We start from the raw sequence: 115,343 nt of genomic DNA, 5'->3' as shown, positions 1-115,343 counted from the left end.
AAAAAATTTAAAATGGAAAACAAACAATCAAGTAAAATCATTACTTTAGTTTTAGGGGCATTATTATTGTTTGCATTAGGGTATTCTTTTTATTCGAATTCTAAGCACAGTGCGTTACAGGCAGAATTAGAATCTGAAAAAGCTGAAATCAAAGCAGAATTAGATGAATTAGTTGTTAAGTACGATGCAAAAATTGCAGAGAATACAACAATGAATGCTAAGTTAGTTGCAGCACGTCAAGACATTGTTTCTTACAGAGATTCTTTAAAATCTGAAAAAGCAGCTAGTTATTCTGCAATTAAGAGATACAAGAGCAGAGTGTATACAATGCAAAAGAAAAACAAAGAATTATTTACACAAATCGAGGAGTTAACTGCCAAAAACGAGGAGTTAAATAAAGAAATTGTTGCTGCTAAAGAAATCATCCAAACGAAAGAGGAAGAAGAAGCAGAATTGAAAGCTGAGAACGAAGCATTAGCTGCTAAGGTTGCGATCGCATCAGAATTGGCAATTCAAGAATTTGAAGCAGTTTCTATGAAGAAAAAATCTTCTGGAGCTTTAAAGTCAACTACAAGAGCGAAATATACAGATGCATTTAGAGTGTCGTTTAAAATTGGACAGAATGCAGTAACTGAAGGAGGAGATAAAGAGGCTTATATCATCATCAAAGATTTTGAAGGTGTTGTAATTGCTCCAAAAGGTAAAGTTACAATTAACGAAGAAGAAGTTTACTATTCTGATACAACTACAATCGACTATCAAAATATCGCTACAGATGTAATCATTATTACAGATGTAAACAGAAAAGAAAACAAAAAAGGATTGTACACTATTTCTGCTGTTTTAAACGGTAAAACAGTTGGAGAGACTACAGTTACTTTGAAATAAATTTACTTTCAGTAAGTGAGAAAGAGCGAGGTTATTCTCGCTCTTTTTTTGTTTAAAATCTAGGTCTTTAAAAACAAGATTATAGAATAGTTAGAAATAAAGAAAATACTTATTTTTGCAGCATGGCAAAGCAAGAAGATCAATTTAAAAAAGTAGTTTCACATGCGAAAGAATACGGTTATGTATTTCAATCAAGTGAAATTTACGACGGGTTGAGTGCAGTATATGATTACGCACAAAACGGTGTTGAATTAAAGAAAAATATAAGAGAATATTGGTGGAAATCAATGGTGCAGATGCACGATAATATTGTAGGGTTAGACGCTGCAATTTTTATGCATCCAACCACCTGGAAAGCATCTGGGCATGTCGATGCTTTTAACGATCCATTAATAGATAACAAAGACTCTAAAAAACGATACCGTGCAGATGTTCTTATAGAAGATTATGTAGGGAAACTAGATGCTAAAATTGAAAAAGAGGTTGCCAAAGCTGCAAAGCGTTTTGGGGATGCTTTTAATAAAGAAGAATTTTTAGCTACCAATGGTAGAGTTTTAGGATATAAAGAAAAAGGAGATGCTATTCTGAAAAGAATGGGGCAGTCTTTAGAAAAAGAAGATTTGGCTGATGTAAAAGCCTTGATCGAAGAATTAGGAATCGGGTGTCCACTTTCAGGGTCTAAAAATTGGACAGAGGTGAAGCAATTCAATTTGATGTTCGGTACAAAATTAGGAGCGTCTGCAGATTCTGCAATGGATTTATACTTACGACCAGAAACAGCACAAGGTATTTTTGTAAACTTTTTGAACGTGCAAAAAACAGGTAGGATGAAAATTCCTTTTGGTATTGCGCAAACAGGTAAAGCTTTTAGAAACGAGATTGTAGCGCGTCAGTTTATTTTTAGAATGCGTGAGTTCGAACAAATGGAAATGCAATTCTTCGTCCGCCCTGGTACACAAAAAGAATGGTACGACACTTGGAAAAAAACACGTTTAAACTGGCACCTTTCTTTAGGTTTAGGTGAAGATAATTATCGTTTCCACGACCATGATAAGTTAGCACATTACGCAGATGCTGCAGCTGATATAGAATTTAGATTTCCGTTTGGTTTTAAAGAATTAGAAGGGATTCACTCTAGAACTGATTTTGATTTAAAAGCACATGAAGAATTTTCTGGAAAAAAATTACAATATTTTGACCCTGAATTAGGTGAAAGCTATGTGCCATATGTTGTAGAAACATCTGTTGGTTTAGATCGTTTGTTCTTAGCTGTTTTCTCAAATGCATTGCAAGAAGAAGCGTTAGAAAATGGTACTTCAAGAACGGTATTGAAATTACCAGCTGTATTGGCTCCTACAAAAGCGGCAATCTTTCCATTGGTTAAAAAAGATGGGTTACCAGAAATTGCCAAAGAGATTGTAAATGACTTGAAATTTGATTTCAATGTATTGTACGACGAAAAAGATGCCGTTGGAAAACGTTATAGAAGACAAGATGCAGCAGGTACTCCTTTTTGTATCACAGTGGATCACGATTCGTTAGAAGACAAATCGGTTACCATTCGACATAGAGATACGATGGAACAAAAAAGAGTGTTGATTTCTGACTTAAAAGCAATCATAAACAAAGAGGTTAATATGTCTGAGTGGTTGCAGAAAATCCAGTAATCAGCAAAATATAGATTTCTTTATATAAGAAGTAAAAAGCCTTAAGATATTTCTTAAGGCTTTTTTTGTAGGCTATGTGGAAATATTTTTTAAAATCTGTACATTTGGTAAAAATCAACATATGAAAAATTATAAAATTCTTTTCGCGGTATTATTTATTTCAACTTTTGCTTTTGCTCAAAAATCTGTTTTAATTCGTTATCAACCAAAAGTAGGTTCAACGTTGAAAAATGATATGACGGCATTGATGGATATCTCTATCAAAGCAGGCGAACAAAATATCAGTACCAAAATGGACATGGGGTTCGAAATGTTATTTAAGACGAATGCTCGTGAGAATGATGTGAATAAAATTGAAATGACTTTTGGGAAAATTACAATGGATATGAAAAATCCAGTAATGTCGGGTTCCTATGATTCAGAAAAAAATAATGACGACGATCCCTTTTCAAAACAAATCGCTGATGGTTTTAAAGGTGTTGTAGACACCTCTGTTCCTATGAGTATTAGTACTAAAGGTGAGTTTACTGAACCGATTGATATTGCTAAGGCGTTTCCAGAGATTCCAGTTGCCAAAGCTGAAGAATTAAAAGAACAAATGTCGAATCAGTTTATCGCATTCCCTGAGCATAAGGTGAAAGTAGGAGATAGCTGGACGATGAATGCATCCATGAATCAAATAGGGAAAATTGAATATACCTATACTTTGGTAGGTATTGAGAAAAGTCAATTGTTGTTAACCGTTACGGGTAAAATGTTAAATGGTGAAACTGCTGCCATGAAAATGTTAGAAGCAACTATTTCAGGTGATCTTACCTTAGATAAAAAAACTGGTGAGACGTTGTCTTCAAATATGGTAATGGATATGAATATGCAAATGGAAGCACAAGGAAATGTAATGGATATGAATATGAAGGCAGAAATTAGCTTGACTGCTTCACATATTTAGTTAGTCGTTTCTTAATAAATCAGAGGGCTTAAGGATTTTTTTCTTAAGCCTTTTTTATGCAGTTCTTAGAAGTTGAAAAAGAGAAAAAGCAAAAACAGCGATAACGAATAATTCTTTGAATCTTTTTTTAGGTATCGACTGTACAAAGCGTCCCATGATGATAGACAACGGAGCAAATGTAAGTAGTAACTCATTTCCGTTTTTTTCTGTTTTCAAACTTATAATAACGCTACTAATACCGAGGAGTAATATTGTCAAAAGATATTGCAAACGGTACGAGTCACTAATAGATATTACTTTGGGAGTCGTTACTACAATGCCAACTATTGTTAAAAACAACAATACATAAAAAGACAATTGTAAATGTGCACTGTTGTAATGTGAGAAATCAAAGTTATACGCAAAGTCGAAGAAACTATAAAACGCATCGACGTTTTCGATAAAGAAAAAGTAGGTAAATGTTAAGAATAAAGGAACTAACAAACCAAGTAACGGACTTAGGATGTTTTCTAAATTTACTTTTTGAGTGATGATCAATGATAGGTATACGAATAACATGATTAAAATCGCCCAATCATAAATTAAAAACGAAACACCACTTAGAATACCAATGTCGAATAAGGTTAATTTAGCACTTTCTGTATTGTTTAAAGTAGCGATTTTCTGAGTTATCCATAAAAAAAGTGCTGAAACATACAATAGATGTGTCTCTTCAAGAGCATTTGCAAACATCCCATAAAAACAAATAATGAAAAAGCTGTTGTGTAGGTTGTTATTTGAAACGCCATTTTTAATAAAGATAATCGTGCTAAACAACAAAAATATAGCGTGGATTCCTGTTCGAAAAAAACACGTAATTATAGGATAATCAGTAGTTTTGTTCGTTAAAAAGTAGGTGAAACTAAAGCTAAAAAAAAATAAACCGAGTACGATGATGTTTAAGGGTTTAGTTTTTTCAAAAAAATTGGCTAGCATGTTTAGTTTTTATATTTTTGCAGCGTAAAGATAATTTAAGTTATGATAGCAAACAATATATTTAGAATCATCGGAGATTTATTCACAGAAGGACTTTTTGTTCCTTTTGATTTAATCAGAAGCGATAAAAACTGGTGGACATCTAATATTATCAACTTTCTTTTTATAGCAGTATTTTTTGTGTTGCTTGCTTACTGGATGAAAGAGTCTGTAAGATTTAAAAAAGAAGGAACAGAAGATTTACCTAAATAAATTTTCTTTTGGGAAGTAAAAACAAATTGAAACGTTTCAATGAAAATGAAACGTTTTCTAATGTAATTCAACCTACTCGTGAAGAAGTTACTACCGATTTTCCCTACAAAGGAAAATGGAATGAATTCTTTAAAAACGACAATCCAATTGTATTAGAGTTAGGCTGTGGTAAAGGTGAATATACTATTGCCTTAGCAGAAAAAAATCCTGATATCAATTATATAGGTATTGATATCAAAGGAGCTCGTTTTTGGCGAGGTGCTAAAACCGCATTAGAAGAAAATTTACCAAATGTAGCTTTCGTGCGAACTCAGATCGAATTGGTTGATTTGTGTTTTGCTGAGAATGAAGTGAGTGAAATTTGGATCACATTCCCAGATCCTCAAATAAAATACAAAAGAACAAAACATCGTTTAACGAATGAAGAGTTCTTGAAAAAATACCACCACATTCTAAATGAAGATGGTATCATGCATTTAAAAACCGACAGTGAATTTATGCATGGTTATACGTTAGGATTGTTACATGGTCAAGGACAAGAAGTTCTTTACGCACATCATGATATCTATACAAATCCACATGCTCCAGAGGTGGTTCTGAATACGCAAACGTTTTACGAAAAACAGTATTTAGAGGTAAACAAACCCATTACATACATTAAATTCAAATTGAAATATTAATTTCAGTTTCTAATCAGTTTATTTTATCTTGGTGAATGTTTAAAAGAATAAGCATTTATGAAAGATAAAATCAGTTTAAAAGAGGCCATTTCTATCGGTATAGGAGGTATGGTAGGAGGTGGTATATTTGCTGTTCTAGGGTTAGCAGTCTCTATTGCCAAAGGTGCAACCTATCTTTCATTTTTAATTGCGGGTTGCATTGCATTGTTAACTTCATATGCCTATGCAAAACTCTCCATTAAATTTCCTGATAAGGGAGGTACGGTAAAATTCATGAATCAGGCTTTTGGTAAGTCAATATTCAGTGGTGCCATCAATAACCTCCTTTGGGTAAGTTATGTCATCATGCTTGCTTTATATGCCTCTGCCTTTGGTTCGTATGCGCCGAATTTATATCAGATTACCGAGCAGGTTTCATTAGATAGTCATCTTTATGCTACCTTTATTATTGTTATAGCAACAACAATAAATTACTATAGCATTTCAGTAGTTGGAAAAATTGAATCTTATGCTGTTATTATCAAATTGGTTATTTTGATTTCTTTTATCGCCATTGGTGGTTATGGTTTGTTTGGCAATACAAATATGAGTCAGTTGGGAATAGAAAACTGGTCGAGCTCTATAAAAATTTTTGCAGGAGGGATGGTTATTTTTGTTGCTTATGAAGGATTTGAGTTGATTGCCAATGCAGCACCGGATATTGAGAATCCATTAAAAAATATTCCGAAAGCCTATTCGTATTCTGTGGTGTTTGTCATCCTTTTGTATATTATTATTGCTGTTGTTACGGTTGGTTCGTTACCGTTTGATGAAATAGCAACTGCAGAGGATTATGTGTTGGCAGAAGCCGCTAAACCGATGTTAGGTCAAGCAGGTTTTACTATAATTACTATCGCAGCGTTGATATCTACATTTTCAGCGATCAATGCATCATTGTATGGCGGTAGTAGAGTGAGTTATGAAATTGCAGAAGATGATGAACTTCCTCATGAATTGACAGGTAAAATATGGAATCAGCCCATCGGACTTTTGATAACTGCGATAACGACAATTATTATTACAAATACCTTAGAGTTAGAGAGTATTTCTACAGCGGGAAGTGTCGGTTTTTTATTGATTTTTGGTATCGTAAACTTTATAGCTTTCAAATTAGCGAAAGAAATAAACGGAAATCGATTGATATCTTTAGTAGGATTTATTTTGTCTATGTTAGCATTGATCGTTTTAGTCTATCAGCAAACGACTACAAATATCATTGGTGTTGTTATTGCCTTCTCAATTATTTTGCTGTGCTTTTTAGGTGAAACGATTTATAAAAAAATATTCGACAAAGAGTATTTGAAAACCAAAGGTTAACTGCGTAAGGCAACTGTTTCAGAATCAAATTCAAGATGAATTTTGGTGTTTTTGTTTAGATGTTCTGTATGATGGACAAACAGTATTTGTTCTTTGAAAAGTACCTCAATCAAATACACGCCTTCCATAAAATAGCTTTGTAGAACGGTTGCTTCTATCGTAGCTTTCGAATTAATTTTTATCTCATGAGGATATAAAAGGATTGTTTTTTTAGAGTTTTCAGTAGTATTTATTTTGTTTAGTGCAATTTCATTCACATCTCCGAAAAACGAAGCTACATATTTAGATGGTGGTTTTTTATATAGGTTTTGCGGACTGTTTTCAGCTACGATACTTCCTTCTTTCATTACAACGATTCGATCAGCAAAAGAGAGCGCATCCGTGCTGTCGTGTGTGGCGACGATACAACCAATGTTTTTTTCTCTTAAATAATTGAATAATTTGCGACGTAAGTTGTTTTTTCTGAAATTGTCAATATGACTAAATGGTTCGTCTAATAATAACAATTCAGGTTCTTTTGCTAAAACCCGTGCCAATGCAACACGTTGTTTTTGACCACCACTTAAATTCTTGACCTTTACATCTGCAAAATCAGTCATGTCAACCACTTCAAGTAATTCTTTGGTACGCGCTTTCTTTTCTTTCGGAAATCGATTGGGTAAAAATTTACCGACGTTTTCAGCAGCAGATGTAAAAGGCATCAAGTCAAAATCTTGTGAAAGGTATTTCATAAAAGGTTCTCCAGGGACTAAATAATAATTCGGGCCTAGAAGTTTAATGTCATCCCAAGTTATTTCTCCCTTTTCAATATGCAGCAACCCATATATTATCTCTAACAAAGTGCTTTTGCCACAACCACTTTCTCCAATAACCGCAATGTATTCACCCTTGTTAGCGATAAAAGAAACTTCTTTTACAACTTCTTTTTTATCATAAGCAAAAGAAATATTTTTTATTGCTAGCACGGAAATCCTATTTCTGAAATTTTAATTTTTTCTCAATTGCTTTGATCATCATTTTAGCGATGTCTTTTCCTGTTGCTTTTTCAATTCCTTCTAAACCAGGTGATGAATTTACTTCTAATAGCAAAGGTCCTTTATTTGATCGAATTAAATCTACTCCAGCAACATCTAGCCCCAAAACTTTGGCAGCCTTAATGGCTAATTTTTTTTCATCTGGAGTAATTTTTACAACTCTTGCTGTACCTCCTTGGTGAATATTTGCTCTAAATTCTCCTTTTACAGCAACTCTTTCAATAGAAGCAACTACTTTACCATCAATCACAAAACAACGTAAATCTCTACCATCGGCTTCTTTGATGAATTCTTGCACGAGGATGTTTGTTTTTAAGCTTTTAAAAGCATTGATAACACTTTCTGCAGCTTTATTGGTCTCGGCTAATACAACTCCTTTACCTTGCGTGCTTTCTAATAATTTTATAATCAACGGAGCACCATTCACCATTTCAATTAATTCTTTGGTTTCTAATGGTGAATTGGCAAATCCTGTAGTCGGAATTTGAATTCCATGTTTTGAAAATAATTGAGATGAAAACAGTTTGTCTCTCGATTGAGAAATGGCTGCTGCCCCATTTTGAATAAAGGTTCCTATCGAATCAAATTGTCGAATCAAAGCACATCCATAGAATGTCATGCTCGGTTTGATTCTAGGGATGATGGCATCAAAATTTTCTAGAACATTTCCGCCACGATAATGAATTTCTGGATTGTCAGCATCCATTTTCATATAGCATTGTTGTGCATTCAAAAAGAACATTTGATGTCCGGCTTGTTCACCTGCTTCCATGATTCTTTTGTTGCTATACAATTCAGGGTTACTAGCCAAAACACCAATCTTTAATCCATTTTCTAAAGGCTTTCCTGTCTTGTAATATGCATCTAATTCTTCTGGGGTGATTGATTTGATACAGTCTTCTTTAGAAGGGTCTATGACCAAACGATCTACCATTGCTTCCCTTCCGAGTAGCATTCTAAAGCCCATAGAATCTCTATTTGCTAATGTCATTTCAATCTCCCATTTGTTTTCTCCTAAAACGAGGTCGGTAAGTATCACATATCTTTTTTCACTTACACCGGTAGAACTTTTTACGTAGCGTGTAGCTAGAATTTTTGATTCGCAATGAATGCTTACACTGGGGTTAGATTGTAGCGGGAAAATATCGTAACGCACCCATTTTTCACCTCTTTTTTTAAAGGGTATAATATTGATTGCATGAATTGATGAAGTTTTTGCTCCTGAATCTATTCTTGCTTTTATTGCGGGTACTTGTAAGTCTGGTAATGCACACCATTCTTCACTTCCTATAATAGTTTTTTCCATGAGTATATAATGTTGGCAATAACAAAGATATTGTTTTAATAGTTTCATTTGTTAAATTAAAACTATGTTTTTTGACATAAAAAAAGGAAGTAACAAAAGCTACTTCCTTCTATAATATAGAGTCGAAAAATCTATTCTTGATTTTCGATAGCTTCTTTGATTTTTGTTTCTAATTCTTCTGCCAATTCTGGATTGTCTTTGATAAGGTTTTTTACAGCATCTCTACCTTGTCCTAATTTGGTATCTCCATAACTGAACCAAGAACCACTTTTCTTGATAATTCCATAGTTTACTCCGATGTCTAAAATTTCTCCAACCTTAGAAACACCCTCTCCATACATAATATCAAATTCTGCTTGTTGGAAAGGTGGAGCAACTTTGTTTTTTACCACTTTTACTTTGGTACTATTTCCAATTACTTGGTCACCATCTTTAATTTGCGTTCTTCTACGAATATCTAAACGTACTGATGCATAAAATTTTAAGGCGTTTCCTCCAGTCGTTGTTTCAGGGTTCCCAAACATCACACCAATTTTTTCACGCAATTGGTTGATGAAAATAACAGTACAATTTGTTTTCGAAATAGTTCCTGTTAATTTACGTAAGGCTTGAGACATCAAACGCGCATGTAATCCCATTTTTGAATCACCCATTTCTCCTTCAATTTCACTTTTTGGAGTCAATGCAGCCACCGAGTCAATTACTACAATGTCAATAGCACCAGAACGGATTAAGTTCTCTGCAATCTCTAATGCTTGTTCTCCGTGATCTGGCTGAGAGATGATAAGATTGTCAATATCTACACCTAAGTTTTCTGCATAATATCTATCGAAAGCATGTTCTGCATCAATAAAAGCAGCAATTCCTCCTGCTTTTTGCGCTTCAGCGATGGCATGAATTGTAAGCGTGGTTTTACCAGAAGATTCTGGACCGTAAATTTCAATAATTCTTCCTTTAGGATATCCACCTACACCTAATGCTAAATCCAATCCTAGAGATCCAGAAGAGATAGATTCAACATCTACATGAGCAACATCACCCATTTTCATAACTGCCCCTTTTCCATAAGCTTTGTCTAACTTATCAAGGGTCATCTGTAATGCTTTTAATTTCGCATCTTTTTCTTTCGTATCGTTTGCCATATTTGCTTCGCTTCTGAAATTAATAATTAGAAAGTAAAAATAGTAAAAATATTATCTTTTTAGAGCCGATATAGACATTCTAAAAATGAGTTTTTAACAATTTTCATAAGTCTATTTTTTTACAAATTGAAAGTGCTGGTTTTTTGTGTTGGATTTACAAATTGCATGATAGATTCCTGAGGATAAATGATGCAGTTCGAGTTCGATTTTGGTATTATCATAGCTCTTGCTAATTATTTTTTTACCAAACGAATTGTAGATTTCTATCAGGTTAATATTTTCTGAGTATTGAATGTTGAGTTTGTCATGTACTGGGTTGGGAGAAAAAACAAATGATTTTACTTTAGGTTCTTTGATTGATAAAACACCACTTACATCTATGGTATTGGGAACAACATCTGGATAAGTATAACTCCCGAATGTCCAATTAGAAACATTATTGATTTGTTGTGCACATTCGCTAATGGTTAAGTCATCACAGTTGTTTGTGCCAGAATAATATCCTTCAGTGATGGTACTTGTATAGATGGCATTGGAGCCGTTTGTTAAGCTTGTTCCAGTAAGCGTGCTTCCCATTGAATCTGAATCTCCAAAAAAAGTTAAAAATGTACCTGGAGATGAACGTGTACCTGTTATTGCTATAATTTCATCCTCGGTGAGACCTAATGAAAATCCGCCGTCTGACTCTATCGCAAGTCCTTCAGAAGCTAAGATTCCAGGACTGTTATCATTCGCATTTTCAATATGGATTACGGTACCTTGAGAAATGATGGCTCCTGTATTATTCGTCCAAGTTACTTCTCCTTCAGTTGTAGCAGAAGCAAAAGCGACACCAGTCCATTCTTCATCAACAAAATAAATAGTCGTGTTGTTAGGACAGTCATCTAATAACACAAATGAGAATCCATCTGGATTGTCATGATAAGCCACAATGGCTATATCACCTTCATCAGAAATAGAGGCGTTTTTGATTTGTGCTTGAGTGAGGGAAATCGATAAGAGGGTTAACGACAATGTAATTTTTTTCATAGCTTAATAATTTAGATTAATAATAGAGCTGTCGAAAAAAGTTAGATATATACAAAGTAATTCTACTTTAGAAACAAGCACAACAAGGCTTGCCTTAAAGTAAAATAGATAAGGTCTTTTTCGATAGCCCTTATAAGATACGAAATTTCTACTATTTAATAACTTGATAGATTGACGATTATAAAGTTACCAGTTGGTTTTGAGCAATGGTTTTTTATTTTTGCTAAAAAAACAAGATGAACTTCATTTCAAAATTTATTGAAAAGCATTTTTTAATTACCATACTATTTTTTGCTGCTTTAGGCTTGATTTTTCCAGATGCTTTTTCTTTGTTGAAATCCTATATACCTTTTATACTAGGTTTGATTATGCTGGGAATGGGGTTGACGATTGATTTTAAAGATTTAAAGGATGTCGGTAAAAATCCAAAATGGCTTTTTGTAGGAGTACTATTGCAATTTTTTGTGATGCCACTTCTGGCTTTTGTTATCGGTAAGTTTTTGCAATTACCTCAAAACTTGTTAGTCGGATTAATTATCGTTGGAGCTTGTCCTGGTGGAACAGCTTCTAATGTGATGGTGTATTTGTCCAAAGCACATCTTCCTTTGTCTATAAGTTTAACTTTGATTTCTACGATTTTAGCGCCTATATTGACACCTTTTTGGATATTTTTTTTAGCAAATGAATCAATAGATATTTCGTTTCTTTCTTTGGCTGAAACTACTTTTTGGATTGTTCTTTTTCCTTTATTAGACGGATTAGTAATTCGAAAATTATTTCAAAAGAAAATCCAACCTGTTATCGATTTCTTTCCTTCGATTTCAATTTTGTCCATAGCGTCGATTGTAGCCTGTGTGATCGCTTTGAATAAAGATGTATTGGCAACATTTCCAATATTGATTTTTATCGCGGTTTTGTTACACAATGTTTTCGGTTTTTTAATCGGGTATTTGGTTCCGACCGTGTTGCAATTTCCTAAAAAAGTGTCCAAAACGATTGCGATAGAAGTCGGCATGCAAAACTCGGGTTTAGGGGTGAGTTTGGCATTGGTGCATTTTTCTAAAATTACGGCTTTGCCAGCAGTTGTTTTTAGTATTTGGCACAATTTGGCGGGTATTATTGTTGCAAAAATATTTAAACGTCAATCTTGAATTAGAAATTTTCTAATGCTAGTTCAATTGTCTCGTATATTTTGTCTAATTCATCATTGGTAATTACAAAAGGAGGTAATATATAAACAGTGTTTCCCAACGGACGTAAACAGACTCCTCGATTCATAAAAAATTCAAACAATTGATCTCTTAGGTTTCCATATCGATCCATTTCAATATTCAAATCCAATGCAAAAATTACACCTGTTTGTCGTGTGCTTTTGACTTTAGGATGTGTTTGTATTTTTTTATTGAAATCGTTGTGTCTTTGCTGTATGCGAATGCTGTTTTGCTGCATTTCATCAGAGGTTAATAAATCTATACCAGCCGAAATTGCAGCACAACCTAATGGATTTGCTGAGTATGTGTGTCCGTGAAAAAATCCTTTTGAAATTTCAGTATCATAAAATGCATCATATACTTGTTGTGTACAAGTAGTCAAACCCATTGGCACAACACCTCCCGTTAAGGATTTAGACAAACACAAAATATCGGGTTTATTTTGTAGATAATCAGAAGCAAAATATTTTCCGGTTTTTCCAAAACCAGTCATCACTTCATCCGCAATACACAATACATTGTTTTGTTGTGCTATTTGAATCAATGCGTTTAATAACTCTGCTGGGTACATTTTCATGGCAGCAGCTCCTTGCACAAGTGGTTCAAAAATAAAAGCTGCTACTTCACCAGTTGCAATAATTTGAGAAAAATGTTCTTTTACTTTTTCAAAATTATCATGAGTAGGAACATCCACTCGATCAATCGTTAACAAGAAATCTTCGAAAGGACCATTGTAAACCGATAATCCTGAAACAGACATGGCACCAAAGGTGTCTCCGTGAAAAGCATCTTCAAGAGCGATGATTCTATTCATTTTTTTACCTTGATTGAAATGAAACTGGAGCGCCATTTTTACCGCAACATCTACTGTTGTAGATCCGTTGTCTGAGAAAAAGATTTTCTGTTGATTCTTAGGTAAGATCTCCATCAGTTTCTCTGACATTTCTACTGCTGGTTTGTGAGTAAAACCACTAAAAACTACTTGGTCGAGTTTTGACAATTGCTCTGTAGTCTTTTTTATGATATAATCATTGCAGTGACCGTACATGCACGTGTACCAAGAAGCAATTCCATCTATATAAGTATTGCCATTTTCGTCGAACAATAAAGCTCCTTTAGCATGTGTAATTGCCAGATGATCTGGATGCAGTTTGTGCTGTGTTAAAGGATGCCAAAGATGTTTTTGATCGCGTTCTTGTAAACTCATTTTTTAGTTGTTTCAAAAAGAAAAGTCAAATGTACAATACTAATACAAATTACCACAAGTAAATAGGCTAGAAACATTCCTTAGATGGGGAAAAATAGTTCTTGAAATTATGGAGAGCTCAATCGAACTATAGGTTTTGTAAGTTTTCGCGAAAACGCTGAGCGTATTTTTTGATGGTTTCTTTGTTGATAGATTTTTCTTCGTCTATACGACCAATGATTTTTGCATCAGTTTTCTTTGCAATGATTGATTCTGTTGTTGGATGTGCATCTCCACTAAAAATTATGCTAACATCAAACCCTTTTTCTTGTAGTAATTGTGTGGTTAACAAGGTGTGATTGATGCTTCCTAAATAGTGTCTAGAAACTACAATTATTTTATAGTCTGGCTTGATAATATCCAATATAGTATCATGATCATTTAACGGAACCAGCAAACCACCAGCACCTTCGATGACTAAATTGTTATTTGTATTCGGACAAATAATTGAATCAATATTGATTTGTATTTGGTCAATTTCAGCAGCTGCATGGGGACTCATAGGGGTTTCTAATGCATAGCTGTTTTGATGAAATGTGGTTATCGTATTAGAAATCATTTCCGCAACTTTGTCTGTATCAGAATAATCTAGTTCTCCAGCTTGTACAGGTTTCCAATAATCTGCTTCCAATGCTTCTGTTACAATAGCAGAAACCAAAGTTTTCCCAACTTCTGTAGAAATTCCAGTAATAAATATTTTTTTCATATTGTGTGTTTGGCCAATGCCAAAAGTAAATTATCAATTTCTTTGAATGTATTGTAGCTGTGCAAACAAATTCTCAATCGTTCTTCTCCTTTGGGTACTGTTGGTGATAGAATAGGTTTGATGTCAAAACCTTCTATTTGGAGTTTGTTCGCAAGTTTTTTTATTGCATCGTTTCCAGAAATTATACAACAATGTATGGCACTGTTGCTATCAATGAAATTACCAACCAAGTTCAATTCAGAGATTTTTGATGTAAAGTAATTGATGTTTTTTTTAAGTTTTTGAATCGAATCCGTAGTTGTAAGTTCATCATATGCTGCTTTAATTGTTGCAACGGAATGCAAAGAAGCTGCTGTGGTATAAATAAACGACCTTGAAAAATTGATCAAATAACTTCTCAAGTTATCAGAACCTAATATCACAGCTCCATGACATCCAAGCGCTTTGCCGAAGGTGTGAATTCTTGCAAAGACTTTATTTTCTAATTGCAGTTCCTGTACAAGGCCTGCGCCAGATTCTCCGAATACACCGTTTGAGTGTGCTTCATCAATAACAAAATAACAATTGTTCAATTCGCATAGTTTTGCTATTTTTTCCAAAGGAGCACTGTCTCCATCCATAGAATAAATACTTTCAACAATCACATACACATCTCCCTCTGATTTTGCTATTTTTTTTTCTAAATCTTCCGTTGAATTGTGTTTGAATTTATAGGATTTAGCATTGGACAAGCGTATGCCATCTCTAATAGAAGCATGAATCAATTCATCAAATAATATGGTGTCACCTTTTTGGGGGATACAAGAGAAAAATCCGAGATTCGCGTCGTAACCAGAATTGAATAATAGTGCTGCAGAACTGTTGTGAAATGCTGCGAGTTGTTTTTCAACGACCTCATGCAAATGATGAGAGCCAGAAACAAGTCTTGAGCCAGTACTTCCGTTCTTGTGGGTTTCGTTTTCAATAAGCGAACTAGCCTTTGATACAATAGCATTATTTAAAGAGAATCCTAAATAATCATTTGAAGAAAAGTCTACCTTATTTTTTATGGTAGTTAAGTTTCTCAACGAATTATTTTCGGTTCGATGCTTTAGTTTTTGCGTTAATTTTTTAGGGAAATCTTGCATAAAAAAGGTTTCTTTTCAATAACTGTTTGCGAAATTACTGAACTTTTTAATTTTATAATGTACCGAGTTCGAAGTAAATTATTGATCGAAATATTGTTGAATTATAAAACAAAGTTGATTTGTTTCTTATTTCGTAAATTTACAAGAATCTGCAATTATTTGAATTCTAACCAAAATGAAGTGATTGCGAACTAATCTTAAACTATAAAAAAATGGCATCAATAAGCCCCTATACTGGTGTTCTAGGCAAACGTCTGGCCAAACATTTGTTGCGACGTGCAACATTCAATGTCTCAAAATCGAGGATAGAAACATTCAGTGCATTAACTCCGTCGCAAGCAATTGCGCAATTGGCAATTATACCTGATAAAAACTTAACGCAGCCTATCCATCCTGTATCTGATAAATTAAATACTCCAGCACCATGGATTGACGACGATCCTGTATATGGAGAAAAAAAACCAGACAATGGAAGCGGAAACGGTTTATTGCGTAGTTACGTACTAGGTTGGTGGCTAGATGAGGCAAGAAGAGATACTTCGTATCGTTCGAAAATGACTTATTTTTTGTTTACCGATTTCACAGCGTCAAGCCCTACCTTAAATGGTAGTTACGGTTCATATTACGATTATTTACGCTTGTTAGAAATTCATAGTTTGGGAGATTGGAAAGAATTGATTTTTCAAATGACCATCAACCCGATCATGTTGGCTTATTTGAATAACAACCAAAACACGAATACCAATCCAAACGAAAACTATGCGCGAGAATTACTAGAGTTGTTTACAATAGGTAAAGGAGCTCAGGCGGGAATAGGTGATTATACGAATTATACTGAATCTGATGTAGAAGAGGCTGCCCGTGTATTAACAGGCTGGAAGTTTTATTGGTATAACATTATAAAATACCCAGATTTAGATCGACATAGACAAACAAATGGTGTCGCTAATGGTAATATACCATGTGGATACGCAAATAATTATCAACACGATTTTGGTAGAAAAGAATTCAGTCATCGTTTTGATAATTATGTAATTGAAGCTTGGGATACTTCGGGAAAAACGAATGAGGAAAAAAATGCTAGGGTAGAGGCCGAGTTAAGAGAGTTTGTTGCGTTGATTGTAAGTAAAGATGAGACAGCTAAATTTATTTGTAGAAAGTTATATCGTTTTTTTGTGGGAAGAACAATTACGACGGAAATAGAGAATGATATCATTACACCACTTGCGAGTACGTTTAGACAAAATTATAATTTACAAGAAGCAATAGATCAATTGTTATTAAGCAAACATTTTTATGATAAAGATGATGCCAATTCAAACGATGAAATAATAGGAGGCCTCGTTAAAATGCCTCTAGATTTAATTTTACAAACACTAACACTTACTAACTTTCCAGTTCCCGATCCAATATCTGAAGGATTGTACCATTATAAAAACTTTTACTATTGGCAAATTATCTTAGGTATGTTGGTTCCGGCGAGTCAAAATCCATTTGACCCACCTTCAGTAGCGGGGTTCCCAGCGAATTACGAAACTCCAGATTTTGATAAATTTTGGTTCAATTCCTCCACAATAATTCCACGATATAACTTTACGGATATATTGTTGAATCCAAATAAGGTAAAAGCAAATTTTTATGTGACAACCTTTGTTGATGAAAATGTGAGTGATCCATATGATCCAGCTAAAATAGTGGCAGAATTGGTTGATTTGATGTTTCCAGAAGCCATTGATGCCGATCGAACAAACTATTTCTTAAATGATATTTTGCTTGAAGGTGGAGAAACCACACCAGCGATGTGGGCAGACGAATGGCAAATTTATAAGAATTCGGGAAATAGAACAGGAGTTGAGAGTGTATTGGTCCCCTTGTTTAGAGCTTTGATCTGGTCGCAAGAATTTCAAAATAATTAAAACTACAGAACATGAAAAGAAGAAAATTTTTAGAACTGTCGGCTTTGAGTTCTGCGAGCGCACTGTTATTAAATGGCCATCAAGTAAAAGCTTTTTCGAAAACAGCACTGTTAAATCAATTGCCAGCATCTATCATTGAGGGTAGGTCATTGGTATTGATACAGTTGTTAGGTGGAAATGATGGATTGAATACTTTAATTCCAATCAATCAATATGATGCATATGCAAGTTTACGACCTACGGTAAAATTAGAGACTACAGGGATCAATGGAGCTATTAGTTTAGATAGTACATTGCCTATTGAAGATCAAATTTATTTACATCCTTCTCTAACTGGCTTTAAGAGCTTGTATGATGCAGGAAAATTAAATATCATTCAGAGTGTTGGTTATCCAATCGGTAATAAATCGCATTTTGCAAGTAGAGCTTTGATGTTGAAAGGAGGCGATGGTACTTCAGAAAATTCGAATAAAACCTCTGGTTGGATGGCAAGATTCTTACATACGGGTTACAATTATGAAGCTTATTCTGATCCTTTAGGAATTCAGTTGGGAGCGAAAAAACCTTCTCTTGGTTTTCATTCAGAACATGAACATAAGGTAGATGTGAATTTAACAGGACAAAATGTATCAGGGTATTACAATGTAATTTCTAGCATCGGAAATCCAGAACCTACCAATTTACCTGATTCAGAATTTGCGGCGAATGTTGCATATATGGTTCAAACAGAAAAAGCCACAAATGATTATTCTCAAAGAATCAGTGAGGTGTTTGATGCGGGTTCAAATAGTGCTGTTTCGTATCCTGATTACGATTTAGCGGATCAGTTAAAGACCGTGGCTAGAATGATTAAAGGAGGTTCAAAAACTAAAATATTTTTAGTTACTACCGGTGGTTATGATACGCACGCAGATCAAGTTGTTGGTGGAGCTACGCATACGGGTACTCATGCAGATTTACTCGCTGAGCTTGGTGATTCGGTAAAGGCTTTTCAAGATGATATTGAAGCTATGGGTATCGATGAAAAAGTGGTTGCTGCTACTTTTACTGAATTTGGTAGGAAGCCATTGGAAAATGGAAATTTAGGTACAGATCATGGAAATTTAGGGCCTATGTTTGTGATAGGTTCTTCTGTTAAACCCGGGGTATCGGGGAGTAATTTAGATTTATCAACTATTGTAAAGCATTTTGATGAAGGGCAGATGCAGCACGATTATCGTCAAGTATTTACAACTTTGATTACAGACTTTTTGGGTGCCTCTACTGACGTTGTAAGTGGTACCGAATTTTCAGATTTCGATGGTGAAGAGAAGCTGGATTTAATTGATAATAGTCTCAAAGCTCTTGGAAGTGAATATCCGACAAATAAAACTGAAAATAACTTAACTGTATACCCAAACCCAATCGAAGAATATGTTACGGTTCAGTTTACGAGTAAAAATTCATTTAGAGGTTTTGTCGTGGTATATGACCTCGCTGGTGCATTGGTTGCAAAATTTCCAAAAGATTTTATGTATGGTGTAAACGCATTACCGCTACTAGATTTGAAAAATTTCAAGTCAGGGTATTATATTTTAGCGATAAAGGATAGTTATAATACAACGTATGCAAGGCAACGAATACTTAAGAAATAGACATAAAAAAACCGAGTAACATTTGTTACTCGGTTTTTTTATGATTTGTAATTAAAATTAGTCTACTAAAATAATTACTTTATTGTCTTTCATTTCAACAGTACCTGATTTGATGTTCAAAGTGATGATTTTATCGTCATCAATATGCGTCTCAAAATGACCACTAAGCTGATCGAATTCAATATGCTCTTGTGTGTGCGTATGAATTTTTACAGTACCTTCTTGTAAAACAGATACAATTGCAGCATGATTTTCTAACATTTGAAAGTTTCCGTCTACACCTGGAACAGATACAGAGTCTACTTTTTCGCTAAATAACGTTGCTTCTGGTGATACTATTTCTAAAAACATAGTCTTTATTGTTTTTGTTTTTTATTCGGTTTGAAATCAAACCAAAACTCAAAACTTGATTTACGCTTCTGCTAACATTTTCTCTCCAGCATCAATTGCTTCTTGGATAGAACCTCTTAAGTTAAAAGCAGCTTCAGGATACTTGTCTAATTCTCCATTCATAATCATGTTGAATCCTTTGATTGTATCTTTAATATCTACCAATACCCCAGGGATACCTGTAAATTGTTCAGCAACGTGGAAAGGTTGAGATAAGAAACGTTGTGCACGACGTGCTCTGTGTACAACTAATTTATCTTCTTCAGATAATTCTTCCATACCTAAGATGGCGATAATATCTTGTAACTCTTTGTAACGTTGTAACAACTCTTTAACGTTTTGTGCACATTCATAGTGCTCTTTTCCTAAAATTTCTTCAGTTAAGATACGAGAAGTAGAATCCAAAGGATCTACTGCTGGATAAATACCTAACTCAGCAATTTTACGAGACAATACAGTTGTTGCATCTAAGTGAGCAAATGTTGTCGCTGGTGCAGGATCCGTTAAATCATCCGCAGGTACATATACCGCTTGTACAGATGTAATAGAACCTGTTTTTGTTGAAGTAATACGCTCTTGCATCGCACCCATTTCAGTTGCCAATGTTGGTTGGTAACCTACTGCAGATGGCATACGACCTAATAAGGCAGATACCTCAGAACCCGCTTGTGTAAAACGGAAAATATTATCTACGAAGAACAATACGTCTTTTCCTTGAGAAGCATCACCTGCTCCATCACGGAAATATTCAGCAATTGTTAAACCAGACAAGGCAACACGTGCACGTGCTCCAGGAGGTTCGTTCATTTGTCCGAATACGAATGTTACTTTTGAATCTTTCATTTTTTCGTGGTCGATCTTTTCAAGATCCCATCCTCCTTCTTCCATTGAATGCTCAAACTCTTCTCCATATTGGATAATTCCAGCTTCAATCATTTCACGCATCAAGTCATTTCCTTCACGTGTTCTTTCTCCTACTCCTGCAAATACAGAAAGACCACCATGTCCTTTTGCGATATTGTTAATCAACTCTTGAATTAATACAGTTTTACCTACTCCGGCTCCACCAAATAATCCAATTTTACCTCCTTTTGAGTAAGGCTCAATTAAGTCAATTACTTTAATCCCTGTAAAAAGAACTTCTGTAGATACAGACAAGTCTTCAAATTTAGGAGCTTCACGGTGTATAGATAAACCTTTATCTCCGTCTTTTGGTAAAGATTGTAATCCGTCTATAGGATCTCCATTTACGTTGAATAAACGACCGTAGATATTGTCACCTACTGGCATTTTAATTGGGCTTCCTGTAGCAACTGCTTCTACACCTCTACTCAAACCATCAGTTGAGTCCATTGCAATACATCTTACAGTATCTTCACCAATGTGTTGTTCTACTTCTAAAACTAGTGTAGATCCATTTTCTCTTGCGATTTCTAAAGAATCGAAAATTTGTGGAAGACCTTCTCCTGTTGTAAATGCGACATCAATTACTGGTCCAATAATTTGAGCAACTTTACCTGTTAATTTAGACATTGTTGTAACTATTAATTGTTAGTTCTAATTTTCTATGAGAGTTTAACCTCGTTTTTCAGGGTGCAAATATAGAAGTTTTAATTTGAAATAAAAACATGTTTTCTGCTTTTTTATGCTTGTAAAAAATATTTTTTTCAATTGCTTTAGATTATCCATCTTGGCATGATTTAAATGCCTTGTTGTGAATTTGGTAGGTGTGTTTTTCTGAAGATTTTTTTTATTGTTCTATCTTGTTTTTTTAAATAAAAAAACGCCTTTTAGAAAGACGTTTTTTGAATAAACTCTGTGAAGTGATTTAGAATCCTCTAACCGTCCAAGACGCATAGATTTGACTTCCAATGGTACCTGCACCAGGTGCACTTTGATATTCGTGACCTAATAAGTTAGCGGCTCCAACTTTAAGCTGTGATTTTAATTTTGGCATGTTATAGGTTACTTGGGCATCAACTGTGGTTCTTGCTGGTAATATAGCATCGATAAATGTTGATTCCCATAGGTAAGCATCATTCCATCTAGCATCCAATCTGAATCCGAAATTATGTCCAATATTTGTATTTCCAAAAGATACTTTTACTTTGTGTTGTGGTGTATTAAAACCAGCTTCGTAGTCAGGGTCTGAACTTTGGTCGAAATCAAACTTTGCCCAAGTGTAGTTGAAACCTAAGTCAAAATTACCCATTACTTTCGTGCTCAAACCGATTGCCGCTCCATAAGAGGATATGTCTGCGGATGAATTAGTGTAGGTTTGGAATGGTTGGAAATCTCCACTTCCTAGAGCTACAACTGCTTTTGGAATATTGCCCCCTGGAGTCGGATAGGTCCCATCCGAAAAATCTACCTTACCATAAAATGGAGAAACGACAGTTTTGTTTCCAATAAAATCCTTATAAATGTTGTAATACGTACTAAAGTCAATAACTAATTTATTTACAATACCACGGTAACCAAATTCAAAAGCAGTTACTTGTTCTGGCTTTACTAATTCGATTTCAGCAATTTCTAAATCAGCAGGGTTTTGAGTTACGGAAAATTTTCCAACAGATTCTAAAGTGTATGAGTTTTCATAGGCATCCCTACCCGTTAAATTAACGGTAGCTGGGTTTCCAAAGGCTTGACCTGTGGCACTCACATCTTTGTCTAAAGATTGATATCTGTCTAAGTTGTCGGCTGCAGAACCAATTAAAATGGCACGTCCTAAATCTAACCCAATGTATTGATCTTGTGTAGTTGGGTTTCTGAAACCTGTTTGGTAAGACAATCTAAAATTGTGTTTTTTGTCTTCGTCTGCGTTGTATACCAACGAAACCCTTGGAGAAAAGAATCCATCAAAATTTTGAGATTTGTCGTAACGTACCGAAGCGGTTAGTTTTAAGGTTTCTTCTACCAACCACTTTTGTCCTTGGGCATAGGCTCCAAATTCATCGTAATTGATCGGGCCGTCTGCATCAGTAAAGATAGTACCGCTAGAATTTAAAGAATACCTTCTAGCTGATCCACCTACTTGAATTTCAGCAAAAGGAATCAATTCTTTGAAATTATAGTTGATGTCTGAATGGTAGATTTTTGATTTGTCTACGAATTTAGACCCTGTGTTCAAGTCACCATCTGAAATCGTTTTGTTGAACAATTCATCAAACTCCGGGGTTCCTGGTTGAAGTGTGAGTTCTGAATCTGCTGTTTCTCTAGCTATTTCATGTGCTTTTTCTGAACCCATACCTAAGTTTGCTCCATATACTTGAGCATATCTTTGAAACCATGGCTCAGCAGTAACTTTATTCATGTTTACCCCTGTAAAAAACATGTCATACGAGTCGCCAGCATCTTCAGCAGTCATATAAGCTCTCCAAAAGAAGTGATCGTTTCTTACTTCTAATTTGTGCTGTTGCATGATAAAATTTTTCAAATAATATCGGTTGGCACCTTGGTAAACCGTATTCCCAGTTCCGAAGCGTCCGTTGTAGCTGATTTCTAAATCATCTCCGTTTGGTCGGTAAAACAAGCCAACATCGGTTTTGAAACTTTTTGCTTTGTAATCTGTCAAGTCGGTTTCTTTATATCCTGTTCTGCTTACAACAGTTCCTTCAGGGAGTGGGCTAGCACCAGCCCCAATATCCGTTGAAACTTCATCCCCGTATATATTTGCACGATCAAATTCTGGTCCTGTTGGGTTTTCAGTAATCAAATCAGGTTTACCAGCGCCTTGGTCATCATATTGTTTGTAATCCGTAGCTGCCCAATCTGTACCTTCTAAAAAGGAGATGTTTACTTTGGCAGCAAACTTATCGCTGAATTTTTTTGCAACACGAACACCAACATCAAAAAACTCATTGGTTCCGTTTGCATCTTGAACGGTAACTCCAGATTTTAAATAAGCACTCACCCCTTCATGATCGAATGGGTTTTTACTATTCATAAATAAAATACCATTAAAGGCGTTGGCTCCATACAGTGCTGAAGAAGCACCCGGCAATAACTCTACTCCTTGTATGTCTAATTCAGAAATACCTAATAAATTTCCAACAGGGAAATTTAGGGCAGGAGAGGCATTGTCCATTCCATCTACCAGTTGTAAGAAACGGGTGTTTGAAAATGCAGCAAACCCTCTAGTGTTTACAGATTTAAACGTCAAACTACTTGTGTTGACATCTACTCCTTTTAAATTTTCTAGTCCATCGTAGTAGGTAGCAGAAGATGTAGCTTCGATTTCTTTGATTCCAATTCTCTCGATGGTTACCGGAGACTCGAAAATGCGCTCAGGTGTACGAGAAGCAGATACAACTACTTCATCTAACAATGTACCTTCTTTAAGGATAATTGTTATTTGCTGGTTGTTTTGGGTGATGTTTTTCGTGGTAGCAGAAAAGCCAACACTACTTGCTTTGATGTTAAAAGGTGGATTTTGGGTAGTTTCTAATTTGAAATTTCCATCGAAATCGGAAGATGTACCAATCGTTGTACCTTCCAAGGTGATATTAGCACCAGGGATAGGTTCATTGCTATTCGAGTCTACAACTTTTCCGGAAATTGTAGTTTGAGCAAATGAAACAACGCTAAAAAGAACAAACGAGATAATAAGTAAATGTTTTTTCATAGAGATATAGTTGGTTAGTTTCTATGAAAATACAAATTTTTTAATAGGAAAAAAAATTAACTGTTTGACACAGTGTTCATTTTGTTTGTGTTTTTTGCATAGATATTAATATTTTAAGTAAAGCCAACCTTTTTGAGTGCTGAATTCAGGTTTTGAAAAAGTAACTTGAAATACATAGGTACCTACTGGAAGTTTTGCTCCACTTTGGTTTGTGCCATTCCAGTCATTTTTGTAATTGTCTGCCGAATATACAAGTTGTCCACTTGGTGTGTATATTTTGACATTAGCATTTGGGAACTTTTCATGAGAAAAATCTGTGGTATTTATGTTTTCAATCACCCAATAGTCATTGATACCATCTCCATTAGGGCTAAATCCTTTCGTTATTTTAGGGTTGTTATTGCCAATTATATCTTCATTACTTAATGAGTTTTGGTTTACTCCTGTGATTGTTAACTTCCAGTTGATCAACTCTCCAGTGTCGTCCGCTGCATTGTCTGAAACATGTAAGGTCCAGTTTCCGTTACTCTCTTTTGAGTAAAAAAGGCTCAATGCTTCTTTCGGGATAAAGGTTCCAGTGTATGGAGCTGTACCTTCGGTAATGGTTTGCGTTGCACTGTCGTCAAAGTTAGTGTTGGTATAATTGTCGCCATCTCTGTTCCCGTCTACCTCAACCAAAACAACTTCCTCACCACTTGGGTTTGTTAATTTCACTACTAAGTCTCCTACATAACTATGTGAAATGTTAATTGTTACAGAAACATTTTGAATGTCAATTTTATCGATTATTGATATCATTGAACTTATACCGTTTGGATCGTTGTCAGGGATTGAAGCGTTTTCTGTTTTTTCAAACTCAAAATCTTCAATTAAGCCTGTTTGAAGTTTGTATATAGTTGAATATAAACCTTCATTACAGTCATTGGTCTCTTTTACTCTCCAGTAATATTCGGTGTTTTGTTCAAGATTCGTAGAGGTGTGTTTTTTTAATTGCGTTGTCGCTGTTTCTACAATACTCGAAAAGTACACATCTGTTGCTATTTCTATCATATATGAATTTGCTTCATTTTCAGAGTTCCAAACAAATTCAATAGGCAAAGCATGACTGGTAGAATTGTTTGTTGGTGCTGTTAAATAGGGTTGTGTAGTAATTGTTTCTTGAGCGAATAGTTGCAGGTCAACCGCATAGGTTTCTGTAGTGGCTGTTCCCGTTAATACTAAGTCATGAATACCGGCATTACTTTCAGATAAACCATTTATGGTTAAAACAACCATGGTCGCATCTGCGCTTGCCGAAGTTGGAGAAAAAGTTGCAGTACAACCATCAGGTAGATTGCTTACAGAAAAGGTAGTTTCTTCATTAAAGCTTTGAAAAGTATTGTAGGTGAACTCAAAAATTGCAACATCTGGGATACAAGTTGAAACTGGATTTTCATCTAGATTCATGATGAATTTTGAAGTTTCTACAACCAAGTCTGATTGGTTTATATTGTAAAAAATATTATCAACTGCAGCAACTTTTATACGTCCTTGTGTGGTGGCGATATTTGGTACAACAACTGTAGCGGTACCATTGTTTAGTGTATTCGCAGTTAATACAGTAGGAAAGGTGAGTCCGCCATCAGAAGAAAATAAGATAGTCACAAAGTCAACATTATAAGGAGCATTGTTTGTATTTGCAACATTCCATGTTATGCTTAGCGATTCTCCGGTATTCAAAGTTTCAGATGTGGTTTGCGAAGTTACTTCAAAGGCACTCCCAGAATCTTCAACAACAACTCTCACGTCGTCGGTAGCAAATTGACCACCTGATGTATTTTCGTCTCGAACTGTAAGTTTGAATTTGAGATCTCTAGAAACCGAAGGAAGTTGTTCCCAAGTACTACCTGTATTTCCACTTATTGTGGTTTCTATTTTAGGGAAATGTCTTTCTGAATTACTGGTTGCTGGCATAGAACGAAAGAGAGGGCCGCTATTGCTCGTAGCTAGTGGAGGCATTGTGCGTTGTTCGTTGTCGATTTGTTCCCAGCAATAACTAATAGATCCAGAGTCAGAGGTGCCAATTCCATTAAGTGCAAATGGAGTTGAAGTTGGGATGGTGTAATCTTGACCGGCATCTGCGGTAGGAGCTGTATTTCCAATGCTCGATTCACTACCACACGTACTATTTCCAAAAGTAATATTTAGATACATTTGCTCTAAACTAATGCCATGAAAGTAGTCATCACTATTTGATTGCACATTTGGAGGGCAGATGCCTGTATAGGCCATAATCGTAGATCCACTGCCTGTCTCAACAGCAGTTGAAGCAGTTACATTGTTACCACATGAATTATTAAATGTATGGGTGGCTCCAAATTGATGTCCCATTTCGTGTGCAACGAAATCTATATCAAAAGAATCTCCATTGGCTGGTGTTCTACCTGAAACGGCTTGGGCTTTTTTATTGGTACAAGGAGATCCTAATTCTGCAAGTCCAGAAAACCCAGTGTTGAATAAATGTCCTATGTCATAATTGGCAGTACCGACAAGTAAATCACATTTGGTTTGTACTTCATCAACCATAGCAAAATCATCATCACTTGTATACCCATCTGTATCAGGATCTAAAAAAATCAAATCATCAGTATTGGCTACCAGTTGCATCGAAACGGCAAGTTCTTTTTCGAAAACACCATTAATTCGTGTCATGCTGATGTTCATAGCGGCAAGTACTCCTGCTTTTTTTTCTTCGTCAGTTCCAGATTCTAACCCTTGATCTGCAATGTGGTATTCGGCGTATTCGCCGGTACAAGAGAGTGCAAGTCTAAACAATCTGTGTTTGCCATCGGTATTTGTTTTTTCGTTTAGTTGTTGTTTGTTCCCGGTTTTTGAAGCAGTGCTGTCTTCAAACTGACAGATAAAATTAGTGCGTTTGTATGGAAGATCAGATTTAGCGTAAACACTATAGGTAAGCGCATCTTTTGTGTATGGGTCGATGAATTCTGACTTTCCGTTTCCGGCCAGTTTCATCGAGTGTAAACCAATTGAACTTACACTAAAACGAATGATCGTTTTTTTTGCGTCATTTGAAACACCTTTATAAGATCTTATCGTAGGATATTTAGCCTGAAGTTCGGGTGAAAGGTTGCTTGTTTCGGTGATGGTATAATAAATTAAATTTCCGTTTTGGTCAGGAAATGGAAGTACAGTTTCAGTACTTTTTAAAGATTTTGCTTTGGTGTTTTGGTGTGTTTGTTTTAGGATGTTTTTTAACAATGACAGGTCTAGTCGATAAATTTTTTCTTCCGTGGGTAGTGTTTGTTTTGCAGTTTTTTGAAACAAAAACAAATTGCTTGGCGTTTCTTCGGTCCATAATTTTTCGGTTTGTGCAAAGAGACTTGTAAACGAAAAAAGTACGATTGGCAAAAACGATAGAAGCTGCTTAAAGAAAATTTTCATAGATATAGACTTATTAGACAAACTTATTCAAAAAAAATAAGAGTTTAGAATACTATGGGTAATAATTAATCGGTAAAGCGAGCCGAGATAGAAATAAGTTGATTAAAAAAAGAACAAAATCACAGTCTTAAAATCAAAAATGAGTGTAAATTTGCATCGTATAAAAAAACAAATAGGACACTTTTGAAAGTAATTGAAAATTACAAGAATTTTAAGGATACTAAAAAATCTATTGTAACTATAGGTACTTTTGATGGTGTGCATATTGGGCATCAGAAAATTTTAGAGCAGCTGATATCAGCAGCAAAGAAAGAAAATAGAAACTCTGTACTGCTTACTTTTTTTCCACATCCAAGAATGGTTTTGCAAAAAGAAAATTCAATTAAATTGATTGATACGATTGATGAGAGGATTGAGATTCTAAAAAAATCAGGATTGGATTATTTGATTATTCATCCTTTTGATAAAGAATTTTCTCGTCTTACGGCATTTGATTTTGTGAGAGATATTTTGGTGAATCATTTGAATACATCGAAACTTGTTATTGGTTACGATCATCGATTCGGAAGAAATAGAGAAGGAGATTTTGAACAATTAGAAGAGTATGGTGCGATGTATGATTTTTCTGTAGATGAAATTCCTGTTCAAGATATTGATGAAATTTCAGTTAGCTCAACGAAAATTAGAAAAGCATTGGCTGGAGGAGATATTGAAACCGTAACAAATTATTTAGGTAGACGATATACGCTTTCAGGAGAAGTTGTAAGGGGAGATCGATTGGGAAATACAATTGGTTATCCTACTGCAAATTTAAAAATTCAAGAGTCCTATAAGTTGATTCCTAAAAACGGTGCGTATTTGGTGGGTACTATAATCGATGGTACATCTGTTTATGGTATGATGAATATCGGTGTTCGCCCTACTGTTAAGGGATTGCATCAAACTATCGAAACACATTTTTTTGATTTTGATGAAGATTTGTATGGGAAGTCACTGAAAATAGAATTGTATTCTTTTTTACGAGAAGAGCAAAAGTTTGACAGTGTTGAAAGTTTGAAATTGCAATTATCGAAAGACAAGATCAAGTCTTTATCTATGTTGAAAACTTCACAAATTTAACTTAGCCAATTTTAGTAAGAACTCAACTGCGTTTCAGACATAAAACTATTCTTGTTTTATAAGCAGTTAGAAAATCTATTTTTATAAATTTGCCTTTTTAAAAGAAACAACAAAATGTTACAAGTTCACTATATCAAAGACAATAAAGAAGCTGTTTTAGCGGGTTTAGCAAAACGTAACTTTAAAGATGCAGAAAGTACGATCGACGCTGTAATTGAATTGGATGAAAACAGAAAGTCTACTCAGGCTAGTTTAGATAATACGTTGGCAGAAGCAAACAAAATATCTAAAGAAATAGGTGTGTTATTTAAGTCTGGTGAAGTACAAAAAGCGAATGTTTTAAAAGAAAAAACTGGTGCTTTGAAAGAAGAGTCTAAGCAATTGACAGAGAAACTTGCAACGATAAATACTGAGTTACAAGAGTTGCTGTATACGATACCGAATGTTCCAAATAAAATTGTGCCTGCAGGTAGCTCAGAAGAAGATAATGAACTAGTTTTTGAAGAAGGTGCGATTCCAGAATTACATGACGGTGCGTTGCCTCATTGGGAATTGGTGAAAAAGTATGATATCATTGATTTTGAACTAGGAAATAAAATTACCGCAGCTGGTTTTCCTGTTTACAAGGGAAAAGGAGCAAGATTACAACGTGCGTTGATCAATTATTTCTTAGATAAAAATTCTGAGGCTGGATATTTAGAAGTTCAGCCGCCATATTTGGTAAATGAAGCTTCGGGAATAGCAACTGGGCAATTGCCAGATAAAGAAGGTCAAATGTATCATGATGCAAAAGATGATTTGTATTTGATACCAACGGGAGAAGTTCCTGTTACCAATATCTACAGAGATGTTATTTTAAAAGAAGAAGAGTTTCCTATTTTGAACACAGCCTATTCTCCATGTTTTAGAAGAGAAGCAGGTTCGTATGGAGCTCATGTTCGTGGGTTGAATCGTTTGCACCAGTTTGACAAGGTAGAGATTGTTCGATTAGAGACTCCAGAAAATTCTTACCAAGCTTTAGACGGAATGGTAGAGCATGTTAAAGAAATTCTAAGAGAACTTGGTTTACCATACAGAATCTTGAAATTATGTGGAGGTGATTTAGGATTTACATCTGCGTTAACTTACGATTTTGAGGCGTATTCAACATCTCAAAAAAAATGGTTAGAGATAAGTTCTGTTTCAAATTTTGAAACATTTCAAGCAAATCGTTTGAAGTTGCGATTTAAAAATAAAGATGGAAAAAAACAATTGGCACATACTTTAAATGGAAGTGCATTGGCGTTACCTAGAGTGTTGGCTTCTTTGTTAGAGAACAATCAAACTCCTGATGGAATTAAAATTCCTGATGTGTTAGTACCTTATACAGGGTTTGATATGATTGATTAAATTCTGAAAAATAAAATATGCTGTCCCCATCAATTTGATGGGGATTTTTTTTGAATTGAAGTTAATAATTACTTCATAAGGAACAATTTTTATTCCCATAAGTTCTGCTTATCTTTGGCCTCGAAATAAAATACTGAGTAGACTATGTACGTGTATAATATTACCACAAATATTGAAGAAACATCTGAGCAAGATTGGTTGCAATGGATGCAGAATACGCACATTCCAGAAATGTTAGAAACAGGCAAGTTTTTATCTGCAAAAATGTGTAAAGTTTTGGTAAAAGAAGATATGGGTGGTGTTACGTATAGTGTGCAGTATACGGTAGAGACCAAAGAAGCATTGGAGGCTTTTTACTCTGAAGATTCTGCGATTTTAAAAAATAAAATGAACGCAAGGTATGCGGGTAAATTTGTTTTTTTTGAGACAGAAATGAAAATGATTGACAAGCAGTTTTCTGCAAAAAATTAATAGTTTCTAATAGTGTGATTTGCGGGTAACCTTGTGTGCGCTGCAAATGTTTTATAAAATATTCTGACATGACAGTAAGAGCAAAAAAACATTTAGGGCAACACTTTTTAAAAGATGAGCAAATTGCAAGTGACATCGCAAACACTCTTACCGAAAAGGGTTATGATACGGTACTTGAAATCGGACCTGGGATGGGAGTGATGACAAAGTATTTATTAGAAAAAAAATATACTACTCATGTAATTGAAATAGATACAGAGTCTGTAGAATACTTACAGAATACCTATTTAAATTTAACACCGAGAATTATTTCGGCAGATTTTTTAAAAATAAATATTACCGATTATTTCGAAGATCAGTTCGCCATAGTAGGAAATTTTCCATACAATATTTCATCTCAAATTGTTTTTAAAACCTTAGAACATCGAGATAGAATACCTGAGTTTTCTGGAATGTTTCAAAAAGAAGTGGCACAGAGAATTGCTGAAAAAAAAGGAAGTAAAACCTATGGTATTCTTTCTGTTTTAGCTCAGGCATTTTACGACGTAGAGTATTTGTTTACAGTTCCTCCAACAGTTTTCAATCCTCCTCCAAAGGTAGATTCTGGTGTTATAAGAATGCTTCGAAAAGAAGATTATTCATTGCCAGTAGACGAAAAATTGTTTTTTAGAGTTGTCAAAACAGCGTTTGGCCAAAGAAGAAAAATGTTGCGAAGTAGTTTGAAAGCCTTAAATTTGTCTGACTCGCTTCGAGAAACAGAATTGTTTACAAAACGTCCAGAACAACTATCAGTAGAAGAATTTATTAATCTTACCTCATTAATTGAACAAGATGCACATTGATGTTACACAAGCATATATTGACAATGTAAGAGAGCTTATAGCAAATAGTGATAATCAATCACTATCACAGCTATTAGAAGAGGTGCACCATGCAGATATCGCTGAGATTCTTGAAGAGCTGAATTTTGAAGAAGCTGTTTTTATTATCAGGCTTTTAGATGCAGAAAAAACATCAGAAATTCTTACCGAATTAGATGAAGATACTCGTGAGAAGATTTTAAGAGAATTATCTACTGAAGAGATTGCAAAAGAAATTGATGAGTTAAACTCTGATGATGCGGCTGATATTATTGCAGAGTTGCCTGAAGAGCAAAAAAATGAAGTAATTTCTCAAATTGAAGATGTTGAGCATGCAAAGGATATTGTTGATCTATTAAGATATGACGAAGATACCGCAGGTGGTCTGATGGGGAAAGAGTTGATCAAAGTCAACGAAAACTGGACCAATCTTCATTGTGTTAAAGAGATGCGTAAGCAGGCAGAAGATTATGATAAAGTTCATACGATTTACGTTGTAGACGATAACGATGTGTTAAAAGGGAGACTTTCGTTAAAAAGTTTGCTTACCACATCGACACGTACTCCTGTAAAAGAGGTTTACAATCCGAAGATAACTTATGTAAGAGCAGATGAAAACGATGAAGATGTAGCTAAAACTATGCAGAAATACGACTTATTTGTCGTTCCGGTAGTAGATGAAATGAATCGTTTGATAGGTCAAATTACGTTGGATGATGTCGTTGATGTAATTCGTGATGAAGCAGATAAAGATTATCAAATGGCTGCTGGTATTACCGATGATGTTGAAGCTGATGATAGTATTTTGCAATTGACAAAAGCGCGTTTGCCTTGGTTGGTTTTAGGACTTCTAGGTGGTTTGGGAGCTGCATCGATAATGGGAGGTTTTGAGGATGCGCTAAAAAGTTATCCTAAATTGTTTTTCTTTACGCCGCTGATTGCTGCTATGGCAGGAAATGTGGGTGTGCAATCTAGTGCGATTATGGTACAAGGATTGGCAAATAACAACATCAAAGGAAGTGTTGTAAATAGGTTGATAAAAGAGATTGGTTTGACTTTGTTGAATGGATTGGCTCTATCATTATTAATTGCCGTATATGGATTCTTTCAAATAGAGAATTCAACAATAACTATGGTGATTGCATTAGCCTTGATGATTGTTATTACCATCGCAGCACTTATAGGTACCTTTATTCCTATTTTATTAGATAGAAATGGTATTGATCCAGCATTGGCAACAGGTCCTTTTATCACAACCAGTAACGATATTTTTGGGATTCTAATATATTTTATGATTGCGAAATTGATGTTAGGTTTTTAAACCCTCTACACGAAACCTAACTTGGCATTGAATTTTTTAGTATTTTAACATCTACTAAGGCTTAACTTTTTATAGATGAACTACTTTTTTAAGAATTCAATCCAATATTTTTCTTTTTGTTTTACATGTGTTCTTTTGTTGATTTGCAATTTGAGCTATGGTCAGCTAGACTCTATTCAAAAGATAGATTCAGCATTAGTGGCACAAAAGGCTTTGACGTTAGATTTAATAACTGAAACTAAAGAAAAAAATCTACATGATAGCATACAAGAGTTGCTGCTAAAAACTCAAAAGAATACCTTAAAAACAACCGATAAAAAGAAAAAAGAAAGAATTCAGAAACGTATAGATTCTTTACAAAAAGCTCAAAGTCAAAGGGATTTGTTTCTGCAAAAAGAAATCGATTCGCTAAGGGCAAATACAGTTGGAGTTCCTGTTGTTTTAGCAAAAGACACCTTGTTTTATGTGTATTCAAAACAAGGAGTTCTGAGTCCAACGGAAAGGGCAGAGAGAATTTCAAAAAAAATAGAGAGTATTGTTACAAGTGGAAGTTTTGATGTAGCAGCTTTTTCTATAGATGAAATAGATCTTTCTTATGAAATTTTATATGAAGAGTCGGTATTGATCAGTGTTTCTGATAGAGATGCCTTTTGGGTGGCAAAAACACCTGATATTTATGCAAATGAAATTCTTGAACGTGTAAAAGATTGTTCAGTTAGGTATGCGGAGAAAAATAGCTTGCAGTCGAATGCGATTCGTATAGGGTTGATGATTTTGGTTTTGGTAGTGTTTTACATTGTTGTAAAATATATCAATAAAGGAATTAAATATGCCAACCAAAAATTAATTACAAAGTACAAGCATTTGTTGAAAGGTATTACGATAAAAAATTACGAATTTTTATCACAAGAAAAAGAGCTTAAAATTATCAGGCTACTGTTTAAGAGTTTACGCTTTTTATTAATTATTACGGTTGTTTATATCACATTACCCACTATACTGAGTATATTCCCAGCTACTGAAGGCATCGCTGCAAAGTTGATAGGTTTTGTGTTAACACCTCTGAAAAATGTTATTTATGGATTTATAAATTTCATTCCATCGCTATTCGCCATTGCAATTATTCTTTTTGTTACGAGGTCGTTTATACGTTTTCTTAAGTTTTTAGCAGATGAGATTTCTAGTGAAAAATTAAAGATCAGAGGGTTTTATCCTGATTGGGCAAAACCAACATTCAACTTGTTGAAAATCGTTATTTATGCTTTTTCATTTGTAGTGATTTTTCCATACTTACCAGGTAGTGACTCTCCTGTTTTCAAAGGAGTAAGTGTGTTTTTTGGTTTGTTGATATCGTTAGGTTCTTCTTCTGCAATCGGAAACATTATTGCGGGATTGGTAATTACATATATGAGGGCTTTTAAAATAGGAGATCGTGTGAAAATTTCGGGAACAGTAGGCGATGTAATTGAGAAAACCATGCTTGTAACACGCGTTCGAACACCGAAAAATGAAGAAGTAAGTATTCCAAACGCTGCAATTTTAAACGGTAGTACAATCAATTATAGTTCTACGTCAGAAGATTTAGGTTTAGGTCTGGTGCTGCATACAACAATTACTTTAGGGTATGATGTGCCTTGGCCAAAAGTACATGAAGTATTGATCGCTGCTGCTGTAAAAACATCTTTGGTCGATGACAACCCTAAACCTTTTGTATTACAAACTAGTTTAGATGATTTTTATGTAAGTTATCAATTAAATGCATACACAAAACATCCAAAATCTTCTCCGAAAATTTATTCAGAATTGCATGCGAATATACAGGATGCTTGCAATGAGGCAGGCATAGAAATATTGTCACCGCATTACCGAGCTGGACGTGACGGAAATGCTACGACCATACCTGCACACTATTTGGATGAAAAATATCGAGCACCTTCGTTTAATGTCAACATCAATAAAAACTCTGAAGAAGGTCAATAAATTAAAGCTTTAACTTTTCAAGAAATTTCCAAAGAACAATTCCTGTAGTAACAGAGATGTTTAGCGAATGTTTGGTTCCGAATTGAGGGATTTCAATGCAATGATTTGACGATGATACGACTTCCTGTTGGACACCTTTTACTTCGTTACCCATTACAATCGCATATTTTTCGGATTTTGAAATTGGAAAATTCTCTAACATGGTAGCGTTTTCAGCTTGCTCAATCGAAGCAACTATGTAACCGTTTTTTTGAAGTGACTTAACCACTTCTAGGGTTTCTTCAACATATTCCCACGCAACGGTTTCTGTAGCTCCTAAAGCAGTTTTATGAATGTCTTTGCTAGGCGGAGTAGCAGTAATACCGCAGAGGTATATTTTCTCTATAACAAAAGCATCACTTGTTCTAAATACAGAGCCTATATTATTTAAGCTTCGAATGTTGTCTAGTACTACAACTAATGGAATCTTTTTGGTTGCTTTAAACTCAGAGATATCCAATCTGTTTAATTCGTCGTTTTTTAGTTTTCTCATCTGAGCTGTTTTATGCATCAAAATTAGTGCGATTATATAATTTGTACAAATTTATTTGAGTTCGATTCACAGAATAATTATGGTAAAAAAACAGGAGTAAATCTTATAAATAATTGTTTGTTTTGATTGGAAACTAGTAAATTTGAGGATATGAGTTTAGAAGCAAGAACATTTGTAATCGGTGATATTCATGGTGCCTTAAAGGCACTTGTTCAAATTTTAGAACGAGCAAAAGTAACCGAAAATGATTTACTTATTTTTTTAGGTGATTATGTAGATGGGTGGAGTCAATCTCCAGAAGTAATCAATTATTTGATCCAATTACGCGACAGTCATAATTGTATTTTCATGAGAGGTAATCATGATGATTTGTGTTATCGCTGGTTGAAGTTCGGAGAGAGTAACGACACCTGGTTGATACATGGTGGAGCTTCATCTGTAAAAGCGTATGAAAATGTTCCATATAATATCAGAAACATACACATTCATTTTTTCGAGAATCTAAATAACTATTATGTTGATGAGGCTAATAGGTTATTTGTACATGCAGGTTTTACAAATCATAATGGTGTAAAACACGAGTATTTTGATAAAATGTTTTATTGGGATCGCTCTCTGTGGGAGTTGGCGTTGGCAATGGATAAAAATTTAAAAAAAGACGATCTGTTTTTTCCAAAAAGATTGTCTCATTACAAAGAAATTTTTATTGGACATACTTCTTTGTCTCGAATAGAAAGAGATGTACCAACGAACGCGGCAAATGTATGGAATGTAGATACAGGTGCAGCACATAAAAATCCCTTGACAATTATGGATGTAGATACCAAAGAATACTGGCAAAGCGACCCTGTTTTTTCTTTATATCCAGATGAAAAAGGAAGGAATTGACATAAATAAATATGTTAAATTTAGTTTTAAAATTTAACATTTGTAAATATTTTGTATATTTACAGCCCCCTATTGATTTACGAACTATTTATTAAAGATGATTTATAGTCGAGGTGTTTTATTAAATATTCTCGAATTTAAGTTAGAAAACTTATAAATACTATAGTTATGAAAATAGAGTTGTTTAAAAAGCCAAGTGAAAATTCAGTTGCAGTCATTTTGACCTTCGTATTGTTTTTTCTTTTCTTCTTATTAAAAGTACAAGAGAACCAAGACAATGCAATGAATAAAGTTATATCTAGTTCATCAATTGAGATAGCTAGTGCATCGTCTTTAATAGACTAACTTTTGTTTCAAGTACTTTTCCGTTTTAATTTTTCCTGAATTTTTCAGAGAATTATCGGTAAATAAATTTTGCTTTTCTCCCCATAATAAAGCTACTAAACTAACTGGATTGTTTTTGAAAGTATTGTTGTGAATATTTACATTTACAATACCTCTTGTTTTTATTAGAATGCCGCTTTTTTCTTTAGATCCACATCTTTCAAAAGTAGTATTTGAAATTTCAAGATTTCCACCAATGGTAGATTCGTCATATCCACCTCTATAATAATCTACAATGTTTTTTGAAATATTTTTGAATTGGCAGTTGTCAATGGTTAAAAATTCTGCATTGTAATCTCCCTTGTCATCAATTTCAGAGTTTAATTCTATTCCGTTTATACAGTTTTCGAAACTCGTGTTTTCAAATATTAATTGATCAGAAAAAGCACCTTTACAACTTTTAATTATTGAATGAAAGTTTGAGATAGTACAATCCTTGACATTTAAGTTAAAACCTCCAGACAAGTCTTTATCGTTTGGGGCAAATGCATTGAGACTTTTCTCGCCTTTCAAAATGATATTATTAAGTTCTAGATTTGCATAAGGAAATAATTCGAACAGAGCTTCGTTTTTCGCGCCTGAAAAGCTTATTGTTGTGTTTTTATTTGCAGCGGTTAACTTTAACTCGTTTTTTATGATTAAAGGAGAATTTAGAGTGTAAATTCCTTTGTTCAATACAATTGTACTATTAGATTTTGCTGAATTGATTGCAGCAATAAGTTCTTCACTATTAGATACTTTAATTGAATTATTTGCTTCTATTGAAGTTTCGTTTTCGTACCATTTAGGTCCATATTTCGAATAATTTAATACAGGTAATTTTGATGCTTCCGTACTACTAATTGCTCCTATTAAGTTTTTGTCTTTTCTTGAATTACCAAAGATATCAGTGGTAATTTTATCGAACTCAAAACCCGGATAGGTTTGTTGTAATAATGCTATATCATCGTTAGAAGGTGTGTATAAAATATCTGAGTCTTGTTTGAAATTTAAAGCATCTTTCTGAAGAAAAGATTTGTAATCTTCATTTTGTATGTTTTGGTTGATGATGTTGTTTTTGAAAATAACACCATCGACTTTGTCGTAATTTTTAATGGCTCCAAGTTCTGGATTTGTGTTATAGATGATATTATTTGCAAGTAGTGTACGTATTGGTCTTGCAGATCTTATTTCTTGTTTAGGTAGTATATCTTTTTTGTTGCTGTTTGCTCCAACGCTAAATTGCCAAGGTGCTGAACAATCTACCCAAGTATTGTGTGCAACAACAACGTCGGTAACTTGATTGTATCTGTTTAATGGAGATTTTGGTATACCATTCATTATAGCCAAAGCGCTTCTAAATTCATCTCCGATGATCTTGTAAAAATAATTGTTCGTAACTGTGTGACCTGTATTGATAACGCGTATACCTCCAACAAAAGGCTTGTTGTTTCCTATAAAGAAGTTCCCATCTATTTTACAATAATTACCATGTCTTACTACTAATGAACCCTCACACTCGTAAAAAATATTATTGTTGAATTCGTTGAAATTCGATTTACTTGAAATGATTTCTACTTCGCCATTACATTTTTCAAATAAATTATGGCTAACATTTACATGAGATGGCGTCATTGAAGTAAAGCTATTACCGATTCTAATACATTCTGCTTTTGGACCACCTTTTCTTGGTTTTGGGCCAAAATGATTGTATACAATTTGATGGTAGTTTTTGATATGTTCGTTACCACTTAGACCCACAATAATTGTTGGACCCTGGTTGAATTTTCCACCTAAATAAGTATGACTTAGGGTATTGTGTCTACCCCAAAATTCAACCCAATGATCTTGAGTGTTTCTGTGTAGTTGGTTGTAGTTTTTTATAACACACTCCGTAACTGTACAGTGGTTAGCAATTTCTGTTTTGGATACTTTGAAATCGATAACTGAATTACTTGGTGTATATCCGTTTTGAAAAGTTAAGCCTTTAACTATAAGGTACTCTCCAGCTATTTTTAAATCTGATTGTCCTTCTAAAAGTACCCCACCTGGAGTTTCAGCTTGAAGTGTAATCGGTTGTTCTTCTGTTCCTTTTTGATTGAAAACAATTTGTGTGTTTTTCCAAACACCATTTTTCATGACAATGATACTCCCTGGCTTTGAATCAGAGATTGCAGTTTTTAATTCATTAGAATTGCTAACAATAACAGTGTCAGTACTGTTTTGAGTTTTGCAAGAAATAATTAGTAAAAATGCTATGAAGTAAAATGAATGCTTTGTCATGATAGATGTTTTCATAATTGAAATTTAAATCCAGTTTAATATTTTCTTTACGTCGTAGTTTTCTGGGTCTTTGACGTAGGCTTTTGCTTCTTCATAATCACGTTCTCTAATATAAATCATATGATTGATAAAAAGCTGTGACATATCAGAATTGATGTCAACCAATCTTGGAGGTACTTTACCGTTTTCGTCCTCAAAATCTTTTAAATATAACGGTGACACATCACCGTTTGAGTTGGCACTCACGATACAAGCCGATAGCCCTTGATCGAATAATTTTTTAACACCAATACCAAGTAAAGTACATAAGGTAAGGTCAAATGCAATTGGATTTGAACATCTCAACTCGTAACCGATTTCAACCGGTCTAGATTTTATGTCTAATCCTAATTCTTTAAGTTTTATTTGTAGTAAATAATTGAAAATATGTGATTTACTTACATTTCCTAGCTCTGGATGTCCGTGATCATCATACGTAAAGTTGATTCCAGAGTTGATGATTTCATGTTCTTCCATAAAATGGAATACACCTTCACTCACCATCGCAACACCATACTCTATTCCTCTAATTTTACTTTTGATGATAGATGAAATAATAATATTGATGATTTTATCAAAAGTTATGTTCGTTTTATTAAACATTTCTGGAATAATCATGATAGGGAAATGACATGCCGAAGCAATACCAAAAGCTAAATGACCTGCTGATCGACCCATGGCCGAAACGACGAACCAGTTTTCACTAGTTCTTGCATCTTCATAAACCGTATTTCCTATCTGAACACCTTGATCTTTTGCAGTGTGAAAACCAAATGTTGGATTTCTATCTGGCAATGGTAAATCATTGTCTATAGTTTTAGGAACATGGATATGAGCTACATCAAGTTTGTGAGTTTCCAAGTATTTAGAAATTCTACTCCCTGTAGAAGCCGTATCATCACCACCAATTGTAACTAATAGCTTGACATTGTGTTTTTGAAAAAAATCAGCTCTGAATTCACTGTCTTTAGGCTTGTGTCTACTCATGATTAGCGTAGATCCTCCACGACTAAAGATTCTGTCAGCTCTGTGAAAATTGAACTTTTTAATTGCGGGTTCATCAGAAAACAAACCTTTGTATCCATGGTGAACTCCTAGTACATCATAGCCGTCTTTTATAAACGCCTTAGCTAAGGTGCTGATAACAGTATTAATGCCAGGTGCTGGTCCACCACCACAGATGATTGCAATAGATTTTTTCATGTTTAATTGATATGCTAAAGAGAATTTATTCTCATTAATAATTTTTGAGATGATTACTGTTCTATCTTTTTTAATGATTGGGAGAGATTAAGATAGAGTAAATGCTTCGTCAGTTACTGTAAGTAAGCAAAAACGGAGAGTAACGTCAGAAGCATTTATTTTTGATTTAAAATTAGATTCCTAGTGCTTGACCACCACCAATTTGAATAGTTTCAGCAGTGATAAATGAAGCATCGTCACTTGCTAAGAAAGACACAACAGAGGCAACTTCTTCAGGATTACCAATTCTTCCTAGCATGATGTTATTTTTCCACGAAGCGAATACTTCAGGTTTTGTCGCTTTAATTTGAGCGTGGAAAGGAGTATCAATAGTTCCTGGTGAAACAGCATTTACTCTAATACCATACTCAGCTAAATCTTTTGCCAAAGCTCTTGTAATTGCATGTACACCTGCTTTTGAAGTACCGTAGATTCCAGCTCCTGGACCTCCAGCGTTCCAACCTGCATTCGATGTATAGTTGATGATTGAAGCGTTTTCACCTTTCTTTAAGTAAGGGATCGCCGCTCTTGAAGCAAAAAATGTAGAATCTAAATTCAATGCCATTACAAATCTGTAAAATTCTGTAGTCATTTCTTCGAAACGAGATCTACCACCCAGACCACCAGCGTTGTTTACTAAAAGATCAATTTTTCCATATTTTTCTCCAATTGCGGTAATGTTTGATGTTACAGCATTGTCGTCAGTTACATCAAATCCAATGTATTCAGATGTAATTCCTTCCGCAGTAAGTTCTTTTACTCTTTGTACTCCTGCTTCATCGTCAATTCCGTTCAATACAACGGTATAACCATCTTGTCCTAATCTTTTAGCTACTTGGAATCCTATTCCCCCTGTTGCGCCAGTGATAACTGCTACTTTTCCTTCTGATTTGCTCATAATTATGTTTATTTATGTGTGTTTAATTTCTGTTTTGTTTATTTCTTTTTTTTCAAAGGTTCTATGTTTGGAATTAGAACCCATACACTTGCCATTACAATAAATGCTAAAGAAGCACCAATTACAAAGGCTGGTGTGTAATTTCCTCCAGTAGTCAACATAGGAACTAGGGCAACTAAACCTGCACCTGTTAATTTGGCTGCAGTTCCCGAGAATCCTGATAAAGTACCTACTGTTTTCTTTCCATATAAATCACTTGGTAATGTTTGTACGTTTCCGATTGCTGTTTGAAATCCGAACAGTACGGCTGCCATAATCAATACTGCAGCTACTGGTGTACCAGGGTTAGAAAGGGCTAACAATGCGGGTAACATAATTAGACATCCTAGTGTAATTACCATTTTACGTGTTTTGTTCACGTTCCATCCTGATTTTAATCTGTTTTGTGCCAATAGACCACCAAACCATGCACCTAACATAGCTCCAACATAAGGAACCCAACCGTAGATACCGATACCTTTTACATCCATATTATATACTTCAGATAAGTAAATTGGGATCCAGAAAACGAACAACCACCAAATAGGATCAATTGCGGCAGAGGCTATGATTACTCCCCAACTTTGCTTACGGCCTAATAGTTCTTTTACTTCTGGATTGTATTCTTCAGCTGAATCATTTGATTCGTCTTTTTCTTCTTGCCCTGAGAGTATGTACTCTTTTTCCAGCTCAGTTAACCAAGGATGTTTTTTAGGTGGAGCTTTTACGATGATCAACCATGGAACTAACCATAATAATCCAACAAGACCAATGATCACGAATATCATTTGCCAACTAAAATATACTGTTAAATAAGCAATAGTTGGAATGGCTACGATTCCTCCGATCGCAGCTCCGGAATTAAATAGTCCTTGAGCGAAGGCTCTTTCTGTTGCTGGAAACCATTCCGCATTTCCTTTTGCAGCACCTGGCCAGTTTCCTGCTTCCGAAATACCAAGTATTGATCTGAATAAAGCAAAACTTAAAACTCCACTTGCCAAAGCGTGTAAAGCTGTAGAGATTGACCAAAACCCGATTGACAATACAAATCCAATTCGCGTTCCTAATTTGTCAAATATTTTTCCAAAAATAGATTGACCAAAAGCATAAGAGAACATAAAGACTACAGAAATCAATGCATATATTTCTTTTCGTTCTGTCATTGTTTTGTCAGGATATAAATCCTCTGAGATACTTGGCCATAAAACAACAAGTGCTTGTCTGTCTATGTAGTTAATTACAGTTGCTAATGCAATCAATGCAATAACCCACCATCTTAGTCCTTTTACTTTCATTTTATTCGTTTTAATTTCTTGGTTTATTGTTGTTTACTTCAAATGTCTTAAGTTCAGATAAGACACTAAATTTCTAATTCTTGTTTTGGAATGTTAATCCAAAATTGAATCAATTTCTAGTAATTACTAGATGTTTGTAAATCTAAATTGAGTATGGCGAATGTTGGCCATTACATCTGAATTCTTAGAATTAAGAATTGTGTAGGTTTAAATTTACTTCCCTCCAAAATGTTTTCCGGTATCTAGATCGTGCATTCTTGATATTGGAAAGATTCATGTTATTCTTTGCTTGCGCAGTATTCGTATAGTGTTTTAAAGTGTATTTTCATTTTTTCTTTTGCCAATGCAGGGTCTTGAGCTTTGATCGCTTCGTATATTTCTTGGTGATCTTTGATACCTGAAATAGCCAAACCATCTGCACAAACATGGTGTTTTTCTATATTGATGATAATTTCTGGTGTGATTATTAACATAAATGTATTGATCGAACTGTTTTTACTAGCTTTCGCGATAGCTAAGTGAAACAGCAAGTCTTCTTGTACAGCATCAACACCACTCAATGCTTTTTCTTTATAAGCATCTAGTGCATCTTTTATTTGTTCTAAATCTTCTTCGGTTCTTCTTGTGGCAGCCAACGAAGCAGTTTTTAATTCTAAAAGAATTCTTGTTTCTACCAAAGATTTAAAATCTTGTTTTTCTAAGCGTAAAATGTCTTCAATCATTCCATTAAGAGCTACAACACCAATATTGGCAACAAAAGTTCCGCTTTGAGGGATCGAGTTTAGCAATCCGTAAAACTCCAGTTTCTGAATTGCTTCTCGAACATTACTTCGACTTACTTCAAATTTGTCTGAGAGCATTCTTTCAGAAGGTAATTTATCACCAGGCTCTAAATTCTTATAGTTAATCAAATCTCTAATTTTAGAGATGATTGAATTTTGTATATCTTTATTTTCGTTTTTTGTAAGTACTTCTAACTTCATATCCTTTTGTATTTCCAACCAGATTGGTTAACCAGTTTTTGCGTTGTAAATATATATATAATTTCTCTTTATAAAAAATATTTTTTGGGTTAATTTATTCTTTGTTTTTAAGGGTTAGAAGGAATTTTACCGAGAATAATTCCCGATAAAATTCTTTCACCAACTTAACCAAATGTTTCAATGTGATACTGTCAAATCGTAATATTTTACGGTTGCATATGCAGTTGGATCTGTTGATCCCAAATAATTACCTGCTTTGAAATAATTCTCGAAAATACCCCATTTTTCCATGTGAATATTTTCGTATACTTTTGAATAGTTGTCATTCAAGATTACCTCCATTCTTCCTTCTGACACGATTACTTCAAGTGTGAATTTGTCGAATCCAACCTCTATGGGGAAATTATATCCGTCATCATTACCCCATGAATCCGTTCTTAAAATGTCAGTTTCACTTGCATCTAGGTCTATCAAATACTTTGTTTTTACTCTTACCTTTTTGTCTTGCCAATATATTTTTAACATTGGAGGAGCATTGTTGTCTTTTTGACCGATTAAATCTCGTTGTTGATTTGTCAATCTCCCATGAATTTGCATGATGATTGTTTTATCGTAATCTCCATCAGATTTTTTCGAGATATTTTCTAATGAAAGTGTTCCTTTCATACGGGCACCTTCCTTAAACGTCCAATTGGTGCTATTACTACCAGGAACCATTTGTTCTCTTAATTCGGTTCTTGAATAACTAGAATTAGCTGTTGATGCTCCAGGATAAGTATAAAATACTAATGCCCCGTTTATTGAATCGTTGTAAAAGAAAGGTTTTAATTTACTATTGGTACCGTAGTTTAGAATTTCTGGCGGTTCAATCTCATCAGGTTTACCGATTGGTAGTGTAACTTTCCAATTGCTAAGATCAATATTTGGTAGTTTGAAATCTTTATTTGTGATGTTTTCGTTAGGAGTCTCTTGCTCTTCTTGCGGCATTTCTGATTCCAGAACAATGTTATTCTCATAGGTGCCTTGGCAACTAATTGTTGTTGCAGCAAAACATAGCAACAAAAATGTTGACATACTGTATAGGTTATATGAGAATGAAATTTTCAAATTGTTAGGTTTAGTGTTTAACTTCTAATTCGTAATATTTAATTTTTGAATAGGCTCCTTTGTCTCGAGACTGGAAATAGTTTCCTGCTTTGAAATAATTTTCGAAAACACCCCATTTCTCCATATGAATTCCTTTGTAAACTTTATACTCACTTCCGTTAAGTATAATGACCATTTTACCTTCTGAAATTTTAACTTCAAGCGTAAATTTTCTAAAACCAACATCTTCTTTAAAGTTGAATCCATCGTCATCACCCCAGGCATCTTCATGTAACAATTCTTCATATGAGGCATCAAGATTTTTTAGTACTTTGGTTTTGACTCTAACTTTTCCTTGATCCCAATATATTTTTAAAATAGGAGGGGCGTTGTTGTCGTCTTCACCAATTAAGTCTCTTTGTTCATTGGTCAATCTACCATGAATTTGCATAATAATCGTTCTATGGTACTTACCGTTGGAATCTTTTGTAGTTTCTTCCATCGCAAGTTTTCCTTTCATATAACCACCTTGCTTGAAAGTCCAGTTTATGTTGTTTTCTCCTGGAACCATTTGTTCTCTTAATTCAGATCTCGTATATTTTGTATTACGAGTTTTTGAATTTGTTGGCATGGAATGAAAAACTATAGCACCCTTAGTTGAGTCAATATACATATAAGGTTTTGCTACTTCAATATTTGCAAAATTGTGAATTTCCGGAGGTCCTATCTCAATAGGTTTTCCGTTCTCACCTGCCACAGGTAAAGTTACTTTCCAGTGGGTTAAATCGATTTTAGGAAGCTTTGTCTTTTTTCTTTTCTTCTTTTTTTTCTTTTTCTTCTTCTCCTTTTTTTCAATTTTAACGTCCGACTCATTAACACTTGTCTCTTGTGCTTGCGAATACGCTCCAACAGTTAATAGTACTGTTAGTAAAAATGTTAAAGTGGTGTAACGTAGGTTTTTCATTTTTGCAGTTTTTTAAAAATGGAGAGATTTTGGTTCTTGAGATAAGAAATTGGATCTCTCCATATTTAATTATTTAATTCTACTCGTATTTTAGATTAGTCAAATCCAGGAGTTTCAATAGAAATATCATCTAAGTATATTTCGCTTGTTCCACTGACACCTGTAAATGGTACCGCATAAAATACAGCTGTTGTCGTTGTTGCAGTAAATGTGAAACTATATTCTTTGTATGAATTAGTGTCATCAGATATCGTAAGAACAGCATCACTATTACCTAGTAAATTCGTTTCATCAGCAACTTCATTGTTTAAGATGTAAACATTGAAGTTATCAGTAGATTCGTTTCGAACAAACATTCTAATAGTATATTCAACACCTACTTCAACTGCAAATGGTTGATAGGCTCTACGTTCAGGTGAAGAAAATTTTAATGCATGTGTACCAGTGTGTTCAGTAGTCGTAATTCCAGCAGATTTCAATTTAGTACTTCCAGATTCCTCAAGTGCTTGGTTGTCCCATGTGTATGGACTTGTTTGTCCGTTTTTAAATGTACCAGGTGGATCCAATTCCCAAGCATCATTGTTGTCATCTTTGTGGTATACTCCAGGCACCCATTCATCAATAGATCCGTTCAAAATAATTGCTTTGAAAGTAGGAATTACTGTTGGGTCTGGGTCAACTACGCTAACAGTTTGCTCTAAAACTGAAGTGTCTCCAGAATCATTTGTAGCTGTTAAGCTTACTATATAATCACCTTCTCCTGCGAAAGTCTTAGTAGGAGATTCATCTGTAGATGTTGTAGTGTCTCCGAAATCCCACAAGTAACTTACCGCATTTGTTGATGTATTAGTGAATACAATTGTTTTCCAGTCATTGGCATCAACAACATAAGTAAATCCAACTACTGGTGCATCTGGATTCGTAACTACGATTGTTTTTTCTACAGTGTCTGTTGTGTTTGAAGATCCATTAGATACTGTCAAAACTACGTCATACGAACCTGCTTGTGCAAAAGTGTGAGTTGGTTCTTCTTCTGTTGATACATTACCTTCACCAAAATCCCAAGCATATGTAGAGACATTGGTAGAACGATCAGTAAACATGTAGGTCTTGTAATCTAAAACATCAACAGTTTCGGTAAATGCAGCGATTGGAGATGGTGTAATAATGATTTCTTCTTCACCAGATGTATCATCGTTACACGAGAAAAGAAGTGAAAGTGATATTAAAAAAGAAAATTTGATGATTCCTTTTTTACATAAGTGTTTAATAGCTTTTGTCATCATAATATATCTTATTCTTTATCTTTAAAAAATTCTATTTGAGTAAAGTTCATCCACTGGCTTTTTCGAGTTGTACCTGTTTCATCAAATCGACCAAAACCAATAAGTTTTACGTATCTACAATTGATAGATGTTGGGAATATTTTTACTTGAAATTCTGAAGTTGCAGATTCTGATAACATAAAGTCTCCTTCTTCAGGAATTACTTTTGTGAAATCAGCATCTTCAGTCCCGGTGCTTGATGTCCAAATTTGGTATCCATATGGATCTGATTTTACGTCTGTGGTAAATTGAATTACTCTTAGGTCCAAAATACTTGCCAAATCATAAATAACATACTCACCATCGGATCTAACGCTACCTTCAATAAGTTCAGCATCATCTTGTGCAGTCCAACGAGTTCCAGCATTTTTATCTAATGTATTCGAAGCAAATGCATCTTTTTCTACTTGGTAAGATGAAAAACTATGAACAGTCACTGGTTCTCCAGCGTCACCAGTATTGATCAAATCGAAAAACAAGTTCAAATCTCCTAAAGGTTCTCCATTATCGATAATAGAAATTGTGTTCGTGTATACATCTGTAAGTCCATTGTTATCTGCTACAGATAAGGTAACATCATAACTTGCAGTAATTGGTGGATAAGAATGTTCTTTTGGTTCAAATTCTGTAGAAGGTTCACTTCCATCACCAAAATCCCATACAAAGATACTAGCACTAACTGATTCATTTGCAAAACTTGCTTTATTCCACTGATCACCATCTCCTGTAACAGCTCCGAAAAACGCTGTTGGAGGTGTTTTGTCTTCTTTAGAGTTTTCTTCAGCTAAATCATATGAGAAATCACATGAAGTTACTGTTGCTACCATAAGTGATAAAACAAATGTTGGCAATGCTCTGACAACTCTCATTTTTTTTATGTTTTTAATATTTTTCATTGTTTTGAAATTTAATTATACGTTTAAAAGAAGCTGTTACTATCTCCAATTTATATTCTGAATCAATGCAGGTTCACCATTTGTGTTTAATGGACTTAAGTTAATTTCTCTTAAAGGAATTGGTAGTGTAACATCAAAAGCATTAAAGTTGTATCCATTGGCTTCTGCAAATGCAGATAATATTTCAGTTGCAACTCCAAAACGTTTCAAGTCAAACATTCTTTGGTTTTCAGAAAAGAACTCAAATCTTCTTTCTTGAATTAGATCTTCTTTTGTTATCGTTGTTACAGCGGTAAGACCAGCTCTTGTTCTAATTAGATTATAGTTATCTCCCCATGTTCCAGAAACTGCTACTTCAGATCCTCCTGCAAGGTTTGCTTCTGCATACATCATTACAACATCAGCATATCTCAACACAATGAAATCAGTACCTGCTTGCTCATCATCTGAACTTGTAGTATAGTGTTTTGCAGTTTGGTATTTGTCTTCCGAATCGTTGCTGTCAATATCAAATAACGCTCTGTTTGCCCCACCAAAATTTGTCAATTTTGCATGTAAATCAGTAGTCAAATAATTCAAACCACTCGAGTTACCCGTTGCAGCAAATTCTGCTGAATAATTTTGACTGTCGTTTGCAGCATCGTTAGAGAACCCGATAGCAAACATAATTTCATCATTTAATTCGTTTGTTGGATCAAAAATATCAATGTAGTTATCTAATAACGCATATTCAGATGATACTTGATCTAAGTGAATCAATGCTTGAGCGTAATCAGGGTTATCTAAAGTCATGTAAACTTTTGCTAACATCGCATGCGCTGCACTTTTAGAGGCTCTTGATCTAAATGTATCATCTAATCCTTCTGTAGCTTTAATGAAGTCTTCGATAATAAAATCATAAATCTTATTCTCTGATACTCTTGTAAATTGAATTGCTTTTTCATCTTCAGTTAATACATGGTCAACTAATGGCAATCCTAAATTTTCAACATCTTCTCCGTACATACGAATTAGATTGAAGTAAGCGTAAGCTCTTAAAAACTTAGCTTCAGCTTCAACTCTTTCAAAAGAAGCTTCTGTTTCTAAAGTTTTCATCGCATCGAGTACAACATTTGCTAAGTAAATCACACGATACATACTAGAGTAGTAGTTCGCAGAGATTCCGTTGTTTGCTTGAACAGAAAAGTTCTCAAATTGTCCGGCATCTGCAGAATCATTTGCATCTGGAGATCTTGTGTTACTATTATCTGATAACATTTCAGTTACATAAAACTCTACTTGAACACCTCTGTTATCATTTAATTGATTGGTGTTTACACCTTGCAAAGCGTCGTAGATGGCGATTAAACCCAACTCTAATTCTTCAGGTGTCTGATAAAAGTCTTCTGTTTTGATTGCTGAGTCTGGATCCGGATCTAGAAAATCTGAGCATGAATTAAACAGAAAAGCTAAAAATACGATTGTTATATATTTTGAATATTTCATTGTTTATTTTTTTTAAAAATCAATATTAACACCTAAAGAAATTGTACTAGCTATTGGTGAACCACCTCGTTGGTATCCGTATTGAGTCGGACTTGTTTTGTCTAACGCTTCTGGGTTCCAACCCGTGTAATTGTCTGCTGTAAAGTATAACAAGTTTTGTCCTGTTGCATATACTTTAAGATTAGATATACCGCCCATTTTAGCTACAAGATTTTGAGGTAAGTTGTATCCAATATTCACATTTCTCAAAGCGAAATATGAGGCATCTTGAATGATACTATTCGTGTAAATTTTCTCAACAATAAATTCGCTATCCACTGTATTCTTGATTTGATCGAAAGCAGTGTGGTTGAATAAGTACTGGTCTGCAATGTTTCTAACTTCTGCTCCATGACTTCCTTGGAACATAAAAGCAAAACTTAAGTTACCAAAACTAAACTCATTTGAAAAACTCCAAATAAACTCTGGATAAGGGTTTCCTAATTCTGTTTTATCTTCTTCATCTAAAACACCATCACCATTTAAATCTTTTACATAAACAACTCCTGTTTCTTGTCCAACATGTCTAAAGAAGTTTGACGAACTAAACTCATCGATTGGTACTTCTCTATCTACAACATATCCATAGAAAGAAGAAATTGGTTGTCCTTCTGAGTTGATCCACTCAGTAGGTCTTTTGTTGTCAATTGTTGTGATTTGACCGTTTGAAGATGCAAAATCAACCAGCGTGTTTTTGTTTGTTGTTAAAAGAACTGTCGAATTCCAACTGAATTTTTCTGTTCTTACGTTTTTAGTTCTCAATTCAAATTCCCATCCTTGATTTTTAACTTTACCGATATTGTCTAATGTATTAGAGTATCCTGAAGTCGCTGAAATAGGATTGTTTAACAATAATTGATCACTTGTTCTTTGGTACCAGTCAAGAGAACCTGTAATTCTGTTTCTAAAGAAACCAAAATCAACTCCTGGGTTTATCTCAATCAAACGTTCCCATTTTAATTCTGGGTTCCCGATGTTTACTGGTGAGTAACCAGATTTGATACTTCCTTCTTCGGTATAACTTACATTTGATACTAAATCTAAACTAGGGTAGTAATCAACAAGTATGTTCCCTGTACTTAGTTGAGAAGTACTACCTTGTGCATCTGGATCTACACTTCCCGTGTTCAATCGGTCGTTTCCGGTAACACCATAACTAGCTCTTACTTTTAATCTAGAGATTACATCAGTATCTTCTAAAAAGTCTTCTTTGTCGATATTCCATCCTACAGAAGCTGCAGGGAAGTTTCCATACTTATATTTTGATCCGAAAATCGAACTACCGTCTCTTCTTAAACTTAAACTTACTAAATACTTGTTGTCGTAAGCATAGTTGAATCTCGAAATAAATGAGATACCTCTTTTAGTCCATTGAAAACCTTGTGCGTTTGATGGAATAGGAGCATTTGATAATTGTTGTATTTTATCATTTACAATTCCAATACCTCTGATAGAAGAGAAGAAGTAGTCTCTTTTCTCAATAGAATTACCTAATGTTACTCCGAAATCATGTTTGTTAAATGATTTGTTGTAGTTGAAGAAATTGTCGAAAATAAAATATTGATCTCTTTGAGTAATCTCATCAATATATGCATCAGTCGTTTCTCTACGCGCTAATGTTCCAAGATAATCTTTTCTTTGGGTGTCTTGCATTGAAACAGATAAAGAAGATTTAAATTTCAAACCATCCATGATTTTGTATTGTCCATACACGTTACTGAATAATTTGAATTTGTTGTCTGTTCTTTCTCTTTCAGCAACTCTTGCATATGGGTTTTGATTGGTAGAATTCCCTAAGTTACTTGTTAATTCTTCTTCGTATATACCATCACCATCTAAATCTGTGAATTCGAAATGACGCATTTGAGCATAATCTCCTACTTGAACGTCCGCAAATGGACCATTCGGGTCTATATAATTTAACGTATGCTCTGTATGGTAAATTGGTAACCAAGGCATTTGTCTTGCAACGTTGTGAATGTTTTCAGAAAATCTTTTTCTAATGGTATAACTAGGAGTGAAGTTCATTCCAGCAGATAATTTTTTGTTGATTTTGAAGTCAACTTTCAATCTAGCTCCAAACTTCTCATAGTTGTCTAATAACAAAACACCCTCGTCGTTTGAGTAGTTCAAACTGGAAGCATATTTAACCTTATCGTTTCCACCTCTGATAGAAAGAGAATGGTTTGTAATTGCACCACTTCCAATAAATACATCTTGCCAGCTACGGTCTGTACCTGTAGATAGTCCGAATTTAGTATAATCAGAAATTTCCAATCCTAAATCTCTTTGCTTTTGTGCCCAACTTGCAACAGTTTGACCATATGCCTCACTTTTTCTTCCTGTTTTAATACCAGTAAATGTTGAATAGTTGATTCTAGTTTTTCCGGCAACTCCTGATTTCATTGTAATCATGATAATACCATTCGATCCTTTTGAACCAAAAATAGAAGAAGAAGCGGCATCTTTTAAAATTTCAAAAGATTCAACATCGTTCATGTTTAAAGACCCTAAGAAATCAGAATCTACAATAATCCCATCTACCACGATTAAAGGAGTAGAGTCACCTGCCATAGAACCAACACCTCTAATAGTAATACTAGGTGGAGCTCCGGCTTGACCATCTGTTGCTTGAATATTCACCCCAGAAACTTGTCCGATAAGTGCATCATCAACTCTGGTTACAGCAATTTCATCTAAGTTTTCATTTACTACTTGCGATATTGCACCTGTTAAATGAGATTTTTTCTGAGTACCGTATCCAACAACAATAACTTCATCTAAAGTTGAGATATCTTCTTTAAGTAGAATGTTTAAAACTTTTTGGTCTTCTATGATAACTGTTTGAGTTACATAACCAACATATGAGAATTGTATGACATCTCCTGGTTCAGCTGCGATTTCAAATGCTCCGTCAAAATCGGTAGTAACCCCTTTGTTTGACTTTACAACGACCACATTGATTCCAGGAATTGGAACATTATCTGTTTCAGATAATACAGATCCAGTGATGGTATCATCTTGTGCAAATAGTGCAATGTTAAATAACAGAACAAACGAAAGTGTGAGTTTTGTTTTAAATTGTTTAATTGATTGTTTCATGTTTAAATTGTTAGTTTAATAAGAGCAATACTGTATTGCATGGTTCTGGTATGTGTGCCTTCGGCAAATACGAGAGAGGATTTTTAAAAGAACACCTTTTCTTTTTTGAAAATTCTATTTGTTAAGGGTGCTGGTTTTTCGAGTGTATAGTTTTAAGCATAGTTAATGTTGTTTTTTTGGTTGTCCAAACTGGAAAACCAATTTGGTTTACCAAAAATAAGGTTTTAGAATCTGAAAAAAAAATATTTTAACAAAAAATGTGTTATGTAGAATGTGTTTTGTGTAAAATATCACACTGGAATTGTGATATTAACAATTGTGTATGGTTGTTAAATGCTTTTTAATTTAAGAAAAATCGATAGGATATAGTTAGAATTTTGAATTTATTCTTCTTCTTTTATTGCATTGTGAGTTTCTAACCATGCTTCGGCTGCTTTGTCTCTGAAAAAATCCATCCATACATAATACATCTCAGCTCCATCTTCAACAGTAACCGAATGAGTGGAACCTAGTGGAATATGCAATAACGAATATTCAGGGAATTTGATGCTTGCCGAATCTGCATAGACAGTCACTTCATTTTTACTAAGACCCAAGAATAATTGTTCTAGCATTCCGTGTTTGTGGGCTCCTACTTTGTCGGGCCCTTTTGTTTTAACGGTTCCCATAGCAATTCTTGGAATGTATTTGTTTGGGAGTATCGTTCTACTTACAGTATTCGGACTTTTTATTGGTTCTGTATAAGGTTCACAATCGCTGAATTTTTTTAAATATATTTCTTCTGTGTTTTTTCTCGGGAAATCTTTTAGATCTTTTAAATCTTGCTTCGTTAATGTACTTGAGATTTTTAAAAAGTGTAATGTGTCTTTTTTATTTGCCGAAATGGCAAAAGAGGTAAGTTGGTTGGGTAAAAAAAATGTTTCTGGTTCTAGAGAGTATTTTTTATTGCTGGTAAGTAATGATCCATTACCTTTTATAAACAGGTAGATACATTTTGTATTGTTGTTGATTTGTTGGTTTGATGGTTTTTCAGTTATTGAGATTTGTGCAACTTCAATTCCTGAGATTTCACTTTCTAATACCTTTTTAGAATAAAAATTAGAACCTTCCCTAAGACTCATGTGGAGTTTTTCCATAGTGATATTTTGACTTTGTAAATTTGATACTGCGAACAAGAGTAACGATAAATTTGTGAATAGCGTTTTCATAAATATGGTTGTTTTATAAAATAAAAACACGGATCTAAAAATTAGACCCGTGCACTACTTAAACTAATTTAAATTGAAATAAATCAAATAAACTTAGACATTGTCTCTAATCTTGGAAGAACTAAATCCTCCAAGATTTTAGATGTTTGTCTATTAATAACCCGGATTTTGGGTTAGATTTGGGTTTCTTTCTAGTTCATCAGCTGGTAATGGTAATAAATAATCATCATCAGAAAAGTCTGGTTTTAAACCTTCATAACCACCAGCTCCATAAACAGTAGCTCCTAATCTTCTTCTTGCAATGTCATACCATCTTTTACATTCAAAAGCTAATTCTAGTCTACGCTCTTCTAATACATCATCAACAGTTACTGTTGTTAAATCAGCTGGTTCAGTACTTGGCGCAAATGTAGTTTCAATATCTGCACCTGTCTTGTATGCTCCACCTAGTCTAGCTCTTGCTCTAACTTGGTTCACATATCCAAGAGCTTCAGCATCTTTTCCTCCTACTTCTAAAGCAGCTTCAGCAGCAATTAATAAAACTTCTGCATAACGAATCATAGAGTAGTTGTGGCTAGTTGCTCTACCACTACCACGTGCAAATTCACCAGGATATCTTGCGTACTTTGCAATATATGGTGTATTTCTTGCATGCTCGTGTCCACTGATTGTGAAATTATCTGATTGAACGTAATTTCCGTTGATGTTTGCTTCTTCATCAAAACTAACAGCTCTTCTGTAGTCTAAAGGGTTGAATGATGCATATACAGCTTCTGTAGGTACGGCAACAGACCATCCACCACCTGAGTTTCTGTCGTCACCTCTAATTCCTGTCATTGGAGCTATTTGGTCATATGCGTTGTTTGTAGCCTCAACATTGTTGTAGTCTAAAGCGAATATTGGCTCTTTTGAGTTGTCAATAACCTCTGCGTTAAACAAGTTTTGGAAATTCGTGTCTAAAGCTAGATCGTAAGTTCCTGCATTTGAAATTACTTCAGTTGCCTCGTCATAAGCTAATTGAAAATCTGCTGCACCGTTAGTACCAGCTCTAGTTAAATATACCAATGCTAAATAAGAACTAGCTGCCGCTTTAGAAGGAATACCTCTTGAAGCTTGAGTATTTGGCAACCAAGTTTTAGCAAATTGTAAATCTGAAATGATGTTATCATATACTTCAGAAGCAGGAGTTCTGCTAATAGAAAGTGCTTCTTCTACATCAGTAGTTGGTTTGTCGATGTATGGTAAAGCTCCAAACTGTCTTACTAAATGAAAGTAATAAAAAGCTCTCATGAAATATGCTTGAGCAGTTACTGGATTTTTAGTTGCTGCATCAACCTCAACTAATTCTGCACCTGCAATTGCAAGGTTAGCAGCTGCGATTCCTTGGTAACTCTTTAACCAATACTCCGTTAACATTCCGTTATCTGCAAGTGTAGTTAACATGTCCATTTCAACCCTTCTTGTTTGAGTAGATTGAAGGTTAACCATGTCTGAACGTAACATTAATGCAATTGAAAGTTTTCTACCCCAAAACTTTTCGTTGATTGCATGTGTTTTAGAACCTTCTACTGCAGTTTGTATATCTCCTGTAGATTTAAAGAATCCATCAGGAGCAAGAACTCCAATCGGTTCTTCAACTAAATCCGAACATCCCATTATTGATAATCCTATCAATAAGAATAAATATTTATATATTTTCATATTCTATGTGTTTAAATGAGTTATTAAAATTTTAAATTAAGGGCGAAATTCACAGATTTTACCGTTGGGTAATTTCCAAAATCAAATCCTTTTATAGTATTAGTAGAGGTGTTGTTATTGCCATTTGAACCATAGTAATTCACTTCAGGATCTAATCCAGAATAGCTCGTCCATGTCAACAAGTTTTGAGCACTTACAGAAAATCTGATGTTTTCAATTCCTGAATTAGCAAGAATAGAACTAGGAAGGTTGTAACCAACTGCAATATTCTTTAATCTAATATAACTTCCGTCTTCAACAAATCTTGAAGAGATCTCTCTGTTACTATTATTTCCTACTCTTGGTTGCGTATTACTTGCATTTTTTGTAGTCCAAGCATTGTTGTAATAATCTCTTGTTGTGTTAGAGTCTCCATTGTTCAATTGAACGTTTGTTAAATTCATAACTTCACCTCCAGAAGATCCTTGGAAGAATATGTTCAAGTCAAAATCTTTATAAACAAAATTGTTAGTGAAACCCCAGTTAAAGTCAGCATTAGGATTACCAATGATTGTTCTATCTGATTCAGTAATAGATCCATCACCATCAACATCTCTAAATAATGGGTCTCCAGGTACTCCTCCTGCTAAGGTAGCTGTACCATCAGGTAGTACTCCATCCGATTGTAAAACGCCAACAAAGTCATAACCCCAAAACAATCCAACTTCTTCACCTACTCTTAAAATTGTACTTCTGTCGTGACTGAAATAACTTGGTGTTCCATCAAAAAATATGTCAGCATCATTTACAAGTGCCACTACTTTATTTTTGTTCGCTGAGAAGTTAAAATCTGTAGTCCATGTAAAGTTTTCGTTTGAAATGTTTCTCGTGTTTAAAGAAATTTCAAAACCTGAGTTGTTAATTTCTCCTGCGTTTGTTAAAATATTTGCGTTAGAGAAACCTAAGTACTCTGGAGATGCATTGTTTGCTAAAATCAAATCTTTAGTGTCAATGTTATAATAATCTACAGATAAATTAATGTTGTTGTTTAAGAAACCAAAGTCAATACCAACGTTTGTTTGGTAAGAAGTCTCCCATTTTAAGTCCGGGTTTTCTGGTTGCTCTGGAGTTACAGCCGGAACCGTTTCACCGTTACTTGAAGCATAAATACTTTGTAATTTTGCCAATGATTGGTAAGGTGCGATCGATGGGTTACCCGTAACACCATAACTTGCTCTTAATTTCAAATTAGAAACCGTATTGTTTTCTTTCAAAAATTCTTCGTTTGAAATTTTCCATCCTAAAGCAGCAGAAGGGAATGTTGCATATTTTTTATTAGCGGCAAAGTTTGAAGCACCATCACGTCTTACAGTTGCTGTAATTAAATACTTATCTGCAAAGTCATAATTCAATCTACCAAATACAGATTGAATTTCTACTGTTTGGATTGAAGAGTTAGGTTGTAAGAAACCAGTTGAAGTACCTAAACCGTATTGTTTGAAACTATCAGAAATAATTCCAGTTCCTTGAGCTAATGACATTTCACTTACACTTTTTTGGTAAGAATAACCTGCCAATGCAGTCAGTGCACCATTTCCGATTTCTTTAGTGTATGTTAAATAGTTTTCACTTAAAACAGTTTGGTTTTTGTTGTTTTGAATACTTGCTCTACCACGAACAGCACTTGCGGAAACGATCAATGTAGAAGGAACATACATACCTCTAGTTGTGTTAGAAGTACTCATACCAAAAGTTGTTTTGAAGTTTAATCCTTCAAGGATGTCATAACTCAAATATGCATTTGCTCTAAAATCATCAACTTTCGTTTCGTCAGTTCTTTGACTTGCAACTGCATAAGGGTTGTCTACTGGATCTCCAACTGCATCATTCACAGTAAAAGCTCCGTTTGGATCTTGTACTGGTTTATCCGGTGCAAATCTCATTGCTAGAGAAATGGCATCATCACCACCACCACCAACTCCATTCAGACCTGTTGATTGTGTTGCTACTCCGTTTTTAGTACTACGACTTCCAAAAAGGTTCAATCCTAATTTTAATTTACTTGTTACTTGGGTATCTAAGTTTGTTAAGAATGTCGCTTTTTCAAAATCTGAATTGATCAAGACACCATCTTGAGAAAAGTAGTTTCCAGAAGCATAAAAGTTTGCTTTGTCTGATCCTCCAGAAAATGATACTTGATGATTCTGAGTGTTTCCAGTTCTGTAGATTAAATCTTGCCAATCAGTATCAGCTGTTCCTGCTGGGAAAGGAGTTGTGTTTCCTTGATTAGCTCTAATTTTGTTTTGATAGTCAACAAACTCTTCAGCGTTTAACAAATCTAATTTGTTTGCTGTGTTATTAACTGCATATGTACTGTTTAGTTCAACCGTAATTTTACCTTTACGTCCTTTCTTAGTAGTAACGATAATTACTCCGTTCGAACCTCTTGATCCATAGATAGCTGTTGCTGATGCATCTTTTAAGATTTCCATAGATTTGATATCGTTTGGTTGTGGCATCGTAGCCCCAACGAATCCATCTACTACTATTAAAGGATCACTGTTTGCTCCAATAGAAGTGTTACCTCTAATTTGAATGTTGATTGGAGCTCCTGGCTCACCACCGTTGTTAGATTGTACAACTACCCCAGCGGCTCTACCTTGTAGTGCTTGTGCAGCATCTTGTACAGGGAATGCTGTTAATTCGTCTGATTTAACAGAAGAGACAGATCCTGTAATGTCGCTTTTCTTTCTTGCACCATAACCAACTACAACTACTTCATCTAATTCATTAGAATCTTCTTCTAAAGAAATGTTTATAGTTGTTTGATTTGATACCGAAATCGTTTTCGTAACAAACCCAAGAAATGAAAATGAAATTTTACTTCCCTCAGGAGCGCTTATTGAATAATTTCCATCAAAATCTGTTGTGGTACCTGTTGAGGTTCCAATGACTAAAACATTAACCCCAGGTATAGGAGCATTGTCAACTGATGATGTGATTTGCCCAGATATTTGTTGGTTGTTTTGGGCGATTAACGCAATGTTAGTTAACAAAAATGCTGTTAACAGCAGTTTTGTTTTACAAAAATTTAGTGTTTTTTTCATGTTTAAAGTGTTAGTTTAGTCAGTACTTTAGTACTATTTAGTTAATAAGACATACATCCATTATCTTTCACTTTACACACTACAAATTGCTTGATACAAAAAGTATTTTTTGTATTTTTGCAGAATGTTATTGTGCATAATGATAACATGTGATCGGATTTACTTCCCTCCAAAGAAGTATTCTAAGTAAGAGGATGGGCGTGCACCCATCCTTTTTTTGTTTAAGGTTTATTCATTTAATTATAGTTTAGATTAGTTTGTTTAGTGGTTTTCCAAATTGGGAAACCAAATTGGTTTACCAAATATATAGCAATATAATCTTAAATCAAAAAAAATTAACAAATATTTATGCAATAAGTATTGGTAGCTTGCAAAATCAATAGTGTTGACAAGGGCTTTTAGTCTTTATCACCAAAGTAAGAAACACCATCACCGCTTAAAAAATCTTCTCTTACCGGACTAAAAGTATCGATTAGTTCTCCAGCTTCTAAACAAACCGCACTATGCAATAAGTTTGGCTCGATGTAAACACCATCACCAGCTTCTACAATTTTCTTTTCTCCTTCTATGTCAAATTCAAATTTTCCTGAAGCGCAAAAAGTAGCTTGTGTATGAAAATGCTGGTGTGGAGAACCTAGTGCCCCTTTTTCAAATTTCACTCTAACCATCATGATTTGATTGTCGTATCCTAAGAATTTTCGAGAAACTCCTCCACCAAGTTCTTCCCAATCAATTTGTTTCGTATCGATGAATTTTTCACTAAGTCTTTTCATTGTTTATAGTTTTTGAGTTAATTTATTTGTAATAATATGGACCAGACCATTCATAATTCTTATTTGAAATTTTAAGAGTATGAATCGTTTCGTTTGATGTGTCAGTGTTTGCTGTGATGAATATTTTATTATTGCCTTTTACAGTAGTTATTGAAATAACTGTATATACATCATTGTTTAGAATTGTTTTGATTTCATGAATCGTACTTTTTGAGTTTACAGCCGATTCTGTGACAGGACTATAGCTTCCATGTGATTCAATCGCTGATACAAATGTAGTGTTCGTCGTATTGTCACGTCTTACAATAAAGGACGGGTCTCTACGTAAATTAAAATTAGGATCATGGGCGCCAATCCTCGTAAATAACAACTGGTCTTCAGACAATGTTTCTGTTGTCAATGTGTAAAATTTGTTGTTGTGAAACCAAGAGAATTTGCTGTTTTCTTTTTGTGGTCTACCGAAACCTTCTACAAATAAATGTTGATAACCATGTTTTTTTCCAAGGGTCTTTAGCTCCTTTGGTGTGCTGTATTCAAAATTCGTACTTAACACTTGACCAAAATAATAGATAGGAAGGTCGTATCTATTGGTTGTTTCAGAGGTAATATTGATGATGTCAAGTACAAAAGGTTTTTCAAAATCTTGGTCTTTTATAATTGCCATTGTTCTGTGCATGTCTGTTCCGTCGTAGGTGTTTGCTACTTTCGAACTAACTACTTGAACGTCGGTGTTGTCTATTGAAAAATAAGATAAATCTGGATGATTTTGACTTCCGATTTCATATTTTCCTTTGTAATGAGAAGTTTCATTTTGAGTAACTGTGTTATGAGCAATTGTTTGTTTTGCCCAAGTTTTGTTTTCTTTCAAATAATTTCCACCACCTTTTTGCTCGATGTTTACGAAACGTGCCAATCCATAATCTTGTATTACTTCTTCACCATTTTCATATAACGAGTACGATAGTTTATCGTAATGTCCATGACTAGATCCTTGCGATGCGTATTTGAAAACAAGTTCAATAGCTTCGTTTCTTAAGATAGCGACACCTCCTTGTTTTCCTTCAGGGCCATCAGATAAATTTATCGATTTTTTTACAAATGGTTTTGCCTTACCTTTTTTTATATCAAGGGCTATGGCTAATCCAGAGTCGTCAAGTAAAACTCGGTTCTGTTTTTTAGCGATACTTAACAAACCAGGATCTTTGTCTCCATATTTATACGAAATATCAACCGCTGTTACTAGCGCTTCTGTATAATAAGACATTCCTTTTTGACCATCGTTCAATGGAAAGAAGTCACCATCTGCGTCTGATAAGTTCAATAATGCATTGATAGATTTTAAAAGTACCCCTTCTTTATATTCAAATATTTTCAAATCTGGTTTGGCATTTTGTAAACCAGTAGCAAAGATTAAAAACGGATACATCGCGTATCTTTGGTAGTAGGGCCCTTCATTATAGTATCCATCTGGAGAAAAAGGCTCTTCTATATTTGCTAGAAATCCGGCTTTTCCGTCTTTGTTGATAAAACCTCCGTCGTCGTCTTTGGCAGTTTTATCCATTTCTTTTCCTTTGATGCCATACAAAGCACGTTGAATTAGAACTTCGTCATCCATAACCAAACCTATCATTCCAACCGCTGCATTTCCCCAAGTGCTATGATTGTGAACTCTTTGGTAGAATTGTGGACTGTCAACAGAAATATGATCGGCAAAAGGTCTGAATAAGTTTGTTTCTAGTTGGTTGCGTTCTGCTTCTGTTAAGTAGTCGTATATACAGTCATATGCTTGACTAACATATACCAACCAGTTCGCATCATTCAATGCTTGCCAGAATAATTTTCCTCTTGCGTATGATCTTGTTTTCGGATGTAAAGGCAATGTTTTGTACATTTTCTCGTATTGCTTCAACATGTCTTTTATGTAGATCGCATATTTTTCATCATCCAAAATTTGATACAAAAGCCCTGCTTTTTGAAGTACGAACCAATTTTTTTTATGTCTTGAATGTGTATACCCTCCAGAATAATCTTTTGGGATGGGAGTGTCGATACCCGCTTCGATTTCTGCATCAACTTCTTCTTTTACTTTCTTGAGTGAATTGTCAAAAACAGGAATCGTACCCAATTGTGCGCGAATGTCTTTTACACCTTGTTTTGTTAAAATCAAACGTGGGTGTCCTGAGTCTGTGTGATCAGTGCTTTTTGTGTTTTCTGAATCATTACAAGAAGTAAACACGAGCGTAAAAAGCAGTAGAAAGAAAATTTTTGTAATCTTTACCATGAGAAAGTTTTGTTTGATTTGGTTAACCAATTTGGTTTACCAAAAATAAGGCAATTTTTTATGAAAACAAAATAATACCTATGAATTTCAACAGAATGCTTTTCGAACTGTAGTTGATTTGGGGAGTGTATTTGAGTAATATGGATAAAAAAAGTCACCAATTACTGCATTTAGTAATTGATGACTTAAAAACTTATTTAACCAACTATTTTATTTTTTGATGAATTTTGTTGTTCCACTTACATCACCACTAACAAGTCTTAAAATATAAACACCTTTTGCAAGAGAAGAGATGTCGATAGAATTTTGAGTTAATTCTGATGCAGAGATTACAACTTTTCCTGTAAGATCAGAAATCTCAGCTGAATCTATATTGTTGTCTGAAGAGATGTTTAAAACATCATTTGCAGGATTAGGGAAAAGGCTGAAGTTTGAAGCGAATACATCTTCTGTAGAAGCTAATGGATCTTCTATCAAAGAAATATTGTCATAAAAAACTTCAACTGATTTGCTAATTGAAAGTAATGCTCTAACATAAATAACTACGAATGAACCTGAAGCTGTAAAGCTAAAGCTATTTGTAGTGAAGGTGTTGTTTTCTGCGGAACCCTTGCTTGAGTTATGGTCATTTGTGATTTCAAAATATGCATCTACTCTAGAGTCTGAAGCTCCGTTTTCAAGCCCAGCCTCAGTTGTAATTTCTTCGTTTAACATAAATACTTCAGAAGGTATTCCAGATGCCTCCGAACGCGAATCTATTGAGAAAGTATAGCTAGTTCCTGGTGTTACAGCTACTTTTTGATACAAACGACGTGTTGAAGCCGATACAGCAGGTTTGCCATTCGCATCATCATAAACTTTAACACCTCTTGTTTTAGATCCGTTTACGTAAGATCCGTCTGAAGATGACCCTGGTTGTTCGTCTACGCCATCATCTTCAGGATCAGCTGTTACGTATGTGTCTTCTAAATACTGTTCTAACGTTGAATTATTCCATAAAGCACGATAGGGACTAGAGATTGTAGTACCAGAATTGTCAATTACGGTACTATTTGGAGTCATATCCCAAGCATCTGCATTATCATCAACATTTTTAACGTTCCCATTTTCAGATGCTGTATGAATATAATCATCGCAAGTTCCATTTAACACAAGGTTTGTTTGACTTGTCCCGTAATTAAAGCACAAAGTGACTAGTGCCGCAGATAGTATCCAAGTTGTTTTGTTCTTAAATAGTAATGTTTTTTTCATGAGTTTGAATTTAAAATTAGTTTTGTATTTGGTTTCCCAGTCTGGAACACCAAAGTGGTGTACCAAATTGGTTTACCAAAAGTATAATTTTTTTTACATGAAACAAAATTTTATTAAAAAAAATGAATTTCAGTCAGTTAGTTGCTGAAAAGAAGGGCTGAAATTCAATTGATATTATGTAAGGATTCTTTGTTTTTATTGAGAATATGGTAAAATTTGTGGGTAAGTTGTGGTAAAAGCCGTTTTTGTTCGGAGTTGCTATACAGAAACGTTTTCTATTTTGTAAATTTGCCATCCTGTTTTGTTTAATTGATAAAAAAGAAAACGTTTTTCAATTAGACATCGTAAAGGATTTTGTCTTAACTAATTGTAGATTAGGTATTTGTGTTCTTTTATTGAAAGAATGGACACAGTAAAGAAATACTGAAACCGCTAAAAATAAGATAGAACAATAGTAATTTTGAAAACTTATAAATAAAAAGAACATAAAAATGGCAAAAACATTATTTGACAAAGTATGGGATTCACATGTTGTTCGTCAGGTTGAAGACGGACCGGATGTATTCTTTATCGATCGTCATTTTATCCACGAAGTAACAAGTCCTGTTGCGTTTTTAGGATTAGAGAGTAGAGGAAACAGTGTTGTATATCCAGAGCGTACTTTTGCAACTGCAGATCACAATACGCCAACGATCAACCAACACTTACCAGTTGAAGATGCCTTGTCTGCGAATCAATTGCAGGCTTTAGAGAATAATGCTAAAAAGCACGGAATTTCTCACTGGGGATTGGGTGATGTTAATAATGGAATTGTACACGTTGTAGGTCCTGAAAACGGAATTACTTTGCCAGGTGCAACGATTGTTTGTGGAGATTCTCATACATCTACTCATGGTGCTTTTGGAGCGATTGCTTTCGGTATTGGTACTTCTGAGGTAGAGATGGTATTGTCTACGCAATGTATCATGCAGCCAAAACCTAAGAAAATGCGTATCAACGTAAACGGGAAATTAGGTTTGGGAGTTACTCCTAAAGATGTTGCTTTGTATATCATTGCAAAACAAACAACCTCTGGTGCTACAGGATATTTTGTAGAGTATGCTGGAGATGTTTTTGAAGATATGACGATGGAAGGTCGTATGACTGTTTGTAACTTGTCTATTGAGATGGGTGCTCGTGGTGGTATGATTGCTCCAGATCAAAAAACCTATGATTATATCGCAGGTCGTGCGCAAACTCCTAAAGGAGCTGAGTGGGACAAAGCGATGCAGTATTGGGAAACGCTTTACACAGAAGAAGGTGCTGAGTTTGACGTAGAGTTTAATTACAACGCTTCAGATATAGAACCAATGATTACTTACGGAACAAATCCTGGAATGGGAATCGGAGTAACAAAAGATATTCCGAATGCTTCTGATGTAGAAGGTGGTGTAGATACTTACAAAAAATCATTAGGGTACATGGATTTCCATGAAGGAGATTCTATGATCGGTAAAAAGATCGATTTTGTTTTCTTAGGTTCTTGTACAAACGGACGTATCGAAGATTTTAGAGCTTTTGCATCTATTATCAAAGGTAGAAAGAAAGCAGATCACGTTACGGCTTGGTTAGTACCAGGTTCGCACAAAGTTGTTGATCAAATCAAAGAAGAAGGTATTGATACAATTATTGAAGAAGCTGGATTCGTTTTAAGAGAACCAGGTTGTTCCGCTTGTTTGGCGATGAACGATGATAAAATTCCTGCAGGAAAATTATCTGTTTCTACATCAAACAGAAACTTTGAAGGTCGTCAAGGACCAGGATCAAGAACTTTATTGGCTTCTCCGTTAGTTGCAGCTGCATCTGCCGTAGAAGGAGTAGTAACTGACCCAAGAACATTAATTAACGCTTAAAAATAAGACAATGGCTTACGATAAATTTGAAGTATTAACAAGTACAGCTTATCCATTACCTACAGAGAATGTGGATACAGATCAAATCATTCCTGCTCGTTTCTTGAAAGCAACTGAGCGTAAAGATTTTGATATTAACTTTTTCCGTGATTGGAGATTTAACGCAGATGGAACACCAAAAGCTGATTTTCCATTGAACCAAGAAAAATATGCAGGTTCTAAAATATTAGTAGGAGGTAGAAACTTCGGTTCAGGTTCTTCTAGAGAGCATGCTGCTTGGTCTGTTTATGATTTCGGATTAAGATGTGTGATTTCATCAGAATTTGCAGATATCTTTAAAAACAACTGTTTGAATGTTGGGGTATTACCAGTACAGGTTTCAGCTGAGTTTGCAGACAAATTATTTGCTGCAATTGAAGCAGATCCAAAGGCTGAAATTACTGTTGATTTACCAAATCAAACAGTATCCTTAGTAGCTACTGGAGAGTCTGAATCTTTTGTAATCAACGGGTACAAAAAAGAAAACATGTTGAATGGATTTGACGATATTGATTATTTAAAAAATATCGAAAACGAAATTTCAGCATTTGCAGAAACTCGTCCTTTCTAAGAAAGTACAAGTTTTTGATAAAATAAAAAAAGCGTTTCAACACAATTTGTTGAGCGCTTTTTATGGTATTAAAAAATAAGAGTTTTTCTCTTGTTTTTGAATGAAAAAGTAGAAAATGGAAAAAAGAAAAATCGAAATAATGGATACTACACTCCGAGATGGTGAACAAACCTCTGGAGTGTCATTTTCTGTTTCTGAAAAATTAACCATTGCAAAACTATTACTTGAAGAGCTAAAAGTAGATCGTATCGAAATAGCTTCTGCTCGTGTTTCAAAAGGGGAGTTGCAAGCAGTGCAAGAAATTTCTAATTGGGCTGCTGATAATGATTATTTGAGTAAAGTGGAGGTGCTGACTTTTGTCGATGGAGGGAAATCTATTGAATGGATGTTAGAGTCAGGTGCAAAAGTGCAAAACTTGTTGACTAAGGGTTCAATGAACCACTTAATACATCAATTAAAGAAAACACCTTCTGAGCATTTTTCTGATATCGAAGCCTCTATCAAATTAGCTGCTTCTCACGATATTCAAACGAATGTATATTTAGAAGATTGGAGTAACGGAATGCGTAATTCTAAGGAGTACGTATTTGAATTTTTATCATTTCTTTCTTCTCAAAAAGTAGTTCGAGTTTTACTACCTGATACTTTAGGGGTTTTAACTCCGAAAGAATCATACGATTATGTAAAAGAATTGCGTGAAGCTTATCCAACCATGCATTTTGATTTTCATGCACATAACGATTATGATTTAAGTGTGGCCAATGTAATGCAAGCCATTGAAGCTGGTGTGAATGGTTTGCATTTGACGATTAATGGAATGGGAGAACGTGCAGGTAATGCACCTTTAGCTTCTGTGATTGCTGTGTTGAATGATTTTATGCCAGAAGTAGAGGTGTCTGTAAATGAATCTTCTTTAAATAAAGTAAGTAAATTGGTTGAAAATTTTTCAGGATTTAGAATTCCTGTCAACAAACCAGTAGTAGGTGCCAATGTATTTACGCAAACGGCGGGTATTCATGCCGATGGTGATAATAAAAAGAATTTGTACTTCAATGATTTACTACCAGAACGTTTTGGAAGAAAACGTAAATATGCCTTAGGTAAAACTTCTGGTAAAGCAAATATTCAAAAGAACCTACAAGATTTAGGTTTGCAGTTGAATGATGAAGATTTGAAGAAAGTAACCCAAAGAATCATTGAACTTGGAGATAAAAAAGAACTCGTAACGCAAGAAGATCTTCCGTATATCATTTCTGATGTTTTAGATAGTAGTTCAAGAGAAGAAAATGTTGTGGTTGAAAGCTATGTATTGACGCATGCAAAAGGATTGCAACCTTCAACTACAGTTGCCTTACGAATCAATGGAAAGTCATACGAAGCGAATGCAAGTGGTGATGGTCAGTTTGATGCTTTTATGAATGCGTTGAGAAAGGTATATGCATCGCACTCAAAAAAGACCTTACCGACATTAACTGATTATGCAGTAAGAATACCCCCAGGATCAAATTCTGATGCGCTTTGTGAAACCATTATTACGTGGAAAAACAAAAGCAAAGAATTTATTACACGTGGATTAGATGTAGATCAAACTGTTTCTGCGATCAAAGCCACACAAAAAATGTTGAACATATTAGAAATGGCTTAGTCCATAAAAATAAATACAAATATAGACTGAGCTTGTCGAAGTCTTATTCACTTAAAATAAACAAAATGAAATTAAACATTGCCCTTTTAGCCGGAGACGGTATTGGACCAGAAGTAATTGACCAAGCTGTAAAAGTATCGGATGCAATTGCTAGTAAATTTGGACATGAAATTAATTGGAAACCTGCATTAACAGGTGCGGCAGCTATTGATGCTGTTGGAGAGCCTTATCCAGATGAAACGCATGAGATTTGTAAATCTTCTGATGCTGTGTTGTTTGGTGCGATCGGTCATCCTAGATTTGATAATGATCCAACGGCAAAGGTACGTCCAGAGCAAGGGTTGTTAAAAATGCGTAAAGCATTAGGCTTGTTTGCCAATGTACGTCCAACGTTTACATTTCCATCTTTATTAGATAAATCTCCGTTGAAACAAGAACGTATTGAAGGAACTGATTTGGTGTTCTTACGTGAGTTGACAGGAGGTATTTACTTTGGAGAAAAAGGTAGAAAAGATGGTGGAGACACTGCTTTTGATAACTGTGTTTACACAAAAGAAGAGGTAACTCGTTTGGCAAGAAAAGGATTCGAATTGGCGATGACGCGTTCGAAGAAATTATGTTGTGTTGATAAAGCGAACGTTTTGGAAACGTCTCGTTTATGGAGAGAAACTGTACAAGGTTTAGAAGCTGAATACCCAGAGGTAGAAGTTGCTTATGAGTTCGTTGATGCAGTTGCAATGCGTTTGGTACAATGGCCAAACTCTTATGATGTATTGATAACTGAAAATTTATTTGGTGATATCTTAACAGATGAAGCTTCTGTAATTTCTGGTTCTATGGGATTGATGCCTTCTGCTTCTATGGGAGCTGATATTGCATTGTTTGAGCCAATTCATGGTTCTTATCCTCAAGCAGCTGGTAAAAATATTGCCAACCCAATGGCAACTGTTTTGTCTGCAGCAATGATGTTTGAAAACTTTGGATTACAAGAAGAAGGTAAAGCAATTAGAGAAGCTGTAAATAAAGCTTTGGCAGCAGGTTTTGTTACTGAAGATTTGGCAGATGGCGGTAAAGCTTACGGTACTACTGAAGTAGGTGACTGGTTGGCTAAAAATATCTAATCTTATTTTGATATTTATACGAAAAGGTCACCTAATAAGGTGGCCTTTTTTTATTGAAGTATCTCTACATACTGAACTTGTATAAAAACAATATCTTTGTAAAATGAAAGACGGAAAAATGTTACACTTAGAGTTGCCTACTGATCCTAGGTGGGTAAATATCGTAGAAAAAAATATCGATGAAATACTTACAGATCATGCTTGGTGTGAGCAAAAAGCAGCTACAAATGCGATAACGATTGTAACGTTTAATCCAAATCTTAGCGATTTGGTATCTGATATGTTAGCTTTGGCAAAAGAGGAAATAGAGCATTTCGACATGGTGCATGAGATCATCAAAAAGCGTGGAGGGGTGCTCGGGAGAGAACGTAAAGATCCTTATGTGAATGAATTGTATCAGTTTATGAAAAAAGGCGGTACTCGGGAAGATGCACTAGTGGATCGTTTGCTTTTTTCGGCTTTGATTGAAGCAAGAAGTTGTGAGCGTTTTAGAGTGTTATCTGAAAACATTAAAGATAAAGAGTTAGCTGACTTCTATCGTGAACTTATGATAAGTGAAGCGGGGCATTATACAACATTTATTGGTTATGCACGTAAATACGGTGGTAGAACTGATGTTGATAAGCGCTGGCAAGAGTGGTTGGCTTTTGAAAATGAAATCATAAAAAACTACGGGAAAAACGAAACGATTCATGGATAATTACAACTGAATATAAAATAAAAAAGCTCCTTCAATTTTGAAGGAGCTTTTTTTATGTGGTAGTGAAATTATCTTAGTTTTCAGTTTCTAACAATTCTAAGAATTGGTCTAACTTAGGCATGATGATAATTTTTGTTCTTCTGTTTTTAGATCTGTTAGCAGCAGAATTGTTCTCTACTAAAGGCTCGTAGCTACTTCTACCAGCAGCAATCAATCTTTCAGGAGCAACGCTGTATTTGTTTTGTAATTCTCTAACGACAGATGTTGCACGTTTTACAGATAAATCCCAGTTGTCTTCTAAAATTTCAGTGTTGATCGTTCTAGAATCTGTATGACCTTCAACCATTACGTCCATTTCTGGTTGTGCGTTGATTACATCAGCAACTTTTTGCAAGATGTTTTTAGCTTTGCTAGAAACAGTGTATGAAGCAGAGTTGAATAACAATTTATCGTTGATAGAGATGTAAACTACAGTTTTCTCGATATTCACTTGAATGTCTTCGTCATTCAATCCATCATCCAATACTTTCTTTAAGTTGAATGCAACAGCTAAGTTGATAGAATCTCTTTTAGAATTTGCAGATTGAATTTGTTTGATGTACTCATCTTTTTTGCTCAACTGATCTAATGTTTCTTTAACATTCTCAGAAGCAGATTTAGAGATTACTGTTAAGTTATCAACAAACTCTAATGTTTTTTCATTTCCTTTTAACAAATAATCAATTTTATCTTCTAAAGCAGCGTTTTTAGCTTGTTCTTTAGCCAAATCATTAGATGAATTGTTCAAGTCAGATTTTGCCGTCGCTAATTCTTGATTTGTGTTATTGTTTTGGTTTTGTAAGTCTGTATACTTTTTCTTAGATACACAAGAACCAAGTAATAATACGCAAACAGTAGATAATGCTATAAGTTTTTTCATGATATAGGTTAAATGATTTAATTTTGTGCAAATATATTAAATAATCTAAACATTAAAGGTTAAAATATCTTAATTTATAGATTTAAATAATTGATTTCCACAAGATGATAAAAATTAAAAGTTTACTAATTTATTTCGCAATTTCAATGCTTGTTGCTTCCTGTGCAAAAACCGAGCCAAAACAACATAAACTGGAAGGAAATGTTTTTGGTACCAATTTTCACATTACCTATATAGATGATCGTTCAGAGAACTTTAACCATGCAATTGATAGTCTATTTCAATTAGTGAATTCATCATTATCTACATATTCTGATGTTTCAATCATTTCAAAGATCAACAAAGGTGATACAACCATTGTAGTAGATACGTTGTTTTCTGAGGTTTATTATAAAGCAGCTAAAATTTATCGAGAAACCAATGGGGTATTCGATCCTACGATAGGAGTTCTGGTAAATGCATGGGGTTTTGGGCCAGAAAAAAAATTAGAAGGATTGAATGCCGAAACGATATCCAAATTAATGGAACGAGTAGGGTATGATAAAATCAAGTTAATCGATCATAAGATACAAAAAGAGCATCCTGATATTTATTTAGATTTCAATGCAATTGCAAAAGGATTTGGAGTGGATGTAATTGCTAGGTATTTAGAAGCAAAAAATATCGAGAATTATATGGTTGAAATAGGAGGAGAGGTGCGAGTAAAGGGTAAAAATTTTAAAAACCATTTTTGGAGAATAGGAATAGAAAAACCAAATTTTGACGGTACTCGATCTTTACAACAAATCGTGGAGTTACATGATGAAGCGATGGCAACTTCAGGAAATTATAGAAAATTTAAAATCGACGCATCTACTGGGGAAAAATATGTACATACAATTGACACAAAAACGGGGTATACTGCTAAAAGAGATTTGTTGAGTGCATCAGTTATCGCTCCCATAGATTGTGCAGATGTTGATGGGTATGCAACGTCTTTTATGGCGATGGGTCTAAATCAGACCAAACTTTTTTTAGAAAAACATCCCGAATTGAAAGTGTTTTTAATTTACTTAGATAAAGAAGGAAAAACAAAAGAGTATTGCAATTTCTCTTTAGGAAACTGATAAATGTAAGTATAACCAATAATTTAGTATTTTAGTAAGCTCAATCCCATTTTTAAATCATTTACACTTACCATGAAGAATTTTTTTTACTTCGTATTTTTTATCAGCAGTTTTGTTTTTGCTCAATCAAACACGGAGATTGCTGAAATTTATTTGATAAAATCTGAAGAACAGCTCAAGAAAAAAGAGTTGACAAAGGCGTTGGTGTATTTTGACAAAGCAAAGAGCTTGCTAGGAGATAAAACTACTGCTAAAGTAGAGGAAATAGGTACGATGATTTATTACAATCTCGAAGATTATAAGGTAGCAAAAGAACACGCGAAACAGTATTTTGCACTAACAACAGAAAAGGGGTCTGATCGGTACAATGAAGTATTGTTTTTGTATGTTGATATCGAAGAGAAAATTGAGGCAGAAAATAAAATCAAAGCAGAATTGTTAGCCGCAGAGATGTTGAGGAAAAAAGAGCAAGCTCGTATAGATTCTTTGACGGTTGTGTGGAATAAAAAAGCAGAAAATCAATCCATAGCAGCAGATACCATTTATCCTTTTGACAGAAATAATGTTGCCGTATTCAAAAGTGCAAACGGGTTTTATGGAGTGATAGATGACCAAGGAAATACATTAGTTGCCCCTGGTAATTATTCTGGGTTTATGCATTATGATTCTAGAATTGTCTTGACAGAAGGAATTGAAAATCAAGCTACGAAAATAATGACCGTTGATACCTATTCTAAAGAACAGTGGTTGCTGCCAGCTGCTCGTAAATTTAATGCGCTTTCAACAAATTATGGTAAAGTGATGTTACCTAGAGAAAACGGATTGTTAGTTACGTATCCTAACAATTCAAAGAAAGTATTGGTGTACGATATAAACGGTAGAAAATTCAAGGAAACCGAAGGTTTGGATAAATATTTTCAATATTGGAAAGATCAAAAAGTTATCAAGAAATTCAATAAAGAAAATCAAATTAAGATTGATAAAGAGTATCTTGATTATGGTGGCGATCTTGGTGGTTACATGGCTTTTTATACCGAGACAGGGGACTTGTTTTGTTACATATCTTTAGGAGGTCATATTATAAAAGTAAGCGAATACAATTATTTAGGTACTTTAAAAAACGGAATCCTACAGGCTGAAAAGTCGGATGGTCAGACTGTTTGGTTGACTGAAAAAGGAGTGGTTACTGATGCAATGATCAATAAGAACGGATTGTATAAAGGCATGACCATCTTGAAAAAAGTAAAGGGGAACTACCAATTTGTGAATCCTAAAAATGAAATTATGAAAGATGGCGTGGTGTTAGAAAGTTTAGAGAGTTTCTTAACCAAAAATTAAAATATTATTTAGTGCAAACAGGGAGGATTTCTTGAGCAGATAAACAATATGTAACGCTATTTTCTTTAGTCGTAATTTCTGTGCAACTAATTTCTTGCACTTGAAAGCCAACTTTTCTTAATTTATCGAAATAGTCTTTTCCATACACGCGAACATGATCGTATTGTCCAAAATGTTTTTTTCTTTCTTCGGGTGTAGTGATAGAAAAATCTTCATAGGTTTTTTCCAAATTTAAATTTTGAGGAATTTGAAAAATTCCCATCCCACCAGGTTTTAGGATGCGAAATAATTCTTGCATGGCCTTTTGGTCATTTTCTATATGTTCTAAAACGTGGTTGCAAAACACAATGTCATAACTGTTATCTTCAAACGGTAAATCGCAAATATCTGCTTTTACATCTGCTAAAGGAGAATATAAGTCGGTAGTAGTATAGTCTAAATTTTTTTGAGAACGAAAGCGTTTGTAGAAACATTGTTCAGGAGCTACGTGCAATACTTTTTTCGGTGCCGTAAAAAAATCTGTTTGTTGCAAATACAACCATAACAACCGGTGTCTTTCTAGAGACAAAGTTCCTGGAGCTAAAACATTTTCTCGTTGCGTTTCATAACCATACGGTAAAAATTTTCGAAAAGATTTACCATCGATAGGATCAGTATACTTGTTTCCTCTTAAATACAAACTCACAAACGGCTTCACCCAGTAACTCAATTTGATGAGTAAAGGTCTTGGTATGGTGTTAAGCGCTGTTTTAAAAAGAGACATTTTCGAGTTATATCGCTAAAGGAACACTTCTAAATTCATCTTCGGCATCGGTTTTTATTCCCAATACTTCATCGATGTATTTAAAGGTCGATAATAATTCTGGTTTTCCGTTGATAATGGCTACATCATGTTCGAAATGTGCAGAAGGTTTTCCGTCTTTTGTAAGTATGGTCCATCCATCGCTCAATTGATTGATGTTTTTTGTTCCCATATTGATCATTGGTTCAATGGCAACTACCATACCCTCAGAGAATTTTTTACCACGCCCTCTTTTTCCGTAGTTAGGCATTTCAGGATCTTCATGCATTACACGACCTAAACCATGTCCTACCAATTCTCTTACGACACCATATCCACGGTCTTCAGTATATTTTTGGATAGCATAGCCTACATCACCAACACGATTTCCAGCTTTGAACTGGCGAATTCCTTCGTATAAACTCTGTTTGGTTACTTCAAGTAATTTTTTTGTTTCTGGGTCTACTTCACCAACCTCGAATGTGTATGCATGGTCTCCGTAAAAACCGTTTTTCAAGGCACCACAATCGATAGAAATAATGTCACCTTCAACAAGTAAATCGTTGTTCGGAATTCCGTGAACTACTTGTGAATTTGGACTCATGCATAAAGTGTTTGGAAAATCATACAAACCTAAAAAACCAGGTTCCGCTCCATGATCTCTTATAAATTCTTCAGCCAAAGTATCTAAGTGAATTGTACTAACACCGGGTTTTACTTCACCAGCTAGCATTCCTAAAGTTTTGGATACAATCAAGGCGCTTTCACGCATCAATTCAATTTCTTCTAAAGTTTTAATCGTAATCATAAAGCACTGTTTTTCTAGCTGCAAAGGTACTTTAAATTAAATATTTTAAAAGGAGAATTTAAAAATATTCTTTTTTAGTATAACAGGCGAACAAAATTATTTTTTGAAAAATGAAAAAAGTCCTTTTGGTTTGGTTTTTTTGGGTGTTTCTGTACCCATAAAAATTTGATGAACTGCACCCCAGCTTACCAAACCACCAATGTTTCGGTCGTCAATAAAATAGTCAGCATTGATTTTTCGTGAAGTATGCTGATCTAGGTTTTCTTCTGGGTAGTTTTTGTTGACCGCATAAAATTCTATACCATTCTTTTTGCAAAAGTTAACTGCTTCTTCTAAGCTTTTACCACTTCTTACTGTCCATAAAATTAATCGATGTCCTTGTTTTTGTAAGGCTGACATTGTTTCAAAAGCAAACATGATAGGTTTGCCTATTTTTGGGTAGGCATTTTCAACGATGGTACCGTCAAAGTCTACGGCAATAATTGAAGTGTTGTGATAAGACATATACGTTTTTTCTAATAGAAACGAATTTACAAAATTTGAGGTTACGAAATAAAAAATGGCGATATGTTTAACATATCGCCATTTTTTATTTCGTTTATTCTCTTAATTATATAAGAGAATGTCTTGTCATTTCTTCCGGTTGTTCAACTCCCATTAAATCTAAAATAGTTGGAGCTACATCTCCTAAAACACCATCTTTGATTGATTTCAATTCATTGTCAATTAAAATCATTGGAACTGGGTTTGTTGTATGTGCTGTATGAGGACTTCCATCAGGATTCATCATAGTCTCACAGTTACCGTGATCAGCAATTAGTAAGGTCGTGTATCCATTTTTCAATCCTGTTTCTATCACTGCTTTTGCACAGGCATCTACAGCCTCACAAGCTTCTATAGCAGCTTCCATTACACCTGTATGACCTACCATGTCTCCATTTGCAAAGTTCAAACAAACAAAATCCGCTTCACCTTTCTCTAAGTCTTCACAAAGAGCATCTTTCAATTCGAAAGCACTCATTTCAGGTTGTAAATCATAGGTAGCTACTTTTGGCGAGTTACGTAGAATTCTAGATTCTCCTTCGAAAGGTTCTTCTTGTCCACCAGAGAAAAAGAATGTAACGTGTGGGTACTTTTCAGTTTCAGCAATTCGAATTTGTTTTTTTCCGGCAGCTGATAATACTTCACCTAAAGTGTTTTTAATATTGTCGTTATTGTAAATTACATTAATTCCTTTGAAACTTTCGTCGTACAAAGTAATTGTAGTGTAATACAAGTCTAATTTTTTCATATCATGCTCAGGGAAATCTTGTTGCGATAATGCTGCAGTCAACTCTCTTCCTCTATCTGTACGATAGTTAAAGAAAATTACAACATCGTCTTTTTCAATTTGAGCTTTTGGGTTTCCATTTTCGTCTGTACAGATAATAGGTTTGATAAATTCATCTGTAATATCAGCTTCATAGTTTTCTTTTAATGAAGCAACTGCATCTGTAGATTTTGTTCCCGCTGCTTTTACAACAGCATCGTAAGCTAATTTTACTCTTTCCCAACGATTGTCTCTATCCATAGCATAATATCTACCTGTAATAGAAGCCAATTCACCTGTGCTTCCTTTCATGTACTCTTGAATGTCGTTCACAAAATAAGCTCCAGATTTAGGGTCGCAATCACGTCCGTCTGTAAAGGCGTGTAAGTAAACATTATTTACTTCATTTTCTTTAGCAACATCTAAAAGACCTTTTAAGTGATCAATATGCGCGTGAATTCCACCATTCGAAAGCAAACCTAACAAATGAACTTTTTTGTTGTTTTCTTTAGCGTACTTTAAAGTATCTAACAATACTTTTTCTTGTCCTAATGTTTTTTCTTTTACTGCTTTGTTGATACGTGCTAAGTTTTGATATACAATTCTACCAGCACCTAAATTCATGTGTCCAACTTCAGAATTTCCCATTTGTCCTTCTGGTAAACCTACATGTTCACCATCGGTACGCAAAGTAGCATTCGGAAATTTATTGTATAAGCTATCAATATAAGATGTTTTAGCATTGAAAACAGCAGAGACTTTTGGGTCTTGTGTAACTCCCCATCCGTCTAATATCATTAAGATTACTTTCTTGTTCATTTTGTCTGAAATTTAATTCCTCCAAAGATAAAAAGGATTTGTCAATAAAGGCTAAATAGTATGAATTATTAACGAATTCGTTTGCGTTTGTTATATGTTAGAATCGAATCAAAAAAGGATTCTAAAAATAATATGGATTTTAATAATCTAATTGTTAATTTTGTTCGAAACAACTTTTAAAAAAAGAAAAAAATGGCAAATTTTGACAATGAAAAAATTCAAGAATATTTAAAAAGCGGCGCTGTTGTTTTGGATGTGAGAACAGATGCTGAGTATGCTGAAGGGCATGTGCCAGGTTCAGAACATATAGTTTTGGATAGAATTCCAGGGAATATTCAAACTGTGAAAGATTTTGGAAAGCAAATTATTGCTGTTTGTAGAAGTGGAGCTAGAAGTGGTCAAGCAACCGACTTCTTGAAACAACATGGGGTTGATATAATCAACGGAGGTCCTTGGGAAAATGTTGACCAATACGTTTAAAATAAAAAAAGGATTGATAAATTATCAATCCTTTTTTTATGCTTAATTACGAAAGTAATACTGTATAAATCTTCGGTATTTTTTGCTTTTCTGTCCGGCATAAAAGATAAATCCTAAAATAGCACCTGTAAATGTTCCCATATTTACAGGGTCAAAATGGTGTCCTGTAATCAAGTATTTGATGTAGAAAACAGCAACGCCAATCAGCAAACAGCCGATAAATAAATTGAATGAGTTTTTAGAGTATAACGAATAAAAACCACAAAGAACACCACTGATAATAGAGCTCAACGTTATTTTTGTGTATACAACTTTTTCATACGTGAACTCATTCACAAAATAATTACTTATCATCATGCCAATCAAGGCACCTGCAAGTAATCCGATAATAATCTTGTTCATGTTATTTTTTTTTGCGGCTCAGGTAAATATACTAAAATATTAGGCTTCAGAAATTAATGTTTTGAGATTTTTTTAAAACTTCAATTTTTTTATTTAAATTTTTTAAGAAGTTTTGATGCGCTTCACTATGCTCATTAAACGGTTTGTGTGAAAGTCCTTTTTGTATGGTATCTACCTCTTTTAATATGGGTGCTGATTCTTTCGTGATCCATGTTTGAGCGAATATTTCCCAGATATAATCAATTGCGATTTCGTTAGGGTGAAGCATGTCTTTCTCATAAAAACGATAATCTCTTAAATCATCCATTATTATTTCAAAAGAAGGAAAATAATAGGTGTTCTTAGTAAGCTTTTGATGAATTGCCGCTAATAAATTTGCCTTGCTCAAAGCATTTTCAATCATTCCGTCTTTTAAATGACGAACTGGACTAACAGTGTATATGAGGGTCGCATTTGAATTTATTTTATGTATGCTTTTTTCAATGCTATCTAGTGTTGATGTGATTTCTGAAACTGATAATAGCTTTTTATTGAATGATTTTTGAGGTACTTTATGGCAATTGGCTACAATGGTTTCTGTTTCTTTGTTTTCATATACCCAAGATGTACCAAGAGTAATTATTATGTGTGAAGCATTTTTTAAGGTTGAATGTGCCGTTTGTATCGACTCGTTTATTTTTTTTAAGCCTGCATTTTTATTTGGTGTTGAAAAACAGGAATGGTGTTGAAAACTATGCCATAGGTCATTGTATTGAAAAATGTCATCTTCACAATATATTTTTTTTTCGACAATCTCAGAAATCGCATTTTTTATAGCGATTGGGTTGAACAATATTCCATATGGATTTGTAAAGCAATCAAATTTATAATAGCTTAATTTTTCACCTATATTTTCAGAAAAACAAGAGCCAAAAAGAATTGTTTTCGAATCATAGCTCAATTGGTTCTTTTCTTCTTGAGGTTTAAAAACCGTTCGAAATATATTGGTGTCCATACCCTACAGTGTTATTGAAACTACCAAACCTTCATTATTTCTAATGTTAAAGACAGTGCCATCTTCAAATAATAAATACTGTCCTTTTACACCTTTTAAGACTCCTTCAAAAGACTGTGCTTTTTCAATATTTAAACTTTTTATTTTTGATGGGTATTGTTGAACCGGATATTGCAAGTTTAGAATAGTTTCGTCGTCACTTAATACATAAGGTTTCACCTCTTCCGGTAAATAAGCTAATAATTCTTGCTTTTTTAATAGTAAATCTCCGTCAAAAACAACGTTTTTAAGCATTTTTTGCCAGCTTGTTTTGTCGCTAACATATTGTTTTAAAGCAACCTCGGCGATACCAGCCAAATACCTATTCGGAGTTTCTAAAATTGCCAATGCTTTGCTGGCACCTTGATCAATCCATCTTGTAGGGACTTGTGTTTTTCTTGTAACACCTACTTTAATTTCACTCGCAAGAGCCAAATAAACGATATGAGGTTTGAGTTGTACTGATTTTTCAAATTCTAGATCTCGATCTTCAATGCCTAAATGAGCTGTACTCAATTCAGGTTTCATTACCCAATCCCCAACAGAGGGTTGCTCGTAAAAACAATCATAGCAAAATCCTTGTCGAAATATTTTCTTTTGTTTTGAGCAAGACAAACACTGGTAACTTTCAAATTGTATTTCTAGTTTTCGGTCGAGCAATTGATTGAAGTTTAAAAAATCATTTTCCATTTCTAAGTAATACTCAATAGTATCTGCAAATACGGTATTCATTTTTTTTAAAACTCCTTGATATTTCATTTGGATAGGGTTTGAGATCAAAAAATATTAGTGTTTGCACTTTCAAAAAAAACACTAAATTTAACAGGATAAAGATAGGTATGTATTTTTAGTATAAAAAATATTACTCGAGAAATACAACCTGTCTTGATGCACGGTTTGTGCAGAAATAATTGCAAAACTAACGAAACTAGATAACCAATACCTTATGAAATTTTTATTTGTAAGTTCTATCATCTCTTGGTTTTTAAAAAAGAGGAAACACCAGTTAGATTTATTTATCAAATATCCTGTTGAGGTACAAAATGAGTTGTTGTTGAACTTACTTTATACAGCTAGAAATACAGAGATAGGTAAAAAGTATGGGTTTAGAGAAATAACATCTTATCAAGAATTTTCTGAGCGAATTCCCATTCAAAAGTACGAAAGCATTGAGAACTTGTTAGAGCGAACTAGAAAAGGAGAACAGAATGTTTTTTGGCCTTCGCTTATCAAATGGTTCGCGAAATCTAGTGGAACAACAAGTTCAAAAAGTAAGTTTATTCCCGTGAGTGATGAGGCAATTGAATATTGTCACATGAATGCGGGTAAAGATATGCTGTGTTTATTTTTAAATAACAATCCAGAAGCTGATTTGTTTTCGGGAAAAGGTTTACGATTGGGAGGTAGTAGTGCAGTTTATGAGGATAACAATACTTATTTCGGAGATCTTTCGGCTATAATTATTGAGAACATGCCGTTTTGGGCCGATTTTAGCAGTGCTCCAAAACAGAAAACCGCATTGATGGGAGAATGGGAAGAAAAAATGAATGCCATCGTACAAGAAACCATCCATGAAGATATTACAAGTTTGGCAGGAGTACCTTCTTGGATGTTGGTGTTGTTACATAAAGTATTAGAAGTAACTGGAAAAGACAATATATTAGAAGTTTGGCCCAATCTTCAAGTATACTTTCATGGAGGTGTAAATTTTACTCCTTATAAAGAGCAGTATAAAAAAATTATTCCGAGTGATAAATTTAGGTATTGTGAAACTTACAATGCGTCTGAAGGATTTTTCGCAATTCAAGATCAGAACAATTCTAATGAGTTGCTATTAATGTTGGATTATGGGATTTTTTATGAATTCATTCCAATGTCTACCTACAATTGTGAAAATTCTATTGCTGTCCCTTTGGACAAAGTTGAATTAGGAGTCAACTATGCTATAGTAATTACGACCAATTCTGGTTTGTGGCGCTATATGGTTGGTGATACCGTGAAGTTTACAAGTTTAGATCCCTTTCGAATTCAAATCACAGGAAGAACAAAGCACTTTATCAATGTTTTTGGTGAGGAATTGATTATTGAAAACACAGAAAGAGCTTTGGAAATTGCGTGTACCAAATGCAACGCTGAAATTTCTGATTATACAGTAGCACCTATTTTTATGGAAGCAAACGAAAAAGGTTCACACGAATGGATGATTGAGTTTAAAAAAGAACCAACGTGTACCGAACAATTCGCGAAAGATTTAGATTTAGCCCTGCAAGAAGTAAATTCTGATTATGAAGCAAAGCGATATAAAAATATGACGTTGAGTTTTCCGAAAATTCATTTTTCAAGAGAAAATTTATTTTATGATTGGTTAAAATCGAAAGATAAATTAGGAGGGCAGCATAAAATACCTAGGTTGTCTAACAGTAGAATATTGATGGAAGAATTATTAGAGTTAAATGCTCAGGTAGCAGTGAAGGTTAGAAATTGATTATTTTTTTCGATCTACCACATAATTGATCATGGTAATTAAAGAATTTTTATAATCAGATTCCGGATAGTCTTTTAAAATAGACAGCGCTTTAGATTGGTAATCTTTCATTTTTTCAGTGGTATATTCAATACCTCCATTTGCTTTTACAAAAGCGATTACCTCTTTGACTCTTTTTTTGTTTTTGTTGTGCTTTTTAACAGAGTTGATCAGCCATTTTTTGTCTTTTTCAGAACAAGTGTTCAATGTATGAATCAAAGGTAGTGTCATTTTTTGCTCTTTGATATCAATACCCGTAGGTTTGCCAATATTACTTTCAGTGTAGTCAAATAAATCATCCTTGATTTGAAAAGCAATTCCAATCAATTCACCAAATTCATGCATCTTAGCAATTTCATCATCATTCGCGCCAACCGACGCAGCTCCAATCGCACAACAAGCTGCAATTAATGTCGCTGTTTTCTGACGGATAATATCAAAATAAACCTCTTCTGTAATGTCGAGTCTTCTCGCTTTTTCAATTTGTAACAATTCTCCTTCACTCATTTCACGTACAGCAACAGAAATCAATTTTAGCAAATCAAAATCGTCGTTGTCGATAGAAAGCAATAGGCCTTTAGAAAGTAAGAAATCACCAACTAAAACAGCAATTTTATTTTTCCAGAGTGCATTGATAGAGAAAAATCCACGTCTTCGGTTGCTATCATCAACAACATCATCGTGAACTAGTGTCGCAGTATGTATCAATTCTATTACAGAAGCACCTCGATACGTCCTGTCAGAAAAGTTACCTTTAGATACCATTTTTGCAACTAAAAAAACAAACATAGGTCGCATTTGTTTTCCTTTTCTACGAACAATATAATAGGTTATTCTGTTGAGCAGTGGTACTTTAGAGAGCATAGCGTCTTTGAACTTTTCTTCAAAGAGTTCCATTTCTGTACTGATCGGAAATTTAATTTGCTCTACTGCTTTCATTGATGAAAGGTGTTCTCTAAAATTCTAAAATTAAGAAATGTAAACTTAAAACATTCTCAATTAAATATTAAGCTTTTGTGCTTTTATTTGCCAATTGTCCACAAGCAGCGTCAATATCTTTACCTCTACTTCTTCTTACATTAACGGTAATATCATTCATTTCTAAAACACTTACATAATCGCTGATTGCTTTTTTGCTTGCTTGTTGAAACTCTCCATCGTCTATAGGGTTGTATTCTATGATGTTCACTTTAGACGGAATGTATTTACAAAACTTCACCAATGCTCTTATCGCTTCTTTGTTGTCGTTGATACCATCCCAAACTACATATTCATAGGTGACAGCTCTTTTGGTTTTTTGATACCAATATTCTAAAGCTTCACGCAAATCAGCTAATGGGAATTTTACATTGAAAGGCATAATTTTCGTTCGTACTTCATCGATAGCTGAATGCAATGAAATTGCAAGGTTGAATTTTACTTCGTCATCAGCTAATTTTTTAATCATTTTGGGTACTCCAGAAGTAGATACGGTGATTCTTTTAGGAGACATTCCTAAGCCTTCGGGTGAAGTGATTTTTTCGATTGAGGCTAGTACGTTATTGTAATTCATTAGAGGTTCACCCATGCCCATAAATACAATATTTGATAATTTATGGTTGAAATACAACAAACTTTCTTGGTTGATAGCTGCTACTTGATCGTAAATCTCATCAGGATTTAAATTTCGCATGCGTTTTAATCGAGCAGTAGCACAGAATTTGCAATCTAAACTGCAACCAACTTGGCTAGAAACACAAGCGGTTGTTCTAGATTCGGTTGGAATCAAAACAGATTCAACAATCAACCCATCGTGTAATCGAACGGCATTTTTTACGGTACCATCACTACTACGCTGCATGTCGTCAACCTGAATATGATTGATTACAAAATGTTCTTCAAGCATGGTTCTAGTTGCTAAAGAAATATTGGTCATGTCTTCGAATTTATGGGCCGATTTTGACCACAACCATTCATATACTTGATTACCGCGAAAAGCCTTGTCTCCATTTTCTACAAAAAATGCTCGTAGTTGGTCTTTAGTCAATGCGCGAATGTCTTTCTTTTTAGCTGTCATGCGGTAGAATATTCAAATAAAAATATGTCGGTAAAGATACTCCTTATTTATAAAAAAATCTCGTACCTGAAGAGATACGAGATAATTTTATATGAGAATTATACCTTGTGTTTGTTTAAGGTAGTTTTTCTGATTTTTTAGATGATTAACATAGCATCACCATAAGAATAGAATTGATATCCTTCTTTTACAGCTTCGTCATAGGCTTTCATTAAAAAGTCATACCCAGCAAAAGCAGCCGTCATCATCATCAAAGTAGATTTAGGTGTATGGAAGTTTGTAATCATTGCATTTGCAATACTGAAATTGTATGGAGGGAAGATAAATTTATGCGTCCAACCATCATAAGGATTCAATCTAGCATTTGCAGATACAGAAGATTCAATCGCTCTCATTACAGTAGTTCCTACCGCACAAACTCTTTTTTTACGATCTAAAGTTTTGTTTACTTTGTCAGCAGAATCTTGCGTAATGATTACTTGCTCAGAGTCCATTTTGTGTTTTGATAAATCTTCAACTTCAACAGGGCTGAATGTTCCTAAACCAACATGTAAAGTCAAGGCTTCAAAATCAACTCCTTTGATTTCTAAACGTTTCATCAAATGTTTTGAAAAGTGCAAACCAGCAGTTGGAGCTGCTACTGCACCTTCGTTTTTAGCATAGATTGTTTGGTAACGCTCAGCATCACTTTCTTCAACTTCTCTTTTGATATATTTTGGAATTGGAGTTTCACCCAAAGAAGTTAATTTGTCTCTAAATTCTTCGTACGACCCATCGAACAAGAAACGCAAAGTACGTCCTCTAGAAGTTGTATTGTCGATTACCTCAGCTACCAAACTATCATCGTCTCCGAAAAATAACTTGTTACCAATTCTTATTTTACGAGCTGGATCTACCAAAACATCCCAAAGTCTGTTTTCGGCATTCAGTTCTCTTAATAAGAAAACTTCAATTCTCGCTCCAGTTTTTTCTTTATTTCCATACAAACGAGCAGGGAATACTTTCGTATCGTTTAATAACATCAAATCTCCATCGTCGAAATAATCGATTAGGTCTTTAAAATGTTTGTGCTCTATTGTTTGTTCTTTTCTGTTTAATACCATTAAACGAGCTTCATCTCTATGCTCAGCAGGATATTCTGCTAATCTGTCTTCTGGCAATTCAAAGTTAAATGCAGATAATTTCATTTGTGTGTTTTAGAAAATAGTTGGCAAATATACGATATCCGTATAGGGGTTGTCAAGTGTTTGCCTATTTAATTTTGACGAATTTAAAAATAAAAGCCTAAGCATTAAATATTTGCTTAGGCTTTACAATTTTATGTGTTCTAGAATTACTGAAAATTCGAAAAATCTTCCCAGAATGTTGGGTACGATTTAGATACAACTTCTGCTTCGTTAATGATGATTGAAGTTTTTAGTAGTAATGGTGCGAATGCCATTGCCATTCTGTGATCTTGATAGGTGTCAATAGCGATATCACTTTTGATTTCTGTAGATTGCTGTAAGTGTAAACTGTTGTTTGTTACATAGATATTTGCTCCTAGTTTTTTTAACTCTACATCCAAAGCAACCAAACGATCTGTTTCTTTAATTTTTAAAGTATGCAAACCTGTTAGTTCACAAGCAATGCCCATTCCGAAAGCCGTTACAGCAATAGTTTGTGCCGTGTCTGGTGCTTTTATCAAATCGAAATTTACGTTATCAGGATTTTTAAAATCTTTAATTTTTTCTAAGGTAATGCTGTTTTCTCTAAAAGTGGTTTGTACACCAAAACTTTTATAAATTTCAGAAAGTACACTGTCTCCTTGCAAACTTTTTTGTTTGTAGGCATTCAATGTAATTTTTCCATTTTCGCTCAAAGCAACCAAGCTGTAGTAATACGATGCAGAACTCCAATCAGATTCTACAGTAATTTTTTTATCTTCAATCGTTGCTTTTGGAGATATTTTTATGAATTGACCTTCAAAAGAAGTTTCAATACCTACTTCATTCAATAAACTTAATGTCATTTGAATATAGGGGATTGAAGTAATGGCACCTTCGAATTCTAATTCGATTCCATTTTCAAGACTAGCAGCTATCAATAATATAGAAGAAATATACTGACTACTTACATTTCCATCAATAGTTACTTTACCTCCTTTTAGTTTTGTTCCTTTAATTCTCAATGGGGCAAAACCTTCATTCTCTACATAAGAAATATCAGCACCCAATGTTTTTAGGGCATCAACAAGAATTCCAATAGGTCTTTCTTTCATTCTCCCAGAACCTGTTAAAATAACATCAGACCCTTCTTTAATGGATAGAAAACTAGTTAAAAAACGCATGGTAGTACCTGCATGACCAATGTTGATTTCTTCGTCTTTTGAAGCCAAAGCATTCATCATTAGTTTGCTATCGTCTGAATTAGAAATATTGTCTATTTCTAAATTTGGATATAATTGTTGTAAAATCAACAAGCGATTTGTTTCACTTTTCGAACCAGTGATTTGAATTTCTTTGTTGATTTCTCCTGTGTAGTGGTGTAATTTTAAGCTATTCATCTTATCTCTTTCCTTGTGCTAGTTTCGCTCTTCTTCTTGAAAAATATGTCATTGCTACTCCGTATACGATCCCTATCGCAACTCTTGCGAGTACAAATTGAGTCCAAGTTCCGTCTGCAACACTTTTATTAATTGCCTCTAAATTTCCGTTTTTAAAGTAGGTGGCACCCGTTAATACTAAAGTCAATAGTACTAAAAAACTAACAGTAAATCGTAAGGCAACTTTCCAAAATGGAACTTCTAATATATTTTGATTCATATTATTTTAATTTTTCGTTGTTGTGGTGACGATCGTGATCTCTTTCTGTTTTAATATTTAGTTTTTTATCGAATGAAGCTTGTAAGTCAATTCCTGTTTGATTTGCTAAGCATAAAACCACAAATACTACATCTGCTAATTCTTCACCAAGATCTTTATTTTTATCACTTTCTTTTTCGCTTTGCTCACCATAACGTCTCGCGATAATTCTCGCAACTTCACCTACTTCTTCTGTTAGCTGAGCCATGTTGGTGAGTTCGTTAAAATAGCGAACACCATGTTCTTTAATCCATTTATCAACGGCTAATTGTGCGTTTTTAATGTCCATATTCACTTTTGTTTAAGCACAGCAAATATAAGCAAGTCTTTTAAGATAAAAGCTACCGAAAATCACAAAGAATCCCTAAGAGAATTTTATGAAATGCTTTTGTTTTTTAGAATCTGTAAAAAGATATCTCTAGTGATTTCTTCGGCACCTAGACTTGCTAAATGATCGTTGTAGACTTGACAATCTAAAAGCGCATACTTTTCTCTCTTGAGTTTCTCTACCAAATATATAAAGGCAATTTTTGAGGCATTGCTTACTTTGCTAAACATGCTTTCTCCGCAAAACACATGACCTTGATCGATGCCATAAAGACCGCCAACAAGTTCGTCGTTTTGCCACACTTCAACAGATTGTGCAATTCCTTTTTTATGCAGCTCTATGTATGCTTGTTGCATGTCTTTTGTAATCCAAGTACCCAGTCCATCCTTGCGATCAATGGTTTTGCAATTGGCAATTACGGACTCGAAATTTTGATTGAAGGTAACGGTAAAGTTATTTTTTCGAAGGATACCACGCATGCTTTTTGAAATTTTTAAGTTATCAAAAAACAAGACCATCCTTGGGTCGGGACAGTACCAAATAATAGGTTCACCTTCGCAATACCAAGGAAAGATCCCTTGCTTATATGCGTCAATTAATCTCTCGTTGCTTAGGTCTCCTCCAAGAGCAATGATTCCTTCTTCAGTTGTTTCAGATAGGGGAGGGAAGGGTTGGTCAGTCTCTGTAAGCCAAATCATAAAGTAAAAATACAAGAGTTTATAAAAACAAAAAAGGCTGTTTGAGAACAAACAGCCTTTTAAGATATGATTGGTAAATTATCCTAAAGAAACTCTAGAGAAATTTACGATAGAAACGTCACCTAAAGAACTTACGTACTCAGCAACAGTTTTCTTTTCATCTTTGATGAATTTTTGATCTAATAAGCATTGCTCTTGATCTAAAGTAGTGTTGTCAGAAACGAATCTTTCCAATTTTCCTGGTAAAATTCTATCCCAGATTTTTTCTGGTTTTCCTTCAGCAGCCAATTCAGCTTTTGCATTTTCTTCAGCTTGCGCCAATACTTCGTCAGTCAATTGAGATCTAGAAATAAATTGAGGTACATTTTTCAATGTTTTACCTAATCTTCCTAATTCGATATTGTCTTTTTCGATTACAGCAATACGCGCTTCAGTTTCAGCAGCAACATAAGCAGGGTCGAAATCTTTGTAAGACAAAGAAGTAGCACCCATTGAAGCAGCTTGCATAGCTAAATCTTTAGCTAAGTTTTCAATACCGTCAATAGAAGCAGATAAACCAACTAAAGAAGCGATTTTATTTCCAACGTGGATATAAGAACCTACGTAAGGAGCTTCTACTCTTGTAAAGTCGTTGATATCGATTTTTTCACCGATAACACCAGTTTGCTCGATTAATTTTTCAGCAACAGTAATTCCTCCGAAGTCAGAAGCTAAAAATTCTTCTTTAGTAGCAAAGTTTAAAGCGTGTTCAGCTAATTTAGTAGCCATTTCCACGAAACTTTCATTCTTTCCTACGAAGTCAGTTTCACATCCTAATACGATAGATACACCTACTGTATTGTCAGCGTTTACTTTTGCAATTGCAGCTCCTTCAGAAGATTCTCTGTCAGCTCTTTTAGCAGCAATTTTTTGTCCTTTTTTTCTAAGGATTTCAATTGCTTTGTCAAAATCACCTTCAGCTTCTACTAAAGCTTTTTTACAATCCATCATTCCAGACCCAGTTGCTTTACGCAACTTCATAACGTCTGCAGCTTTTATTTCTGCCATGATATTATACTTTTATTTTTTGATTAAAAACAATAATTATTTTTCTTCTTTAGCTTCTGGAGCAGCAGTTTCTACAGCAGCTTCAGCAGCCGGAGCAGCCTCAGTTTTATCTTTTGCAGATTTTCTGTTGTTTAAACCGTTGGCAACTGAATCAATTAAGTAACTCAATACTTTTTCAATTGATTTAGAAGCATCATCATTTGCAGGAATTACAAAATCAACCGCTTTAGGGTCAGAGTTTGTATCAACCAAAGCAAATACTGGAATGTTTAATTTTTGAGCTTCAGAAACAGCAATGTGCTCTTTCTTAACGTCAACTACAAATAAAGCAGCAGGCAAACGAGTCATATCAGCAATAGAACCTAAGTTCTTTTCTAATTTAGCTCTTTGACGGTTGATTTGTAATTGCTCTCTTTTAGATAAAGCAGCGAAAGATCCGTCAACTTTCATTCTATCGATTTGAGCCATTTTCTTAACAGCTTTTCTAATCGTTACAAAGTTAGTTAACATTCCTCCAGGCCATCTTTCAGTAATATAAGGCATGTTTACAGATGCAGCCTTGTCAGCGATGATATCTTTAGCTTGTTTTTTCGTTGCTACGAAAAGAACTTTTCTTCCTGAAGCAGCGATTTTTTCTAAAGCTACTGCAGATTCTTCAATCTTAGCCGCTGTTTTGTAAAGGTCAATAATATGAACTCCATTACGCTCAGTATAGATATAAGGAGCCATGTTTGGATTCCATTTTCTTGTCAAGTGTCCGAAGTGTACACCTGCATCCAATAATTCTTTAATTTCGATGTTTGCCATTTTGTTATTTGTTTACGTTCTCTGAGAATAGCAATAAGTAAGTAGCGTTGTTGTTTTACGGTCTTACTTATTTAGATGCTAAACAAACCCTGCCTAAACAGGGTTTCGATAACTTGATTATATTTAATTTTTTGTAAGTCTGTAGACTTTGAATAAAAAATCCAATAAAACGGATTAACGTTTCGAGAATTGGAATTTCTTTCTTGCTTTCTTTTGACCGAATTTCTTACGCTCAACCATTCTTGGGTCTCTAGTAAGTAATCCTTCTGGTTTCAAGATTGCTCTGTTGTCTGCATCAATTTCGCACAATGCTCTAGAGATTGCTAAACGAATTGCTTCAGCTTGTCCAGTTACACCTCCACCAAATACATTTACAGTAATGTCGAAAGTTTCAACATTGTCAGTCAATGCTAATGGTTGTTGTACTTTATAACGTAACGTAGAAGTAGTAAAGTAGTTATCTAAACTTCTTTTGTTAACAGTAATATTTCCTTTTCCTTCTGATAAGTAAACACGGGCTACAGCCGTCTTTCTTCTTCCTATTTTGTGAACTATTTCCATAATTATCTTAGGTCGTTTACGTTAAATGGTTTTGGCTCTTGAGCAGATTGTTGGTGCTCAGCTCCAGCATATACATATAAGTTTCTGAAAAGTGCAGCACCTAATTTGTTTTTAGGTAACATTCCTTTTACAGCTTTCTCGACTAAACGAGTAGGATCTTTTTCGAACATTTCTGTTGCTGTTAAAGATCTTTGACCTCCTGGATATCCCGTGTGACGGATGTAAGACTTGTCAGTCCACTTTTTTCCAGTTAAAATAATTTTGTCTGCATTGATTACAACAACGTTATCTCCACAATCAACGTGAGGAGTATAATTCGTTTTGTACTTACCTCTAATTAGCATTGCTACTTTAGAAGCAAAACGACCCAATGTTTGTCCGTCCGCATCAACAACCAACCACTCTTTATTAGCAGTTTCTTTGTTTGCCGATACTGTTTTGTAACTTAATGTGTTCATACACTATTAGTTTTTGTATAGATTAATAAAATATTTTTCCCTTCTTAAAGGGCTGCAAATATAGAACTTATAATCTACTTGAACAATAGTGTTTTGAAAAAATATAAGTTGTGTGAAATGTTTGGTAGTTATTGTGCTAATATACCTGTTGGTTAAGGAATGGAGTTGTTAATTCTTACAAGTTTCAGTTAACATGTTTTGCTTGCTAGGATTGTATAGGTTGTTAGATACATCAAAACTAATATGGTTGCGAGTAAGGTTGATGAAAAATGGTTTGAGCCCGCAGAAATCGTTTAGAATAGGGTTGTTCTCAATGTTTATATATCCCCCAATTTCTCTAATGTTTTCTAAAGAATTGAGAGTTGTAAGTACAGTATTATCATCAATGATAAGATTTCTATGTATAGAATTGAGATTGTTTAAGCCTTCAAGGCTCGATAATTTGTCATTGTAATCTATCTCTAGGCTCCCTCCAACAGAATATATGTTTTTTAATGGACTTAATGTGGTTATTTTGTCGTTGTTAAAAATATTCAAACTGAAGCCAACCGAAGTTATTTTTTCAAGACCTTCGAGACTTTTTAACGATCTATTGTTTCCGATGTACAATGAATGTTTAACAATGTTAATTTTGCTTAAAGCAGTAATTGATTCAAGTCTCCAATTGTCGTCGATAAAAATGTCTTTACCAACATTGTTGAGGTTTTGTAGGCCATTAAGATTAAGTAACAGAGGGTTTCGAATGATGTCTAATGTGCCTCCTATATCTGTTAAATTCGATATGCCTTTTAGATTATTAATATCTGTATTCTTTTTAGTAATTGAGCCATATCCTATGGAGAGACTACCTGTTATTTTTGCATATTTTTTTGCTGCAAAATTATTTACTTCTTGTTGAGAAAGTAATTCAACATCTCCATTAAAGGTACCGTTAATTTCTATTGATGTTTCTTCTATTTTATCTGAAGAGGAGCAATTGGAAATAATATTTACAAGGCATAGAAAGAATAAAAAACAAATTTTATTCTTAATAAATTTAATGTGAGGTAGATAATACATACAGTTAGATTTTTTTAATGAGCTTGTAGCCAGTTTTCTCCAATTCCAACTTCTACGTCTAAAGGTACAGACAGCTTAAAAGCGTTTTCCATTTCTTTTTGGATGATGGGTTCTAAGGTTGAAAGCTCTTCTTTGTGCATATCAAACACCAATTCATCATGTACTTGTAATAACATTTTTGATTGGTAGTTGTTTTGATCAAAGTGTTTTTGGATATTGATCATTGCTATTTTTATAATGTCAGCTGCACTCCCTTGAATAGGAGCATTTACGGCATTTCGTTCGTCGCCAGATCTCACCATTCCGTTTTGAGAATTGATGTTTTTTAAATATCGCCTTCTCCCTGATATAGTTTCCACATAGCCATTGTCTCTTGCGAAATCAACTTGTTTTGCCATGTAGGCTTTTAATGTCGGGTAGGTTTCGTAATAGGCTTCAATTAGTGCTTTGGCTTCTTTACGAGTCATTCCTGTCTGGTCTGCTAAAGTAAAGGCACCTTGACCGTATAGGATTCCGAAGTTTACTGCTTTTGCTCTTCCTCGTTGTTCTCTTGTAACTTCTTTTAAAGGCACTCCAAAAACTTTTGCTGCTGTAGTGGCATGAATGTCTTGCTTATCTTTGAAGGCTTGAATCATGTTTTCTTCCTCACTCAATGCTGCTATAATTCTCAATTCTATTTGCGAGTAATCGGCTGCAAATAATACAAAGTTTTCGTTTTTTGGAACAAATGATTCTCGAACTTGTTTTCCTCGCTCTGTTCGAATAGGAATGTTTTGCAAATTCGGATTGTTTGAACTCAGTCTACCTGTGGCAGCCACAGTTTGTCCATAAGTTGTGTGAATTCTTTTTGTCTTTGGGTTTACTTCGTTTGGTAAAGCATCGATGTACGTGCTTTTTAATTTTACCAAACCACGCCATTCCATAATTTCTTCTACTATTTTGTGCTCTGCTGCAAGTTTAGAAAGTACATCTTCGTTTGTTGCGTATTGACCTGTTTTTGTTTTTTTTGGTTTTTCTACCAAATTCATTTTTTCAAACAATACAATACCTAGTTGTTTTGGAGAAGCTAAATTAAAATCTTCACCTGCTTGGCTGTAGATGCTTTTTTCAAGCACATCAATGTCTTTGGTGATGGTTTCCGAAAGTTTATGTAAGTAGTCGGTGTCGATATTGATTCCTTCTATTTCCATTTTTGCCAACACTTTCAATAAAGGAATTTCAACGTCTTTATAAAGTGTCGTCAAACCATTTTCTTCTAATTCTTTTTCAAAAACCGTTTTAAGTTGAAATGCTAAATCAGTGTTTTCAACTAAAAATTCTCTCTGTTTGCTTAGCTCTGCATCTGAAAATTGAATCGCACTTTTACCTTTACCAATAATACTTTCAATTTTTTGAGGTTGGTAATTTAAATAATTTTCAGCCAAGACGTTTATTTGATGCCTCATGTCTGGGTTGATCAAATAATGTGCAAGTGCGGTGTCGAACAATTCACCTTTTACTGCAATACCGAATTGTCCTAAAATTTTGATGTCTCTTTTTAGATTGTGACCTATTTTTAAGATGTTTGTATTTTCGAAAAAAGGAGAAAATTGTTGTAAAATGTTTTCATTTTCTTTTTCATCGGTAGGCAATGTCAGATAATACCCTTTTCCTGAGTCGTAAGTAAATGAGATTCCTGTGATAATTAATTCAGATGTATCCGTAACTACTTCAAAACATACTTCTTGTTGCTTGTTGAGGTTTTCAAGTAGTTTTCTTCGTGAAAACGGATTGTTCACAAATTGGTATACATGATTTTTTGTCTCAATATTTTGATAGCCTGTATGAACTTCCTCTTGTTTGAATGGTGAAGCGAATAAATCTAATTGGCTATTTTCTGAGGGTGAATCCGGAGTTATTTTAGTTTCCGGAGTGGTTGCGTCGTTAACGGTTTCTTCCGGAGCTTTAAAAAGTTTATGGATGGTGTCTAAAGTCCTTCTAAATTCTAATTCTTGAAAGATATCAGATACTTTTTGAAAATCAGGTGGACACATCGTGTAGTCTTCTGCATGAAATTCTACCGGGCAGTCGAGGATAATCGTGGCGAGTTGCTTTGAAAGAATTCCAAGCTCTTTGTTAGCTTCAACTTTTTCTTTCATTTTCCCTTTTAGCTCGTGTGTGTTTGCTAAAAGACCTTCCATACTACCGTATTGTTTCAAGAATTTTTTTGCTGTTTTGTCTCCTACACCCGGAAGTCCAGGAATGTTGTCAACGGCATCTCCCATCATTCCCAAATAATCTATTACCTGAAGAGGGTCTTCAATCTCAAATTTTTCTTTAACCTTTTCCACATCCCAAATCTCAATACCATTTCCCATACGAGCAGGACGGTACATAAAGATATTTTCAGAGACCAGTTGAGCATAGTCTTTATCTGGAGTTACCATGTAAACTTGATAGCCTTGTTTTTCAGCTTGCTTTGATAAGGTTCCAATCAAATCATCTGCTTCGATTCCTTTGTGTTCAACGATTGGGATATTCATTGCTTTAAGGATTTCTTGAATATAGGGAACGGCAATTTTAATTGCTTCTGGAGTCTCTTGGCGGTTTGATTTATATTCAGGAAAAGCTTCGTTTCGAGCATCTGAACCACCTTTGTCAAAAGCCACTGCAAGCAAATCTGGTTTTTCTCTACGAATAACATCGAGCAAAGAGTTCGTAAACCCTAAAATTGCTGAAGTATCCATACCTTTAGAATTGATTCGTGGATTTTTAATTAGTGCATAATATCCTCTAAAAATTAGTGCAAATGCATCTAATAAAAACACCTTCTTTTTGCTCGACATGGAATAGAATTTTAATAAGAATGTAAATGTACAGAAATAACTTTGAAAGTTAAACTCAGTTCATCAAATGAAATAAACGATACTCTAGGTGGTTTAAGAAGCTAGATTAGCAGTGATAAAGGCAGAATAATAAATTATACTATATTCAAAATATCCGCTACAACTTCTTTTTTTGTTTTGTTGTCAGTTGTTATTTGGTATTCTGCTCGACTGTAGAATGCAGAACGCTCAAATAAATGTTTGCCAATAAACTCTGCCAATTCTTCTTTGGTTTCAATATTTGCAATTAGAGGGCGTTTGGCTTTTTTGAGGATAAGCTTGTCTGTTAGTTTTGAAACAGACCCTCTAAGGTAAAAGCTTTTTGTGTTTTTAGAATCCAGTATAAGATCCATGTTTTTTCCAAAACATGGTGTACCTCCTCCTAAAGAGAGAATAATATCATCGTCAGTTTTTAGAAGTTCTTGTAGGTATTCTTCTTCTTTTTTTCTGAAATAAATCTCTCCTTTAGACTCGAAAATTTCTTTGACGCTTGCTTCTTCTTTTTCTACAATAAAATCATCTAAATCAACCAATTTATAGTTAAGTTTTTTTGATAACTTTCTACCAATTGAAGATTTTCCTGATCCCATATATCCTATTAAAACAATAATCATTTTTGAGAAATTTTATTTTTTGAAACTCGTTATTTTATGTTTACAAAAGAACAAAAAAATATATTAAATAACGTCTCGTGCTGTGAATGAAAAATTATTTTTATAAGTAACATAAATACAGTATATTGCATGGTGTTTTTTTGCTGTTTTGGTATTTGAAACATCGAATAATTAAGAATAAATTAAAAGCTTGCAAACGTAATCATGACAAAATTTGGAGAACTTATTAATTTAGACATTCCTGTGCTTATTGATTTTTATTTTGAATGGGATAAGACAGGGGAAAACCCTAATGAGGTTTTGCGAGATGTGGTTGCTGCTTTAGGGGATAAAGCAAAGGTGATAAAAATTGATATTGAAAAAAATGAAATTCTTGCCGATGCCTTGAAAGTAAAGGCAAATCCTACATTTATTATTTACAAGCAAGGTCAAATGAAATGGAGGCAATCAGGTGAACTGGATGCAAATACTTTGATTGGTTTGGTACAGAAATATGCCTAAGCAAGCGCTTTAAATTTATAGCCTTTTTTACTGAAATATTCAAGTACTTTAGGGAGTGCATATTGCAGGTTTTTCTTAGCTTTTATGCTGTCGTGAAATACGATAATAGAACCTTTTGCTGCGTTTTTCACAACATTTGAAAAGCAGTTTTCTTCTCTTGTGTTGTTGTCAAAATCAGCACTTAACACATCCCACATAATTATTTTGTAACCTTTTTTAGTCAGGATTTTTGTCTGTATAGGTTTGATTTTTCCATAGGGGGGTCTAAAAAATTTTGGCTCGTTAGGTAATTGGTATTGTTGTATTAGCTTGTCAGTTTTATCAATGTTTTCAACATATAAAGCATTGTTAGTTTTCCATCCTTTTAAATGATTGAAAGTGTGGTTGCCAATGGTGTGTCCTTTTGTTATAAGTTTTTTTGCGAGTTCTGGGTGTGCTTCTATGTTTTTGCCTATGCAAAAAAAAGTAGCTTTTGCACTGTATTGGTCCAATTGACTTAAAACCCACTCCGTAATTTCTGGAGTAGGTCCGTCGTCAAATGTTAAGTAAATGTCTTTATTATTTGTTGGAATAGACCAAATCTGGTTGTTGAATATTTTTTCTATCCACTTAGGGATATGTACAAATAATGAATTCATTGCAACCGTTATTCCATCAAGCTTTGAAATAATTTTACATGCTTTATAAAACTGTCTTCTGCTTCGGCGATATAGCTTGGATCTTGGTCATTGGCATCGATATCTCTCATAACACTTCTGTACATATTTAGCGTTCTTTCGATTTCGTCAAAAGTAGCATTTAGCCATGAGTCATCAAACCTACTATAGTAAAGCAATTTTTCTTGAAAAATAGCTATAAGTGTTTCAGAGACCGCTCTTGCCTTTTCTGGTTTGTTTATTTGGTAGTAATATTCAGTATAACCTAAACAAATACCATAATGTCCATAATCTTCGATAGGCATTTCAGCAAGACTTAAATCTAATATTTCTTCTGCTTTTTCAAATTGTTTTTCTGAAATCAATACTTCAGTAAGTCGCATTAAATTATTTCTAAATGAGATCGAGTTTTTACGCGACTCTACGTCTAAATAAATATCTTTTGAATTGATTTCAGACCAATCCCAGCTCGTAACTTTTTCATACATGCTATCAGAATAAATTTTCCCCATGTCAAACATACTTCCTTGGTTTTTTGTTTTAACTGGGATAAACTTGTAGCATAATCCATCTAGCTGTAAATAGTCTTTCATCCATAAATACTCTTCATCAGCATTGGCACCTCCTGTAAAGTAGATAGGGTGTTTCCAATTGTTGTTTGCCAATATGTCAAGCATTAAAATTCTGTTTTTTGTCAACCCTTGTTGGTCAACATCAATGTCGATATATGGCACAATTAAGGTTGAGTCTTTTGCAGGTACCAATCCACTTTCTAAAACTTTTTGTTTGTCAACAGTGAGTCTTATTTTGTTGGTAGGGTAAAATTTTTCTTTGTGACCATTTTCTGTTTCTATGTAGGTGCGTTCATCAGTGGAAGCAATCCATTTCATGAAATCAGTGATGTTCCAACGGTTTTCCGTCTGTGGAAAATGATAAGCTACATCTAAAGATCCGTGTTTGTATTGCTCATGCGTTAACTGCGATGGAATCGGGTCTGCATTGTAGGTTTTTCGTTTCATTTGATCGATATACCAGTCGGTAGCAAAAAGGCTGGTATTGATCAGTTTGATGTCTGTTCGATAGTTTTCAACTTCTTGCATGTACCAAAGTGGGAAGGTGTCATTGTCACCAATAGTAAACATTATAGCGTTTTCATCACAAGAATCTAAATAAGTTTTTGCGTTGAAATGTGCGGTGTATTTGCCAGATCTGTCGTGATCGTCCCAGTTTTCTGAGGCCATTAATACGGGCACGGCAAACAAGGCTACAACACTTGTAATCATGGCAACATTTCTTGGACTCATGTATTTTTTTAGTGCATCGTAAATTGCGTATACACCAAACCCAACCCAGATGGCAAAAATATAGAATGAACCGACAACTGCGTAGTCTCTTTCTCTTGGCTCGAACGGTTTTGGATTCGTGTAAAAAATAATAGCCAATCCTGTAAATGCAAAAAACAAGAACAAGGTGTAAAAATTGTTTTGGTCTTTTTTCAATTGAAAAATCAACCCAATGATTCCGAATATAAGTGGAAAAAAGTAATACTTATTTCTTCCTTTGTTGTTTTTTACGTCTGAAGGTAAGTCTGTTTGAGGACCTAGTCTAAATTCGTCTATAAAATCAATCCCACTCAACCAGTTTCCGTTAAATAAATCAAGATTACCTTGCTCGTCGTTTTGGCGTCCTACAAAATTCCACATCAAATAACGTCCATACATATAACCGAATTGGTAGCTTAGCATGAATTCGATGTTTTGAGCAAATGAAGGTCTTTCTTTGCTTTTAGGGTCGATACCTACGATGGATTTGTAGTTGTTAATAACAGCAGGATTTGTCATTCTAGGAATAAAACCTTTGTGTTCATCGGTGTAAACAGGAGTCGCATTTTTATAGTTGTTTACAATCACATATTTTCCTGTTTTTTCGTCTTGCTCGTATTTTGGTTTTTCATCTTTGTAGATAGAATTTCCAGCAGCGTCTTTCTTTTGTTGTCTATTGTAGGTGATTGAGTAGTAGGTGTCGTAAAACACATTGGCGTCTCCGTATTGTTCACGGTTGTAATAGGCCAATAGTTCTCTAGCACTAGCAGGGTTGTTTTCGTTGATGGTTGTGTTAGCATTCGAACGTATCGGCAGCATTAACCAACATGAAAAACCGATCATGATAAACAGTACCGATAATATCAATGTATTGGCAATTACTTTCTTTTTAGATCGTGTGTATTTCAACCCATAAAAAAATGCAGCGGCTAGTATTATACCTGCTATGATACTTCCAGAGTTAAATGGAAGTCCGACTGTGTTCACGAAGAAAATTTCTGAAACACTGAAAAACTTTAAAGTAAAAGGGAATAAAAATTTAAATACAAAAGCTAGCACTAAGATAGCAACTGCATTTGCAATAATAAACTGTTTTGTGTTTAGGTTTTCGTAGTGCTTGTAGATATAAATAAATACAATCGCCGGAATTACCAAAAGAGAGAGTATATGAACTCCGAATGACAATCCAACAATAAATGAAATTAACAAAAGCCACTTATGACCTCTAGGAGTAAGCATTTCGTTTTCCCATTTCAAGGCTAGCCAAAATAATAGTGCCATTAAAAATGACGACATGGCATAAACTTCTGCTTCTACCGCACTGAACCAAAAACTATCTGAAAATGTATAGGCCAATGAGCCTACCAATCCACTACCAAGAATAGCAATTGCCTTACTTTCTGAAAAAGCACCTGATTTTAAAGCAAGTTTTTTTGCCAAATTGGTAATTGTCCAAAACATAAACAAAATTGTAAATGCACTCGCTAGACCAGACATGAAATTCACCATTTTTGCTATTTGAGTTACATCGGAGGTAAACATGGCAAAAAAGGCACCTAACATTTGGAATAGAGGTGCTCCTGGAGGGTGACCTACTTCAAGTTTTACAGAGGTTGCGATGTATTCTCCACAATCCCAATAACTAACTGTTGGTTCTAAAGTAAGCGTATATGTAATTAGGGCTATGGCAAAAGTTAGCCACCCTAAAATGATGTTTATTTTCTTGTAATTTGTTAAAAACATAGTGCTGTTTTGTAATATATGTGTGCGAATTTAATAATTTAAAGTGAATACTTGCATAAAAGCTTTGGTAAGGTGCGCTGAGAAGATTTATTTCTATTTTTTTTAACAAATATCTGGTTTTTTGGAGGTTGCTGTTTTGAATGAAAAAAATATGTAAAAAAAATAAAAAATTATTTGTAGAATTGAAAGTTTACCTTAAATTTGCACCCGCAATAAGCAATTGACCCATGGTGTAATGGTAGCACTCCGGTTTTTGGTATCGTCAGTCAAGGTTCGAGTCCTTGTGGGTCAACAAAAAAACGCAATCTCATTGAGATTGCGTTTTTTGCTTTTTAGAACTAGGCTTTTTATTTGTTTTTAAAAAATTGCGGAAACTCCTAGCATCGGACCTAATACTCTTACGTTTGTTTCAACTCCGTCATCAAACCTGTCGTAGCCAAAAGATCGAAACCCTGCATTTACAAGTACGTATTTGTGTACTTTGAAAGAGTTTATATAAGTAAAATCAGAAGCAAATTTCGAAGAATTACCAATTCCGAAGCCCCCAGCATTGTACGCTACGCTCACCAAGAATTTCGGACTAACGATAAATTTAGTATTTACTCCAACCATAAGGTCCCACCATTCAAGTCTTTTTTTGAAAGTTCCGTCAAATATGAGATTGTCACCTAGATAAATAAAATAATCAAGTGAGACATCGTTTAACATGTATTTTCCACCAAGACTGAAGTCTATCGACCAACCGGTTATTGCTTGGTCACTGTTTAGTTTAAAATTGTCATAGACTTTGTATCCTGCTTTTAAGTCGAATATTTTTTGATCTATAGATAGGTCAGCTTTTAGAGGTTTTACTTCTCCACTGCCACCAAGATTTGCAAAGGTACCATCAAAAGAAAAAGAAAATCTGTCGTATCTTACTGTTGTTATAATTTGAAATCCCCAATTTGTCATAGATGATAAGTCGTTGAAGTTTTGACGTATGGATTCACCTCCAACGTCGGTTGATTGCGCTGCGAATAAAGCATAAGGAGTAATACTAAACCTCCATTTTTTTTCAGATTTTTTAGAAGACTTGAAATCTGATGCAGTTTCTTGTGCTGTAAGTTGTGTATTAAACATCAAAATCAAAAGTACTATTGATAAACGTAGTAATGTTTTCATGAGAAGTATTAGGTTGTGTTGGTTAGCAAAAATACTCAAAATATGGCTGAAGCAATAGAGAATAAATTAAATCGTATATTTGATAGTAACTCAAAAATAATTATAGGTATGAAAACAATGACTTGTAAGCAATTGGGAGGAGCGTGCAATAAAAAATTCACTGCTGAAACTTTTGATGAAATTGCGAAGATGAGTAAAGAACATGGAATGGAGATGTTTCAACAAAACGATGTGCCACATTTACAGGCGATGGAAGCCATGCAAGCTTTGATGCAAACTCCTGAGGCTATGAAGGCTTGGATGGATGATAAAAAAGCAAAATTTGATTTGTTGTAATTTTTAAAAAGCCTCCTCAATACCGAAATAAACTCCGCTGTTTCCATCGGCACCGATTCCAATATCAGCTCTTAAATTTACGCGTTCTTTTTTGTTAAACATATAGCGTAGACCAGAACCAAAACTGTATTTAAGGGATTGGAAGTTATAATCGATAATACTTTCTGATACGTTTCCAACGGTACCAAAGAGAACATACCCCCAGCGTTTTGCAAAACTCTTTCGATATTCTAGTTGTGCCATTCCATAAAAATTATCTCGATACCTTCCGAAGAAATAACCACGCATTTGCTTACCACCTAGAGAGGGCAATTTGTAAAAAGGTGTTTCTCCAGTAGCAGATTGTATAAAGAAATTACTTGCCAGAACTCCGCCATTTTTAAAAGAAACATAATTTCTGACGTCAAATTCAAAAAAGGCAAAATTAAAATCACTTACACCTGGGTAAATTACCGCTTTGAAATATTGATAACTTCCACTTTTTGGAGTGAAAAGATGTTCTCTACTATCCCATACTAAATCTCCTCCAAAACCAATCATTTGTCCTCCCAATCCTCCGTAGATTAGTGGATCGTCTATAAATTCATTTCCTTTTTTGTCTACAATTTCTGTGTGGTTGTAGTCAAAAATCATACCTGCTCGGTCAGCAGAAAACCAAGATGTCGGAATTTGGATGGTCAATGTCGTGGCAAATGTCGTTGCTGAATAGGCCGCATTGCTATAATCGGCGGCATCATCTCCAACTCCCCAAAATTTATTTACATAAAAACCATAATTCATGGGTAGTTTAATGTTGAGTCGATTTTTAAAAAAATACATATCATTATCCATGCTTATCCGATATTGGTTGTTCAATGAATAATATCCTCCGAAGCCTAATTTAGATGGGTTTAGAATTTTTTCTTTTCCGGTATAATAAATCAAAATTCCACCTGCTCCAAAAGTCACATCGGTTTCTGGTGTATACGATATAAATGGGTAGGTGTTAAATGTGGGTCTTCTTAAGGTGTCCGTTGGGTTTAGTTTTTTATAATATTTTGCACGTAATGCATTGGTAGTAATACTGTCAATAATTCTGTTTTCTTCTTTTTGAGAAAACAAAAGGTGTATCGAACAGAGAAAGCAAAAGATTACTGCAAGTTTATTTTTCATAGCATAGATGTATCTAGTATTCAAAAATGGATATAAAACACTAGGCTAAGTTATAAAAAAGAATTTTTCTAATGGATAACTATGTGTTTTTGGTATAGCTAGGTAAAATTTTGTAGTTTAGATTTACAATTAAAAAGCATTATAAAAATGAAATTAGGAGCGTTTTCAGTTAGTTTAAATGTAAAAGATTTGATGGTGTCAAAAAAATTTTACGAGACCTTAGGTTTTGAAGTTTTTGCAGGTGCGATTGAGAGTAATTATTTGATCATGAAAAATGAAAGCACACTTATTGGTTTGTTTGAAAACATGTTCGAGCATAATATTTTGACTTTTAATCCTGGTTGGGATGCAGATGCTAATACCTTGGAAAATTTTGATGATGTTAGAAAAATACAACAAGAGCTGTTAGATGCAGGCATTCATATAGAGAATAAAATTTCTGAAAAGGGTTCGGGACCTGCTAATATTGTAGTAATCGATCCAGATGGTAATCCTATATTAATTGATCAACATGTGTGATTTAAATACTTACTAAAAAAGTATCCCGTTGAGAGTTTATATGTGTTTTTAGGGTTATTGGTTGGTTATTGCGCTGTTTTGGTTAGGTAGCTGTTATTACCTTTATATGTAAACAATATATAATTTATGAAACTAAAATTCTCTTCATTTTATAACGCAAACAAGTTTTTTTTACCTGTGTTTTTTTTGTTAGTTCAGCTTGTTGCTGCTCAAGAAAAAAACTTTGATACACCTTTAAAGCCCCACCCAATAGCGGCTATAGAATCAGAGAAAAAAGAATACCATAGAGAGCAAAAAACCAATTTTGAACACTGGATGTATTCTCAAAAGACCCATGCTTTTGTTGGGTATTTAGGTTCAATTGCACAAGGTGGGTTTTCAAGTGGCTTAACTGCCAATACATTTCACTACGATTTGGGTGTGTTGTATCAAGGCAAATGGGTAAAAACTAAAAACTACAAATTAAATTTTCATGGGTGGGTAGAGCATACAAATTTAGTGTTTGGAAGTGATCCGAAAGCTTTTGCCAAAAAGTTGAAAATGTTTACTGTACCTAATGCTAATGATGAAACTACTTCTGGTTTATCTTTAGAATATTTACACTTCGAGAATTTCTTTTTCGATGGTTTGTTAGATGTAACTGTTGGTAAGTTAGAACCCACTTTTTACATGTCATTTACGAAATATAGCGCCTGGGATAAACTAACGCTGTTTAGCAAAACGGCATCGTCAGATCCTGTTCCCGACATGGATGCCGCTTTTGGTGTGTATGCCGAAGTTAATATTTCGGATTATATATCTGTCGGTGGTCAAATACTAGATGACACACCTAAAAACGAAGTTTTAGATGTTGCCAATTTCTTTGGGAATACAAAATACAATTACCAAGGATTTGTTCGTTGGGCCATCCCTTCAAAAAAGAAGTATTATAGTTACCATGTATTCAATCTGTATACCTATCCTCAGAGTCAAGAAAAAGCTGCGGGAAATGGGTGGATGTATATTGGTAATCAGGGAGTTTCAGATGATTTAATATTGACAATGAAATTGTCAAAAGGTACAGGCAGGGTATTAAAATACAACGGAGCTTATACTGCTGGTTTTATTCTAAAAAATACGTTTAACCGTTCGGGAGATCAAGCAGGAGCTGCTTTTGTGGTTAACGAGTTGAATGGACAATATGAGTATGGAATTGATACTTTCTATAAAATATTTTTACAAGATTGGGTAACCGTAGCAGGAAGTTTGCAAGGATATCAAACCGTGTCAAAAAATGTGGCAATTATTCCAGGGTTAAGGATGATGCTTACATATTAGCGAATTTCTAGTTATTATTCTTTTAGAATCGGTAGGTTAAGATGGTCTTTAAAAATAAGGGTGTTCCAGGTGTAAAGTGAATTTCTTCTACAGGTGTAACTTCTCCACGTAAACGTGATAGCGTAGCAAATTGAGTCTCATTCCAATTCGTATTGAATAGGTTTTCAATTTGAATACTTAGACTAAAATTATCCCAATTATACCCAGCGTTTAAGTCAGTTACTGTGTACCCAATCGCATTGATAGAATTGTCTTCATTTGCAGGTCGATCTTTTATGTGACGGAGGTTAAGACCTCCAAAGAAACCTGATTTATGGAGTATGTTTAGTCCACTAACAAGCGTAAAGTCAGGAGCTAGGGGAATATAATCTTCGCCCTTGTTTTCTTCGATAGCCCTTGCATGTGTATAGTTTACATCAATATTCCAATACAACCAAGGTAGTGGTTGGTAACGATAGCTCAATTCAATTCCTTGTCTTTTGGTTTTTTCGCTTGGTTCAACAATACCTGCATCACCTACATAAACAAACTCTTGTTCTAGGTATAAATACCAATAAGCAATATTAAGGAGCATTGAAGTTGTGGGTTTCCAAATAAAACCAGCGTCAAATCCGTAAGCTCCTGGTAGCGTTTGTTTTCCATTTTCTTCAATTACAACGCGCGTATCATTAGAGTGAAATCCTTTTCCAAATTTGGTGTACAATTGCAGGTCGTTTGTTGGGTTAAAAAGGATGTTTAGTTTCGGGCTTACTATAAGATCTTGTTTGTTTTGAGTTTCGTAGGTGGTTTGTAAGGCATCATTATATTGAAAGTTGAAATGATCTATTCGCAATGCCGGATTGATGATCCAACGATCGAATTCTAATTTTACACCGAGATAACCGCTGAGGTTGCTTTCTTGAATGTCTCCAAGCTTTATGTTTTCAAGAGTTTCTTTTCTGTTTGCAGTGTGTGAAAGCTCATTGTTTTTACTTTGATCATGTCTAATGCTAATACCAGCTTGCCAACTACCATATAGCTTGTTTAGATCGAAATCTTTATTGAAGTCACTGCGAAAACCATAGATATTTCTTTTTTCTTTTTGCTTAATTTGATCACCATTTATAGGGTCATCGAGGAAGAATGTGAAGTTTGAAAAGAGTTCAAAGCCGTATGTACTGTAAAAAATTTTGTTTTTAATCGTTGTATTGGCATCTAGATTTTTATCGAAATCGATTACTAGATTGCTTCTAGAGGTTATTCCCCCTTCGGTATCGTCAATGGCACCCCATCGGGTAATCAATCCACTGTCTACAGCTCTTTGAGGAATCTGACCAGATGCGTCCCATTTACTCGTAAAATGAGATAGGGTGATTCCCAATATATCAGTAGCTGATACGGAACCTCTATATTTTCCAAATAGGTTGATTCTGTTGAAGTTTTGAGGGCTTTCAAAGGGGCCATCAGTACTTATGTACTCTGTAGCAAGATATGCGTTTTGGGTAGCAGTTTGCAGAATATTAAACATTCCGCACAAACGAAAGGTGTCAAATTGACCAAATTCCATCTTGATACTATTTCGATCAATTTGGTTTTTGGTAGTAAAGTTTACGTATCCTGCTGTGTTGAAGTTTCCTTTGTTTTGGTAATAGGGTCCTTTTCCAAAATCAATGTTTTGTAAGGTTTCAGGAATGACAAAATGTAAATCGGCATAACCTTGTCCATGAGCATGAGAGACCATGTTTACTGGTAGACCGTCCACACTGATGTTGATATCTGTACCATGATCTACATCAAACCCTCTTAAAAATATTTGTTCAGCTTTTCCGCCACCCGCATGTTGTCCAATGAACAATCCTGGAACTTTTCGTAACAATTCTTGAGAAGAATTTACGGGATTTGTTTCAATATCGATATCGCTGATTACAGAAAGGGCATTCACTCTTGAGCCAATAATTACTTCATCTAGATTAAAGGAGTTTTTAGTTAATACAATTTGTATTGAAGAGTTTGTGTCTGAGATAATAATATCTTTCGATTTATAGCTTAGATGAGAAAACTGTAGGGTGTCTCCTTTTTTGGTTTCCAGTGAAAATTTACCTTTTTCATCTGTGTGTGTATGTTTTCCACTGCTAATATTTAAAATACTAACAGAATGAATTTTAGTTTTGCTAGTATTTAAAACGACACCAGATAGTTTTTGAGCTTTTAGAAAAAAAACACCCATCAAACAAACTAGTAACGAAAGATATTTTCTCATAGAAATCAATAAGTTTTATTTTTTGAGACATCGTTTTACGATGTCTCAAAAGTATGAATAGTCTTTGGTTTTTTGTTTTTTTGAGAGTGAAAAATTTGAAGTTAGTTTAGATGTATTTTTTAATTTTATCCTCTTGTAGATTCTTCTGGAATTTTAAGTCATAATAAATCATATATTTTTACTTAGTTTTATGCTCAAAATTATTTAATCTGAAATTTTTATGAGAGTTTTACTTACAAGCCTGTTTTTATTCTTAATTGCTTGTCAACCTGTACAGAAAAGTACAGGTAAACAATCAGAAATTTCATTTGATAATACAAAGTTGTATTACGAAGGAAGAGTCAAACCCAACAATCAAATAAAAGCAACAGAAATGTATTGGCCTGGAACTTCGGTTTCGTTGAAGTTCAAAGGAACTGCTGTATCGGCTGTTCTAGAGGATGAAAAAGGAGAGAATTATTTCACGGTTGTTTTAGATGGTAAACAGATTTCGGTTTTAGCTTTGTCCCAAGGGAAAAAAGAATATGTTTTGGCTGAAAATTTAGCTGATACGGTTCATCAGATTGAGTTGCATAAACGCAATGATTGGATACATGGAAAAACGCTTTTTTATGCCTATCAATACAAAGGCGATACTCTATTAGATATAACAAAAAAAGAAACCTTTATTGAGTTTTATGGGGATTCAATAACTGTAGGGTATGGTAACGAGGATACTACAGGCAAAGATCGTTCTACTGGTGATGTTACCAATAATTATTTAGCATACGGCGCACTAACCGCAAGAGCTTTGAATGCTGAGTATTCATGCATTGCTCATAGTGGAATTGGTATTATGGTAAGTTGGGATGATTTGACTATGCCAGAAGAGTTTGATCGGTGGAATCCGGAAGATGCAAATGATTCTTGGGATTTTTCTAAGAAACAAGCTGATATCGTAGTTGTCAATTTATTTCAGAATGATTCATGGTTGGTAAAAAGAAATAATCATCCGCAATTTAAAAGGCGATTTGGTGTTGAAGCGCCTTCAGACGAGTATATAATCGATAGTTATGTTTCTTTTGTTCAAAAAATACGTTCTCACTATCCAAAGGCTGAAATAGTGTGTATTCTAGGAAATATGGATGTAACCAAAAAAGGTTCTCAATGGCCAGAATTTGTAAAACAAGCAGTTGCTAAAACAGGAGATAAAAAAATGCATACGCTATTTGTGTCTTATAAAGATTCACCGGGGCATCCAAAAGTTTATGAGCAAGCAGCGATAGCAGAAAAATTGATTGGTTACTTGAAACAGATTTAAGATTGTAAGCATAGATATAAAATAAAAAAGCTTCAGTGAAACTGAAGCTTTTTTTTGTATCGTGAACTGGACTTTCTTCGTCAAAAGCTCAGGATAAACTTCTCGTCCAATCTTAGTCTTGGGTTGCTATAACCACATAAAAAAAGCAGCTACATTTTACTGTAACTGCTTTGTCGTTTTAGTAGCGGGAACTGGACTCGAACCAGTGACCTTCGGGTTATGAGCCCGACGAGCTACCTACTGCTCTATCCCGCGATTTCGTGCTGCAAAGATACATCAATTAAAATGTTTTTTCCAAATAAAATAGGAGTTTTTTTGAAGTATTTTAAATATCCTTTTCAATAGGCTGATTGATAGCTTGTTTGGAAATGTAAACAAAAAGAGAATAAGTTTCAAACTCTGTTAAAAGAGAGTATCTTTGCACTTTAATTATCGATTATGGCACATAAAGCAGGTTTTGTAAATATTATTGGAAATCCGAACGTAGGTAAATCAACATTAATGAATGCGTTGGTGGGCGAACGCTTGTCAATCATAACCTCTAAGGCACAAACAACCCGTCATAGAATTTTGGGAATTGTGAACGGTGAAGATTTTCAAATACTGTTTTCTGATACTCCTGGGATTATCAAACCAGCATATGATTTACAATCGTCAATGATGGATTTTGTAAAATCAGCTTTTGAAGATGCAGATGTGTTAATTTATATGGTTGAAGTTGGTGAGTTGGAGTTGAAAGATGAGGTGTTTTTTAGTAAGATTAAAAATGCTAAAATCCCTGTGTTATTACTGATCAATAAAATCGATAAATCAAACCAAGAAGAAGTTGAAGAAAAGTTGGCGTATTGGCAAGACAAGGTTCCAAATGCCAATGTATACCTGATTTCTGCTTTGGAAAATTTTGGGGTGGAAGGAGTGTTGAATAAAATTATCGAAATATTACCAGAGTCTCCTGCCTTCTATCCAAAGGATCAATTGACCGATAAGCCAGAACGATTTTTTGTGAACGAGTGTATTCGTGAAAAAATTCTGATGCATTATAAAAAGGAAATTCCATATGCAGTAGAAATTGAAACTGAAGAGTTTATCGAAGATGATAAAATTATCAAGATTCGTGCGATTATCATGGTTGAACGTGAAACTCAAAAAGGAATTATCATAGGTCATAAAGGCGCTGCCTTAAAAAGAGTGGGAATGGAAGCTAGAAAAGATTTAGAAAAGTTTTTCGATAAAAAAATATTTTTAGACCTCTATGTAAAGGTGAATAAAAACTGGAGAAATGATTCTCGTCAGTTAAAACGTTTTGGATACAAAGAATAAATCATATATTCCCTGATTCTAAAAAGTATATGGGTCCATAAGTACACTTCGACTGTGCTTAGTGTTTCGTGCTTCGACTTCTAATAGATTCAGGTTTCAGATACGACTGTTATTTTTCTAGTATAGAAATCATAAAATCATGCAGGTCCTCCATTTGTGAGTGACCTGTTTTTTTTCCAATACGTCCTAAAAAATACATCACAAACCAAAAAATAGGTAAAGCAATTAAAATAGCAATAGAAATAGTAACATCTTCTTTGAGTGTCCATTTTGTATATGCATAAATAAGTACTCCAATAAAGGTAAAAGCAACACTCGAATGCAAAAACATGAAAAGTGTCCATACTTGAGGTTTTGGTCCGAATAATCCTTTTGCAATAGAATTTTTGGTATCGGTAGCTTCAATTTCTAAATGCAATTGTGGCGACCAGAAGTGATTTTCTGTAATAGGGATGTCTACCACCACGTGTCCATCTACAATTTTACCCACAAAAGGACAATCTGTTTGAGAAAAAGCTTCAGAAAAATTTTTTAAAAGTTCAGTTTTGCTTTTTGGCAGCTCAATACTAAATCTTGGTCGTAAAAAAATAGGACTGTTTTTTTCTTCTTTCATTGTGAGTCGCTTAGTTCAGAAAGATAAACAATTTATAAAAACAAATTTACCTATAGTTTACATTCGTAATATTACAGTTACTTTTTCTTTACCTACAAACAAGTTTTCATAACCTTTACTTTTTTTCTAGATAAACATTTGTTTACTGGTTAGTTCTAATATTGCCTCAAATAAAATCTAATATTATGAAACTTACGAGTAAAGTATTTCTAGTAGCATTGTCAATTGGGATGTTCTCATGTAATGATGAAGCAAAAGAAAATATCAAAGAGATTGTAGATGAAATAAAAGATGAGGTAGTTGATACTACAGTCGATTTCAACTATAAAAAAACAATCACATTAAGAACAGGTCCTGCCGGTGAAGATGATTCAGAAGGAGCGGCTGAAATTGCTGCTTTTGATCCAGTATCTAAGAAGTTATTTGTGGTAAATGTTGAAATCAACGAAATATCAATTGTCAATCTATCAGATGTAAACAACCCTCAAAAGTCGAGTTCGATAAATCTTGATGCATATGGAGCACCTAATAGTGTTGCAGTGTATGATGGAAAAATTGCTGTAGCTGTAGAGGCAGATGTAAAACAAAACAACGGTAAGATTTTGGTTTTTAATGCTGCGACAGAAGCGCTAGAAAAACAATATACGGTAGGTGCGTTACCAGATATGGTAACGTATACAAAAGACGGTAAGTTTATTCTTTCAGCGAATGAAGGAGAGCCAAACGATGCGTATGATAACGATCCTCAAGGTACTATTAGTATTATCGATGTTGATACAGATGTTGTAACAACTTTAGATTTCACCGCTTTTAATGCTTCAGAAGCTTCATTGGAGTCTGATGGGTTCAGAGTTTTCGGACCAAATGCAGATTTAGCGAAAGATGTAGAGCCAGAATATATTGCAGTTTCTGAAGATTCTAAAACTGCTTGGGTTTCTTTGCAAGAGAACAACGGAATTGCGAAAGTTAATATTGAATCTAAGTCTATAGAGGCAATTTATCCATTAGGATTTAAAGATTATAATTTGGCAGGAAATTCTATTGATGCTAGTGATAAGGATGGAGTAAAGCAATTGAAAAACTGGAACGTAAAAGGAATCTATCAGCCAGATGCGATTACAGCGATTAATATCGGTGGAACAGAATATGTGATTTCTGCAAACGAAGGTGATGCTAGAGATTATGATGGGTATAGTGAAGAAGTTAGGTTGGATGATTTACAGTTAGATGAAACGGTATATCCTTTGGAAGGAGATTTCTTAAATGAAATAAATTTAGGTAGATTGAAAACAACTACCACTTTGGGAGATGCAAATAATGATAACAAGGTAGAACAAATCTATTCTTATGGCGCACGTTCGTTTTCTATTTGGTCTGCAAATGGATCTTTGGTATATGATAGTGGAAATGATATTGCAAAAGAAACTTTGATTGAAACACCTGACGTGTTTAACGGTGGAGATAAAAGAAGTGATGATAAAGGAGCGGAGCCAGAAAGTGTGACTACTTTAAGTTTAGGGAACCGTCATATATTGTTTGTTGGTTTGGAAAGAAACAATCAAGTATTGATCTATGATATTTCTAACCCAATCGCACCAGGATTCTTAGATATCCTTTCTCATGACGGAGATATCGGTCCAGAGGGATTACTTGTAGTACCTGCTGCTGACAGTCCATCAGGTAAAGATTTATTAATTGTTTCTAACGAAGTAAGTGGTACAGTGAGTATCTATGAGAACAATTAATTGTGTTTGATTAATAATACCTAAAGCCCGAATTACTATCTAGTAATTCGGGCTTTTTTTTGCGCATAATTTTAATGTGATTTCCAAATTAAAAAAGCGTAATTTTGCAAAAAATTAAAACACAATGAATACTATTGTAGCCATCGTAGGAAGACCCAATGTTGGGAAGTCAACTTTGTTTAACAGACTCGTTCAACGAAGAGAAGCTATCGTTGATTCGGTAAGTGGAGTAACTAGAGACAGACATTACGGGAAAAGTGATTGGAATGGAAAAGAGTTTTCTTTAATTGATACTGGTGGATACGTTACAGGTTCAGATGATGTGTTTGAAGGTGAAATCCGTAAACAAGTAGAATTAGCCCTGGAAGAATGCGATAAAATTGTTTTTGTGGTTGATGTTACACAGGGAATCACTCCATTGGATGATGCTGTGGCAAAATTGCTTCGCAAGTCAAAAAAACCAATTTATTTAGCGGTAAATAAAGTAGATAATTCTATGCGTGAAGAAGATGCATATGAGTTTTATAATTTGGGATTAGGAGAGTACTATAGCTTTTCTGCGATCAACGGTTCTGGAACAGGTGAGTTATTAGATGCTTTGGTTGAAGACATGGCTGCACCAGAAGAGTTTGAGGAAGACGCAAAAGAAGAACTGCCTAGATTTGCTGTTGTAGGAAGGCCTAATGCTGGAAAATCTTCTTTTATAAATGCGTTAATTGGTGAAGAAAGAAATATCGTTACCAACGTAGCTGGAACAACTCGTGATGCTATTGATACTGAATATACGAGATTCGGATTTAAATTTAATTTGGTCGATACCGCTGGAATTAGAAAAAAGTCTAAAGTATCAGAAGATTTAGAATTTTACTCTGTGATGCGAGCGGTTAGAGCTATTGAGCATTGTGATGTTGCTATTTTAATGATAGATGCTACTCGTGGTTTTGAAGCCCAAGACCAGAATATTTTTTGGCTGGCGGAGAAAAATAGAAAAGGAATTGTTGTCTTGGTAAACAAGTGGGATTTGGTTGATAAAGAAACCAATACGATGAAAGAATTTGAAGCTTATGTAAAAAGAGAAATAGCACCATTCACAGATGTGCCTGTAATTTTTACATCTACTGTTACCAAACAACGTTTGTTAAAAGCGATTGAAACAGCTGTTGAGGTTTTCGAAAATAAAAAACGTAGAATTCCTACAAGTAAGTTGAATGAAACGATGCTAGAAATCATTCAGCAATACGGACCACCTGCAGTAAAAGGAAAATTTGTAAAAATTAAATACTGCATGCAGCTACCAACACATACGCCACAGTTTGCGTTTTTTGCCAACTTACCGCAGTATGTTAGAGAGCCTTATAGAAGGTATTTAGAAAATAAGTTGAGAGAAATTTATGATTTTAGTGGGGTACCGCTAACCATATATTTTAGACAGAAATAAAAAAAGCCGCTTTAATAGCGGCTTTTTTTATTTGTATTATTTTGTAATCATATGAACATCTCGTTGCGGGAACGGGATTGTAATATTTGCTTCATCAAGCGCTTCTTTACATTGTTCAATGCATTCAAAATATACAGTCCAGTAATCTTCTGGTGTTGCATAAGGACGTACCCCTAAATTCACTGAACTATCTCCTAAATCCAATACATTTACAACTGGGGCTGGTTCTTTTAGTGTTAAAGGATGGCTTTTGATAATGTTTAACAAAATATCTTTTGCTTCTTTAATGTTTGAATCATAGCTGATACCAATTGCAATATCAACTCTTAATTTGCCTTCTTCTGTAAAATTTTTAATAATTCCATTTGATAAAATTCCGTTAGGTATGATAGCAACTCTATTTTTTACTGTGATTAATTTTGTCACAAAAATCTGAATTTCTTTAACTTCTCCGAATTCACCATGTGCTTCGATCAAATCGCCTACTTTAAAGGGTTTGAAAAGTAAGATAAGAACTCCACCCGCAAAATTACTAAACGAACCTTGTAAGGCTAAACCAACTGCTAAACCAGCAGCACCAATGATGGCCATAAACGAAGTAGTAGCAATTCCTATTTGGTTTAAAACACTAATAAAAAGAACTATTTTCAAGGTCCAAGTAAACAAGTGTGATAAAAATTTTCGAAGACTGGTTTCAACTTCAGCCTTTTTCATTAGGCCGTTGATGATTTTGATGACCTTTTTAATGATCCAAAGACCGACGATTAAAATTAACAGTCCTATTGCGATTTTCATACCAAACTCTATGGCTAGTTCAGTGTACTTAGCATAGTCGATTTGTGAAATGTCTTCTGTAATATCTTCTATTTCATCCATGTTGAAGTGTTTTTATAGTTTATTGATAAAAATAATCAATATCGTTAAAATAGCAGGGACAGATTGAAAGAAAAATACGGCCTTTTTCTTTAAGCTTATACTTCCATAAATCCCGGCCACAATTACACAACTAAGAAAGAAAATTTGAGTATTAACCTGTGCTGTGAATAACGACCATAATAGACCTGAAGCGAGAAATCCATTGTACAATCCTTGATTGGCTGCCATGATTTTAGATTGTTCAGCAAACTCTTTGGTGATTCCGAAAGTTTTAAGGCCTATCGGTTTGGTCCATAAAAACATTTCTAAATACAAAAAATAAAAATGAATGATGGCAACTATAACGATAAGCAAGGTTGTAAATGAATTCATAGATTGAGTTTTAGGTAAAGATAAAATCTTTTTTAAAACATCTAATCTGTTTACATTGTTAGTTGACAATCAATCTTTTCGTGAGCATGCCTTCGGCCGTTTCAACCTTCAGATAATAAATTCCGGTTTTTAACCCAAAAGTAGGGATAGGTGTTTTTGTAAATTTACTTTTGAGTGCAAGATTTCCAGAGATATTGTAGATATAAATCCAATTAATTTTTTTTACATCTTCACCTGTAAAAACCAATTCGTTGTTTTTTTGATGCGCATGTATTTTTAAAATTGGAGGTGCTGATACATAGGCCTCTTTATAGTGCGCTTCTATAGGAAAAGAAGTAGCTCTAAAAGAAAACAACGTCAGTATTACAATAATGAAAACAAAGGGGTAGGAGTGTTTCATATCATTTTCTATAGAATCAAAAATATAGGAATCAACTACTATTTACAATAGTTGTTAAGTATGAAAATTAAAACTCCCTAAAAATAGGGGTTAAGACACCTCTTCTTTTAGTTTGGCAACTTTGTATAGAGAAATGTTTTGCTCTTTGTTGATAGTGTTTAATCTTGAAATTGAGTATATAGTTACAATTACATATAGAAATAGTAGAACTACGAATACAATAGAAATAAGTTTTATGAATTCAATTTGATTGTCGATATAATCCGAGAGAACAATTGATGATAGATTGAAAATAAGAAGGTACGCCAATACCAAACCACTAATGGTAATAGGTATTCTTTTTTTCTTGGTTTTAATAGCTGTTTTGTTTGATTTGATCGATTTTTCTAATTCAAGAATACTTTGTTCTTCTGACATAGATGGATAGCATTTTTTTCAAGGGGAAGGCACTATAAAAATACTAAAATATCGAAAATATACGAACTATATTTATTTAATTTTAGAAATAAAAAAACTCACATTGATAAATGTGAGTTTTTTTTGGTTTTTTGAAAAAATATTAAGCAAGTGCCTTTTTAATTCTTTCAATAGCTTCTCTTAATTGTTCTTCTGAAGCTGCGTAAGACATACGTATACAGTCAGGTGCACCAAAAGCTTCACCGGTTACTGTTGCGACATTTGCATTCTCTAATAAGTACATAGAGAAGTCAGAAGCGTTTTTAATTTTAGTTCCTTTGATCGTTTTACCAAAGAAATACGAAACATCAGGGAAAACATAAAAAGCTCCTTTTGGAATGTTTAATTTAAATCCTTTGATTTTTCCTAATAAATCTAAAACGATATCTCTTCTTTTGTGAAATTCATCCACCATATATCCTATTTTTGTAACAGGTGCATCTAAGGCTGTAATTGTAGCTCTTTGTGCGATACAGTTCGCACCAGAAGTAACTTGACCTTGCAATTTGTTACAAGCTTTTGCAATCCATTCAGGTGCTCCGATGTATCCAATTCTCCATCCAGTCATAGCGAATGCTTTTGCAACACCATTAACAGTGATTGTTCTATCGTACATACTTTCGATTGCTGCAAAACTAAAGTTTGGAGTTCCGTAGTTGATGTGCTCATAGATTTCATCTGAAACTACAAAAATTTGCGGGTGTTTTTCTAAAACCTTTGCCAATGCTCTGTATTCTTCTTCTGTATAAATTGAACCACTTGGGTTGTTTGGTGAATTGAAGAATATCAATTTAGATTTTGGAGTGATTGCAGCTTCTAATTGTTCTGGAGTGATTTTGAAATCAGTATCAATAGAAGAAGGAATTTCAACGAAAGTTGCCTCTGCCAATGTTGATATTGCTGAATAGCTCACCCAATATGGAGCTGGTAGCAATACTTCGTCACCAGGATTTAATAGTACTTGTGCTATGTTAGCAATTGATTGCTTTGCCCCAGTAGAAACTACCACTTGATTAGGGTTGTATGATAGGTTGTTGTCTCTTTTAAATTTTTTGCAAATAGACTCACGTAAATCTAAATATCCATTTACAGGACTGTAAGAGTTATAGTTGTCATTTACAGCTTGAATAGCAGCATCTTTGATAAATTCAGGAGTGTTAAAATCAGGTTCTCCTAAACTAAGACTAATAATGTCTTTTCCTTGTTCTTTCAATTCTCTTGCTTTAGCAGCCATTGCTAAAGTTGCAGAAGTTGGTAAGCTGTTAATTCTGTTTGATAATTGTTTCATTTTTGATAAATGTTGATTATTTAAGTGTAAAGGTCAAAAACCTTTTAGCGTTTTTTATTAGTGATATGCAGGATTGACTCCTAATGTTTTTAATTGTTTAAAGTGTTCTTTCAAAGCTTTGGTCATGGTCTTGTATTCATGATAAGGCAAGTTAAACTCTTTGGCAGTTTCTTTCACAATTTTAGCAATTCGCCCATAGTGAATATGGGAAATATTTGGAAAAATATGATGCTCAACTTGATGGTTCAATCCTCCTGTCCAAAAAGAAACAAATTTATTGTCAGGTGCAAAATTTGAAGTTGTGTATAATTGGTGAATCGCCCAAGTATGCTCAAGGTTTCCTTCTTTGTCTGGTAGTGGCATCTCAGTAGTAGGAACTACATGAGCCAATTGGAATACGAGACTCAAAATTAATCCTGCCGTATAGTGCATTACAAAAAATCCTATCAATACCTTCCACCAAGCGATATCTAAAACGATCATAGGCAATGCAACCCAGAATGAATAATACAAGACTTTAGTAACAACTAAAATAATCCATTGTACCGTTGGGTTTGGGAAGTCTCCGTAAGAGAGTCCTTTTTTCAGATACCTTCTCATTTGTTTAAAGTCGGTTGTGATCGCCCAGTTAATTGTTAACAATCCGTATACAAAAACAGAATAATATTTTTGAAGATGATGAATTTTTAACCATTTTGAATGTTTCGAAAATCGAATAATTCTTCCGGCATCGATATCTTCATCATGACCTTTGATGTTCGTAAAAGTATGGTGCAATACATTGTGTTGTACTTTCCAATTGTATACATTTCCAGCAAGAATATACATGCTACTTCCCATCAATTTATTTACCCATTTTTTACTAGAAAATGAGCCATGGTTGCTATCATGCATCACATTCATTCCAACTCCAGCCATTCCGATACCGCAAATGACCATTAAAAGTAACATGGTCCATTGTGGCATGTCAACCGTAAGAATGAAAAGGAAAGGAACAAACAACAAAGCGAACATTAGTATTGCTTTTGAATAGAGTTTCCAATTACCTGTCTTTGCTATTTTTTGCTCTTTGAAATAGCCGTTGACACGTTTGTTCAAAGTTCTAAAAAACTTTGCTTTGTCTATTCTAGAGAAATTAATTTTTTTCATGTGTTTGTTCATCAGTCTGCAAAAATAACCAATTTTTGGCTCAAAATAATTCAATATTTCATAATAATAACCTATTAAATAGTTAAAAGATGTTACTTTTGACCCTTAATTAATGGGATTATGAAAATTATAAAAAAATACTTTCC

At 34.4% G+C, this 115,343-nt stretch carries 99 protein-coding genes and 2 tRNA genes (1 of these 101 cut by a window edge); 36 read left to right on the top strand and 65 right to left on the bottom strand.

Going from position 1 to position 115,343, the window contains the following annotated elements:
• The first annotated feature begins 12 nt into the window (after positions 1-12).
• From F6P99_RS02530 to F6P99_RS02520, 3 genes are all read left to right on the top strand, one after another.
• Positions 13-888 carry a hypothetical protein gene (locus F6P99_RS02530; protein ID WP_152285861.1) on the top strand — a complete coding sequence of 292 codons (876 nt, stop codon included), beginning with the start codon at positions 13-15 and terminating at the stop codon, positions 886-888.
• A 122-nt stretch (positions 889-1,010) separates the two neighbouring features.
• Positions 1,011-2,555, top strand: a complete 1,545-nt coding sequence (locus F6P99_RS02525) for a glycine--tRNA ligase (RefSeq protein ID WP_152285860.1) — start codon at positions 1,011-1,013, stop codon at positions 2,553-2,555.
• Positions 2,556-2,676: 121 nt separating this feature from the next.
• Positions 2,677-3,504 (top strand): DUF6263 family protein, encoded by an 828-nt coding sequence (locus tag F6P99_RS02520; protein ID WP_152285859.1) that lies wholly within the window; start codon positions 2,677-2,679, stop codon positions 3,502-3,504.
• A 54-nt stretch (positions 3,505-3,558) separates the two neighbouring features.
• Here F6P99_RS02520 and F6P99_RS02515 read toward each other — a convergent pair whose 3' ends face one another.
• Positions 3,559-4,479 carry a DUF6427 family protein gene (locus F6P99_RS02515; protein WP_226912990.1) on the bottom strand — a complete coding sequence of 307 codons (921 nt, stop codon included), beginning with the start codon at positions 4,477-4,479 and terminating at the stop codon, positions 3,559-3,561.
• A 42-nt stretch (positions 4,480-4,521) separates the two neighbouring features.
• Between F6P99_RS02515 and F6P99_RS02510 the strand changes: the two genes are divergently transcribed.
• The 3 genes from F6P99_RS02510 to F6P99_RS02500 are packed head-to-tail and all read left to right on the top strand — an operon-like array spanning position 4,522 to position 6,767.
• Positions 4,522-4,731, top strand: a complete 210-nt coding sequence (locus tag F6P99_RS02510) for a DUF6341 family protein (RefSeq protein ID WP_152285857.1) — start codon at positions 4,522-4,524, stop codon at positions 4,729-4,731.
• A gap of 8 nt (positions 4,732-4,739) precedes the next feature.
• Positions 4,740-5,411 carry a tRNA (guanosine(46)-N7)-methyltransferase TrmB gene (gene trmB, locus F6P99_RS02505; RefSeq protein WP_152285856.1) on the top strand — a complete coding sequence of 224 codons (672 nt, stop codon included), beginning with the start codon at positions 4,740-4,742 and terminating at the stop codon, positions 5,409-5,411.
• Between the two features lie 57 nt (positions 5,412-5,468).
• Positions 5,469-6,767 (top strand): APC family permease, encoded by a 1,299-nt coding sequence (locus F6P99_RS02500; RefSeq protein WP_152285855.1) that lies wholly within the window; start codon positions 5,469-5,471, stop codon positions 6,765-6,767.
• Here F6P99_RS02500 and F6P99_RS02495 read toward each other — a convergent pair.
• The 4 genes from F6P99_RS02495 to F6P99_RS02480 all read right to left on the bottom strand — a co-directional run bounded on the left by F6P99_RS02495 (position 6,764) and on the right by F6P99_RS02480 (position 11,278).
• On the bottom strand, positions 6,764-7,732 hold the full coding sequence (locus tag F6P99_RS02495) for an ABC transporter ATP-binding protein (protein ID WP_152285854.1): 969 nt from the start codon (positions 7,730-7,732) through the stop codon (positions 6,764-6,766). The genes F6P99_RS02500 and F6P99_RS02495 overlap by 4 nt on opposite strands.
• A 7-nt stretch (positions 7,733-7,739) precedes the next feature.
• Positions 7,740-9,113: a 30S ribosomal protein S6--L-glutamate ligase gene (rimK, locus tag F6P99_RS02490; protein ID WP_152286300.1), complete on the bottom strand. Its 1,374-nt coding sequence runs from the start codon at positions 9,111-9,113 to the stop codon at positions 7,740-7,742.
• A gap of 125 nt (positions 9,114-9,238) precedes the next feature.
• A complete protein-coding gene (gene recA / locus F6P99_RS02485; RefSeq protein WP_152285853.1) occupies positions 9,239-10,249 on the bottom strand; it encodes a recombinase RecA in 1,011 nt (336 codons plus the stop codon).
• Between the two features lie 111 nt (positions 10,250-10,360).
• On the bottom strand, positions 10,361-11,278 hold the full coding sequence (locus F6P99_RS02480; protein WP_152285852.1) for a T9SS type A sorting domain-containing protein: 918 nt from the start codon (positions 11,276-11,278) through the stop codon (positions 10,361-10,363).
• A 236-nt stretch (positions 11,279-11,514) separates the two neighbouring features.
• Between F6P99_RS02480 and F6P99_RS02475 the strand changes: the two genes are divergently transcribed.
• A complete protein-coding gene (locus F6P99_RS02475) occupies positions 11,515-12,429 on the top strand; it encodes a bile acid:sodium symporter family protein (protein ID WP_152285851.1) in 915 nt (304 codons plus the stop codon).
• A gap of 1 nt (position 12,430) precedes the next feature.
• On the opposite strand, the gene bioA is transcribed toward F6P99_RS02475, so the two are convergent.
• The 3 genes from bioA to F6P99_RS02460 form a co-directional block, all read right to left on the bottom strand.
• On the bottom strand, positions 12,431-13,696 hold the full coding sequence (gene bioA / locus F6P99_RS02470; RefSeq protein WP_152285850.1) for an adenosylmethionine--8-amino-7-oxononanoate transaminase: 1,266 nt from the start codon (positions 13,694-13,696) through the stop codon (positions 12,431-12,433).
• Between the two features lie 127 nt (positions 13,697-13,823).
• Entirely contained in the window at positions 13,824-14,441 is a 618-nt protein-coding gene (bioD, locus tag F6P99_RS02465) for a dethiobiotin synthase (RefSeq protein ID WP_152285849.1), read from the bottom strand.
• On the bottom strand, positions 14,438-15,568 hold the full coding sequence (locus tag F6P99_RS02460) for an aminotransferase class I/II-fold pyridoxal phosphate-dependent enzyme (RefSeq protein WP_152285848.1): 1,131 nt from the start codon (positions 15,566-15,568) through the stop codon (positions 14,438-14,440). Before F6P99_RS02460 ends, bioD begins: the two co-directional genes overlap by 4 nt.
• A 212-nt stretch (positions 15,569-15,780) precedes the next feature.
• On the opposite strand from F6P99_RS02460, the gene F6P99_RS02455 reads away from it, so the two are divergent.
• Positions 15,781-17,484, top strand: a complete 1,704-nt coding sequence (locus F6P99_RS02455; protein WP_152285847.1) for a DUF1800 family protein — start codon at positions 15,781-15,783, stop codon at positions 17,482-17,484.
• A gap of 11 nt (positions 17,485-17,495) precedes the next feature.
• On the top strand, positions 17,496-19,118 hold the full coding sequence (locus tag F6P99_RS02450) for a DUF1501 domain-containing protein (RefSeq protein ID WP_152285846.1): 1,623 nt from the start codon (positions 17,496-17,498) through the stop codon (positions 19,116-19,118).
• A 57-nt stretch (positions 19,119-19,175) separates the two neighbouring features.
• Here F6P99_RS02450 and F6P99_RS02445 read toward each other — a convergent pair whose 3' ends face one another.
• From F6P99_RS02445 to F6P99_RS02430, 4 genes are all read right to left on the bottom strand, one after another.
• Positions 19,176-19,469, bottom strand: a complete 294-nt coding sequence (locus tag F6P99_RS02445) for a F0F1 ATP synthase subunit epsilon (protein ID WP_152285845.1) — start codon at positions 19,467-19,469, stop codon at positions 19,176-19,178.
• A gap of 60 nt (positions 19,470-19,529) precedes the next feature.
• Positions 19,530-21,041, bottom strand: coding sequence for a F0F1 ATP synthase subunit beta (gene atpD / locus F6P99_RS02440; protein WP_152285844.1), 1,512 nt, complete (start codon positions 21,039-21,041; stop codon positions 19,530-19,532).
• Positions 21,042-21,336: 295 nt separating this feature from the next.
• Positions 21,337-24,132: a TonB-dependent receptor gene (locus tag F6P99_RS02435; protein ID WP_152285843.1), complete on the bottom strand. Its 2,796-nt coding sequence runs from the start codon at positions 24,130-24,132 to the stop codon at positions 21,337-21,339.
• A 105-nt stretch (positions 24,133-24,237) separates the two neighbouring features.
• On the bottom strand, positions 24,238-27,573 hold the full coding sequence (locus tag F6P99_RS02430; RefSeq protein WP_152285842.1) for a reprolysin-like metallopeptidase: 3,336 nt from the start codon (positions 27,571-27,573) through the stop codon (positions 24,238-24,240).
• 183 nt (positions 27,574-27,756) lie between these two features.
• Here F6P99_RS02430 and F6P99_RS02425 point away from each other — a divergent pair, with 183 nt between their 5' ends.
• From F6P99_RS02425 to F6P99_RS02400, 6 genes are all read left to right on the top strand, one after another.
• Positions 27,757-28,692, top strand: coding sequence for a bifunctional riboflavin kinase/FAD synthetase (locus F6P99_RS02425; protein ID WP_152285841.1), 936 nt, complete (start codon positions 27,757-27,759; stop codon positions 28,690-28,692).
• Between the two features lie 114 nt (positions 28,693-28,806).
• Complete coding sequence (gene serS / locus F6P99_RS02420) at positions 28,807-30,081, top strand: serine--tRNA ligase (protein ID WP_152285840.1); 1,275 nt, start codon at positions 28,807-28,809, stop codon at positions 30,079-30,081.
• 144 nt (positions 30,082-30,225) lie between these two features.
• Positions 30,226-30,552, top strand: coding sequence for a DUF4286 family protein (locus tag F6P99_RS02415; RefSeq protein ID WP_152285839.1), 327 nt, complete (start codon positions 30,226-30,228; stop codon positions 30,550-30,552).
• 68 nt (positions 30,553-30,620) lie between these two features.
• Positions 30,621-31,394, top strand: a complete 774-nt coding sequence (rsmA, locus tag F6P99_RS02410; protein WP_152285838.1) for a 16S rRNA (adenine(1518)-N(6)/adenine(1519)-N(6))-dimethyltransferase RsmA — start codon at positions 30,621-30,623, stop codon at positions 31,392-31,394.
• Positions 31,384-32,733 (top strand): magnesium transporter, encoded by a 1,350-nt coding sequence (gene mgtE / locus F6P99_RS02405; protein WP_152285837.1) that lies wholly within the window; start codon positions 31,384-31,386, stop codon positions 32,731-32,733. The genes rsmA and mgtE overlap by 11 nt, the downstream gene beginning before the upstream one ends.
• Before the next feature lie 75 nt (positions 32,734-32,808).
• Entirely contained in the window at positions 32,809-34,713 is a 1,905-nt protein-coding gene (locus F6P99_RS02400; RefSeq protein ID WP_152285836.1) for a mechanosensitive ion channel family protein, read from the top strand.
• A gap of 1 nt (position 34,714) precedes the next feature.
• Here F6P99_RS02400 and F6P99_RS02395 read toward each other — a convergent pair whose 3' ends face one another.
• A complete protein-coding gene (locus tag F6P99_RS02395; RefSeq protein ID WP_152285835.1) occupies positions 34,715-35,245 on the bottom strand; it encodes an RNA methyltransferase in 531 nt (176 codons plus the stop codon).
• A gap of 150 nt (positions 35,246-35,395) precedes the next feature.
• Between F6P99_RS02395 and F6P99_RS02390 the strand changes: the two genes are divergently transcribed.
• Entirely contained in the window at positions 35,396-36,133 is a 738-nt protein-coding gene (locus tag F6P99_RS02390) for a metallophosphoesterase family protein (protein WP_152285834.1), read from the top strand.
• A gap of 168 nt (positions 36,134-36,301) precedes the next feature.
• A complete protein-coding gene (locus F6P99_RS13365; RefSeq protein ID WP_193315975.1) occupies positions 36,302-36,478 on the top strand; it encodes a hypothetical protein in 177 nt (58 codons plus the stop codon).
• Here F6P99_RS13365 and F6P99_RS02385 read toward each other — a convergent pair.
• From F6P99_RS02385 to F6P99_RS02305, 17 genes are all read right to left on the bottom strand, one after another.
• Complete coding sequence (locus tag F6P99_RS02385; RefSeq protein ID WP_226912989.1) at positions 36,467-38,794, bottom strand: chondroitinase-B domain-containing protein; 2,328 nt, start codon at positions 38,792-38,794, stop codon at positions 36,467-36,469. The two genes, F6P99_RS13365 and F6P99_RS02385, sit on opposite strands and share 12 nt — an antisense overlap.
• Positions 38,795-38,803: 9 nt before the next feature.
• Positions 38,804-40,021, bottom strand: coding sequence for a 6-phosphofructokinase (locus F6P99_RS02380; RefSeq protein ID WP_152285833.1), 1,218 nt, complete (start codon positions 40,019-40,021; stop codon positions 38,804-38,806).
• Between the two features lie 172 nt (positions 40,022-40,193).
• Positions 40,194-40,958, bottom strand: a complete 765-nt coding sequence (locus tag F6P99_RS02375) for an SDR family NAD(P)-dependent oxidoreductase (RefSeq protein WP_152285832.1) — start codon at positions 40,956-40,958, stop codon at positions 40,194-40,196.
• Positions 40,959-40,996: 38 nt separating this feature from the next.
• Positions 40,997-42,292, bottom strand: a complete 1,296-nt coding sequence (locus F6P99_RS02370) for an MFS transporter (RefSeq protein ID WP_152285831.1) — start codon at positions 42,290-42,292, stop codon at positions 40,997-40,999.
• A gap of 278 nt (positions 42,293-42,570) precedes the next feature.
• Positions 42,571-43,275 (bottom strand): FadR/GntR family transcriptional regulator, encoded by a 705-nt coding sequence (locus tag F6P99_RS02365; RefSeq protein WP_152285830.1) that lies wholly within the window; start codon positions 43,273-43,275, stop codon positions 42,571-42,573.
• Between the two features lie 177 nt (positions 43,276-43,452).
• The gene (locus F6P99_RS02360; RefSeq protein ID WP_152285829.1) at positions 43,453-44,349 is read right to left on the bottom strand and encodes a polysaccharide lyase family 7 protein; all 897 of its coding nucleotides are present in this window, start codon (positions 44,347-44,349) and stop codon (positions 43,453-43,455) included.
• Positions 44,350-44,392: 43 nt separating this feature from the next.
• A complete protein-coding gene (locus tag F6P99_RS02355) occupies positions 44,393-45,325 on the bottom strand; it encodes a polysaccharide lyase family 7 protein (protein WP_152285828.1) in 933 nt (310 codons plus the stop codon).
• 95 nt (positions 45,326-45,420) lie between these two features.
• The gene (locus tag F6P99_RS02350; RefSeq protein WP_152285827.1) at positions 45,421-46,611 is read right to left on the bottom strand and encodes a PKD domain-containing protein; all 1,191 of its coding nucleotides are present in this window, start codon (positions 46,609-46,611) and stop codon (positions 45,421-45,423) included.
• Positions 46,612-46,619: 8 nt separating this feature from the next.
• On the bottom strand, positions 46,620-47,546 hold the full coding sequence (locus tag F6P99_RS02345; RefSeq protein ID WP_193315974.1) for a PKD domain-containing protein: 927 nt from the start codon (positions 47,544-47,546) through the stop codon (positions 46,620-46,622).
• Between the two features lie 39 nt (positions 47,547-47,585).
• Positions 47,586-49,031: a RagB/SusD family nutrient uptake outer membrane protein gene (locus F6P99_RS02340; RefSeq protein ID WP_152285825.1), complete on the bottom strand. Its 1,446-nt coding sequence runs from the start codon at positions 49,029-49,031 to the stop codon at positions 47,586-47,588.
• A 12-nt stretch (positions 49,032-49,043) separates the two neighbouring features.
• On the bottom strand, positions 49,044-52,172 hold the full coding sequence (locus F6P99_RS02335) for a SusC/RagA family TonB-linked outer membrane protein (RefSeq protein ID WP_152285824.1): 3,129 nt from the start codon (positions 52,170-52,172) through the stop codon (positions 49,044-49,046).
• Positions 52,173-52,555: 383 nt separating this feature from the next.
• Complete coding sequence (locus F6P99_RS02330) at positions 52,556-53,308, bottom strand: hypothetical protein (RefSeq protein ID WP_226912988.1); 753 nt, start codon at positions 53,306-53,308, stop codon at positions 52,556-52,558.
• Positions 53,309-53,533: 225 nt separating this feature from the next.
• On the bottom strand, positions 53,534-55,081 hold the full coding sequence (locus F6P99_RS02325) for a RagB/SusD family nutrient uptake outer membrane protein (protein ID WP_152285822.1): 1,548 nt from the start codon (positions 55,079-55,081) through the stop codon (positions 53,534-53,536).
• 23 nt (positions 55,082-55,104) lie between these two features.
• Entirely contained in the window at positions 55,105-58,167 is a 3,063-nt protein-coding gene (locus F6P99_RS02320; RefSeq protein ID WP_152285821.1) for a SusC/RagA family TonB-linked outer membrane protein, read from the bottom strand.
• A gap of 398 nt (positions 58,168-58,565) precedes the next feature.
• Positions 58,566-58,940 carry a cupin domain-containing protein gene (locus tag F6P99_RS02315; RefSeq protein WP_152285820.1) on the bottom strand — a complete coding sequence of 125 codons (375 nt, stop codon included), beginning with the start codon at positions 58,938-58,940 and terminating at the stop codon, positions 58,566-58,568.
• 22 nt (positions 58,941-58,962) lie between these two features.
• The gene (locus tag F6P99_RS02310; protein ID WP_152285819.1) at positions 58,963-61,221 is read right to left on the bottom strand and encodes an alginate lyase family protein; all 2,259 of its coding nucleotides are present in this window, start codon (positions 61,219-61,221) and stop codon (positions 58,963-58,965) included.
• Between the two features lie 210 nt (positions 61,222-61,431).
• On the bottom strand, positions 61,432-62,472 hold the full coding sequence (locus F6P99_RS02305) for a T9SS type A sorting domain-containing protein (RefSeq protein ID WP_152285818.1): 1,041 nt from the start codon (positions 62,470-62,472) through the stop codon (positions 61,432-61,434).
• Positions 62,473-62,963: 491 nt separating this feature from the next.
• Here F6P99_RS02305 and leuC point away from each other — a divergent pair, with 491 nt between their 5' ends.
• The 5 genes from leuC (at position 62,964) to miaE (ending at position 68,440) form a co-directional block, all read left to right on the top strand.
• Positions 62,964-64,364, top strand: a complete 1,401-nt coding sequence (leuC, locus tag F6P99_RS02300; protein WP_152285817.1) for a 3-isopropylmalate dehydratase large subunit — start codon at positions 62,964-62,966, stop codon at positions 64,362-64,364.
• 10 nt (positions 64,365-64,374) lie between these two features.
• Complete coding sequence (gene leuD, locus F6P99_RS02295) at positions 64,375-64,974, top strand: 3-isopropylmalate dehydratase small subunit (RefSeq protein WP_152285816.1); 600 nt, start codon at positions 64,375-64,377, stop codon at positions 64,972-64,974.
• A gap of 115 nt (positions 64,975-65,089) precedes the next feature.
• Positions 65,090-66,619 carry an alpha-isopropylmalate synthase regulatory domain-containing protein gene (locus F6P99_RS02290; RefSeq protein ID WP_152285815.1) on the top strand — a complete coding sequence of 510 codons (1,530 nt, stop codon included), beginning with the start codon at positions 65,090-65,092 and terminating at the stop codon, positions 66,617-66,619.
• Positions 66,620-66,684: 65 nt separating this feature from the next.
• Positions 66,685-67,740, top strand: coding sequence for a 3-isopropylmalate dehydrogenase (gene leuB, locus F6P99_RS02285; RefSeq protein WP_152285814.1), 1,056 nt, complete (start codon positions 66,685-66,687; stop codon positions 67,738-67,740).
• A 118-nt stretch (positions 67,741-67,858) separates the two neighbouring features.
• Positions 67,859-68,440 (top strand): tRNA-(ms[2]io[6]A)-hydroxylase, encoded by a 582-nt coding sequence (gene miaE / locus F6P99_RS02280; protein ID WP_152286298.1) that lies wholly within the window; start codon positions 67,859-67,861, stop codon positions 68,438-68,440.
• Between the two features lie 73 nt (positions 68,441-68,513).
• Here the strand turns inward: miaE and F6P99_RS02275 are convergent, their stop codons facing one another.
• A complete protein-coding gene (locus tag F6P99_RS02275; protein WP_152285813.1) occupies positions 68,514-69,359 on the bottom strand; it encodes an OmpA/MotB family protein in 846 nt (281 codons plus the stop codon).
• A gap of 104 nt (positions 69,360-69,463) precedes the next feature.
• Here F6P99_RS02275 and F6P99_RS02270 point away from each other — a divergent pair, with 104 nt between their 5' ends.
• Positions 69,464-70,465, top strand: coding sequence for an FAD:protein FMN transferase (locus F6P99_RS02270; RefSeq protein WP_152285812.1), 1,002 nt, complete (start codon positions 69,464-69,466; stop codon positions 70,463-70,465).
• A gap of 72 nt (positions 70,466-70,537) precedes the next feature.
• Positions 70,538-71,803 carry a hypothetical protein gene (locus F6P99_RS02265; RefSeq protein WP_152285811.1) on the top strand — a complete coding sequence of 422 codons (1,266 nt, stop codon included), beginning with the start codon at positions 70,538-70,540 and terminating at the stop codon, positions 71,801-71,803.
• Between the two features lie 4 nt (positions 71,804-71,807).
• On the opposite strand, the gene F6P99_RS02260 is transcribed toward F6P99_RS02265, so the two are convergent.
• The 4 genes from F6P99_RS02260 to gpmI form a co-directional block, all read right to left on the bottom strand.
• Positions 71,808-72,566 carry a class I SAM-dependent methyltransferase gene (locus tag F6P99_RS02260; protein ID WP_152285810.1) on the bottom strand — a complete coding sequence of 253 codons (759 nt, stop codon included), beginning with the start codon at positions 72,564-72,566 and terminating at the stop codon, positions 71,808-71,810.
• A 7-nt stretch (positions 72,567-72,573) separates the two neighbouring features.
• Complete coding sequence (map, locus tag F6P99_RS02255; RefSeq protein WP_152285809.1) at positions 72,574-73,392, bottom strand: type I methionyl aminopeptidase; 819 nt, start codon at positions 73,390-73,392, stop codon at positions 72,574-72,576.
• A 96-nt stretch (positions 73,393-73,488) separates the two neighbouring features.
• Positions 73,489-73,896, bottom strand: coding sequence for a BT0820 family HAD-type phosphatase (locus F6P99_RS02250; protein ID WP_152285808.1), 408 nt, complete (start codon positions 73,894-73,896; stop codon positions 73,489-73,491).
• Positions 73,897-74,002: 106 nt separating this feature from the next.
• Positions 74,003-75,520: a 2,3-bisphosphoglycerate-independent phosphoglycerate mutase gene (gene gpmI / locus F6P99_RS02245; protein ID WP_152285807.1), complete on the bottom strand. Its 1,518-nt coding sequence runs from the start codon at positions 75,518-75,520 to the stop codon at positions 74,003-74,005.
• 192 nt (positions 75,521-75,712) lie between these two features.
• On the opposite strand from gpmI, the gene F6P99_RS02240 reads away from it, so the two are divergent.
• The gene (locus F6P99_RS02240) at positions 75,713-76,000 is read left to right on the top strand and encodes a rhodanese-like domain-containing protein (RefSeq protein WP_152285806.1); all 288 of its coding nucleotides are present in this window, start codon (positions 75,713-75,715) and stop codon (positions 75,998-76,000) included.
• 42 nt (positions 76,001-76,042) lie between these two features.
• Here the strand turns inward: F6P99_RS02240 and F6P99_RS02235 are convergent, their stop codons facing one another.
• Genes F6P99_RS02235 through F6P99_RS02225 form a run of 3 tightly spaced genes read right to left on the bottom strand, consistent with a single transcriptional unit; the run spans position 76,043 to position 78,194 of the window.
• Positions 76,043-76,402 (bottom strand): hypothetical protein, encoded by a 360-nt coding sequence (locus F6P99_RS02235; protein ID WP_152285805.1) that lies wholly within the window; start codon positions 76,400-76,402, stop codon positions 76,043-76,045.
• Between the two features lie 46 nt (positions 76,403-76,448).
• On the bottom strand, positions 76,449-77,396 hold the full coding sequence (locus tag F6P99_RS02230) for a GSCFA domain-containing protein (RefSeq protein ID WP_152285804.1): 948 nt from the start codon (positions 77,394-77,396) through the stop codon (positions 76,449-76,451).
• A gap of 3 nt (positions 77,397-77,399) precedes the next feature.
• Positions 77,400-78,194, bottom strand: a complete 795-nt coding sequence (locus tag F6P99_RS02225) for a DUF2797 domain-containing protein (protein WP_152285803.1) — start codon at positions 78,192-78,194, stop codon at positions 77,400-77,402.
• A 187-nt stretch (positions 78,195-78,381) separates the two neighbouring features.
• On the opposite strand from F6P99_RS02225, the gene F6P99_RS02220 reads away from it, so the two are divergent.
• A complete protein-coding gene (locus F6P99_RS02220) occupies positions 78,382-79,920 on the top strand; it encodes a GH3 auxin-responsive promoter family protein (RefSeq protein WP_152285802.1) in 1,539 nt (512 codons plus the stop codon).
• Here the strand turns inward: F6P99_RS02220 and F6P99_RS02215 are convergent, their stop codons facing one another.
• The 14 genes from F6P99_RS02215 to F6P99_RS02150 all read right to left on the bottom strand — a co-directional run bounded on the left by F6P99_RS02215 (position 79,921) and on the right by F6P99_RS02150 (position 93,294).
• Positions 79,921-80,898, bottom strand: a complete 978-nt coding sequence (locus F6P99_RS02215; protein WP_152285801.1) for a polyprenyl synthetase family protein — start codon at positions 80,896-80,898, stop codon at positions 79,921-79,923. It lies immediately after the preceding gene.
• 67 nt (positions 80,899-80,965) lie between these two features.
• On the bottom strand, positions 80,966-82,015 hold the full coding sequence (gene rlmN / locus F6P99_RS02210) for a 23S rRNA (adenine(2503)-C(2))-methyltransferase RlmN (protein ID WP_152285800.1): 1,050 nt from the start codon (positions 82,013-82,015) through the stop codon (positions 80,966-80,968).
• Positions 82,016-82,152: 137 nt separating this feature from the next.
• On the bottom strand, positions 82,153-83,202 hold the full coding sequence (gene queA, locus F6P99_RS02205; RefSeq protein ID WP_152285799.1) for a tRNA preQ1(34) S-adenosylmethionine ribosyltransferase-isomerase QueA: 1,050 nt from the start codon (positions 83,200-83,202) through the stop codon (positions 82,153-82,155).
• Between the two features lie 146 nt (positions 83,203-83,348).
• Positions 83,349-84,560 carry a 3-phosphoshikimate 1-carboxyvinyltransferase gene (locus tag F6P99_RS02200; protein ID WP_152285798.1) on the bottom strand — a complete coding sequence of 404 codons (1,212 nt, stop codon included), beginning with the start codon at positions 84,558-84,560 and terminating at the stop codon, positions 83,349-83,351.
• 1 nt (position 84,561) lies between these two features.
• Positions 84,562-84,819, bottom strand: a complete 258-nt coding sequence (locus tag F6P99_RS02195; RefSeq protein ID WP_152285797.1) for a hypothetical protein — start codon at positions 84,817-84,819, stop codon at positions 84,562-84,564.
• A 1-nt stretch (position 84,820) separates the two neighbouring features.
• Entirely contained in the window at positions 84,821-85,147 is a 327-nt protein-coding gene (locus F6P99_RS02190) for a nucleotide pyrophosphohydrolase (protein ID WP_152285796.1), read from the bottom strand.
• Between the two features lie 86 nt (positions 85,148-85,233).
• Positions 85,234-85,884, bottom strand: a complete 651-nt coding sequence (aat, locus tag F6P99_RS02185; protein ID WP_152285795.1) for a leucyl/phenylalanyl-tRNA--protein transferase — start codon at positions 85,882-85,884, stop codon at positions 85,234-85,236.
• 78 nt (positions 85,885-85,962) lie between these two features.
• The gene (gene tsf / locus F6P99_RS02180) at positions 85,963-86,931 is read right to left on the bottom strand and encodes a translation elongation factor Ts (protein WP_152285794.1); all 969 of its coding nucleotides are present in this window, start codon (positions 86,929-86,931) and stop codon (positions 85,963-85,965) included.
• A 36-nt stretch (positions 86,932-86,967) separates the two neighbouring features.
• On the bottom strand, positions 86,968-87,738 hold the full coding sequence (gene rpsB / locus F6P99_RS02175) for a 30S ribosomal protein S2 (protein ID WP_152285793.1): 771 nt from the start codon (positions 87,736-87,738) through the stop codon (positions 86,968-86,970).
• A gap of 174 nt (positions 87,739-87,912) precedes the next feature.
• Positions 87,913-88,299 carry a 30S ribosomal protein S9 gene (rpsI, locus tag F6P99_RS02170; RefSeq protein ID WP_152285792.1) on the bottom strand — a complete coding sequence of 129 codons (387 nt, stop codon included), beginning with the start codon at positions 88,297-88,299 and terminating at the stop codon, positions 87,913-87,915.
• Between the two features lie 2 nt (positions 88,300-88,301).
• Positions 88,302-88,757 carry a 50S ribosomal protein L13 gene (gene rplM / locus F6P99_RS02165; protein WP_152285791.1) on the bottom strand — a complete coding sequence of 152 codons (456 nt, stop codon included), beginning with the start codon at positions 88,755-88,757 and terminating at the stop codon, positions 88,302-88,304.
• Positions 88,758-88,925: 168 nt separating this feature from the next.
• Positions 88,926-89,816, bottom strand: coding sequence for a hypothetical protein (locus tag F6P99_RS02160; RefSeq protein ID WP_152285790.1), 891 nt, complete (start codon positions 89,814-89,816; stop codon positions 88,926-88,928).
• 14 nt (positions 89,817-89,830) lie between these two features.
• Positions 89,831-92,641 (bottom strand): DNA polymerase I, encoded by a 2,811-nt coding sequence (gene polA / locus F6P99_RS02155; RefSeq protein ID WP_152285789.1) that lies wholly within the window; start codon positions 92,639-92,641, stop codon positions 89,831-89,833.
• A 134-nt stretch (positions 92,642-92,775) separates the two neighbouring features.
• Positions 92,776-93,294 carry a shikimate kinase gene (locus tag F6P99_RS02150; protein WP_152285788.1) on the bottom strand — a complete coding sequence of 173 codons (519 nt, stop codon included), beginning with the start codon at positions 93,292-93,294 and terminating at the stop codon, positions 92,776-92,778.
• A gap of 204 nt (positions 93,295-93,498) precedes the next feature.
• On the opposite strand from F6P99_RS02150, the gene F6P99_RS02145 reads away from it, so the two are divergent.
• Positions 93,499-93,795 carry a thioredoxin family protein gene (locus tag F6P99_RS02145; RefSeq protein WP_152285787.1) on the top strand — a complete coding sequence of 99 codons (297 nt, stop codon included), beginning with the start codon at positions 93,499-93,501 and terminating at the stop codon, positions 93,793-93,795.
• On the opposite strand, the gene F6P99_RS02140 is transcribed toward F6P99_RS02145, so the two are convergent.
• Complete coding sequence (locus F6P99_RS02140) at positions 93,792-94,433, bottom strand: polysaccharide deacetylase family protein (RefSeq protein WP_152285786.1); 642 nt, start codon at positions 94,431-94,433, stop codon at positions 93,792-93,794. The genes F6P99_RS02145 and F6P99_RS02140 overlap by 4 nt on opposite strands.
• 8 nt (positions 94,434-94,441) lie before the next feature.
• Positions 94,442-97,516: a glycosyltransferase family 117 protein gene (locus F6P99_RS02135; protein WP_152285785.1), complete on the bottom strand. Its 3,075-nt coding sequence runs from the start codon at positions 97,514-97,516 to the stop codon at positions 94,442-94,444.
• Positions 97,517-97,737: 221 nt separating this feature from the next.
• On the opposite strand from F6P99_RS02135, the gene F6P99_RS02130 reads away from it, so the two are divergent.
• A tRNA-Gln gene (locus F6P99_RS02130) sits at positions 97,738-97,808 on the top strand.
• A gap of 65 nt (positions 97,809-97,873) precedes the next feature.
• Here F6P99_RS02130 and F6P99_RS02125 read toward each other — a convergent pair.
• Positions 97,874-98,677, bottom strand: a complete 804-nt coding sequence (locus F6P99_RS02125) for a hypothetical protein (RefSeq protein ID WP_152285784.1) — start codon at positions 98,675-98,677, stop codon at positions 97,874-97,876.
• Between the two features lie 42 nt (positions 98,678-98,719).
• Between F6P99_RS02125 and F6P99_RS02120 the strand changes: the two genes are divergently transcribed.
• Positions 98,720-99,013, top strand: coding sequence for a DUF1059 domain-containing protein (locus F6P99_RS02120; RefSeq protein ID WP_226912987.1), 294 nt, complete (start codon positions 98,720-98,722; stop codon positions 99,011-99,013).
• A gap of 3 nt (positions 99,014-99,016) precedes the next feature.
• On the opposite strand, the gene F6P99_RS02115 is transcribed toward F6P99_RS02120, so the two are convergent.
• On the bottom strand, positions 99,017-100,165 hold the full coding sequence (locus F6P99_RS02115; protein WP_152285783.1) for a BamA/TamA family outer membrane protein: 1,149 nt from the start codon (positions 100,163-100,165) through the stop codon (positions 99,017-99,019).
• 147 nt (positions 100,166-100,312) lie between these two features.
• On the opposite strand from F6P99_RS02115, the gene F6P99_RS02110 reads away from it, so the two are divergent.
• Complete coding sequence (locus F6P99_RS02110; protein ID WP_152285782.1) at positions 100,313-100,684, top strand: VOC family protein; 372 nt, start codon at positions 100,313-100,315, stop codon at positions 100,682-100,684.
• Positions 100,685-100,810: 126 nt separating this feature from the next.
• Positions 100,811-102,001 carry a hypothetical protein gene (locus F6P99_RS02105; RefSeq protein ID WP_152285781.1) on the top strand — a complete coding sequence of 397 codons (1,191 nt, stop codon included), beginning with the start codon at positions 100,811-100,813 and terminating at the stop codon, positions 101,999-102,001.
• Positions 102,002-102,023: 22 nt separating this feature from the next.
• Here the strand turns inward: F6P99_RS02105 and F6P99_RS02100 are convergent, their stop codons facing one another.
• Positions 102,024-104,240, bottom strand: a complete 2,217-nt coding sequence (locus F6P99_RS02100; protein ID WP_152285780.1) for a TonB-dependent receptor — start codon at positions 104,238-104,240, stop codon at positions 102,024-102,026.
• 220 nt (positions 104,241-104,460) lie between these two features.
• On the opposite strand from F6P99_RS02100, the gene F6P99_RS02095 reads away from it, so the two are divergent.
• Entirely contained in the window at positions 104,461-105,540 is a 1,080-nt protein-coding gene (locus F6P99_RS02095; RefSeq protein ID WP_152285779.1) for an SGNH/GDSL hydrolase family protein, read from the top strand.
• 182 nt (positions 105,541-105,722) lie between these two features.
• On the opposite strand, the gene F6P99_RS02090 is transcribed toward F6P99_RS02095, so the two are convergent.
• Positions 105,723-105,795, bottom strand: a tRNA-Met gene (locus F6P99_RS02090).
• A 183-nt stretch (positions 105,796-105,978) separates the two neighbouring features.
• On the opposite strand from F6P99_RS02090, the gene era reads away from it, so the two are divergent.
• The gene (gene era, locus F6P99_RS02085; protein ID WP_152285778.1) at positions 105,979-106,860 is read left to right on the top strand and encodes a GTPase Era; all 882 of its coding nucleotides are present in this window, start codon (positions 105,979-105,981) and stop codon (positions 106,858-106,860) included.
• A gap of 109 nt (positions 106,861-106,969) precedes the next feature.
• Here era and F6P99_RS02080 read toward each other — a convergent pair whose 3' ends face one another.
• The gene (locus F6P99_RS02080; protein ID WP_152285777.1) at positions 106,970-107,473 is read right to left on the bottom strand and encodes a 6TM ABC transporter family protein; all 504 of its coding nucleotides are present in this window, start codon (positions 107,471-107,473) and stop codon (positions 106,970-106,972) included.
• A gap of 185 nt (positions 107,474-107,658) precedes the next feature.
• On the opposite strand from F6P99_RS02080, the gene F6P99_RS02075 reads away from it, so the two are divergent.
• Both F6P99_RS02075 and der read left to right on the top strand, forming a co-directional pair.
• On the top strand, positions 107,659-109,218 hold the full coding sequence (locus F6P99_RS02075) for a choice-of-anchor I family protein (protein WP_152285776.1): 1,560 nt from the start codon (positions 107,659-107,661) through the stop codon (positions 109,216-109,218).
• 124 nt (positions 109,219-109,342) lie between these two features.
• Positions 109,343-110,656, top strand: coding sequence for a ribosome biogenesis GTPase Der (gene der / locus F6P99_RS02070; RefSeq protein ID WP_152285775.1), 1,314 nt, complete (start codon positions 109,343-109,345; stop codon positions 110,654-110,656).
• A gap of 36 nt (positions 110,657-110,692) precedes the next feature.
• On the opposite strand, the gene F6P99_RS02065 is transcribed toward der, so the two are convergent.
• From F6P99_RS02065 to F6P99_RS02040, 6 genes are all read right to left on the bottom strand, one after another.
• Complete coding sequence (locus F6P99_RS02065; protein ID WP_152285774.1) at positions 110,693-111,532, bottom strand: mechanosensitive ion channel family protein; 840 nt, start codon at positions 111,530-111,532, stop codon at positions 110,693-110,695.
• Between the two features lie 12 nt (positions 111,533-111,544).
• A complete protein-coding gene (locus F6P99_RS02060; RefSeq protein WP_152285773.1) occupies positions 111,545-111,904 on the bottom strand; it encodes a DUF1304 domain-containing protein in 360 nt (119 codons plus the stop codon).
• A 58-nt stretch (positions 111,905-111,962) separates the two neighbouring features.
• Positions 111,963-112,304: a T9SS type A sorting domain-containing protein gene (locus F6P99_RS02055; protein WP_152285772.1), complete on the bottom strand. Its 342-nt coding sequence runs from the start codon at positions 112,302-112,304 to the stop codon at positions 111,963-111,965.
• Positions 112,305-112,394: 90 nt separating this feature from the next.
• Positions 112,395-112,721, bottom strand: coding sequence for a hypothetical protein (locus tag F6P99_RS02050; protein ID WP_152285771.1), 327 nt, complete (start codon positions 112,719-112,721; stop codon positions 112,395-112,397).
• Between the two features lie 142 nt (positions 112,722-112,863).
• Positions 112,864-114,048, bottom strand: a complete 1,185-nt coding sequence (locus F6P99_RS02045; RefSeq protein ID WP_193315973.1) for a pyridoxal phosphate-dependent aminotransferase — start codon at positions 114,046-114,048, stop codon at positions 112,864-112,866.
• A gap of 57 nt (positions 114,049-114,105) precedes the next feature.
• Complete coding sequence (locus tag F6P99_RS02040) at positions 114,106-115,197, bottom strand: fatty acid desaturase family protein (protein ID WP_152285770.1); 1,092 nt, start codon at positions 115,195-115,197, stop codon at positions 114,106-114,108.
• Positions 115,198-115,317: 120 nt separating this feature from the next.
• Between F6P99_RS02040 and rsmG the strand changes: the two genes are divergently transcribed.
• Positions 115,318-115,343: the 5' end (the start) of a 16S rRNA (guanine(527)-N(7))-methyltransferase RsmG gene (gene rsmG / locus F6P99_RS02035; RefSeq protein ID WP_152285769.1), read on the top strand. It continues 610 nt past the right edge of the window; the window shows 26 of its 636 coding nt (coding positions 1-26); it begins with the start codon at positions 115,318-115,320; the stop codon falls past the right edge of the window.

This window comes from Flavicella marina (genome assembly GCF_009193215.1).
GTDB classification, from domain to species: domain Bacteria; phylum Bacteroidota; class Bacteroidia; order Flavobacteriales; family Flavobacteriaceae; genus Flavicella; species Flavicella marina.
This window is presented reverse-complemented; position numbering and strand designations above follow the sequence as displayed.

What these genes read in the sequence shown, in the direction of transcription:
- F6P99_RS02530 (WP_152285861.1), top strand. Translation starts at nt 13, where the DNA reads ATGGAAAACAAACAATCAAGTAAAATCATTACTTTAGTTTTAGGGGCA.
- F6P99_RS02525 (WP_152285860.1), top strand. Translation starts at nt 1,011, where the DNA reads ATGGCAAAGCAAGAAGATCAATTTAAAAAAGTAGTTTCACATGCGAAA.
- F6P99_RS02520 (WP_152285859.1), top strand. Translation starts at nt 2,677, where the DNA reads ATGAAAAATTATAAAATTCTTTTCGCGGTATTATTTATTTCAACTTTT.
- F6P99_RS02515 (WP_226912990.1), bottom strand. Translation starts at nt 4,479, where the DNA reads ATGCTAGCCAATTTTTTTGAAAAAACTAAACCCTTAAACATCATCGTA.
- F6P99_RS02510 (WP_152285857.1), top strand. Translation starts at nt 4,522, where the DNA reads ATGATAGCAAACAATATATTTAGAATCATCGGAGATTTATTCACAGAA.
- F6P99_RS02500 (WP_152285855.1), top strand. Translation starts at nt 5,469, where the DNA reads ATGAAAGATAAAATCAGTTTAAAAGAGGCCATTTCTATCGGTATAGGA.
- recA (WP_152285853.1), bottom strand. Translation starts at nt 10,249, where the DNA reads ATGGCAAACGATACGAAAGAAAAAGATGCGAAATTAAAAGCATTACAG.
- F6P99_RS02480 (WP_152285852.1), bottom strand. Translation starts at nt 11,278, where the DNA reads ATGAAAAAAATTACATTGTCGTTAACCCTCTTATCGATTTCCCTCACT.
- F6P99_RS02475 (WP_152285851.1), top strand. Translation starts at nt 11,515, where the DNA reads ATGAACTTCATTTCAAAATTTATTGAAAAGCATTTTTTAATTACCATA.
- bioA (WP_152285850.1), bottom strand. Translation starts at nt 13,696, where the DNA reads ATGAGTTTACAAGAACGCGATCAAAAACATCTTTGGCATCCTTTAACA.
- bioD (WP_152285849.1), bottom strand. Translation starts at nt 14,441, where the DNA reads ATGAAAAAAATATTTATTACTGGAATTTCTACAGAAGTTGGGAAAACT.
- F6P99_RS02460 (WP_152285848.1), bottom strand. Translation starts at nt 15,568, where the DNA reads ATGCAAGATTTCCCTAAAAAATTAACGCAAAAACTAAAGCATCGAACC.
- F6P99_RS02455 (WP_152285847.1), top strand. Translation starts at nt 15,781, where the DNA reads ATGGCATCAATAAGCCCCTATACTGGTGTTCTAGGCAAACGTCTGGCC.
- F6P99_RS02450 (WP_152285846.1), top strand. Translation starts at nt 17,496, where the DNA reads ATGAAAAGAAGAAAATTTTTAGAACTGTCGGCTTTGAGTTCTGCGAGC.
- F6P99_RS02445 (WP_152285845.1), bottom strand. Translation starts at nt 19,469, where the DNA reads ATGTTTTTAGAAATAGTATCACCAGAAGCAACGTTATTTAGCGAAAAA.
- atpD (WP_152285844.1), bottom strand. Translation starts at nt 21,041, where the DNA reads ATGTCTAAATTAACAGGTAAAGTTGCTCAAATTATTGGACCAGTAATT.
- F6P99_RS02435 (WP_152285843.1), bottom strand. Translation starts at nt 24,132, where the DNA reads ATGAAAAAACATTTACTTATTATCTCGTTTGTTCTTTTTAGCGTTGTT.
- F6P99_RS02430 (WP_152285842.1), bottom strand. Translation starts at nt 27,573, where the DNA reads ATGAAAATTTTCTTTAAGCAGCTTCTATCGTTTTTGCCAATCGTACTT.
- serS (WP_152285840.1), top strand. Translation starts at nt 28,807, where the DNA reads ATGTTACAAGTTCACTATATCAAAGACAATAAAGAAGCTGTTTTAGCG.
- F6P99_RS02415 (WP_152285839.1), top strand. Translation starts at nt 30,226, where the DNA reads ATGTACGTGTATAATATTACCACAAATATTGAAGAAACATCTGAGCAA.
- rsmA (WP_152285838.1), top strand. Translation starts at nt 30,621, where the DNA reads ATGACAGTAAGAGCAAAAAAACATTTAGGGCAACACTTTTTAAAAGAT.
- mgtE (WP_152285837.1), top strand. Translation starts at nt 31,384, where the DNA reads ATGCACATTGATGTTACACAAGCATATATTGACAATGTAAGAGAGCTT.
- F6P99_RS02400 (WP_152285836.1), top strand. Translation starts at nt 32,809, where the DNA reads ATGAACTACTTTTTTAAGAATTCAATCCAATATTTTTCTTTTTGTTTT.
- F6P99_RS02395 (WP_152285835.1), bottom strand. Translation starts at nt 35,245, where the DNA reads ATGAGAAAACTAAAAAACGACGAATTAAACAGATTGGATATCTCTGAG.
- F6P99_RS02390 (WP_152285834.1), top strand. Translation starts at nt 35,396, where the DNA reads ATGAGTTTAGAAGCAAGAACATTTGTAATCGGTGATATTCATGGTGCC.
- F6P99_RS13365 (WP_193315975.1), top strand. Translation starts at nt 36,302, where the DNA reads ATGAAAATAGAGTTGTTTAAAAAGCCAAGTGAAAATTCAGTTGCAGTC.
- F6P99_RS02385 (WP_226912989.1), bottom strand. Translation starts at nt 38,794, where the DNA reads ATGAAAACATCTATCATGACAAAGCATTCATTTTACTTCATAGCATTT.
- F6P99_RS02380 (WP_152285833.1), bottom strand. Translation starts at nt 40,021, where the DNA reads ATGAAAAAATCTATTGCAATCATCTGTGGTGGTGGACCAGCACCTGGC.
- F6P99_RS02375 (WP_152285832.1), bottom strand. Translation starts at nt 40,958, where the DNA reads ATGAGCAAATCAGAAGGAAAAGTAGCAGTTATCACTGGCGCAACAGGG.
- F6P99_RS02370 (WP_152285831.1), bottom strand. Translation starts at nt 42,292, where the DNA reads ATGAAAGTAAAAGGACTAAGATGGTGGGTTATTGCATTGATTGCATTA.
- F6P99_RS02365 (WP_152285830.1), bottom strand. Translation starts at nt 43,275, where the DNA reads ATGAAGTTAGAAGTACTTACAAAAAACGAAAATAAAGATATACAAAAT.
- F6P99_RS02360 (WP_152285829.1), bottom strand. Translation starts at nt 44,349, where the DNA reads ATGTCAACATTTTTGTTGCTATGTTTTGCTGCAACAACAATTAGTTGC.
- F6P99_RS02355 (WP_152285828.1), bottom strand. Translation starts at nt 45,325, where the DNA reads ATGAAAAACCTACGTTACACCACTTTAACATTTTTACTAACAGTACTA.
- F6P99_RS02350 (WP_152285827.1), bottom strand. Translation starts at nt 46,611, where the DNA reads ATGATGACAAAAGCTATTAAACACTTATGTAAAAAAGGAATCATCAAA.
- F6P99_RS02345 (WP_193315974.1), bottom strand. Translation starts at nt 47,546, where the DNA reads ATGAAAAATATTAAAAACATAAAAAAAATGAGAGTTGTCAGAGCATTG.
- F6P99_RS02340 (WP_152285825.1), bottom strand. Translation starts at nt 49,031, where the DNA reads ATGAAATATTCAAAATATATAACAATCGTATTTTTAGCTTTTCTGTTT.
- F6P99_RS02335 (WP_152285824.1), bottom strand. Translation starts at nt 52,172, where the DNA reads ATGAAACAATCAATTAAACAATTTAAAACAAAACTCACACTTTCGTTT.
- F6P99_RS02330 (WP_226912988.1), bottom strand. Translation starts at nt 53,308, where the DNA reads ATGGAAAAACTCCACATGAGTCTTAGGGAAGGTTCTAATTTTTATTCT.
- F6P99_RS02325 (WP_152285822.1), bottom strand. Translation starts at nt 55,081, where the DNA reads ATGAAAATATATAAATATTTATTCTTATTGATAGGATTATCAATAATG.
- F6P99_RS02320 (WP_152285821.1), bottom strand. Translation starts at nt 58,167, where the DNA reads ATGAAAAAAACACTAAATTTTTGTAAAACAAAACTGCTGTTAACAGCA.
- F6P99_RS02315 (WP_152285820.1), bottom strand. Translation starts at nt 58,940, where the DNA reads ATGAAAAGACTTAGTGAAAAATTCATCGATACGAAACAAATTGATTGG.
- F6P99_RS02310 (WP_152285819.1), bottom strand. Translation starts at nt 61,221, where the DNA reads ATGGTAAAGATTACAAAAATTTTCTTTCTACTGCTTTTTACGCTCGTG.
- F6P99_RS02305 (WP_152285818.1), bottom strand. Translation starts at nt 62,472, where the DNA reads ATGAAAAAAACATTACTATTTAAGAACAAAACAACTTGGATACTATCT.
- leuC (WP_152285817.1), top strand. Translation starts at nt 62,964, where the DNA reads ATGGCAAAAACATTATTTGACAAAGTATGGGATTCACATGTTGTTCGT.
- leuD (WP_152285816.1), top strand. Translation starts at nt 64,375, where the DNA reads ATGGCTTACGATAAATTTGAAGTATTAACAAGTACAGCTTATCCATTA.
- F6P99_RS02290 (WP_152285815.1), top strand. Translation starts at nt 65,090, where the DNA reads ATGGAAAAAAGAAAAATCGAAATAATGGATACTACACTCCGAGATGGT.
- leuB (WP_152285814.1), top strand. Translation starts at nt 66,685, where the DNA reads ATGAAATTAAACATTGCCCTTTTAGCCGGAGACGGTATTGGACCAGAA.
- miaE (WP_152286298.1), top strand. Translation starts at nt 67,859, where the DNA reads ATGTTACACTTAGAGTTGCCTACTGATCCTAGGTGGGTAAATATCGTA.
- F6P99_RS02275 (WP_152285813.1), bottom strand. Translation starts at nt 69,359, where the DNA reads ATGAAAAAACTTATAGCATTATCTACTGTTTGCGTATTATTACTTGGT.
- F6P99_RS02270 (WP_152285812.1), top strand. Translation starts at nt 69,464, where the DNA reads ATGATAAAAATTAAAAGTTTACTAATTTATTTCGCAATTTCAATGCTT.
- F6P99_RS02265 (WP_152285811.1), top strand. Translation starts at nt 70,538, where the DNA reads ATGAAGAATTTTTTTTACTTCGTATTTTTTATCAGCAGTTTTGTTTTT.
- F6P99_RS02260 (WP_152285810.1), bottom strand. Translation starts at nt 72,566, where the DNA reads ATGTCTCTTTTTAAAACAGCGCTTAACACCATACCAAGACCTTTACTC.
- map (WP_152285809.1), bottom strand. Translation starts at nt 73,392, where the DNA reads ATGATTACGATTAAAACTTTAGAAGAAATTGAATTGATGCGTGAAAGC.
- F6P99_RS02250 (WP_152285808.1), bottom strand. Translation starts at nt 73,896, where the DNA reads ATGTCTTATCACAACACTTCAATTATTGCCGTAGACTTTGACGGTACC.
- gpmI (WP_152285807.1), bottom strand. Translation starts at nt 75,520, where the DNA reads ATGAACAAGAAAGTAATCTTAATGATATTAGACGGATGGGGAGTTACA.
- F6P99_RS02240 (WP_152285806.1), top strand. Translation starts at nt 75,713, where the DNA reads ATGGCAAATTTTGACAATGAAAAAATTCAAGAATATTTAAAAAGCGGC.
- F6P99_RS02235 (WP_152285805.1), bottom strand. Translation starts at nt 76,402, where the DNA reads ATGAACAAGATTATTATCGGATTACTTGCAGGTGCCTTGATTGGCATG.
- F6P99_RS02230 (WP_152285804.1), bottom strand. Translation starts at nt 77,396, where the DNA reads ATGGACACCAATATATTTCGAACGGTTTTTAAACCTCAAGAAGAAAAG.
- F6P99_RS02225 (WP_152285803.1), bottom strand. Translation starts at nt 78,194, where the DNA reads ATGAAATATCAAGGAGTTTTAAAAAAAATGAATACCGTATTTGCAGAT.
- F6P99_RS02220 (WP_152285802.1), top strand. Translation starts at nt 78,382, where the DNA reads ATGAAATTTTTATTTGTAAGTTCTATCATCTCTTGGTTTTTAAAAAAG.
- F6P99_RS02215 (WP_152285801.1), bottom strand. Translation starts at nt 80,898, where the DNA reads ATGAAAGCAGTAGAGCAAATTAAATTTCCGATCAGTACAGAAATGGAA.
- rlmN (WP_152285800.1), bottom strand. Translation starts at nt 82,015, where the DNA reads ATGACAGCTAAAAAGAAAGACATTCGCGCATTGACTAAAGACCAACTA.
- queA (WP_152285799.1), bottom strand. Translation starts at nt 83,202, where the DNA reads ATGAAATTATCTGCATTTAACTTTGAATTGCCAGAAGACAGATTAGCA.
- F6P99_RS02200 (WP_152285798.1), bottom strand. Translation starts at nt 84,560, where the DNA reads ATGAATAGCTTAAAATTACACCACTACACAGGAGAAATCAACAAAGAA.
- F6P99_RS02195 (WP_152285797.1), bottom strand. Translation starts at nt 84,819, where the DNA reads ATGAATCAAAATATATTAGAAGTTCCATTTTGGAAAGTTGCCTTACGA.
- F6P99_RS02190 (WP_152285796.1), bottom strand. Translation starts at nt 85,147, where the DNA reads ATGGACATTAAAAACGCACAATTAGCCGTTGATAAATGGATTAAAGAA.
- aat (WP_152285795.1), bottom strand. Translation starts at nt 85,884, where the DNA reads ATGATTTGGCTTACAGAGACTGACCAACCCTTCCCTCCCCTATCTGAA.
- tsf (WP_152285794.1), bottom strand. Translation starts at nt 86,931, where the DNA reads ATGGCAGAAATAAAAGCTGCAGACGTTATGAAGTTGCGTAAAGCAACT.
- rpsB (WP_152285793.1), bottom strand. Translation starts at nt 87,738, where the DNA reads ATGGCAAACATCGAAATTAAAGAATTATTGGATGCAGGTGTACACTTC.
- rpsI (WP_152285792.1), bottom strand. Translation starts at nt 88,299, where the DNA reads ATGGAAATAGTTCACAAAATAGGAAGAAGAAAGACGGCTGTAGCCCGT.
- rplM (WP_152285791.1), bottom strand. Translation starts at nt 88,757, where the DNA reads ATGAACACATTAAGTTACAAAACAGTATCGGCAAACAAAGAAACTGCT.
- F6P99_RS02160 (WP_152285790.1), bottom strand. Translation starts at nt 89,816, where the DNA reads ATGTATTATCTACCTCACATTAAATTTATTAAGAATAAAATTTGTTTT.
- polA (WP_152285789.1), bottom strand. Translation starts at nt 92,641, where the DNA reads ATGTCGAGCAAAAAGAAGGTGTTTTTATTAGATGCATTTGCACTAATT.
- F6P99_RS02150 (WP_152285788.1), bottom strand. Translation starts at nt 93,294, where the DNA reads ATGATTATTGTTTTAATAGGATATATGGGATCAGGAAAATCTTCAATT.
- F6P99_RS02145 (WP_152285787.1), top strand. Translation starts at nt 93,499, where the DNA reads ATGACAAAATTTGGAGAACTTATTAATTTAGACATTCCTGTGCTTATT.
- F6P99_RS02140 (WP_152285786.1), bottom strand. Translation starts at nt 94,433, where the DNA reads ATGAATTCATTATTTGTACATATCCCTAAGTGGATAGAAAAAATATTC.
- F6P99_RS02135 (WP_152285785.1), bottom strand. Translation starts at nt 97,516, where the DNA reads ATGTTTTTAACAAATTACAAGAAAATAAACATCATTTTAGGGTGGCTA.
- F6P99_RS02125 (WP_152285784.1), bottom strand. Translation starts at nt 98,677, where the DNA reads ATGAAAACATTACTACGTTTATCAATAGTACTTTTGATTTTGATGTTT.
- F6P99_RS02120 (WP_226912987.1), top strand. Translation starts at nt 98,720, where the DNA reads ATGGCTGAAGCAATAGAGAATAAATTAAATCGTATATTTGATAGTAAC.
- F6P99_RS02115 (WP_152285783.1), bottom strand. Translation starts at nt 100,165, where the DNA reads ATGAAAAATAAACTTGCAGTAATCTTTTGCTTTCTCTGTTCGATACAC.
- F6P99_RS02110 (WP_152285782.1), top strand. Translation starts at nt 100,313, where the DNA reads ATGAAATTAGGAGCGTTTTCAGTTAGTTTAAATGTAAAAGATTTGATG.
- F6P99_RS02105 (WP_152285781.1), top strand. Translation starts at nt 100,811, where the DNA reads ATGAAACTAAAATTCTCTTCATTTTATAACGCAAACAAGTTTTTTTTA.
- F6P99_RS02100 (WP_152285780.1), bottom strand. Translation starts at nt 104,240, where the DNA reads ATGAGAAAATATCTTTCGTTACTAGTTTGTTTGATGGGTGTTTTTTTT.
- F6P99_RS02095 (WP_152285779.1), top strand. Translation starts at nt 104,461, where the DNA reads ATGAGAGTTTTACTTACAAGCCTGTTTTTATTCTTAATTGCTTGTCAA.
- era (WP_152285778.1), top strand. Translation starts at nt 105,979, where the DNA reads ATGGCACATAAAGCAGGTTTTGTAAATATTATTGGAAATCCGAACGTA.
- F6P99_RS02080 (WP_152285777.1), bottom strand. Translation starts at nt 107,473, where the DNA reads ATGAAAGAAGAAAAAAACAGTCCTATTTTTTTACGACCAAGATTTAGT.
- F6P99_RS02075 (WP_152285776.1), top strand. Translation starts at nt 107,659, where the DNA reads ATGAAACTTACGAGTAAAGTATTTCTAGTAGCATTGTCAATTGGGATG.
- der (WP_152285775.1), top strand. Translation starts at nt 109,343, where the DNA reads ATGAATACTATTGTAGCCATCGTAGGAAGACCCAATGTTGGGAAGTCA.
- F6P99_RS02065 (WP_152285774.1), bottom strand. Translation starts at nt 111,532, where the DNA reads ATGGATGAAATAGAAGATATTACAGAAGACATTTCACAAATCGACTAT.
- F6P99_RS02060 (WP_152285773.1), bottom strand. Translation starts at nt 111,904, where the DNA reads ATGAATTCATTTACAACCTTGCTTATCGTTATAGTTGCCATCATTCAT.
- F6P99_RS02055 (WP_152285772.1), bottom strand. Translation starts at nt 112,304, where the DNA reads ATGAAACACTCCTACCCCTTTGTTTTCATTATTGTAATACTGACGTTG.
- F6P99_RS02050 (WP_152285771.1), bottom strand. Translation starts at nt 112,721, where the DNA reads ATGTCAGAAGAACAAAGTATTCTTGAATTAGAAAAATCGATCAAATCA.
- F6P99_RS02045 (WP_193315973.1), bottom strand. Translation starts at nt 114,048, where the DNA reads ATGAAACAATTATCAAACAGAATTAACAGCTTACCAACTTCTGCAACT.
- F6P99_RS02040 (WP_152285770.1), bottom strand. Translation starts at nt 115,197, where the DNA reads ATGAAAAAAATTAATTTCTCTAGAATAGACAAAGCAAAGTTTTTTAGA.